This window comes from Epilithonimonas sp. JDS (assembly GCF_021261315.1).
GTDB lineage: Bacteria > Bacteroidota > Bacteroidia > Flavobacteriales > Weeksellaceae > Epilithonimonas.
The window spans coordinates 288358-403700 of record NZ_JAJSAX010000003.1 but is presented as its reverse complement, the minus strand read 5'-3'; the positions used below and the strand labels follow the sequence as shown (position 1 = coordinate 403700).

Genomic DNA, 115343 nt, shown 5'->3' with positions numbered 1-115343 from the left:
CAGGAATTGTAACATTCTTTAGCGAGAAAGGTTACGGTTTTATTACAGAGGATGGTAACAAAGAAAACGTTTTCTTCCATAGCAACAATTGTGTGCACTTGGTGAAAAAAGGAAACAAGGTGTCTTTCGAAAAGGAAAGGTCTCCAAAAGGTTACTCCGCTATCAACATTCAACTTATCAAATAGATAATAATAACAACAATTTTTTAATACCATTACAATGCAAGAAGGCACAGTAAAATTTTTCAACGAAACAAAAGGTTTCGGATTCATTTCTCCATCAGCAGGAGGAGACGACATCTTTGTACATTCATCAGGTTTAGTTAGCAGAAACATTCGTGAGAATGACAAAGTAACTTTTGAAGTACAAAAAGGACAAAAAGGATTAAACGCAGTTAATGTAAAACTTGCGTAAGCATAAAAGTTTTTCCTATGAAAATGGTAAGCTCCGAATTTATTCGGAGCTTATTTTTTTGGCTTTATTTTGGATTGATGACCAGTATGGACGAAAACTTACTCGGAATAATCGCAGGTATCCTGACATCGGTCGCAATGATGCCACAACTTATCAAAGTCATTAGAGAAAAAAACGTAGAAGATATTTCTGTGGTAATGCTCTTGGTCTTGATTTCCGGACTTTCACTTTGGGTCTGGTACGGAATCCTGAAAGACGAATTACCAATTATTTTATCTAATGGATTTTCAGTCTTGGTCAATTTGACCCTGTTGACGTGTTGTCTAATCTTCAAAAATAAAGATTAAATCTCATAGATTTCAGAATCGGTGAAGACAAAGTAACTTCCTTTCTTAGGAATATTTTTCGTGTCCAATCCCGTAAACTCGCTGAACGCGGGCAACAATAATTGTTTTGAGGTCTGGGCGAAACAGGGGAGTTTTATTCTTTTTACAGGAGAATTAATAACAAAACCCGGATGAATATGTCCCGTAATCTGAAATTTTGGATTTGACCGGTCAAAGTCGTGGACAAAAGCAATGTCATCAATTTCCAAAGAAGCACTTCTGGAATCCAAACATAATTTCTTTTCCAAAGTTTTCGAAATCTTGTCGTGATTGCCTTCTACGAGACAGAACTTAATCTCTGGATATTGATTTTGCCACGCGCAAAATTCGTCAACATCAGAATTATTTCCTGCGTGCAACAAATCGCCAACGATAATAAATTTATCGGGCTGGAAATTTTCAATTAAAATAGATAAACGCTCCAAATCATTTTTCATAATATGATTGGCCAAAGCGATTCCGTTTTTCCGGAAATGAGCGGTTTTTCCGATATGTAAATCTGAAAAAATCAAGGCTTTTTCTTTTTCCCAGAATAGCGCGCGTTGATTAGTTAAGGTAAAAATTTCGTTATGTATCGTAATATCTTTAGTCGCTATATTCATTTAAATTTATCATTTTTCATTCTGCAAGAACTTAATTTTTTTAATATCGGCAACGTTAAAATTCCTTTGGAATGACAATTTTACGGATATCTTTCGACTCAATCGTCTTTAATATTTCTACCGGATTGCTTAATTAATTTTTGAATTCTCGCATCGAGATTTTCACTCGTCAAAGTCTGTCTCAAACTGTCAACCTTAATCGGAAAACTTAAAGGCGTAAATTTATTGGAATATTTTAAAATAAACTTCGATTTTTCAATCCTTTTAAAAGCTTCCACCAATCTTTGCTCCTGCAACTGCATATTAAAAACTTCCGTATAGGCCTGTCTCACGAGAAAATGATTCGGGTCGTAATCTTCGAGAACTTTGAAAATTAGTCCGGCTGAACTCTGCAAAGCTTTATTCGAACGTTGCTGTCCGGGGAAATTCTGCACGACCATCCCCGAAATCACCGCAATATCTCTGAATTTACGGCTTGCCATTTCTGCTGAATTGATACTCGAAATCACATCAACCATCAGATTATCTCTGGTCAGAATTCTATCTAAATTATCTTCAGTCACAGGAATTTCTTTGTCACTGAACAGTTCAAAACCGTAGTCATTCATCGCCATCGAAAAAGAAATCGGAGCCAGTTTGGAAATCCGGTAGGCAATCAAAGCCGCCATCACTTCGTGCACCAAACGTCCTTCGAATGGATACATAAACAAATGATAACCTTCGCGGTTTTTAATTAATTCAATCAAAAATTCATCTTCTCTCGGAATGTGCGAACGCTTTTCCTGATTGGCTAACAATGGATGTAAAAACTTCAGTTCTTTTTCAGAAGCTTTTGGATTTAATGCTCCTGATAATTTTTCTCTTAAAAAATGACCCAGATTTGAACTTAAAGGCAATCGTCCACCAAGATAACTCGGAGCCTGCGCTTTTCCTTTGGAAGCCCGCACGAAAACAGTCATATCTTTTATCATTGCCACTTCCAAAACCCGACCAGCCAGAATAAATTTCTCCTCTTTCTTCAGTCTTGAAATAAAATATTCCTCAACCATCCCGATATAACCGCCGGAAATAAATTTCACTTTCAGCATCGCATCGCTGACAATCGCTCCCATATTCATCCGGTGCAGCATTGTAATTTTTCTGGAAGTCACTTTGTGCAGACCGTCTTCCATCACGACAACCTTGTGATACTCTTCATAGCTTTTTAAAGCACTTCCTCCAATCGTGAGGAAATCAATCATCGCTTTCCATTCCTCATCTCTGATTTCCTGAAAAGTATAGACTTTTTTAATTCTTTCGTAAACTTCGTTCGGTAAAAATCCATCACCAACCGCCAAAGTCATCAGAAACTGAACAAGGACATCGAAACACAAAACCACCGGCTCCCGTGGTTCGATAACTTTCTGTTTTACAGCTTCTTTTAAAGCCGCAACTTCAATCAGTTCCAGAGAGTGGGTGGGAACACAGAAGATTTTTGAGGTTTCAAAAGGGGAGTGGCCACTTCGTCCGGCACGTTGCAGAAATCTCGCAACGCCTTTCGCAGAACCAATTTGAATGACCGTATCAACAGGTTTAAAGTCAATTCCCAAATCCAAAGATGATGTGGAAACAACGGCTTTTAGCTTTCCTGAACTTAAATTTTCCTCAATCCAGATTCTAAGATGCGCATCAATCGAACTGTGGTGAATGGCGATTTGTCCGGCAAAATCTGGGTAGGCATTCAGCAAAAGCTGATACCACATTTCACTCTGACTACGGGTATTCGTAAAAACGATAGTCGATTTGGATTCTAAAATAATCGGAACCACTTTATCGGCCAGTTTTTGTCCGAGATGTCCTGCCCAGGGCAAAAGTTCGACTTCATCCGGAAACACAGAGATAATATCAATTTTTTTAAGTTCCTTAGCTGTAATTTTTGTTTTTTTAATGTCATACGGAATCAAAACATCCTGCGCTTCTTCAAGGTTTCCGATTGTCGCTGTAATTCCCCAGATTTTAAGTTTAGGAACATAATGAAAGAGCTGAGAAATTCCCAATTCGACCATCACGCCCCGTTTTGAACCGAGCAATTCGTGCCACTCATCCACTGCAACGCAATGGATATTGGTAAAGAATTGCTGATGGTTTTTCTGTCCAAGAAGTAAGTGGAGACTTTCAGGTGTGACCACCAGAATTTCAGGCATATTTTTTACCTGCTGCTGACGCACTTTTGGGTCGGTATCACCGTTTCTGACGCCGACTGCCCAGTCTAAACCAATCTCATCAACCGCTTCCTGCATTGCTTTGGCGATATCTTTTGAAAGGGAACGCAATGGCGTAATCCAAATCATTTTAAGCCCTTTTTTATAATGGTCAGGATTCGTCAGAAAATCTGAAACCAAAGCTAAAAATACCGAAAACGTTTTCCCAAAACCGGTTGGAGCAACCACCATTCCGCTGTAGCCACTGCAAAATTTCTTCCACGTATCGACCTGAAATTTAAATGGCGAGTTGCCCTTTTCCATCATCCAGTTTTGAATGATTTTAAAGCCTTCGGTATTTTCGTAGTTGCTCATTTTTTAACTGCATAAATATTTCAACACAAAGTCACAAAAGAAAAGTTTTAATTAATACTTTTTAAAGTTCAAAAAAGGCTTTGCCATCAGCTTTTTTGAACTTCTGATTCTCATTAATTAAAACAATTACAAAAACTTTTGTGACTTTTGTGGTTTAAATCAAATCTACTGTATCAGTTTCTTAATCTCTTCAATATCATCAATATCGTTCACGGTTTTGTCTTTTCGCCATCTTAAAATTCTCGGGAAACGCAATGCCACACCGCTTTTGTGTCGGTTGCTGAAGCCAATTCCTTCAAATGCAATTTCGAAAACCAATTCAGCTTTCACAGTACGGACTGGACCGAATTTTTCAATAGCATTTTTATTCACAAACTTGCTGACTTCCATTATTTCCTTATCGGTCAATCCGGAATAAGCTTTGGCAATAGTAACCAATTTATCGCCACTTTTCACGGCAAAACTGTAATCGGTGTAGTAGGCGCTTCGTCGGCCGCTACCTTTTTGGGCGTAAATCAAAACAGCATCAATAGTCAACGGACTGATTTTCCATTTCCACCAGTCGCCTTTTTTCCGTCCGGAATGGTAGTGTGAATTTTTCTGTTTCAGCATCAAACCTTCACTGTTGATTTCCCTGGAATTTTCTCTGATTAAATCTAATTTGCTCCAGTCTTCAAAATCAATTGCCTGAGAAATTTTAATGTTTTCCGGCTCTTCATTCAATAACAATTCCTCCAGCATCGCTCTTCTGGCGGAGATGGGTTTTTCCCTTAAATCAGTTCCTTCCAGTTCCAGAATATCATATGCAAAAACTTCAATCGGAATTTCAGCGAGCATTTTTTTAGTTAAAGTTTTACGGTTCAAACGTTTCTGTAATTCATTAAAATTTAAAACATTACCTTCCATTACCGCAAGTATTTCTCCATCTATCACAAAGTTGCCTTTCATCGCTTTTACGGTCTCGGCAATTTCGGGAAACTGCTCTGTGACCAATTCTTCACCACGCGACCAAATAAAAACTTCACCGTTTCGTCTGATAATTTGTCCACGGATTCCGTCCCACTTATATTCAATCAACCATTCATCAGGTTTCCCCAAATCTTCCAGCTCTTTTTCAAGAGGATAAGCCAAACAGAAAGGGTAGGGTTTTGAGTTGTCGGGATTGATATTTTCAGCCGAAATCAATTCCTGAAATGAAACTTCATCAGGTTGCCATTTTCCCATTAAACTGTGCATCAAAGTGCTCGCTTCCTGTCCGGAAAACTTGGTCAGAGAATTAATCAAAGTCTTTGAGGAAACCCCAATTCTAAAACTTCCACCAAGTAATTTATTGAAAATCAATCGTTCCGTGTAATCCAAACCATTCCAGGAATTAAGAACAAATTCTTTTTTCTCAGCTTCAGTTTTCGTTTTCAGTCCGATGATTTCATTCATCCATTCAGATAAAGTTATCTCTATTTTTTCAGTTGGTGGCGGAAGAATCAATGATATGGTTTCTCCCAAATCGCCGACTGAAGAATAACTTTCCTGAAAAAGCCAGAATGGCAGTTGGGTAATTTCCAACGCCCATTCTTTCATATAGTTGGTGTTCACATTTCGCTTGGGTCTTTTCCCCGTAAACAGGGCGATGAACCACAATTTATCATCATCAGGCGCACGCTCCAGATAATCGATAATGGCATCGATTTTAGCATTGGTTTTATTTGTGCTTTCGAGGGCGTTGATGAGTTCTGCGAAATTTTTCATTGCTTATCTTTTGTTTAATTTGGGCAGCTTAATCCGCCTTCCGTTCTCAATCTTTTTTTGCAAGACGTTTTGTCTTTAATTGAAGTTTCATTTTATGCAAAAAAAGGATTTCCACTCAAGTCGGGCTGCGAGCAATTCGATGTTTAAAAATTAAAAGGTTACTCCTACGAAGCTCTTATCCATTCTTGTTATAATTTGCTATTACCAGGTCGCTCCTACGGAGCTGTTAAAATTTACTCCAGCTTTTTTCAAATCTGAAATCTGCTCTTAAATTATGTCGCCAAACTTGCCAAGGTTATTTAGAATCAATCATTATCTTTTACAACTTCTTTTTCAGTTACCTCTTCATCATCGTCGCCATACAAGGTTTCTACAACATCAGATTTAATTCCGAGTTCATTTAAATATTTCGAAAAAACTTCGGTCTGTCCGTGCGTTACGTGAACGATTTCTGCTTCAGTTGCTTTAATGGCCTGCAATAATCCTTTCCAGTCCGCGTGGTCGCTCATCGGAAAACCGGCATCCATACTTCGCCACCTTCTCGCGCCGCGAACCTGCATCCAACCGGAGCAAATTGCTGTTGCCGCATCCGGAATTTTCTTAATGACATTGCTATCGAGCAAAGCTGGCGGAACTATGACAATATCGCCTGCAACGTGTTTAATGCTTTCCCTGAAATCGGGAACTTCATAATCCGGAAGCACAATTCCGACTTCTTCAAAGGCTTTATTCAGTTTGCCAATCGAATAGTGAACGTGGATTTTTCCCATTCCTTCGACGGCTTTCATAATTCTTTGCGCTTTGCCTAAAGAATATCCGATGAACACAGAAGTCTTCTGATTTTCCTGATTTCTTAAAACCCAATTCTGCAGTCTTTTATTTAAATCCGGAACTTCGAGCCAATTGTAAATGGGAAGTCCGAAAGTACTTTCCGTCACAAATTCATTGCATTTTACCAACTCAAACGGTGTACTCAAACCATCATCCTGAACTTTGTAGTCACCCGAAATCACGCTCACATAACCTTTATATTCCAGACGAATTTGCGCCGAGCCAATGATATGACCAGCCGGATGCATTGAAAGTTTGACACCATTAATGTCTAAAACCTCGCCATACTGCAAGGTCTGACATTCGATATCCGGAGAAATTCTTTGATGTAAAATAGGTTTTGTGAAATGATGACACAGATATTTTTTCATTCCCCAACGGGCGTGGTCAGCGTGTCCGTGCGTGATAACAGCATAATCTACAGGTCGCCAAGGATCAATATAAAATTTCCCCTGCGGACAGTAAATACCTTTGTTTGTGAATGTAATGAGTTTCAAAAGTGTGATGATGTTGGTGTTATTTGAATATTCAAAAAGCTGACCAATTGTTTTTCTTTTATTAATTCTAAAAAAAATCTCCAACAATAAATGATTATCGTTGGAGAAATTATATTGTCAATTAAGAAAATTAAATAGTCGCGTTTCCTTCGACTCCGTCAGAATTATCGGTTTTATTTCCCGTGATTGCTGCAGTTGCGAAAGTAAGAAGGCTTACTAATTTGCCGGCTTTCGTGTCCCAATAATAGGTTTCTTTCGGCTCTACTCTGATGATGGAAACGTTGGGGTCATCTTTGCCGTCGAACCAGGCGTTTGCCATTGGCGACCATTTGTCCTCGATGGTGGATTTGTCTTTATAAATGTAAGCATCGCCGAAGATGGAAAGGTATTCGGAATCGCTGTTGTTCATAAAATAAAGCTGAACGCGTTTGTCTTCTTTAATCTCGAAATTTTTGTTGCTTGTTTCACTGCTGATGAACCAGAGATTTCCGTTCTCATCGGCTTCCTGGATTCCCATTGGTCTGGAATTGACCGGCAATCTGTCCAACTCTGTACAAAACATACAGATTCTCGCTTTTTCCGACAGTTCTTTGATTTTTTCTATTGCTTCTTGGTTCGTTAAATCTTTTGTAGACATAATAATTTATTTTTTAGTGATGATTTCTGTAGCAGTTACAAATAATGTGCTAAAAGATTTCAATCTTGTTAATAATGAAATTTTAAAAATTTTGATGATGGAATATTTATTGTAACAGAATCAGTAATAATTTTTCATTATTAATTTCAATTTTAAAACTGAATTATGAGAGCAATCTGGAATGGAGCCATTGGCTTTGGACTTGTAAATATTCCCATCAAATTATATTCTGCGACAGATTCCAGCACCTTGGATTTGGATATGTTGGACAGCAAGGATTTGAGTAATATCAAATTCAAACGTGTCAACGAAAAATCTGGAAAAGAAGTGGTTTGGGAAAATATTGTCAAAGGTTACAAACTTGAGGACAAATATATCGTTCTAGACAAAGAAGATTTCGCGGCGGCAAGTCCGGAAAAATCCAAAGTTCTCAGTATTGCCCAATTCGTTAAACAAGATGAAATTGATTCTGCCTTGTTCGAAACCCCATATTTCCTTGAACCTCAAAAGAATGGTGAAGCGGCCTACAAATTATTATTAAAATCATTGATGAAAACCAAAATGGCCGGCATCGGTTCTTTTATTTTAAGAGAGCGTGAAATCCTATGTCTGATTCGGCCTTACGATGACAAAATATTGATGGTCAATAGAATGCGTTATCCTGAGGAAATGAGAAGCTACGAAGATTTGAAAATCCCAACCGGAAAAGCACCGAAACCGGACGAACTCAAAATGGCAGAGTCATTAATCAAATCTTTGGCAACCACTTTTGACCCTTTAAAATACAAAGACACTTACAACGCAGATTTACTGAAAATCATCAAGCAAAAAGCAAAAGGCAAAAAAGTGAAATTGGTGGAAGAAAAAGAACCAAAAGGAAAAACCTCCGATTTGATGGCAATGCTGAAAGCCAGTCTCGAAGGCAAAAAGAAAAAAGCCGGGTAGAATATGTACAAGTAAAAGGCTTCGAGAACCTCAGCCTGACAAATATCAAATTCTCTAAAACACTCAAACTCTCAAACACTCCAACCCAAAATGGCACTCGAGGATTACAACAAAAAACGGAACTTCAAAGAAACTTCAGAACCGAGTGGAAAGGAAAAGGCTAGCGGTAAAAAACTGAAATTTGTGATTCAAAGGCACGCAGCGTCGCGATTGCATTATGATTTTCGGTTGGAAATGGAAGGTGTTTTGAAAAGTTGGGCCGTGCCGAAAGGACCATCGCTGAATCCATCCGACAAACGATTGGCGATGATGGTGGAAGACCATCCTTATGAGTACAGAACTTTTGAAGGCTCGATTCCAAAAGGGAATTATGGTGCCGGCGAAGTGGAAATTTGGGATGAAGGAACTTACGAACCCATCGAAAAAGTGAAAGGCAAAACAGATGACCTTGTGATGCGCGCCGAACTGCATAAGCAATCTCTGAAATTTATTCTTCACGGCAAGAAATTGAAGGGCGAATTTGCATTGGTCAAAATCAAAAATCCACAAGAGGACAACGCTTGGCTGCTCATCAAACATAAAGACGATTTCGCGGTTTCCGACGATTACAACGCCGAAGAACATACATCCAAAAACTCAAAAGTAACGGCTTACCTCGAAGGGAAAGACAGTAAAAAAAAAATACCGCCTCCGAAAGCATAAAGCATTTTAAAAATTACACACCAGCACTTTCCGGCGAGAAAAAACTGTCGGAATTCATTGTGCCGATGTTGTGCAAAACCACTGATAAACCTTTTGATGATTCAGATTGGGCATTCGAAATCAAATGGGATGGTTATCGAGCAATTGCGGATTTAAGAAATGATTCTGTCGGATTGTATTCCAGAAATGGTCTCGATTTTTCTCAGAAATTCAAAAAAGTGGCGAATGCGCTGAAACTTCAGGAACACGAGATGATTCTGGATGGTGAAATTGTCGCGTACGACGACAAGGGAAAACCGAACTTCCAATGGCTTCAAAGAATTGGCGACAATCCTGATTTGGCCTTAATTTATCAGGTGTTCGATTTGCTTTGGCTGAACGGACATTCGACAGAGGAACTGACTTATCTTGAACGGAAAGAATTGCTGAAAGAAGCTTTGGTTCAAAACGACATTGTCCAATTCCACGACCACATTATCAAAGATGGAAAAGATTTTTATCAAGTCGCAAATGACCTTGGTTTGGAAGGAATCGTTGCGAAGAAAACCGATAGCACTTACAAAGAAGGCGTCCGAAGCTCGGAATGGCTGAAGATTAAAATCAATCAAACCGATGAAGCGATTATTTGCGGATTTACCGAACCAAAAGGCTCTCGAAATAAATTTGGTTCCCTGATTCTAGGGAAATATCTGGACGGCGAAATGGTTTTTTGTGGTCACACGGGAACAGGTTTCAACGACAAAGCGCTTTCTGAACTTCATCAATTAATGAAACCTTTGATTGTCGAAAAATCGGTCTTCAAAATCACGCCGAAAACCAATGCGAAAGCGACTTGGGTGAAACCGGAGTTGGTTGCGGAAATCAAATTTACGGAAGTGACCAAAGATTTTATTTACCGTCATCCCGTTTTCCTGCGACTTCGTGAGGATGTGAAACCGAAAGATGTGGAATTCAATGCTGAAAACAAATCAAAAATTGAAATTGTGAAAAAAGCTGAACCAAAAACCAGAACTGCCAAAAACGAAATCACCAAAAAAATCGGAAAACAGGAATTGAAACTGACCAATCAAAACAAAATCTATTTTCCCGATGATGACGTGAGCAAAGGCGATGTCATCGATTATTATCAAAGCATTTCGAAATATATTCTGCCACATCTCAAGGCGCGTCCGCAATCTATGAATCGTTTTCCGAACGGCATCAAAGGCTTGAGTTTTTACCAAAAAGATGCATCCGATGAAACGCCCAATTGGATTGAAATTGAAAAAGTTTTTTCGGAAAGCAGTGACAAATACATCAATTACATCATTTGCAACGACAAGGAAACTTTGGCCTATCTCAACAATCTCGGTTGCATCGAACTGAATGTTTGGACTAGTAGATTGCCGAAAGCCGATTTCCCAGATTACTTGGTTTTGGACCTTGACCCATCAGATAAAAATACGTTTGAAGACGTCATTGAAACAACTCTTGCTGTCAAAGAAGTTTTGGATTTGGCTGGAATCAAAGCAGTTCCGAAGACTTCGGGAAGTTCAGGAATTCACATTTATATTCCGATGGGCGCGAAATATGATTACGAGCAAGTGAAGGATTTTGGACATTTGTTAATGCAAATGGTTCAGCAAAAGTTGCCCGATTTGACAACCTTGGAAAGAAGTCTTCAAAAGCGTGATAAAAACAAAATCTACCTCGATTATCTTCAAAACCGACGTGGACAGACACTTGCCAGTGTTTACAGTCTTCGACCAAAAGAAGGCGCGACCGTTTCGATGCCGTTGGAATGGGATGAGGTGAAAGTTGGCTTGAAGCCGACGGATTTCACTATTCACAATGCTTTGGAACGCTTGAAAGAGAAAGGTGACCTCTTTAAATCTGTGCTTGGAAAAGGTGTTGATATGTTGAAGGTGATTAAGAAATTGGAGAAATAATTTAATTAAGATTTCTGTATTCTAATGGAGAAACCCCAACTTTCTGCTTAAAAAGCCTTGTAAAATGCTGCGGATATTTAAATCCTAAATCATAAGCAACCTGACTTATAGATCTGTCATCGAAAATTTTTTCTTTTGCAACTTCAATCACTTTGGACTGGATATATTCCTGAGCAGATTTTCCTGTTTCTTTTTTAATTAGATCTCCGAAATAATTGGCGGATAAATTCAGTTCGTCCGCACAATAAGCCACAGAAGGCAAACCAATATTTTGAGGTTTATCAGAAGAAAAATAATCATTCATCAATTCTTCAAATTTCTCCAGAATTCCTTTATTCGCATTTTCTCTTGTGATAAATTGTCGGTCGTAGAATCGTGTACAATAATTCAAAAACAATTCGATATTAGAAGTAATTAATGTTTTGCTGTGTTTATCAATAGATTGATTCAGCTCATAAGAAATCTTATCAAAACATTCCAATATCAATTTTTTCTCTTTGTCCGACAAGTGCAGCGCTTCCTTAGCATTGTAAGAGAAAAATCCAAAATCGTGAATTCTCTTTCCCAAAGGCGTATTGACCAGCAAATCCGGATGAAACGCCAAAGCAATTCCCGTCGGCTGGTACACTTCATCACTCATCACTTCCACAACCTGTCCGGGCGCAAAGAAAACAAGCGTTCCGTCCTGATAATCATAAGTGTTGTTTCCATACTTCAAATCGCCGCAAATCGTCTGTTTCACCACCACACAGTACACATTGAAGGTCATTTTGTGAGCCGCTCTCGGGTATGCTTTCAAATGGTCAACAACCGTTACCAAAGGATGCAGAGTCTCATTATTATTGAAATCATTATAATCCTTTACCGTCCTGAAATTCACAACTCTATCCATCTTTTCACTTAATTATTCTACAAAATTAGACAATCAAAACCAATGATTTACACATCGTCACGCAAATCAGTAATAATGGTAAGAGAATCTGTAATCTGTATCATTTGGGCGTATCCCAATGCATTTTTTCCACTCCAAATGCCAACCCAAAAAATGCAAAGGGTCGGGCTATTTGCTATATCTTTTTTGTTTTTTTGCCAACGCTAAATTCCCCATCCGAAAAACAAAAAAGGATGCCGCTTCTATCCCTTACGCAGAAAAACCGACCGTCAAAACAGGCATCAGTAATAATGGTAAGCAATGCAGTAATCCGTATAACAAAATCATTCTGGATTCGTACGACATTTGTATCAACAAAATCGAATAAAAAGATTATCAGATGAAAAACATAACATTAAACAACGGTGTGGAAATGCCGATTTTAGGATTCGGTGTATTTCAGGTTCCGGATTTGGCAGACTGTGAAAAAGCAGTCATCGAGGCTATCGAAACCGGATACAGATTAATCGATACAGCTTCATCTTATGGAAATGAAGAAGCAGTGGGAAACGCTATCACGAAAAGCGGTGTTCCGAGAGAGGAATTATTTATCACGACAAAACTTTGGGTACAAGATGCAGGCTATGAGAATACTTTGAAAGCGTTTGAGAAGTCACTCAATAAATTACAGCTGGAATATCTTGATTTATATCTAATTCACCAGCCTTACGGCGATATTTTCGGGTCTTGGAGAGCGATGCAGGAACTGTATTCTCAGGGAAAAGTGAGAGCGATTGGTGTTTCCAATTTTCATCCCGACAGAATTGCAGATTTGATTGCAAACAGTGGATTTGCGCCAGCTATTAATCAAATCGAAACCCATCCTTTCCATCAGCAGGTCGAAACGCAGAAGTTCCTCGTGGAAAACAATATTCAGATAGAATCCTGGGGGCCATTCGCAGAAGGTAAAAACGATATTTTTAAAAACGAAACTTTAACATCGATTGCGGTTAAAAATAATAAATCTGTGGCTCAGGTAATTTTACGTTGGTTAACTCAAAGAGGTATTGTGGCGATCCCAAAATCAGTTCGAAAAGAAAGAATGGCTGAAAATTTTGACATTTTTGATTTCGAATTGTCCGCAGACGAAATGCAGGTGATTTCAACTTTAGATACCAATGCGAGTCTGTTTTTCGACCACAGAGACCCGAATATGGTCAAATGGCTGAGCGAAAGAAAATTGGATTTGTAAATTAATCAAGACTTAAAAACATTAAAATGGATAGAAGAGATATTTTAAAAACCCTTGGACTTGCAACGATAGGAACCGCATTGTTACCCTTTGGGAATCTGGCAAAAGGTGCAACGTCAGATTTCGGTGCTAATGAAAATGGTTCGCTTCCCAGCCGTAGAAAATTGGGCAAATCTTTAGAAGTTTCAAGTATCGGATTGGGCGTTCAGAATATGAGCCGAACTTATCAGACCACGATTCCGAACCGTAAAGAGATGCACCGAATTATTCAGAAAGCATTCGACAAGGGCGTGACGCTTTTTGATACCGCAGAAGCTTACGATCCTTTCGAATGCGAGAAAATCTTGGGAGAAGCAACATCTTCTTTTCGGAATAATATCGTAATCGAAACCAAATACGGCTGGAACATCGACCAGGAAACCGGAAACCGTCTGCCCGGACTGAACAGCAAGCCCGAACACATCAAATTAGTGGTTGAAGGAATGTTAAAACGTCTCAAAACCGACAGAATCGATTTGTTATACCAACACCGTGTTGACCCAGAAGTTCCGATTGAAGATGTGGTTGGCGCCATTCAAGATTTAATAAAAGAGGGAAAAGTTCTGCACTACGGACTTTCGGAACCTGGCGTAGAAACGGTGAGAAGAGCTCATAAAATTTATCCCGTGACAGCCATTCAAAATGAATATTCCTTGTTATGGCGAGGTCCGGAAAAGAAAATAATCCCGCTTTGTGAGGAATTGGGTATTGGTTTTGTTCCGTGGAGTCCGCTGGGTGTAGGTTTTTTGACCGGCGCTATTGATGAAAACACGCATTTTGCACAAGGCGACATCCGCGGAAATGAAACCCGCTTTTCTCCGGAAAATATTCAGCAAAATTTAAAATTAGTGAAAGTTCTGAAAGACTGGAGCGTGAAGAAAGAGGCTACGCCTGCTCAGATATCTTTGGCTTGGCTGCTTCATCAAAAACCGTGGATTGTGCCCATTCCGGGAACAACTCAAATGTCAAATATGCTGGACAATATCGGAGCGGATAAAATCAAATTCACCAATACCGAATTTAAAGAATTCAATACGGTCATTGATGCTGTGAAAATCGCCGGCGAGAGATTACCGCCCTTTGTACAGCAATTTTCTGATGTGGAAGCACCTTTGAAAAAGTAAATCAATCAAATAAAATAAAAAGTAAAATGGAAAAAAATATCCCAAAAATAAGCGCTTTCCCGACAGGAGAAAGTAATAGTGCATTCGAACAGTATTTTTCAGGGAAATCTTATCTGGCTCCACTGACAAGCAATAGCCATTTAAATGTACCGATGGCGAATGTGACTTTTGAGCCGGGTTGCCGCAACAACTGGCACACGCATACTGGCGGACAGATTCTCATTTGCGTGGGTGGTTCGGGATATTATCAGGAAAGAAATCAGCCTGCCCGAAGATTGGAAGAGGGCGACATCGTGGAGATTCCGGCAGATGTAGAACATTGGCACGGTGCGGCGCCAGACAGCTGGTTTTCGCATATCGGCGTGACCTGTAATCCTCAAACCAATAAAAATATCTGGCTGGAAGCTGTAAGTGACGAAGAATATAGAGAAGCTGTAAAATAAAATTCAAATTCAATTTTAAAATGAACAGCGCAGAGAAAATCATTAATTATATTAAAAGAATACAATGCAAAAAAAAATATTAGGAAACCAGGGATTGGAAGTTTCGGCTTTAGGATTAGGATGTATGGGTTTAAGCTTTGGCTACGGACCTGCAACAGAGAAACAGGAAGCTATTAAATTAATCAGAACAGCATTTGAAAAAGGGGTTACTTTTTTTGATACGGCTGAATGTTACGGCCCGTTTACGAATGAAGAATTATTAGGTGAAGCCTTGCAATCTTTTAGAAATGAAGTGGTTATCGCTACGAAATTTGGTTTTCAGGATGGTGATTCCAGCAAAGGATTAGACAGCAGTCCGGAAAGAATCCGAAAAGTAGTAGAGGATTCCTTGAAAAGACTGAAGACAGATTATATCGAGCTTTTTTATCAGCACAGAGTTGACCCGAATGTTCCAATGGAAGACGTGGCAGGAGCGGTAAAAGAATTGATTCACGAAGGAAAAGTAAAACATTTCGGATTGTCGGAAGCCAGTGCCGAAAGCATTCGAAAAGCGCACGCCGTACAGCCTGTTTCTGCTTTACAAAGTGAATACTCAATGTTTTTCCGTGATGCCGAGAAAGAAATCATTCCGACGCTGGAAGAACTGGGCATTGGTTTTGTGCCATTCAGTCCTTTAGGCAAGGGATTTTTAACGGGAGCAATGACAGAGCAGACGCAGTTTGACAAAAATGATTTCAGAAATATTGTCCCGAGATTTTCTGAGGAAAACAGAAAGGCAAATCAGGCTTTGGTTGATTTGTTGAAAACGATAGCTGCAGAAAAAGAGGCAACACCCGCACAAATTGCTTTGGCGTGGCTGTTGGCGCAGAAACCGTTCATCGCACCAATTCCGGGAACTACAAAACTGCACAGACTGGAGGAAAATATCGGTGGTGCATCTTTAGAACTTTCTTCTGATGATTTATCTAAAATCGCGCAATCACTGAGCCAGATTGAAATCGTCGGGGAACGTTATCCACAGCATTTACAGTCTAGAGTTGGGAAATAATTAAATAATAATTCGATTTAAAATTATTCTCAATGCAGAAATTCGTCCTATTCATATTATCAGTTCTATGTTTTTACTCTTGCTCAAAAGCACAGGAAACAACATCGGAAAAAGAATCATTAAAAGATAAAAAAGTGCTGATTGTTTATTTATCAAGAACCAAAAATACGAAAACTGTTGCAGAAATCATTCGAAAAAATGTTGGTGGAGACTTGGTAGAACTGGAACTTCAAAATCCATATCCTGAAAATTATAAAGCAATCGTTGACCAGGTTTCGAAAGAAAACGAATCCGGATTTTTGCCACCTCTGAAAACTAAGATCGAAAACATTGAAAAATATGACGTCGTCTTCATCGGTTTTCCAACTTGGGGAATGAAACTTCCGCCACCGATGAAGAGTTTTCTGAAACAATCTGATTTAAAAGGCAAAACCATCATTCCATTCAATACCAATGCGGGTTACGGAATTGGAAGCAGTTTTGATACAGTGAAAGAATTATGTTCTGATAGTAACGTTTTGGAAGGTTATTCAGTAGAAGGTGGAAAAGAACGAGACGGAATTTTATTTGTAATGAAAGGCGAAAAGGAAATTAAAGTTCGTAATGAAGTTGAAAAATGGCTTCGAAAAATACTACCGAAAGTAGCCAAGTAATATAAAGTATTTAGAAATTTTCAAATTGATACATTTGCTTTAATGAAAATCTTACAGATTTTATATTATTCTCTTAATATGATGTTTTCATTGGTAAACGCAGCTGTTTTCAAAGACGACGACATTTTTAAAAAAGTATTAATGATAAAAAAATCCCATTCAACAATTATCGAATGGGATTTTGATTTGTTTTAAATTTCATTAAAGTTTGAAACCGCCTGAAACTTCAACTCTTTGACCGTTAATCCATTTGGAATCGTCTGAACAAAGAAACGCCACCACGCTTCCAATATCATCCGGCAAACCAACTCTTCCCAAAGCAGTTTCTGAAGCCAAATGTTTGTTTAAATCTGAAATATCACGGACAACGCCGCCACCAAAATCAGTCTCAATCGCACCTGGAGCAATCGAATTAACTCTAATTTTTCGGGCGCCAAATTCCAAAGCCTGGTATCTAGACAGAGAATCGATTGCCGCTTTCATCGCGCCATAAGCGGAATAGCCAGGCATTGAGAATCTTGCCAAGCCTGAAGAAGTGTTCACAACGCTGCTTCCGTCATTCAATAATGGTAGAAGTTTTTGAGTTAAGAAATACGGGCCTTTGAAGTGGATATTGGTCATTGCATCCAAAATTTCCTCAGTCGTCGTTTCAAAACTTTCGTTGATTCCGATTCCAGCGTTGTTGACCAATGCGTCCAATTTTGCAGAAGCAAATTGAGTGTCCAAAACATCTTTCACTTCTGTTACAAATTGGTCGAAACCTGTTGTGGTAGAGATATCTAAAGGTAAAGCAAATGCTTTTTGTCCAAGAGTTTCAATTTCTTTTAATACTTCGTCTGCTGCTTCTTTTTTGGTTTGATAAGTTAAGATGATATCAAATCCTTTTTTTGCCAATTGTAAAGCTGAATCTTTTCCTAATCCACGGCTTGCGCCTGTTACTAATGCTATTTTACTTGCCATTTTTATTTGTTTTAATTAATGGTGCAAAGTTGAAAAATTATCGCATTCTCTGGTTTGCATAAATCAAATTAAAATTTGTGAAAATCAAACAATCTGCAATTCGCGGTAATGTTGAGGTGACTGCTTGCTATATTTCTTGAAGAAGTTTGAAAAATGAGCTACTTCCTCAAAACCCAATGTGAAAGCGATTTCCGAAACGTTCCATTGTGTTTGGGTCAACAATATTTTGGCTTCCTGGAAAATGCGGCTTCCGATGATTTCGCCCGTGGTTTTTCCCGTAGTTTCTTTCAAAACTCTGTTGAGGTGATTCACGTGAACACCCAAAATTCCCGCAAAATCTGCAGGGGTTTTCAGTTGAAGAAGTTGGCTGATATTTTCGATAGGAAACTGTCTTTCCAATAGTTCGATGAATAGAGTAGTGGTTCTGGAAGCTGCAGTTTTGTTATTTTCAACAGGTAGAATCGGTTTTAATTTCTGTCCAAAATGAATCAATTCCATCACATAATTTCGCAACAGATCATATTTGTAAACATAATCAGACTTGATTTCTTTGTGCATTTTCAAGAAAATCGATTCAAATTGATGAAACTGCTCTGTCGAGATTTGAAAAATAAAATCGCTCTGAGCCGAGAAAACCGGAAGCAGGTCAAGCTCTAAACCAACTTTCGTGGCTGGCAAAAAATCTTTGGTAAAAACACAAAAATGTCCCGATTGCTCTGAACACTGATTTGTGTAGTTGTAAGGAATCTTTGGCGATGCGAAAAGAACGGCGCAATCCTCAATCTCAATAGTTTTGTCTGCATATTCTACTTTATTCTTTCCATTAATCAAACTTATTTTGTAATAAGTTCTCCTATTGTAAGGCATTTCAGTCTTTGAAGTGCTTGTTCTGCAGATTTCAGAAATATCAAAAACATTGAAATGACCAATGTCTTTATTGATATTTTCAGAAAGGAATTGATTGATGTCAGGACAACTGTCTCCCAAAATATCCTGATAAAATTCTTTGATGGTGATTGAACTCATTGGTTTGTAAAAATCAAAGATACGAGTTTGGAATTAATTAAAATTTCACAGTTCCGATTTCAGAAACATTGTTCCCCGTTTTTCCGAAGAAAACAGAATGACAAATGAGCGATTGGTTGATTTGGTAAAAGCAATTGCAGAATCCATCAATGCCTTGCATTAAGCTTGGTTGTTGACTCAAAAAACCTTACATTACCTCAATTCCGGGAACAACAAAAATCCACAGCTTACTACTTTTTCAAATCCAATTCCATCTGAATGTTACAGCGTTGATAAGGCGTGTAACGGCCAACAATCTTTTCGAAGCCCATTTTTTGATACAAATTAATAGCAGGTTTTAGAATCGTATTGCTTTCCAAATACAGTTTTGAAGCACCCAACTCCTTGGCAGAATTAATAATTGCCTGACCCAAAAGCCAACCGATATTTTTGCCCTGAGCCTTTGGAGAAACCGCCATTTTTGCCATTTCAAAATCATAGTCTTTGTCATCCATTTTTATCAAAGCACAAACGCCCAAAGGTTCGTCTTTATAGATTGCGACAAGGATTTTTCCGCCTTTATCGAGGATATATTCCTGCGGATTGTCTAAAGATTTGTAATCCGTTTCTTCCATTTCAAAATAAGTCGAAATCCATTCTGCATTCAAGTTTCTAAAAGCAGATTGATATTTCGGTTTATATTCCACGATTTCCACATCCTTGCTTTCACGCATTTTTTTCTGTTCCTGAACACGTTTCAGTAGTGATTTTTGTTCCAATAAAAATTCCCATTCTGCAACCGCTTCCCAAAGATTGTAAGTAGCTTCAGCAAGGAGATTTTCCACAGCCAAATCAATATCAACACATTGTTCCTGCAACATTTTTTCAGCTAAAGATTTTCCTTCTTCGGTTAATCCAACTACATTTCTGCGTTTATCACTTGATTTAAGCTGGTCATTTACCAAACCTGCTTTTATCATTTCCTTGATGATTTTGGTTACAGAAGGTTGAGAATGACCGATTTCTTTGGCAATTTCCGTAATTGTTTTTTCATCCGTTTCTGACAGCACAAAGAAAACAGGAAACCATTTTGGAGAGAATTTCTCAACATTGTACATTTCATAAATCTTGGTTGCATCATCTGTAAATCGGCTTGTCAGCAAACGCAATCTGCTTCCCAAAGCCATTTTTCCTGTTCTTTCAAATATATTCATAATTAATTACATAACTGATTATGCAAATGTAAAAATAAATTTGAATTGAACAAAATTACTAGGTCTTAAATTTAATTGATAATTGATTTTGGGCGTATCCCTTTGCATTTTGCCTGTCATTTTGAGCCTGTGGAAGAAACTTTCAGCAAGGCAAAAACGCAAGCGGGTCGGGCTATCCGCTATATCTTTTGCTCCATTTCATTACGCAAAAGGATGCCGCTTCTATCCCTTACGCAGAATTACGCTTCGTCATTTCGGATACAATCAAACTCATTTTGGCAACATTTCCCTCACTGCGTCTGTGGACATTTGTATTATAAAATTTAAATAAAATTACAATGCAAAAAACAATTTTCATTACAGGCGCATCATCAGGATTAGGAAAAGCGACAGCCAAATTATTTCAGTCAAACGGCTGGAATGTCATCGCAACAATGAGAAATCCGGAAAAGGAGACGGAACTTTCACAACTGGAAAATGTAACCCTGCTTCCGCTGGATGTTACGAACTTAGAACAGATTCAGGAAACGGTAAAAAAAGCGATTGAACTTCATACGATTGACGTGGTTTTCAACAACGCGGGTTATGGTTTGATCGGCGCTTTGGAAGCGTTGACAGACGAGCAAATCGTGAAACAACTCGATACCAATTTACTTGGTGTGATTCGTGTAACTCAGGCTTTCATTCCTTATTTCAGAAAAAACAGAAACGGATTATTTATCACCACAACTTCTATCGGCGGATTGCTGACTTTCCCTCTGGATTCGCTTTATCACGCTACAAAATGGGCTTTGGAAGGCTGGAGCGAAAGTATGTCTTTTGAAGTAGCTTTGCACAATGTTGGCATCAAAACCATTGCGCCGGGCGGAATTAAAACTAATTTTGCAGGAGAATCGTTAGCCGTTGCCAATCATCCCGCTTACGAGGACGGAATGCAGAAATTATTTGCATTGATGAATCCCAACAATTTCGAGTCAGTGGAATGGATTGCTGATGTGGTTTACGAGGCAGCGACAGACGGGAAAAATCAATTGCGATATGTCACGGGCGAATTTGCCACTCAATTATACAACCGCCGTCTGGAAATAGGTTCCGAAGCTGCCGTTCAGGAAATGAAACAGATGGCATTTGGTGATTTAATCAACTAAATTTGTAAGAAATGAATAATCCTATAAAAGTAGATTCTATCTCAAGACTTCACGAGATGTTGGGTTTCGGAAAGCCTGTTCATCCTTTGATAAGCCTTACTGACAATACCAATATGATTGTAGAAAGTGACTTATTGAATCAACATTTTCTATTCAATTTCTATAAAATTTCTTACAAAAAAACTAGGAAAGGCAAAATTGGATATGGACAAGGTTATTATGATTTCGACGAAGGCGGAATGGTTTTTACCGCGCCCAATCAACTCATTTCTACGAGTGCGGATGATATGGAATATGAGGGTTTGACTTTGCTGATTCATCCTGAGTTTTTCAGAAATTATTCATTGGCAACCCGTATTAAAAGCTTTGGTTTCTTTTCATATTCTGCGAACGAAGCTTTGTTTTTATCAGACAAAGAAAAGCAGACTGTTTTTTCGGTTTTTGAGAATATTAAGGAAGAATTGAATAATACGATTGACGATTTCAGTCAGGACGTCATCATTTCGCACATCGAGGTTTTGCTCAATTACAGCAACCGCTTTTACAAGCGCCAATTTATTACCAGAAAAGCGGTCAACAATGATTTGCTTTCAAAAATTGAAGAACTTTTAACTGTCTATTTTGAAAAAGAACACGGTTTGAATAAAGGTTTGCCAACCGTTGAGTTTCTCGCAACCGAACTCAGCCTTTCACCACGATATTTAAGTGATATGCTTCGGTCTTTGACAGGGCAGAATGCACAGCAGCTTATCCACGAAAAACTGATTGAAAAAGCAAAAGATTACCTTACGACAACTCAGCTTTCAGTAGCAGAAATTGCCTATCAATTGGGTTTTGAGCATCCGCAGTCTTTCAATAAGTTATTTAAAAATAAAACCAGTCAGACGCCTGTAAAATTCAAACAAGGTTTTTATCATAACTAAATTTAAAATGAATATAGAAACGTTTATCGAAGATTGGATTGCTGTTGGCAACAGTTACGACACCGAAAAATATCTTGAGTTTTACAATCAAAACGCTGTTTTGGATGACCCTTCAGTTGGAAGAAAATTTGTCGGTCATAGCGGAATTAAAGATTATTTTGTGAGTTATTTTATTGGTTATAAGACTCAGACTGAATTGAGGAAATTAGGAGTTAGAGAAAACTCAGCCTATTTGGAAGTTGAGTTTACAGGAGAATTTCCGGAAGGTAAAATTGGCGGAAGCTTTGATTTTACTTTTAAAAATGATAAAATTGAATTTGTAAAAGCAGATTTGATTCATTAAAGTAATAATCAACAAGATTAAAAAGTGGTGAGGTATCTTATCACTTTTTTTGTTTTTAATTTCAAATATATTTGATTATCAATTATTTAAATTAAATATCAAGTAAATAACCAACATCAGTTTTTTCTAAACCTATTTTATATATCTTTGCGCCAATCTGGTGAGCCGTAAAAAGCGCTTAATAGGGAATCCGGTGAAAATCCGGAGCAGACCCGCTACTGTAAGCTTCACACAAAGGTTTTTGAAAATTATATCCACTGTTCGCCCCGGCGAATGGGAAGGATTTCAAAAATGAAGTAAGTCAGGAGACCTGCCAGAATGTTTTAATAATTGACGCTTTCGTGGAATAAAGCTTAGTCAACAATGATTTTGTGCAGCACAAACTGCGCCTTATCCTTGCTTTCTTACATCCATTGGCGTCATCATTATTCGATATGAGCTAATGGTGACACGATTTACTTCTCGGTTTTTCAAAACTGTTGTTGCAATATTTGTAACAGCCTCATCTTTCTGTTTTTCCCAATCCAAAAAAGATTCTATCGAAACTGAGATTCTCAAAGTTAATGTTTACAAAAAGAATTTCAAAGAGATTTTACCGGCGCAGACACTTTCTGGCGAACAGTTGGAAAGACTCAACAGCCAATCCGTTGCCGATGCGCTGAGGTATTTTTCAGGTGTTCAAATCAAAGATTACGGCGGGATTGGCGGACTTAAGACCATCAATATCCGAAGTATGGGAAGCCAGCACGTCGGTGTTTTCTATGACGGAATCCAACTTGGAAATGCGCAAAACGGTGTCGTCGATTTAGGGAGATTTTCTTTGGATGACATCGAGGAAATCTCACTTTACAATGGGCAAAAATCTGAAATTTTCGAGCCAGCGAAGGATTTCGGTTCGTCAGGTTCGATTTATCTTCAGCCAAAAACACCTAGTTTTAAATTTAATAAAAAAACAAATCTCGTTCTGAGACTCAAGAACAGTTCCATCGATTTATTCAATCCGTCTTTCCGATTGGAGCAGAAAATTTCGGATAAGGTTTCTGCAAGTTTCAGTTCTGAGTTTCTACAGAGTGACGGGATTTATAGATTTCGTTACCGCAAAAAATATCCAGATGGCGCTGTTGCTTACGACACGATTGCGAAGCGTTTCGATTCCGATATCAAAGCCAGACGTTTCGAAACCAGCTTTCACGGAACCCTGAATAATGGAAGTTGGAACGTGCGTGGTTACGGCTATTTTTCTGACCGCGGAATTCCCGCAGCGATTGTGAATAACCGTTTTGATGGGCGTGGACAAAAGTTGGTGGACGAGAATTATTTCGTTCAGACCAATTTTAGAAAGAAGTTGTTTCCGAAATTAGAAACGCAGTTCAAAGCTAAATTCGCTTACGATTTCACGCATTACGCCGACACGGTTTCATCCATTAAAATCCAGAATCAATACATCCAAAGAGAGATTTATTTGTCTTCTTCTAATATCTATTCCGTGACTCAGAATTGGGATGTCAGCGCCAGTTTTGACTTTCAGTACAACAATCTGGATGCGGATTTGGTCAACTTCTCTTATCCGACGCGCTACACATCTTTGCTCGCTTTTGCCACAACTTACCAATGGAAAAAACTGAAATTCCTTGGAAGTGTTTTGGGAACTTTCGTCCACGAAGATGTGGAGAAAAATGCCAAATCGCCAGACAAAACCGAGTGGACGCCCGCCGCTTTTCTCAGCTATCAGCCTTTTGATTCCAATGATTTTACGGTCAGAGCTTTCTACAAACGGATTTTCAGAATGCCGACTTTCAACGATTTGTATTACACGATGATTGGAAACGCTTTCCTGGAACCGGAATTTACCAATCAATACAATCTTGGATTTACGTACCAGAAGTCTTTTAATAATCAGTTTTTTCAAAGTTTCTATGCAAAGGTCGATGGCTACTTTAACAAAGTTGAAAACAAAATCATCGCCGCGCCAACCGGAAATATGTTTCGCTGGATGATGCTGAATCTCGGCGAAGTGGAAATCATCGGAACCGATATCAATGTTCAGGCTGACTTGCTCGTCGGCAATGTGAAACTGAAACCGTTAGTGAGTTACACGTTCCAAAGAGCCAGAGATTTTTCCGATAGAAACGAAACTTATTTTGGTGACCAAATTCCGTACACGCCGTGGCATTCCGGAACTTTTTCCCTGATGTCAGATTACAAAGATTGGAGTTTCAATTACAGTTTTATGTATGTCGGCGAGCGGTACGACGGTCAGCAGAACAACATCCAGTACAATTACATCCAGCCTTGGTACACGCACGATTTATCAATCCAGAAAAAAATGAATTTGAAAAATCACCAGTTCAAAGCCAGTTTCGAGGTCAATAATATCTTCAATCAATATTACGACGTCGTGCTGAATTACCCAATGCCAGGCCGGAATTTCAAACTCATTTTAAGTTTTACATTATGAAAAAAATAAACTTTTTTCTGCTCATTTTACTTTGCCTGATGTCCTGTCGAACAGATGAAATAATCGTTCGCCCGGAAGTGGAAGAAGGTCTTGCGACGCCAGAAAATACAGCTATTAAAGGCTTTTATCTTCTCAATGAAGGCAATATGGGAAGCAACAAAGCTACCTTGGATTTCTTCGATTACACAACTGGGACTTACCACCGGAATATCTACGCGGACATCAATCCGGATGTGGTGAAGGAACTTGGAGACGTCGGGAATGACATCAAAATCTACGGCAGCAAAATGTACGCAGTCATCAACGTATCCAACAAAATCGAAGTTCTCGACGCAAAAACGGCCAAAAGAATCAAAACCATCAACCTTGAGAATTGCAGATATGTGACGTTCAAAGATGGGAAAGTTTACGCTTCTAGCTACGCCGGACCTGTCGTTCTGAATCCCAACGCACCACTCGGAAAAGTCGCTGAAATTGATACGGTTTCGCTTTCGATAAAACGGGAAGTGGTTGTCGGTTATCAACCCGAAGAAATGCAAATCATCGGAAACAATCTCTACGTCGCCAACTCCGGCGGTTACCGTTTCCCAAATTATGACAGAACCGTTTCAGTCGTTGATTTGAACACTTTCACCGAAACCAAAAAAATCGATGTGGCAATCAATCTTCATCACATTGCAAAGGATGACGACGGCGATTTGTACGTGAGTTCCAGAGGCGATTATTACAACGTTCCGTCCAGTTTGTTTTTGGTGGATGCAGCAACGGGAACGGTGAAAAAAGACTTCAAAATTGCGGTCAGCGAGATGACGATTGTGAATGGCAAACTCCATTATTACGGCAACGAGTTCAACTACAACACGCACGCCTACACCAAATCTTTCGGCATCATCGATGTGAAAACGGAGCAGGTCATCTCCAACAAAATCATCGACCAGGAATATGTAGATGCCATCAAAACACCCTATGGAATCGCCGTGAACCCAATCACAGAAGACATTTATATGACCGATGCGCGGAATTACGTTTCCACCGGATTTGTCTATTGCTTCGACAAAAATGGAAAATTCAAATGGAAAATCGAAGGCGGCAACATCCCGGCGCACTTTGTTTTTCTTTATAAATAATGGTTATGAATAAATATTTGGGCAGCTATTTCCGCCTTCCGTTCCCTCCCGATTTTACATCGGGATCCACTCAAGTCGGGCTGCGGATTTCAACATAAAATCAACAGTCGACATAAAACGCCATTTTGTCATTCCGTAGGAAACCTAACGAAGTGGTTCGACGAAGTCAATCTAGACTGCTGAGATTCCTACGGAATGACAAACAACCTTAAAAAAATAAATAAAATGAAACATAAATTTATAAAATTTACTTTACTTTCAGTCATTGCAACTGCAATCGTTGCCTGTAAAAACGATGATGACGACAGTACATTTAATTTGGCCGAATCTTACTCAATTGACCGCTTCAAAGTTCTGAATATTCCAACCAACATCTCAGGAACCTTTACTTGGAGTGTCAATGATTCTATTATTTCAGAAAATTCAGCTTTGGATTTCATCAGTCCATTCGCCAAAACCTATCCTTTGACTTTGAAGGTGGAAACGAAAGGGACAACGACGAATTACAGTTCGAAAATCATTGTCAACAAAGAAACTTCGGTTTACAGCAAGTACATTTCTAACGTCTTCGATTTCCGTCCAGCCGTTGGGCAATTCATCAATGAAATTCCGGAATATCTAACTGGAAATACGGCTGAAAATATGATTCAGAAAGCGAAACAATCTTTGGTCGCTTCTAACTCTTCGATGATTACGTTAGGCGGATTTGGTGGTTATGTCACTTTCGGATTTGACCACACAATTCCAAATATGAATGGCCGCGATTTTAAAATCTTAGGAAATGCTTTTTGGGGCGATTTGTCTCAAGACGAACGTGCTGGCTCTTGCGAACCCGGAATCATAATGGTTGCCTACGACAAAAATAAAAACGGAAAACCCGATGAAGACGAATGGTACGAGATTGCAGGCAGCGAATATTTTAAAAATACAACGGTAAAGAATTACAACATCAATTACTTCAAACCCAACGAATCCAAACCGCCAGTTCCTGGAAATGAATATTGGGAAAACGACGTAGAATATATCAAATGGACTGATAATCTGGGAAGTACTGGTTATAAAACTAAAAATGTTTTCCATATCCAAAGCTATTATCCATTGTGGATTACGGATGCTTCTTATCAATTTACAGGAACCAAATTGGCCAACAATTACTATGACCAAAGTGGAACGGGAACTTATTGGGTCGGGAAATCTTACGCCTTCGGATATGCCGACAACGCACCAAATACCGATGAAGCCTCCAACATCGATATCTCGTGGGCCGTTGACAAGAACGGAAATTACGTCAAACTTCCCGGAATCGATTTCGTGAAAGTTTATACAGGAATCAATCAGGAAGCGGGTTGGCTGGGCGAAGTTTCTACGGAAGTGGCTGGCGCTTACGACTTACATTTAAAATAATCATTAACAATAAAAATTCTTTAAATCAATTAAAAATGAAAAAGTTTTATCTTTTGACTTGGCTGTTGTTCTTTGCATTTTTTACGAATGCGCAGTTCACAGTTCAAAGTGTTCCCAGAAATGACATCCAGGGAAACTCAATTAAAAAACAATCCAAAAAGGCGGATTTCAATTTCGATGACATCGTCTATTGGGTAGGAACGGGAACCAACGAAGCGGCTTTCGTGGTCCAGTGGAATGATTCTAAAAATCCAGACGCTATGGTTTGGGGATTCCGATGGAACGGAACGGCGACCGGCGAAGATATGCTGAAAGCGATTGCAAAAACTGACAAGCGATTTTTCACATTGCTTTATCAAGGAACGCAATTTGGAAGCGCAGTCGGCGGTTTAGGTTTTGACCTGGACGGGAACGACACCAATGCACTTTATAAAAGTGGGAACAACACTTATCCGCTGTATCCTGTGGATGGCATCATCAATACGACATCCTATGATTTTGATGATTACACCGCAAAAGATGCCGATGACCATTGGGGTTCTGCTTGGTACACGGGATATTGGTCTTATTGGGTGAAAGACCCGACAGATTCAGATTTTGGATATTCTGGTTTGGGAGCGAGCAGCAGACAATTGATGAACGGTTCTTGGGATGTTTGGAATTTCAACCCGAATATGGAAAGCTACGACATCTCTTCAACGTTGACGCCGGTTTCAGCGTTTTCGGCGCAGGCAGATTTTACAAAAGGTTACTTTATCGTGAATGAAGAATGGTTCGGTCACACCAACGGTTCCGTGAATTTCGTTGGAGAAAATGACCAAATCTATTACAGAGTTTACAGCGAAAAGAACAACAATCAGGCTTTCGGTGCGACGACTCAGTTTGGAACAATTTACGGTGACAAATTCTATTTCATCTCTAAACAAGCAGCAGATGGCGGTGATACACAGTACACGCCAGGCGGAAGATTAGTTATCGCAAATGCGACCACTATGGAAAAAATTGTAAGTTTCGACAACATCGGTGGAGGAGATGGCCGTTCTTTTGTAGGTGTGACGGACAAATTGGGCTACATTGGCGCATCCAACGGAATCTACACTTTTGACATCGAAAATCTACAGGTTGGTACTTTGATCACGGGAACTGGCGGCGGAAGTCAGTACGCAGGACAGATTGGAAATATGGTCAGAACCTCGCAGTATGTTTATGCCGTGAAGCAATCTGCAGGAATCTTGATCATCGACCCAAAAACAAATACTTTGATCAAGACCATTTCTGGCGCTTATCACTCGGTTGTTCAGGCAAAGGATGGAAGTGTTTGGGCCATTCAAAATCAAAAATTGATCAACATCGATCCAAAAACTTTCGCAACTACGGAATATCCGCTTTCCACTTCGACCCAATATTTCGGTTCTTGGGGCGCTTGGAACGCAGGTAGTTTTACTTACAGCAGTCAACAGAATGCATTGTATTGGATGAACTCGGTGAATGCATTCACGTCAGGTGCGAAAATCATCAAATTTGATGTGACGTCAAAAACGCTTGTTGATAATTTCATCACGATTCCAGGACAGGAAGGCACTTACAAGCAAATCCCTTACGGTGCAGCTTTGCGAGTAGATCCTGTTTCTGACAGATTGATCTTGAACACAACAGAAAGCGGTTACGGCGCGCATTATCAAAAAAACTGGATCCATACCTATGACAACACTGGAGCTTTGCTAAATACAAAGACCTTAAATGATTATTATTGGTTCCCTGCTGTTACGGTTTTCCCAGACAATACGTTGCCAGTTGTGGCTTCTAGTTTCCCAACAGAAACGACTTTGAGTGGTGTGACAAAAATCGATCTGAAAACGGTAGTTTCCGATGCAGATAATTTGTCTTCTGCTATTGTAAAATCTATCAAATCAAATAGCAATTCTACAGCGATCTCAGCTGAGGTAAATGCGGATGACGAGTTGGTTCTGACGCCTCAAAGCGCGGGAACGGCAAATCTGGTGATCAGTTTTAATTCCAATGGAAAAGTGGTGGAGAAAACTTTGACGGTGATCTCATCTTCTTTGGCTGCCACGGTGGATGTCAAGAAATTGGAGTTAAGCATCTATCCAAATCCAACAACAGAGATCTTGAATGTTAAAACGCTAGATAAAGTTCTGGAAGTTTCAGTATTTGATGTGACCGGAAAACAGATCAATGCTAAATTTGTGAACGGACAGATCAATGTGAGTGCTCTTCTGAAAGGAAATTATATCCTGAGAATTGTAACTGACAGATCGGTTTATCAAGAGAAATTTATTAAGAAGTAATCTTTTTAATTTTAAAATAATGAAGCCTTCAAAACTTAATTTGAAGGCTTTTTTTATATTTCAGTTTTTAGTTAATAAACTTATCCTAACTTCTGCGATAGAATTGGAATTAAGTTGTGGCAAAAAAAAGAGCACTCTCCGAAAAGAATGCCCTTTGATAAAAACCTTAAAATTCAAAAAAATTATAATGACACCCCTCGTTTCCAAGGGATAAATACATCCTGTTTCAATTGGTCTGCTTTCGTTTCTACGTTTCCGCTCGCCAATTCGATGATATAATCTACGATCTCCTCTCCAACTTCCTGAATGCTTTTTTCGCCTGTGATTACGGTTCCTGCATTCACATCGATAATATCAGACATTCTGCCGATAAGCGCTGTGTTGGAAGAGATTTTCACAACCGGTGCGATTGGATTTCCCATTGGATTTCCTAAGCCTGTGGTAAACAAAACTACCGTTGCGCCTGCTCCTACCAATCCTGTAGTACATTCGGCGTCATTTCCTGGTGTGTTCAAAAGATTCAGACCTGGTTTTGAAATATATTCGCCGTAATCCAAAACATCGACGATCGGTGCAGTTCCACCTTTTTTGGAAGCGCCTGCAGATTTCATTGCGTCGGTGATCAATCCATCTTTTATATTTCCTGGCGATGGATTCATATCAAATCCAGAACCTGCGTCTACAACAGATTTTTCAAAAGCTTTCATTAATGATAAAAACTTATCTGCTTTTTCTTCGTCCACACATCTGTTCATCAATTCTTGCTCTACGCCGCACAATTCCGGGAACTCTGCCAAGATTGTTTTTCCGCCCAACGCTGCAAAAATATCTGAAACAATTCCTAAAGCCGGATTGGCAGATATTCCTGAGAATCCATCGGATCCACCACATTCCAAACCAATGCTGATTTTGGAAACCGGCGCAGGCTGACGCTCAATTTTGTTGGCTCTTTTGATGGCTTCGAAAGAATCTTTGATGACCATTTGGAACATCTGATCCGTAGTTCCTATTTTTTGCTGCTCGAAGATCAAGATTTCCTTGTCGTTATTCGGGCTCATTTCTTTCAAAGCATTCTGGAAAATATCAACCTGAAGATTCTGACAGCCTAAGCTCAAAACCGTTGCACCAGCTACATTCGGGTTGTTCACATAACCTGCAAGCAACTTTGCCAACAATTCTGAATCCTGACGGATTCCGCCACAACCACCTTGGTGATTGATGAATTTAACTTCGATATTGTCCAGAAGGTTCTCATTTCTTGAGTTGTCTTCTATCTCTGCAATGTTTTTTTCCTCAATCAAAGAGCGTAGGAAGTTCTTGTATGAAACCTCTTTTTTCGGAAGCAATTCGTTTTCGAAAATGTCTTTCAGCTTCTCGATGTTCTTGTTTTCACAAAAAACCAATGGGAAAAATAACCAGACATTTTTGGTTCCAACTTGCCCGTCAGAGCGGTGATATCCATTGAAAGTTTTATCTTTCCATTTATCTACATTTGGTGGTGTCCAGCCCAGATCTCCTGTCTTTTTGAAAACCGGTTCACTTTGGTGTTTCACATTTTCAGTCGTGATCACTTCACCTTTTTGGATGGTTTGATTGGCTTTCCCAACCACAACACCGTACATTATGATCTGATCACCAGCTTCAAAATGCTCTCCGGCAAATTTATGTTTAGCTTTTGTATCCGTTAAAACATTGTAAGGCGTTCCGTCGAGATCAACGATTTCGCCAGCGTAAAGATCCATCAGCGCAACGACTACGTTGTCTTTTGGATTTACTTTTAATACTTTTTTCATAATTTCTAAATGATTAAAAATTATTATTTGATATAATTATTATAACCTTGCTCGATTCCGTTGGCATCGATTTCTTTCAAGGCTTTTGTCACAGCTTCTGTCAATCCAGGAACTTGTGTAAGGTCTGTATCCCAGAAACTTGTTTCAGATAAAGTCGCTTTCACCACTTCTCCAAGGTCATTGTTTGTCCAGATTTCTTTCAATCTTTCCAAAACCGGCGCATCATCCATCACTGGAAGCGTTTTTCCATTGAATTCACCTTGGTAGAATCTGATCAATGCTGCAAGAGCGAAAGTCAGGTTTACAGGCAATTCTTTTTTGTCGTCAACATATTGTAATAAACTTGGCAACACTCTCACTTTGAATTTCGCAACCGAGTTCAATGCAATACTGGAAAGCTGATGCTTCAAAAATGGATTTCTGAATCTGTCAAAAACTTCCTCAGCGAAAGCCGTCAATTCTTCTTTTGACAAATCTAAAGTGGGGATGATCTCGTTGTAAACCGTATCAGAAATGAATTTTCCAGCGAATTCCGCATCAATTGCTTCTTTCACGGTTTCTTTTCCGTCAAGGATTGAAAACGCCAACATTGCAGTGTGGGCACCGTTTAGGATTCTTACTTTTCTGGTTCTGTAAGGTGTGATGTCATCAACGATCAAAACCTGATCATCGATTTTATCAAAAGGAATCAAAGCTCTCAACTTGTCATCACCTTCGATTACCCAAAGCAGGAATGCTTCGCAAACCACCATTAAGTTGTCGTCATAACCAAATTTAGCTTCGTATTCGTCTTTTTCTTCTCTTGGATATCCGGGAACAATTCTGTCCACCAAAGTGTTGTGGAAAGAGTTGCTGTTTTCTACCCACGCAGAGAAACCTTCTTCAAGATTCCAAAGCTGAGCATATTGAAGAATATATTTTTTTAAAGTTAATCCGTTATTTTCGATCAATTCGCAAGGAATAATGTGAAGACCTTTGTCCTCAGCACCTTGGAAATGTTTGAATCTTTCGTAAAGGAAAGCAGTTACTTTTGCAGGGAAATTTTTGTGCGGTCCGGCTTCAAGTGTTGTTTCGGATTCGTCAAAAGCGATTCCGGCTTCTGTTGTGTTTGATAAGATGAACTGAAGATCTTCGCCTTTTGCTAAATCAAGGTATTCCTGATAGTTTGCGTAAGGACTTAGTGATCTTTGGATGGCAGAAATCACGCTTTGGTCATCCACAATTTGTCCTTTTTTTACACCTCTTACGAAAAGTGTGTAAAGGTTATTTTGCTCTTCCAGCATATCTACAAGTCCGCCCTGAGTTGGCTGTACAACAGCTACACCAGCATTGAAGCCAGCTTCTTTGTTCATTTTGTCGATCAGATAATCAACGAATGCACGAAGGAAGTTACCTTCTCCGAATTGTAAAAATTTTATAGGAAGTTTCTCAGTCAGATCTGAGTTTTCACGGTTTAGTTTTTCTTTTGTTTGATATTCCATTTCTTTATTCTTTAAATTTTAATAGTTGGTTGAAACTTTATATTACAACCGAATCTGCAGCCTACTTCGACAAGCTCAGCATAAACTCTTTGAGCGGATCCCGATGTAAAATCGGGAGGGAGGGGAGGACGGATTAAGCTGCCATAATTTTTATTTTATAAATCTGTAACAGGTTTGTAAACCGGAACCAATGATTTCATAACCACCCAACCGATGAGGTAAACCACGGCACAGATTGAAAATATAATGAAGTAACCAGCTTCTTCCCCTTTGAATCCCATAAATTCCATTTGCGTAGTTCCTGCAAAATCGAATAAAACACCTGATCCTTTATTGATAATTAGTGATCCGATTCCACCAGCCATTCCACCAATTCCGGTGATTGTAGCGATGGCTTTTTTCGGGAACATATCACCGACAGTTGACATAATATTCGCTGACCAGGCCTGATGACCTGCACCTGCAATCCCGATAATGATTACCGGCAACCAGAAACTGTAAACGCCTAAAGGCTGTGCAATCAAGGCTAATAGTGGGAAAAATGCGAAAATCAACATCGCTTTCATTCTTCCTGCGTACGGATCCATTCCTTTTTTATTGATGAAATAAGATGGCAGCCAACCTCCAATAATCGATAATAATGTAATTGTATAAAGGACAAAAATTGCGGCCTGACCAACGCCGTCATTGGATTTGATGCCGTAAACTGAGCTCAGATAAGCCGGGGTCCAAAACATATAAAACCACCAAACTCCGTCTGTCATAAACTTTCCGAAAGCAAATGCCCAAGTCTGTTTGTATTTGAAACATTGTGCGAAGGATACTTTTTTGTCTTTGTCAGCTTCCTCTTCCAAACCGTGATCCTGCTGGATATATTGCAATTCGGAGACGCTCATTTTTTTGTTGTGCTCCGGTTTTTTGTAAATGAAAACCCAGAATCCCATCCATACGAATCCTAAGATTCCGATGATGATGAATGACATTTCCCAACCCCATTTTTCCGCGATTCTTGGAATGATCAAAGGCGCAGACAAGGCACCAACAGCCGCTCCTGCATTGAAGATACTTGTAGCTAAAGCTCTGTCTTTCTTAGGGAAATATTCCGCCGTCGTTTTGATAGCGGCAGGGAAGTTTCCTGCTTCACCAACAGCCAAAACAAAACGGGCAAAGATGAAAAGCATGACACTTGTGCTTCCAACCAAAGCCACATTATCTACAGTTTTGATAATTTCTTTAGATTCTTCAAAACCTACAAACCAATTTCCTGTAAGAATTCCTGATGCAGCGATTCCGCAATAAGCGTGTAAACAGGCACCAAGAGACCAAACGCCGATTGCCCAAAGGAAACCTTTCTTCGTGTCCATAAAATCTACAAACTTCCCTGCAAACAACATACTTACAGCGTAGAAAATGGAGAATAATGCGGTGATATTTCCGTAATCATTATTATTCCAATGAAACTCCGGCTGAATAAAATCTTTCCAAGTCAGAGAAAGTACCTGTCTGTCAAGATAGTTGATACTTGTTGCAGCAAAAAGTAGGGCGCAAATTCCCCATCTGTAGTTGGTCTGCTTAGGCGTTATGGTTTGATTCATTTTAAGTTGGTTTGGTTGGTTTGTGTTTTATTTTAAGAAGCTTTTATCGATTTGATGATCTCTAAAACCTTTGAAGTTTCGTTTTCTATGGTTGCATAATCTTTTGCCGCCATTAATTCTTTGCTCACTAATTTGCTTCCCATTCCAACAGCGGAAACACCAGCTTTGAACCAGCTTTCGATGCTTTCTTTAGTTGTATCAACACCGCCGGTTGGCATAAATTTCAGATTTGGGAAAACATCTTTTATGGCGCTCATAAATCCTGCTCCTAAAGCGTTTCCTGGGAACAACTTTACGAAAGTTACACCTGCGGCTTCCGCCGCGATGATCTCCGTCGGTGTCATACAACCCGGGCTGTATAGCAGATGTTTGGAAATTAAAAATTCTGCAACTTCCGGTACAAATCCTGGGCTGATAAAGAAATCTGCACCGGCTTTTTCGTATTCTTCAGCTTGTTTCAAATTTTTTATCGTTCCGATTCCTATAAGCATTCCCGGCATTTCGGCATTTCTCAATTCTACCATTTTGGTGAAATTCGAAAGTGCGTTTTCTCCTCTGCTTGTATATTCTACAGCACGGATTCCAGCTCTGTAAAGTGCTTTTAATATTTCTAAAGTTACCGTTTCGTCTGCGTTGTAATACAAAGGCAAAAGACCTTGGTTGATGATCGCATTGGTAACTAATTGAATCTTTGTCATTTTTTCTTAAATTTTTACTTTAAAAACTATTTTTCTAATGAAGCCATTTCCAATCATTGGTGCGTGGACATCATTTGGATAAAAAATAGCAAACTGATTATCGTTTAATTGGAAAAACATATCCGGATCATCATTGTAAAAAAGAACATCTTTTTCTGCATTGTATTCTCCGATTGGTTTTGTGCATTTTTGCCTTGGTTTCCAGCCAATATTTTCTATTCCCTTCAGACAAATTTGAATATCAATATTTTGATTATGACATTCGAATTTGGAAAGACTTTCTTCTTTTGTTTTGGCCATTTCATCAAAAACAATCATTTTAAGATCTTCCTGAATCTCTGTAACGCCAACTTCTAAAGAATCTAAATTCTTGTTTTTTAAATAGTCGAAAGCTTTTTCAAATAATGGATTTAGCAAAAAATATTGAGAAGCGTTTTCTAATGTATCTATAATCATTATTTCTAAATTATCTCTTGATTCTTCCGCCCTTGTCGCCATTCATCACATCCAAAATATCGGAAGCGCTACAATGGTTGATGTCGCCAGGAACCGTGTGTTTAATCGCACAAGCTGCGTTTCCGAACTTAAGTGCAGTTTCATCATCAAAGTTTAATAGACCATAGATCAAACCTGCAGCGAAAGCATCGCCGGTTCCGATTCTATCAACAACTTGAAGAATTTCGATTGGTTCAGATTCGAAGTAAGTTTCGTTTGCCCAAGCTCTTCCTTGAGTTTCCTGCGTACTTGCGCTGGCACCAACTCTGACTTTGTCAAATATCTTTTTGATGGAAGGCATTTGCTTCTGAAATTCTTTACAAGCTTCAATGAAACTGTCTTTGTCAGAAGAGAATTTTGTTCCGATGATCTCGTTGATCTCATTTACGCCACCGATAAAAATAGTGGAGTAGGACACCAATTCTTTTAATACTTCAAAGCCTTCTTTTCCGTATTTCCAAAGGTTGGAACGGTAAGCTGGGTCAGCTGTGATCTCGATTCCTTTTTCGTTGGCAGTTTGCAAACCTTTTTTCAAAGCGATGTAAGCACTTTCAGAAATTCCAGGAGAGATGCCTGTCCAATGGAAATAGTCTGCACCTTCCAAAGCTTTTTCCCAGTCGATTTGGTTTGGATTGATATTGGCAAAAGAACCATTCAAACGGTTGTAAGCAATTCTGGAAGCTCGAACAGATGAACCAACTTCAAGAAAATATAATCCTAAAGGATGTTGGTTTTTTGCAATAAAAGTCGTGTTGATTCCATAACTTTTGATGGATGAAAGCGCTGATTCTCCAACGAAATCGTCAGAAACTACGCTTACGTGTTTTACGTCACAACCCATTGTCGCAAGCGATGCCGCAACATTCAGTTCTGTACCTCCGAAAAAGAATTCCATCTCGTTGCTTTGCTTCATCATCCTGTTGTTGGCAGGTGACAAACGCATAATCACTTCTCCAAAGCTTACTACTTTGCCCATTAATTTATATTTTTTTGAAAATCAGTTTTTCCCCAACCTAAAGTGAGCCTGATTTTATTTTTTAATTTATTTGATAAAATCTTCTCTGTGCGGGCTGAAAACATCAACCAAAATGCCGTCTTCCATACATTCTACACCATGAACTATATTAGATGGAACGAAGAATGAATCTCCTTTTTTCAGGATTGAAATGTCTTCGCCAATATTAACTTCAAACTTTCCTTCTGCAACATAAGTCACCTGAATGTGCGGATGTTTGTGCTTGTAGCCAATGCCGCCTTTTTTGAAACGAACGTTGACCATCATTACAGAATCGTCGTAACCAACGATTTGGCGGTCGATGTATTCATCTATTTTTTCCCATTCTGTAGAATCGGATTTGTAGAAGATTTTTGATGCTTGTTCTGTTTTCATTTTTAATTTTTAGAATCAAGATTCAAGATTTGAGAATCAAGATTTTTAGAATGTGAAATAATCTTTAGCATTGTTATAACAAATGTCTGAAACTATTTTTCCAACCAGATCCATGTCTTCCGGAAGTTCACCGGATTCGATCTCGTTTCCTAATAAGTTGCATAGAACTCTTCTGAAATATTCGTGTCTTGGGAACGAAAGGAAGCTTCTGGAATCGGTCAGCATTCCGACGAACGTGCTGATTAATCCCATATTGGAAAGCGCATTCATCTGTTTTTCCATTCCGTCTTTTTGGTCCAAAAACCACCATCCAGAACCGAATTGTACTTTTCCCTTCACAGAACCATCGTTAAAATTTCCAATCATCGTTGCCATAATTTCGTTGTCGGCAGGATTCAGATTGTAGATGATTGTTTTGGTTAATTTATCCTTGGAATCTAATGTATTAAGAAATCTTGAAAGATTTGCTGCCTGGGTGAAATCGCCAATGGAATCCCAACCTGTGTCTGGTCCAAGAACTTTCAACATTCTTGCATTGTTGTTTCTCAACGCGCCCAAGTGATACTGCTGAACCCAACCTAATGAATGATAAGTCTCTCCCAAAAACAACAAAATCGCCGTTTTGAATTGTTCAATCTGGTGAGGCGTCAAGGTTTCGCCTTTTCTTTTAGTTTCAAAAATTGTATTGATCTCTGAATCTGTGAAAGTTTCGAACGAAATGTTATTCAATCCGTGGTCACACAATCTGCATCCGTTGGCGTGAAAGTATTCTATTCTTTTGATTAGCGCATCCTGTACATCCTTGTAAGATTTGATTTCGATGCCTGCAGATTCGCCTAATTTATCGATATAAGCATTATAATCTTCATTGTCAATCAAAATCGCCTTGTCCGGGCGGAAAGCCGTACTAACTTTGATTCCTATGTTGTTTTGTTTGATTGTCTGATGATATTCTAAAGTGTCAATCGGATCTTCTGTGGTACAAACCGTTTCCACATTTCTCATTTTCAACAAGCCGTGAACAGATTTCTCCGGCGTTTGAAGTTGAGAAGATACATTTTCGTAAACCTGATCTGCATTTTTCTCGTTAAGCAAATCGTAAACTTCAAAATATCTGGCTAATTCCAAATGAGTCCAATGAAACAAAGGATTTCTCAACGTATTCGGAACTGTTTTTGCCCAAGCTGCGAATTTTTCTTTGTCAGAAGCGTCTCCGGTGATGAATTTTTCGTTCACGCCCATCGTTCTCATCGCTCTCCATTTGTAATGGTCGCCACCAATCCAAACTTGAGTAATGTTCTCAAACTGACGGTTTTCTGCGATCTCTTTCGGAGGCAAATGGTTGTGATAATCGATGATTGGTTGTTTCTCAGCAAAATTGAAATACAACTCTTCAGCGAATCTGTTCTTTAATAAAAATGTATCTGTGATGAAAGGTTTTGTAAGTGTACTCATAATATTAAAGTTAGAAGTTGGAGGTCAGAAGTCAGAAGACCAACTTTATATATTAGGTTTTGATAATTTTTTTATTCGTTGGAAGGTTTGCCGATGGTTGCTAAGATTCCGCCATCAACGTAGATGATTTGTCCGTTGATGAATTGACTCGCTTCGGAAGCTAAGAAAATTGCGGTTCCAGCAAGATCTTCTGGATTTCCCCAACGACCTTCCGGCGTTCTGCTGATAATGAATTCGTTGAAAGGATTGCCATCCACTCGGATTGGTTCAGTCTGAGACGTTGCAAAATATCCAGGACCGATTCCGTTCACTTGGATGTTGTGTTTTGCCCATTCTGTTGCCAGATTTTTGGTCAGCATTTTCAATCCGCCTTTTGCAGAAGCGTAAGCCACGACATTGTCACGGCCCAATTCGCTCATCATAGAACAGATGTTGATGATTTTTCCGGCTCTTCTTTTGATCATATTTCTCGCCACCAGTTGTGACATAATGAAAGGTCCGGTCAAATCTACATCGATTACTTTTCGGAATTCAGAAACCTCCATTTCCAAAGCGGGAACTCTTTTGATGATTCCTGCATTATTGATAAGGATATCGATTTGTTTGTGATTCCCTTCAATTTCTGCTACTTTTTCAGCGGCAATTTTCTCATCGGTCACATCAAAAATATAACCTGTTGCTTTGAAACCTTTTGATTGATAATATTTGATAGCTTCTTCCAATTTGGATGGCGTAGTACTTGTTACCACAAGTTCTGCACCTGCCGATCCCAAACCTTCTGCCATTGCCAAACCAAGACCGTGTGTTCCGCCGGTTATTAAAGCTACTTTTCCTGTTAAGTCGAATAAATTTGTCATAATTATTTTAATTCGTCAGTTTTTACAGCATCCATATCGCCGTAATCCATATTTTCTCCTGCCATTCCCCAGATAAAACTGTAGTTGGACGTCCCAACACCAGAGTGGATAGACCATTCCGGAGAGATCACTGCATCTCTGTTTTTCAAGAAAATGTGGCGCGTCTCAGTTGGCTGTCCCATAAAATGTGAAACCGTTTGCCCTTCGTCCAAATCGAAGTAGAAGTAAGCTTCCATTCTTCTGGTGTGCGTGTGAGAAGGCATTGTGTTCCAAACGCTTCCTTCGTGCAATTCCGTCATTCCCATTTGTAGTTGGCAAGTTTCCAGAACGCTGTTCACAATTAATTTGTTGATCGTTCTTCTGTTCGCGTATTTTGCATCGCCTAATTCTACGATCTCCGCTTCAGCTTTTGTAATTTTCTTAGTTGGAAAAGCGTGGTGAGCCGGTGCAGAATTGATATAGAAATAAGGTTGTTCGCCGTTTGACGATTCGAAAATCACTTCCTGGTTTCCTTTTCCTATATATAAGGCTTCTTTATTATTAAGTTCGTAAACTGTTCCGTCTACTGTCACTTTTCCTTTTCCGCCAACGTTGATGATTCCCAATTCTCTTCTTTCAAGGAAGTAGGGTGCTTTCAATTCATCGATGGTTTCTAAGCTTAGAGGCTGGTCAAGTGGCATAATTCCACCAACGATCAAACGGTCGTACATTGTGTAAACCAATTTGATGTGGTTTTCTACGAACAAATCGTTGATAAGAAATTCTCTTCTAAGATCTTCTGTTGTGTAATTTTTGGCATCGTTTGGGTGATGCGCATATCGGAATTCTGATTGAGTCATTTTAGTCTATTAATATGAACAGATAATTAACGCTGTGTAATCGATTGCATTGAATATTGCACAATTTGGCACAGCAAATAATTTTTGTAAATATAAATATAAAATTTAACTGGAAAAGGAAATTTCGAATTAATTTTTAAAACACTATAAATCAGTTTATTATTTTTATTTTTATATTAATTATAGCTTGTACAGCAGATTTTTAAGCCTAAGAATTTTACCGTAAATGATAAATTCTGTGCAATTTTCCAAAAACGGTTGCTCAAACTTCAAATTCTAGATAAAGAAATCATTGTTCAGTTTTAAATAACTGATAATCAATAATATAAATATTTGTATTTAATTTAGAATTAGTTGGATTGCTGTCGATTTTAAAATACGCTTTTTTGACGGAAAAAAATTAGATTTCACAGAAATTGGGATTCTTAAGTTAATTTTTGGTTAATTAAAATGCCGGTAATTTTCGGATTTAATGATTTTAATCAGCGGCTTCAGATGTTAAAAAATGTTAATTTCAAATTTAATGTGGACTTTATTTTGAATTTTTAAATTTTTTAAGTGTTTGTTAATCAATTAAATATGATTATTGTCTCATTTTTGTATTCGTCTATGTTACATTAATATTAATAAAATATTCAAATTTTTTATTTGCCAATTGGAAAATAATCTTAGTTTAGTCGAGTTAAGAAATAGTTAAAAAATCAAGTGCAATCGATTGCATTTTTTGAGACAAATTTTTGACAACTATATATAAGTAAAAAATATTACTAATTATAAAACTAAAAAATATCTATGAGTGGTTTAAAACTAGGTATTCAAAGTGCTTTTATAAAAACGACGATCGCATCAGTCTTTTTATTGCCGGCATTTGGTTTAGCTCAAGAACTAATTAAGGTTTCGGGAAAAATTACTTCCGACCAGAACAAGCCTGTACAGAACGTAGAAATTACGGTAAGAAATTCCAAATTCTCTACAATGACCAACAAGGCTGGACAGTATGAGCTTAATGTACCTAAAAATGCAACTCTTGTCATTCGTTCAAAAGGATTCGAAGAGCAGGAGGTGGAAGTGAATGGGAAAACTGTTATCAATGTTGCTCTAGCAAAATATGATGGTAACAAGGAAAAGAACATTGATGAAGTTGTTTTGGTAGGTTATACAACCGTTTCAAAGAAAGATGTTACCAACTCAATTTCTTCTGTGAAAGGAGAACAGCTTGCTGATATGCCTGTAAACAGTGCTGCAGAAGCGATCCAGGGTAGAATGGCCGGTGTTCAGGTTACTTTCGGGGAAGGATCTCCGGGAGCTGATCCGGAAATCAAGGTGAGAGGTGGAACGTCTATCACACAGGATAACGCACCGCTTTACATCGTTGACGGAATTCAGATGGACAACGCTCTGTCATTAATCTCTCCAAAAGAAATTGAATCTATCGAGGTTTTGAAAGACGCTTCTTCTACTTCTATCTATGGAGCGAGAGGAGCTAATGGAGTAGTTCTAATCACAACAAAAAGTGGTAGAAAAAACACTAAAACGATTGTAAACTACAACGGTTATACTGGTGTTCGTACCATTGCAAAAACTCTGGACGTCATGAGTCCTTACGATTTTGTACTTTATCAATACGAATTGTACAATAGAGACGGAGATCCTCAACAGTACGAAAATTTTATTAAAAATTACGGATCTTACCAGGAAATCAGAAATGAGCAGGGACAGATAGTTGATGCGGGTATTGCGAAGTACAAAACCATCCAAAAAAGAGACTGGCAGGAAGAAGTTTTCGGTAAGGAAGCTTTCAACTTTACACACAACCTGAATATCTCCGGTGGATCTGCAACTTCAGCTTTTACATTGTCATTAAACCATGTTGAGGAAGATGGAATTATGATCAATTCCGGCTATAAAAGAAATATGGCCAACTTCAAATATGATTTTGATATCAGCAAAAAATTAAAAGTTGGATTGACGGCAAGATACAGCCAGACTTTTATCAACGGTGCCGGAACTGCAACAGCTGGTTCTCAGGGTACAAACAGACTTAGAAACGTTATCCGTTACAGACCTTTTGAAAATGGACTGAATACCGGCGGCGGATCTGATGAGTTCGCACCTGACGATTTTGCGGTTACCAACCTAGTAAATCCTGTATTGCTTTCTAACAACGAAATCAAATACAATAATGCAGACAACTTATTCTTAAACGGAGTTATTACTTACAATATCTTCAAGGATTTGACTTTCAAAAGTACAATCGGATATGTGCAGAATGATCAGGATATCCAACAGTTCTCCGGTCCTAAAACGTATCTTTCAAGAATCAACTCCGATATGTCTGTAGTGCAGTTGACAAATACACAGACTAGAAGAATTACCAATACCAATACACTTGCTTACAAGAAAAAAATAGGTGAGCACAAATTGGATTTCCTTTTGGGTCAGGAGATTGTACAGACTGACGGTAACAAATCAGATATGACTGTCCGTTATATTCCTACATCTTTCTCTGCAAAAGAAGCGTTTGCAAATATTATTCTTGCAGCACCTCCGGCAGGATTGATCCAGGATGCTCCATACGCAGGTGTACTGCCTCCATCCAGATTAGCTTCATTTTTTGGAAGAGCAAATTATATTTATAACAACAAATATATCGCAACGGTCTCAGTAAGAAGAGACGGATCCAACTCTTTTGGACCTAATAACAGATGGGCAAACTTCCCGTCAGCATCTTTGGCTTGGAAAATTGCAGAAGAAAACTTCCTGAAAGATTCTAAAATTGTGAACGATTTAAAACTTCGTTTAGGCTACGGACAATCCGGAAACGACAGAATTGCATCGTTCTTATTTGATACGTTCTACAATCCATCAAGTGCATTTGGATACACAGGCGGAGTAGGTATCATCACAGGTACTGCGCCAGGAAACATCATGCCAAACCCAAATATCAAATGGGAAGCTACAGTTTCTAAAAATGCAGGTTTGGATTTTACCGTGTTCAACAAAAGAGTTTACGGATCAATTGACGCGTACATCACGGATACCAAAGATTTGCTTTTATTGGCAAAAATTCCTCAGACTTCAGGATATGAATACCAATATCAGAATTCCGGGAAGACTCAGAACAAAGGTTTGGAATTTACATTAGGCGCTATCGTAGTTGGTAATGAAAACTTCACCTGGAAAACAGATGTCAACCTTGCTGCAAACAAAAATATGATCAAAAGTTTAGGATCATTGACACAATCCGGAACAGACTATTATTTAGTTCCTTCAGGATGGGTAAACAACTTATTTGACTTCAAAGTGCAGATCAACCAACCAGTTGGAATGTTCTATGGTTATGTAACCGAAGGCCGATATGAGATAAGTGATTTTGATTTCAATTCTGCTAACAATACTTATAGACTTAAAGCTGGAATTCCTTCAAGTTCATCTGTAGCGCTTGGAAACAGATTACCACAGCCAGGCGATTTGAAATTGAAAGATCTGAACGGCGACGGCATCATCGATGTAAAAGATCAAACAGATCTAGGAAATGCACAGCCGAAATTTTATGGAGGTTTCAACCAGACTTTCAAATACAAAAATTTCGATATGAGTTTGTTCTTCAACTTCTCTGTTGGGAACAAGGTTTACAACGCAAACAAAATCGAATTTACAACCAAATATCAGTACACAGACCAGAATATGCTTGCAGAAATGGCTGACAGATGGAGATGGTTTGGCGATGATGGTGTGAAAGTAACAGATCCTACAGCTTTGGCAGCGCTTAACGCTAATACAACAATGTGGGTTCCTACAGGAGGTAACTATTTCTTGCATTCATACGCTATCGAAGACGGATCTTTCCTAAGATTGAACAACGTAACAGTTGGATATTCATTAAACAAAGATTCGCTAAAGGCCATTGGTATTACAAATTTAAGACTGTACGCAACAGCAAATAACGTTTTTACAATTACCGGTTATTCAGGTTATGATCCGGAGGTAAGTACAAGAAAAAGTACACTTACTCCAGCAGTGGATTACGCCGCTTTCCCAAGAAGCAGATTTTTCTTAACAGGTGTTGATATAACTTTTTAATTCAAAACAAAAATGAAACTTAACAGATTAATTTCAATTCTAAGCTGTTTAATTATATTCTTCACATTGACATCTTGTGACGAGTTCCTGGATGCAGAAAATATTTCTAACTCTAATGAAGAACAGCAGTTTGATAGTGCAGCAGATACTTTTACTGCATTGATTGGTGTTTACAATCAGGTGATTGGTGATGATGGTTACGGGCAAAGACTCAATTTATATTTCCCGCAGTCAGCAGACGATTTCAAAACTTCGGGAGATTATAACTGTAACGACAGAAGAGGACTTAGTACTTATGGTGCGTGTACTTCCAACCCGGATCTGAACAAGCCTTTCTTAAAATTATATTCCGGAATCGAAAGAGCAAACCTCGTGATCAAAAATATTCCTTTATCTCCGGTTTACCAGACAGGTTCTACAACAGATAAAAAATTGATGGACAGGTATTTAGGAGAAGCTTACACTTTGAGAGCACAGTTCTATTATGATCTGATCAAAAACTGGGGCGATGTTCCAATGCAATTGGTTCCATCTTCTGATTTGGAAACCGTTTATCTTCCAAAAACAGACAGAGACGTCATCTACGAACAAATGATTGCGGATCTTGCAAAGGCAGCTACTTTGGTGCCTTGGAGATCAGAAGCAGGAGGCAGCAATACAAGAATTACAAAAGCAGCTGTAAAAGGATTGAGAGCAAGAATCGCTTTGGCGAGAGCAGGATATTCTCTTAGAAGATCACCAAGAGTGATGGCTCAGGGTTCTAATCCTCAGGTTTACTACAAAATCGCTTATGATGAATGTAAAGATATTATCACAAAAGGAGATCACGGCCTGAATGCAAGTTTTGAAGCAGTATTCAGAGCATTGCATGATAATTCCGAAGATGCTGCACACGAAGTGATTTTCGCAGTTGGCGCTTTTGGAGGTAATGCTGCTACAGACAGTAAAATTGGTTACTACAACGGAATGAGACACGATGCTTCGTCCAATTGGGCAAGTAGTGGCGGTGTAAACGCGCTTCCGGTTTATTTCTACGAGTTCGGAAAATTTGATGTGAGAAGAGATCTTACCGTGGCGTCTATGCAAATTAACGCTGCAAATCAGGCAATCCTTGCAACAGGTGCTCTTTGTACAGATGGAAAATTCAGAAAGTCTTGGACCAGCATTACCGGTACTGCACAAAACCTTGCAATCGACTGGCCGATGATCCGCTACTCAGATATCCTATTGATGTTTGCAGAAGCTGATAACGAAATCAACGGTTCGCCATCCGCAGAAGCAGTGAATGCTGTGCAGCAGGTTAGAAACCGTGCGTATGCAGGAAACTTAGGACAGGCAGGAACGATCCCAACCGATAAAACAGGATTCTTCAATTACATCGTTCACGAGAGATTGTTGGAGTTTGGAGGAGAAGGTCTTAGAAAATATGACCTGATCCGTTGGAATCTTTTGGCTACAAAAATTGCTGAAACCAGAGTAAAACTTGCTCAATTTCAAAATGGAACTGGTCAGTATACCAATACACCTACTGTTTTATATTACAAGGACTCACCTTATGATAAGACAAAAACTGCTCAGGCAGCACTTAATGCAATAGATGTTTATGTGCCTGCAGGTGTGAGTAGAGCCGATGTTTATTACACGCCTGCTCAGTCAGGTACTCCGACGGGTTACAAAGCTGTCAATTGGAGAGTAGCTGTAACAGCAGATTACATTAATAGTCCATTAAAAGGTTATGCTCAATATTTCGAAGCAAACAGAAAAGAATTGTTCCCGATTTATAATGACATCATCTTGTCAAATTACAATCTGCAACAGGATTACGGTTATTAGAAACCGGATTCTTATCCACTTGAATTTTTAAGTTTTTATATTTTTAATTTTTTTTGAAGATTCACTCTAGCAGGGTTTTAAAGCTCTGTTAGAGCTGATTCTAAGGCCATTGTCGGCTTTATTCAAAAAATATTAAACACTATTATTTAGAATTAGTTAATGAAAATAGGTTCGTAGAAGAAATACTAATTATAATAATTTTTCACATTTATTAGACCTTACAACTAACACAATTAACTCAATTAAATAAATTTTAGATGAATAAAATTAAATTACTTTATGTGTTCTTATTGCTTGCATTCACGCAGGTATCAGGACAAACTGTTACATTCAACGATTCTAAAGGTTGGATAGAAACTGCCTTTGTAAAATGGCAACCAGTGGCAAACGCTGGAAGATATAACGTGTATTACTCAGGTGAAGGCGTTGTAGACAAAAAGATTGATGACTATTTGATCCGCAGTTACGGATCCTATTTCCGTGCAGATATTCCAGGATTGAAAGCTGGTTCTTACACGATTTCTGTAAAGCCGGTTGTTTTAGGAATCGAAGGTGCAGGTTCCACAACCAGCACATTGACGGTTCTTCCTCAGGACAGAACAGGTTTTTCTTTCCACAACGGAAGAGTTCCCGGAGGTTACAAAGCAGACGGAACACCCAAAGACAATGCAATCATTCTTTACATCACGCAGAAGTCTAAAGATTCAGTTCCTTTCAATGTGATCACAAAGGCAAATGGCGGAACAACGCCTTATGTTGGATTCCAAAATATTCTTTCCGGTATCAAAAAAGGATACGATACGAGACCTTACATTTTCCGTTTGGTAGGAAACATTACAGATGCTACTACGATGGAAGGTGGTGATTTCGTTATTGAGAATGACAACAACGCAAACAGCTACATTACAGTTGAAGGTATCGGAGACGATGCAACAGCAAACGGCTGGGGAATCCGTGTGAAAAACGGAACAAACGTTGAAATCAGCAATCTTGGTTTTATGAATTGCGACAGTGGCGAAGGTGATGACATCGGTTTGCAGCAAAACAACTCTTATATTTGGGTTCACAACAATGACCTTTTCTACGGAAATGCAGGCAGCGATGCCGATCAGATCAAAGGAGACGGCGCACTTGACAACAAAGGAAGTTCTTACAACACTTTTTCTTACAACCACTTCTGGGACAATGGAAAAGCAAGCTTGCTGGGACTTAGTGAAAATACAACAACTGGTCTTTATATTTCTTACCACCACAACTGGTTCGATCATTCAGATTCAAGACATCCTAGAGTTAGATTCTATTCTGCTCACGTTTTTAATAACTATTTTGACGGAATTGCTAAGTACGGTTCTGGTTCTACAGAAGGGTCTTCATTATTTTTAGAAGGAAATTATTTTCGTAATGCCAAGAATCCAATGATGATCTCTCTACAAGGAACAGACGTTTGGAATCCAACGACTCAGCAGAATGATCCTGCCAATCAAGGAACGTTCTCAGGAGAAGACGGTGGAATGATCAAAGCTTTCAACAATACACTAGACCTGGATATTGCGACAAACTCTATGCGTTTTGTAGCTTATGGCGATACAAATCCATTGTTCAATATTCCTGGCAAAATCAGTTCTCTTACAGATTTTGATGCTTACTTGGCATCAACTCGTGGAGAAACTGTTCCGGCTACAGTTAAATCTAAAGTTGGTGCAAAAGTGTACAACAACTTTGATACTGATGCTTCACTTTACATCAAAAATCTGGTAGTCGAAGATCCTTCAACGGCGAGAGACAGAGTGAAAATGTATTCCGGACGTGTGCAAGGTGGAGATTTTAAATGGACTTTTAATAATGCTGTAGATGACAAATCTTATGCTGTAATTACAGGTCTTAAGTCTCAGCTGACAAACTATGCCACTAATATGGTTTACATACAGGCAGAACAGACAGCACCTGCTACAACACAGACTTTGGTAGTGACCTCCGGAAACAAGGACCAGACTGTAGCGACGGGCGTTGCCATCACACCGATTGTCCTTACTTGGGGCGGCGATGCAACAGATGTGACTGTAACAGGATTGCCTGCAAACGGATTGACGGCTGCGAAAGATACAACTGCCAAAACCGTTACAATCTCCGGAACACCAACTGCAAGCACTTCTTACACTGTAGCAACTGTAGGTACTGTTGGAACTTCAGTTTCAATTTCTGGAGCAATTACTGTAGGAACTACACCTCCTCCGGCAACTGGTGGCGAGATTCACAACTTCACAACAGCTAATCCTCCAAAATCCAGTACATTCTACACCATCACTGGTAACATGAATTCTACAGACGGTTCTCAGTCTTATGATGGAAACACACTGACTAAGAGATTCAAAATGGAATCCGCGACAAGCATCAATTACACGACAACTCAGACTTCTACTTTAGTACTTGTTTTCGATGCAGATTTCGCAAAAGCAGTTAAATTTGATGGAACTAATTATACAGCGACTGGCGGAATTGTAAAAATAGAAAATGTTGCAGCTGGTGCGCACAGCATCACGAAAGGTGACACGACTAACTTGTACTACATCAAAACGTCTTACGGAACGATGGCTGCAAGTGATATCAATAAATCTCAAGTATCATTATATCCTAATCCGGTTTCTGATTATCTGCATATCAACACAGCCGGACAGAAGATTGTTAATGTAAAAGTTTACAGTTTTGCAGGAAGCGTTGTGAAAAACAATGTGGAAGTATCTGGAGATTCTATCGATTTGAGAAATTTGAACACAGGTAATTATATCATCTCTATCACAACAGATAAAGGGACAATTACCAAAAAAATTATCAAAAAATAACCATACATAATTTAGTGTCAATCTGTAGTTTTCAGATCACATTATTTAATTGTTAAATTCATACAGGTTTTCATCCCGCACGGGGTGAAAACTTGTATATTTAAAATAGATTAGTAAAAAATGAAGCATTCCGACCTCAAAAACCTTTTATTGTTTTTTTCTTTCACTTTAGTTTTGATTTGTATCAATTCTTTCAGCATCAGAGCCAATGATTCTGAAAAAGTTTATACAGTTGCAAAAGACGGAAGCGGAGATTTTAAAACAGCGCAGGAAGCAATTGATGCTGTCGAAAACGGACTTCAAACGACTACTAAAATTCTTATCAAAAAAGGAACTTACAGGGAAAAAATAACAGTTCCGGCAACCAAAGGTCCAATTACTTTCGAAGGCGAAAGTCTTAGTGAAACGATTATTATTAATGACGATTTTGCTTCAAAGAAAAATGCAGAAGGTAAAGAAATGGGAACGACTGGTTCTTCCACTATTTTTATTTTTTCTAATGATTTTTCGGCAAAAAATATCACTTTCCAAAATGATGCAGGAAAAGTTGGTCAGGCTGTTGCTGTTTTAATTACAGGCGACCGCGCAATTTTTGAAAACTGCAGATTTCTAGGTTTTCAGGATACCTTATATTTGAAAGGCCAACAGGATGATCCTTCAAAAACAAAAGAAGTTCGCCACTATTTCAAAAATTGTTACATCGAAGGAACTACGGATTTCATTTTCGGAGCGGCAACGGCAGTTTTCGAGAAGTGTGAAATTTTCGCAAAAGAATCTGCAACTTATCTCACGGCAGCTTCAACGCCGGAAGGTAAAAAGTATGGTTTTGTTTTCATCGATTGCAAAATCACTGGCGATGCAAAATCCCAATCGGTTTATCTCGGAAGACCTTGGCGGCCATTTGCAAAAACAGTTTTCATTAATACAGAAATTAGCAATGTGATTAAATCGGAAGGCTGGCACAATTGGAATAAGCCAGATGCTGAGAAAACTACTTTCTACGGAGAATATAACTCCAAAGGAATCGGAGCTAATTCCAAAGAAAGAGTTTCATGGTCTCATCAATTATCAAAAAAAGAAGCCAAAGAATATTCCGTAAAAAACATCCTGTCAGGAAAAGACAATTGGAATTTCAAAATAAAAAAGTAGTATTTGCAATGTCACACTGAGCGGAGTCGAAGTGCTTTTGTTCAAAATAAAAAATAAAAATGAAAAACATCATCCTCAAATCCATCTACTCTGGAATTCTGCTCAGTTTCATTAGCTGTTCAGCCCAGACCGATGTGATCCAGAAGATCAAAAAGGACGGAAGCAAACCTTTCTCATACGCCGAATTATCAGTCAAAGAAGGCGGGAAATGGGAAGGTAACCAATATGTCGGTGGGAATTTCAAAAATGTGACCGAATTACAAATTCCCGCAGAACACACGGATCATTCTTATTATATTAGATACGAAGGAATTGGTCTGGAAAATAATCAAGTTGGTTACAGATTGTACCTCGATTGGAGAAACGCCACAGATATTTTTGGTAAGAAAGTTAATACTTTAGTTTTACCGGAAGTTGGGCAAGACGGTTTCGAATCTTACCACCACGATGCACCTTGGGGACAGGATATTTTAAAGTCTGGTCGCACAATTGGTGTGGGTTCCTACGGAAGATATGATGAGCAAAATGATTTTGTGGAGACATTCAAAACGGTAAAAAGTACTTTTGTAAAAGTAGCAAATGACAAAACCAGTTCCTACGCTGCAATCGATTACACAGGATGGAAAACGTGGGGAGATGCCGTAGATTTGAAATCGAAACTGACAATCTTCAACAAAGATCGTTTTGTAAAAGTAGATTTGTCTTTGAACAATGCTATCTCCGGCTTGTGTACTGGGATTGTTGCCATCAAGGATATTCCGTTCAAGCAGGTCATTAGTAAAAATAAAAGATGGGCTTACATCGCCACTTACGGCCAGCAGACTTTAGCCAAAAAAGAGGACAATCTCGGGATGGCGGTTTTCTATCCAATAGAAAGTTTTGATAAATATGTTCAGACGAAATCAACGCACGTTGTGGTTTTCAAGAAAAACAAAAATGTGTCCTATTACTTTCTGGGCGCTTGGTCCCAAGAACCAAACGGCATTAAAACAGAAACCGAATTCTACCAGGATCTGGACAAAAAGTTAGAAACATTAGACCAAAATAATCAACTATAAATTTTCAAACCAATGAATTTTATTAATAGTAAGTTAAAGATATACACTTTCGCAGTTCTAAGTTCAGGAATGTTCCTGGCTTCTGCGCAGACAAAAACAATAGAAGCTCCAAAATCGAAAACTGAAACTTCAAGATCCGGAAAAGTAGTTCCCACAAACCTGAAATGGTCGGAAAGAATGCTCCTTTCCGAGATGAACCGTTTCCCGGAATCCTGGATGCTCGACTTCAGCAAAAGCCCAAAATGGACCTATCCCGCAGCCATCGTTTTAGATGCTGCTGAGCAAGTCTACGCAAATACCGGCAAAAAAGAATACTACAATTACATCAGCAGCTTCGGCGAAAAATTGGTCAAAGAAGACGGAACCATCGTTTCCTACGAACTGGAAAAGTACAACATCGACCTTTTGAATAGTGGAAATGTATTGCTTTATCTTTACGAAAAAGAGAAAAAAGAAAAATACCTGAAAGCCCTTCAAACGCTTCGTCTACAAATCGACGGACAACCCAGAACCAATGAAGGCTCTTTCTGGCACAAAAAAATATATCCTAATCAAGTTTGGTTGGATGGACTGTATATGGGAATGCCTTTCTACACGCATTATACCAAAGATTTTACGAAAGGAGCTGATGCTACAAAAGCCTATGATGATATTGTAATGCAGTTTGATTCCGTTCAGAAAAATCTTTTGGATAAAAAAACGGGATTGCTTTACCACGCTTGGGACGAGAGCAAAGAGCAGGCTTGGGCTGACAAACAGACTGGACTTTCTCCTAATTTCTGGGGTCGTGCAATGGGCTGGTACGGAATGGCGATGGTCGACGTTTTGGACTATTTACCAAAAGATCATCCCGGAAGAGCAAGGATCATTTCCTACATCAAATCCTTCTCAGACGCTGTGATCAAATATCAGGACAAAAAATCAGGTCTGTGGTATCAGGTTTTGGACAAGCCATTGGCAAACGGCAATTATGAAGAGGCAACGGCTTCCGCAATGTTTGTCTACACGATGATCAAGTCGGTCAACAAAGGTTATTTGCCAAAATCTTACAAAGCAGCAGCGAAGAAAGGTTATGACGGTATCATCAAAGATCTGATCACAGTGGATGAAAATGGCGTGGTCAATCTCAACAAATGTTGTGCTGTAGCAGGTTTGGGCGGAAAACCTTACCGTGATGGCAGCTACGAATATTATGTCAATGAGCAGATCCGTTCCAACGATGCAAAGGGAACCGGACCGTTCATCTTGGCAAGTCTGGAATTTGAAAAATAAGATGGTAAGAATTATTTGGGCAGCTTAATCCGTCTGCCACTCCCTCCCGATTTTACATCGGGATCCACTCAATGAGTTTATGCTGAGCTTGTCGAAGTAGGCTGCAGGTTTCCAGATAAAAAAAGGTTTCGTTTACAGAATTTTTGTTCATTCAAAAAATAAAAAAAAATAAAAGCAATATGAAATTTCAAACCCTTAAAGTATTATCCATCGCAGCTTTCGCTTCAGGATTGTTCCTTTCTTGTGCTCAAACAAAATCGGCAGCAGCTTCAAATACCAAAACAGAAACGTCACAATCCAGAAAAGTAGTTCCAACCAATCTGAAATGGTCCGAGAGAATGCTCCTTTCCGAGATGAACCGTTTCCCAAAAGCTTGGATGTTGGATTTCAACAAAGAACCAAGATGGGCTTACCCGGCAGCCATAGTATTGGAAGGTGCAGAACAGCTGTACGCCAAAACAGGAAACAAAGAATATTATGAGTACATCAGCAACTTTGGCGACACGATGGTAAAAGAGGACGGAAGCATCGTAAGCTACGAACTCGACAAACACAATATCGATTACCTGAATTGTGGAAACGTCCTTCTTTATCTTTACGGAAAAGAGAAAAAACCAAAATATTTGAAAGCGCTTCAAACGCTTCGTTACCAGATCGAAACAATGCCTAGAACCAAAGAAGGCGGTTTCTGGCACAAGAAGATCTATCCGCACCAGATGTGGCTGGACGGTCTGTACATGGGTGAGCCTTTTTATGCAAATTATACCAAAGAATTCAGCAAAGGTGCGGAAGCTGACAAAGCATACAACGACGTGGTCAACCAATTTGATCTGATTCAAAAACATTTAAAAGATCCGAAAACAGGATTGCTGTACCACGCTTGGGACGAGAGCAAAGAGCAGGCCTGGGCAAACAAGGAAACCGGACTTTCTCCCAATTTCTGGGGAAGAGCGATGGGTTGGTACGGAATGGCAATGGTAGATGTTTTGGATTTCTTGCCAAAAGACCATCCGGGAAGAGCTAAGATCATTGGTTACATCAAGTCTTACACAGATGCGATCATCAAAGTTCAGGATCAGGAAACCGGACTTTGGTATCAGGTTTTGGACAAAGGCGGCGAAAAAGGAAATTACACGGAAGCTTCAGCGTCATCGATGTTTGTTTACACCATGATCAAGGCTGTCAACAAAGGTTACTTGCCAAAGTCTTATAAAGCAGTTGCTCAAAAAGGCTACGACGGCATCCTGAAAAATCTGATCTCTGTAGATGAAAATGGCGTTGTCAATTTGAACAGATGTTGTGCGGTAGCAGGCTTAGGCGGAAAACCATATAGAAGCGGAACTTATGAATATTATGTCAACGAAGAGATTCGCTCCAACGATCCAAAAGGAACCGGACCATTCATCCTCGCAAGTTTGGAATTCGAAAAGTAAATTAAATTTCAAAAAGCCCTGAAAGGGCGAAATATTAGTAGCGTTGGGTGAAACCCGATGGAAGAGACATTAATTACGGTGTAAAACCTGTATAAATTAAAAAATAAGAATTTGAGAATCAGTAAAAAACATATCATCCTTTCATTGTTTGCCTTGTCAATCAATTATTTGGATGCACAGAAGGCGAAACCTTACGTTTCAGAAGTTTGGGTTTCTGACCTAGGAAATGGAAATTATAAAAATCCGGTTTTGTATTCAGATTATTCTGATCCAGACGCAATCCGTGTTGGCGACGATTATTATATGACCGCTTCCAGCTTCAACGAGGCACCAGGTTTGCCAATCCTGCATTCCAAAGATATGGTCAATTGGAAACTGGTCAACTATGCGATTCAGGACGTTTTGCCTAAGGAACATTTTTCTGTTCCAAGAAGAGGTGATGCCGTCTGGGCGCCAAGTATCCGTTTTCACAAAGGTGAATTCTACATCTATTGGGGCGACCCGGATTTTGGAATTTATATGGTGAAAACCAAAGATCCATTGGGAAAATGGGACGAACCCGTTTTGGTAATGGAAGGAAAAGGGTTAATTGATTCTTGCCCGTTTTGGGATGACAATGGCGATGCTTATCTTGTTCACGGTTGGGCAGGAAGCAGAGCAGGCGTCAAAAGTATTTTGACCTTAAATAAAATGAATCCTGAAGGAACCAAAGTTTTGGACAAAGGCATTCACGTTTTCGATGGTCACGACGCGCATCCGACAGTTGAAGGTCCGAAAATGTATAAAAGAAACGGCTATTATTACATCTTTGCTCCGGCTGGTGGCGTGGCGACTGGTTGGCAATTGATATTAAGGTCAAAAAATATTTACGGTCCTTACGAAGAAAAAATCGTTTTGGAACAAGGGAAATCCAAGATCAACGGTCCACATCAAGGTGCTTGGGTGGACACACAGAAAGGTGAGGATTGGTTTTACCATTTTCAGGATGTGGATGCGGGCGGAAGACTTGTCCATCTGCAGCCGATGAAGTGGGAAAAGGACTGGCCTGTGATGGGAATCGATACAGATAACAATGGGATCGGTGAACCGGTTTTGACTTATAAAAAACCAAACGTCGGTAAACCCTTCCCTATAGAAACGCCTGCAGAATCTGATGAATTCAATGATGATAAGATCGGATTGCAATGGCAATGGAGCGCCAACGAAAATGTGGTTTGGTCTGCGAAAATTCCGGGAAAAGATCATTTGAGATTGTTCTCAATGAAAGTTCCAGAAGGTGAAAAGAATCTTTGGAATGTTCCGAATCTTTTGACGCAGAAATTCCCTGCACCTGACTTTGTGTCGACAACCAAAGTGAAACTATTCCCAGAGGAAGCCAAAGAAGGAAAAGTTGCCGGACTTTTGGTGATGGGAACAGACCACGCTTCACTCGTCATCACCAATAAACCAGATGGATATTATCTTCAATTGAGAAAGGCGCCCAAAGCTGAAAAAGGTGGCGAGGAGAAGATTATTAATGAAATAAAATTAAAATCTAACGAAGCTTACCTGAAGGTCAATGTGAGCGAACCAAACGGGATCTGCACATTCAGCTACAGCGAAAATGGAAAGACGTTTACCAATATTGGCGAAAAATTTCAGGCAAAACCAGGAAAATGGATCGGCGCGAAAGTCGGGATCTATTCTGTGAGCGATGCAAAGGTTGCAAGAGGCGGTTACGCAGATTTTGACTTTTTCCGAATCACTAAAAAATAAAATTAATTAAAATAAAATCCAGGATCTCGGTTCTCGATTCTAAAATCTAAATAATAATGAAGAAATCGATTAAATTATTAGCCTTAAGCTTGGCAACGTTATTTTCGGCAAACAGTTTTGCACAAACGCAAATGGCGGATATCTACAAAAATGTGGAGTTCAAAATGCCAACTGTCACAGAAACATCTTTTCCTGCAAGGTCCGTGAGCATCAAAGATTTTGGCGCCATTGCCGGAACAAATGTTAAAAATACAGAAGCTTTCAAAAAAGCAATTACAAGCATCAATCAAAAAGGTGGTGGAAAAGTAATTGTTCCAAGAGGAATCTGGATGACGGGTCCAATTGTTCTTCAAAGCAATGTCAATCTGCATTTGGAAGATGGCGCAATGATCATCTTCAGTAGAGATTTTGCAGATTATCCTTTGGTAGATGTCAGTTTTGAAGGTCTTAACACAACCCGTTGTCAATCGCCGATCTCTGCAAAAGGTGCCACCAATATTGCCATCACAGGAAATGGCGTCATTGACGGAAGCGGCGATGCGTGGCGATATGTGAAAAGAGGAAAAATGACCGACGGACAGTGGAAAGACCTTTTGTCCAAAGGTGGCGTTTTGTCTGATGATAAGAAGATCTGGTTCCCAACAGAAAGTTCAAAACTTGGATTTACAAGCACTGCAAACTTTAATATCCCAGAGAAATTAACAACCAAAGCAGATCTGGAAAAAGTAAAGGATTTCCTTCGTCCCGTGATGGTAAGTTTGGTAAGTTGTGATAAAGTGCTTCTGGACGGACCAACTTTCCAGAACTCGCCAGCTTGGAACCTTCATCCATTGATGTCAAGCAATTTGATCTTGAGAAATCTAAACGTGAGAAATCCTTGGTATTCTCAAAATGGCGATGGATTAGATTTGGAATCTTGTAAAAATGTTTTGATCTATAATAATACGTTCGACGTTGGTGACGATGCGATCTGCATCAAATCCGGAAAAGATAAAGATGGACGTGACAGAGGCGTTCCGACAGAAAATGTCATCATCAAAAATAATACAGTTTACCACGCACACGGCGGAATCGTGATCGGAAGCGAAATGTCTGGCGGTGTAAGAAATCTTCACGCTTCAGATTGTACTTTTATTGGAACAGATATCGGACTTCGTTTCAAAACGACGAGAGGTAGAGGCGGTGTTGTGGAAAATATCTGGATCAGCAATGTGGATATGATCAACATTCCGGCGCAGGTGATCGGCTTCAATATGTTCTACGAAGGTAATTCGCCGATCATTGAGGAAGATCAAAGTGCAGATGATGAGAAGAGAGTCGAGAAAAAAATTCCAGTGACGGATGAAACGCCGATCTTCAGAAATGTATTCTTCAAAAATATCACTGCTACCAATTCCTACGAAGCGATCGCGTTGAGCGGATTATCCGAAATGAACCTTAAAAATATCTCTATCGAAGATTCGAATTTCGACACCAAAAAAGCGCTTACAATCGTAGATGCAGACGGAATCACACTTAAAAATGTAAAACTGAAGTACAGCGACGGAACTGGTGCAACCATTTACAATAGCAAAAATGTCGATATCTCTGGATTGACTTTGGAATCTGCAAACAAGCCAACCATCAAGGTTTTAGGAAACAAAACGACAGCCGTAAAACTTCCTAAAAGTGTTGCAAAAGAACAGATCACAATAGCGAAAGAAGTCGCTAAGAATGCTGTCAAATAATCAATTTTAATATGGGTTTTCACAAACTATATTTTCTTATTTTTTTCTTATTTGGAGCTAAATCTGCATTCGGACAAACCACACGTCCGAATGCGACTCCTTATACCAACGAAACGACGTACGAGAAACATAAGAAAAAATATCCTTTCATCACACCTATCGATAGACCAACGCCGACCAACATCGGAGTTGATAAAGATGTGGAATATGCTAACGTCAATGGTATTTCTTTGAAGGCAGATATCTATTATCCGCTCGATAGATCAAAAAAATATCCAGGAATTGCAATGGTTCACGGCGGTGGATGGATTTCAGGAAGTAAGGAAAACGAAAAATATATGGCTCAGGAACTGGCGTCGAAAGGTTATGTTGCGATTGCCGTTGGCTACAGATTGGCCGATGTTGCAAAATATCCTGCAGCAGTCAACGATGTTGAAACTGCAATCCAATTTTTAAAGAAAAACAAAAAGAAATATTCATTACACTCAAAGAATATCGCAGTTCTGGGAGAATCTGCCGGTGCTCAAATCGCTACTTTGGTTGGCGTAAGAAAGGAAAATAAAATCAAAGCGATTGTGAATGTGGACGGCATTGTTTCCTTCATTCATCCCGAAGCCGAGGAAAGTACTTACGCAGCCTATTGGTTGGATGGTGACAGAAATGTCAATCTCAAAAACTGGAAAGAAGCTTCACCTCTGGAATTCGTCGATAAAAATACGCCACCAACGATTTTCATCAACAGTTCCCAGGCACGATTCCACGCGGGAAGAGACGATATGATGAAGAAACTGAAATCGTACAACATCGCTACAGAATTTCACGAAATCAAAGATACACCACATTCATTCTGGTCGGCAGAACCTTGGTTTACGGAAACTTTGGATTTGACGGTTCGGTTTTTAGATAAAACTTTAAAATAAAATTATGAAGCGGATTTTATCAATATTAATGATGGCTTTTGTTCAAATTCTGTTTGCTCAAACTGCACCTTACATCACAGTTAATGTGGCATCGGACGGAAGCGGACAATTCACTTCTATTCAGAAAGCAATCAATTCATTGAGGGATTTTGGTCCGGGCGAAGCTTTAATCAAAATAAAAGCGGGAACTTATAAAGAAAAAATCGTCATTCCGTCTTCCAAACACAAAGTCACGTTGCAAGGCGAGAACGCTGAGAATACGATTCTCATTAATGATGATTATTCTGGTAAAATTGACGCTGTGAACGAGAAAATGACGACCTTCAATTCCTACACACTTTTAGTGATGGCGGATGAGGTTAAAATTTCAAATTTGACGATTCAGAATACTTGGTGTAACAAAGGTCAGGCGGTTTCTCTCCACGTGGAAGGCGACAAGTTTGTCATTAAGGATTCAAAGATTTTGGGTTGCCAAGATACGGTTTATGCAACAGGAAATCACAGCCGACAATATTTTGAGAATTGTTTCATCGAGGGAACAACGGATTTTATTTTTGGTTCCGCGACGGTTATTTTTAAAAATTGTACCATCAAAAGTTTGGCTGACTCGTATATCACAGCAGCTTCGACACAGCAGGGGAAGAAATTCGGGTTTGTCTTTTTCGATTGTCAATTGATTGCAAAAGACGGCATCACAAAGGTTTTTCTTGGAAGACCTTGGCGCTCGTTTGCCCGTACAGTTTTCATTAATACAGAAATGGGAAATCACATTTTACCAGAAGGTTGGAATCCTTGGAAAGGCGACGCAATGTTTCCGGAAAAAGAGAAAACCGTTTACTATGCGGAGTTTGGAAGTAGAGGAGAAGGCGGAAACATTTCGAAAAGAGTTTCCTGGTCTCATCAATTAACCAAAAAAGAAGTGAAAAATTTTACCATCGACAAGATTTTCGGTGACTGGAATCCTGTACAATAATTATATTTTGTTTAATTTTTATTTAACCACAAAAGTCACAAAAGTTATGACGATTTTTAAGCCTTTCAAAAGTTCAAATAAGGGTAATGTTATGATAAATTTTCTTTTTTCCTCTTGGAAAAGTATTTTTTAAACTTTTTCTTTTGTGACTTTTGTGGTGAAGAATTAAACGCATTTTTGAATAAGCTCGTAATCTTAATTAATATGAAAAAATTGCTTTTAAGCTTATCAATTCTATTTTCAGTGTTGATATTTGCTCAGAAAAAACCAACCTTGTTCCTCATTGGAGATTCTACAATGGCAAACAAAGATAAGCCTGATAAAAATCCTGAACACGGCTGGGGACAGGTTCTTCCACAATTTCTGACCACGGAAATCGAACTTCAAAACCACGCAATGAACGGCAGAAGTTCCAAAAGTTTTCGCACAGAAGGTAGATGGGACAAAGTAGAAAAACAACTTAAGAAAGGTGACTTTGTGGTCATCCAATTTGGTCACAACGACCAGAAAGTGAAAGATTCTACGAAGTTCACCAATCCATACACGCAATACAGAGCCAATCTGGAAAGATATGTCAACGAAACCAGAGCAAAAGGAGCAACACCGATTCTGATGACCTCTATTGTAAGAAGGGATTTCACAGAGAATGGCGTTTTGGTGGACACGCACGGTAATTATCCTTTGGTTGTGAGATTGGTAGCCGACGATATGAAAGTACCTTTTGTCGATATGCAATTATTAACAGAACAAATGGAAATCGCGGCTGGTCCGGAAAAATCAAAATTGCTTCACCTGCATTTCAAAGAAGGCGAAGTCGAGTATTATCCCAAAGGAAAAGAGGACGATACGCATTTGTCAAAACTAGGTGCGGAGACCGTTGCAAAACTAGCTTTGAAAGCTTTGAAGCCTTTGAAAACAGGCTTGGAAAAGTACATTAAATAATTTTAATTATAAGTTATCATTAATTTTAATGGTAACTTTTTTAATGAATAGATTTATGAAAAAGACACTTTTCATCGCATTGATATTTTTGATTAATCAAATCTCAGCGCAGGAAAAAATCATGTTCTGGCCAAAAGGTGAAATGCCAAATTCCAAAGGTCTGAAAATTGAGAATCCAACTTCGAATCCAGAAATATCAACTCAGGAAGCCGAACTTTTTGCCTTCTTGCCACCGAAAGCGGAGCGGTCGCAAAGGTCTGTGATTATCATTCCTGGCGGTGGTTATTCGAAACTGACTTACAATGAAGGTGCTTTTCAGATAGCAAAATGGATGAACACTTTGGGGATTTCTGCCTTTGTTTTATACTACAGATTGCCGACTTCTCCAGATTTGATTCAGAGAGAGATTGCGCCTTTGCAAGATGCTCAGGCAGCTATAAAATATGTCAGAAAAAATGCTTCTCAATGGGGGATTTCGCCAAGTCAAGTGGGTGTTGTAGGAACTTCGGCTGGCGGACATTTGGCCACATCAGTCAGTAATATTTCGACAGATTACACAGGTTTGAAAGGCGATTGGGCGAGTATTTCTACAATTCCAGATTTTGCTGTGCTCTTTTGTCCGGTAATTGATTTTGGTGAATTTGCTCACGCTGGAAGCCGTAAAAGTTTGCTTGGCGAAAACGCTTCTCAGGAAAAAATCACAGAATATTCGATGCAAAACCGAGTAACGGAGAAAACGCCGCCAACAATTCTTTTTCACAACCAGGATGATACGGCAGTTCCTGCGATGAACAGTATTTTGTACTTCAAAGCGATGACAAAAAATAAAGTGAAGGGCGCGATGTTTATTTTCCCGAAAGGCGGTCACAAATTTTCCTTTACCAACAAAAACGAACTAAGCGAGAACTGGAAAAAACTCTGTTCTGATTGGTTGAAAAGTTTAGATGAAAAATAACGGTTTCAAATCTTAAATCAATGAAAAAAGTAGCTTTAATTATATCCATTTTCGTAGTTAGTCAAATCTCTGCTCAGCAAAAAATCACGCTTTGGAAAAAAGGAACAATGCCAAATTCCAAAGGTTTGAAATTAAAAACGATAGAGGAGAAGGAAGGAAGAATCACACAGATCCAGGAACCCGAATTGGTCGCATTTTTACCTGCGAAAGAGGAACGGAACAAGATGGCTGTCATCATCATTCCCGGCGGTGGTTATCACCATTTGACCTACGATTTGGGCGGCTATTCCTATGCAAAATGGCTTAACACTTTAGGGATTTCTGCGTTCGTGCTCAATTACCGATTGCCGACTTCTCCGGATTTGAAGCAAAGAGAAATTGGTCCGTTGCAGGATATTCAGGCAGCGATAAAATTAATTAGAAAAAATGCAGTCCAATATGGGATTTCAACCAACCAAATTGGTGTTTTGGGAACTTCAGCTGGCGGACATTTGGCAGCAATGGCAAGTGATATTTCTACAGATTACACCGAATTGAAAGGCGATTGGCAAAATTATTCCGCCATTCCAGATTTTGCTGTTTTGATTTCTCCCGTCATCGACTTGGGCGAATTTGCGCACAAAGGAAGTCGACTCAATCTTTTGGGCGAGAATGCCTCTGAGGAAAAAATTAAAGAATATTCGATGCAGAATAGTGTAACGGAGAAGACACCACCAACGATTCTTTTCCACGCTCAGAATGACCCTGCAGTTCCCGTCATCAACAGTATTTTGTATTACGAGGCGATGATTCAGAAAAACGTGAAAGGTGCGTTGTTTATTTTTCCGGAAGGTGAGCACAATATTGGAATCAATAATAAGGCAGAACTTACGGACAATTGGAAAAAGGTCTGCGCAGATTGGCTGAAACAATTAAGTAAAAAAGGCAATTAAAAATTGAAATTGGCCATTTTTAGAATATGAAATCCTAATTTAAAAATTAGGATTTTTTCATTTTTTCTCAATAATTCATTTTTTGGACGAGATTTCGGTTGATTTTATGCAATCGATTACGTCAAATTTGGAATCAAAAATTAACTTTTTCGCAGATTATTTTTCCTTAAATTCATTTTTAATTAAACATTCATTTAATGGTTTTGTTCAGTAAATAAAGGATATTTTAATTTTATATTAATCAAATTTAATATTCAAATAAAAAATAAATTAAAAATTTGCGCGCTTATTTGAAAATAATTTTATATTAGAACCGTCGATTAAGAGATGTATTTGTGTAATCGATTGCATAAAAATTATTTAAAACAACTATAAAATTAATTTATCATGAAAAAACTATTATTTTCTTTAATGATTGCAGGCTTTTCTGCTACTACGATCAATGCTCAGACTGTTTGGGATTTCTCAACTTGGACTGGTGGAACAGATGGAGTTGTGGCAGCTGGTTACGGATCTAATACCTTGGTTAAAAACATCGCATTTATTCCAGGTACGGGAACGGCAGATTTGGGTGCAATTGAAAACAATAACGCAACATTTGTAGAGTCTGGTGTAACTCCGGATTACAAGCCAACTAAGCGTCTGAAATTGAATGGAGCTAGTTATGCCACAAGTGGAGCTAACTATGGTGTGCCGATCAAACGTTTCTTTTATGTGAAAGTTGATGGTCCGAGTACAATAAAAGTTTGGTACAAAAACGGTGGGTCTGGTAATCGTACACTTTATTTAAGTGATGGGACAAATGTTTTAGGTTCAAACGTTTACGCAAATTCCACAGATGGTATTATTTATACTTATGAATATACTGGTGCAGCTGGAAATATCTATTTTGCAGGAGATCAGGCTCTTAATTTCTACAAGGTTACAGCAACAAATGTTGGTACAACAGAACTTCCTGCAACTTTAGCAGTCGATAATGTAAAATCTGGATTGAAAGCAAATGCATTCTCCAGCGGCAACAAAATTTATGTTTCTAATTTGGAATCTAAAAACACCAGTATCAATATTTATTCAGCTAACGGAACTCTAGTGAAATCTGCTAAAGCTTCTGCTGACGCTAACTTTGAGATCAATGCGAAAGGTGTTTATATTGTAAATCTTAAGTCTGAAGCTGGTGAGAAATCAGTGAAAGTCCTTTTAAAATAATTAAAACCGAATAGTAAATATTTTCATAATTTTTTTTCAAAAAAGCCCTGTGAGCAAATTGTTTACAGGGTTTTTTATTGATTCAATATTTTTATGCATCTAAATTGTTATTGCTTAATATCGAAACATTGATAGTGTTGAAGGATTAAAATTTATATTTTGAATTTGATAATTATTTCAAAATCTCAAATTTTACAAAATTGGCTCCGTTTTTAGTCAATTTGATTCAACCGATTGCATAGATTTTTGACTTAAAAAATGCCATTTTAAAACAGTCATTTAATTTTTTATTCAATTTTTTATCTTCTGAATGCACCATTAATAAAGGGTTTTGTTCTATTGTTAAAAAAAATTAACGTTAAATTAAAAAAAAATAACTTGATATTAAATAATAATTTTATATTAGAACCGTCGAATTATTACAAACATTTGTGTAATCGATTGCATAAAATTATTAAAACAACTAATTAAATTATTTTACACATGAAAAAATCATTACTTCTTTTAGCTTTTTCAGTAGTAGCTTCTGTTAATTCTTTCAAAGCACAAACTACTTTTGACTTCTCTAGTGCAGCCTGGCCGGTAACTGCTGGTGAAACAACTGCGGTGGTAAAAAACAACCTTGGACTTGTTCCGGGACCTGCAACTGTTGTAAACTTCGCACAGGTAGAAGCGAATACTGCAAATTTCTCTGATGGATACTCTGCATCAAAGCGTTTCAAATTGAATGGAGGCGGTTACACTTCTACAGGAACTAACACTACGCCAACACAACGTTATGTTGTTCTAAAAGTGAACGGAAACTCTGTGATCACTGTTTGGTACAAAAACGGAGGTTCTGGAGACCGTACACTTTACATCGGAAACGGAACTGCAGTTCTTGGATCTAAAACTTATTCTAACTCTTCAGATGGTTTAATCTACACTTATGAGTACGCAGGTCCTGCAACTAACTTATATTTCTACGGTGATCAGTCTCTAAACCTTTACAAAATTACTGCTACAAACGTTGGCACAACTGTATTGGGCGTGAATGACGTTCAGAAATCTATGAAAGCTAACGTTTTCTCTGCTGGTAACAAAATCTATGTTGCAGATCTTGACTCCAAAAATACTCAGGTTAATGTTTTCAACGCGAACGGATCTTTGGTTAAAACAATGAAAGCGTCTGCTGATACTAACTTTGAAATCAACAACAAAGGAATCTACATTGTAAATCTTAAATCTGAAGCTGGAGAAAAATCAGTGAAAGTTTTATTAAAATAAAAAACTGCCAACCAGGAAGATTTAAAATTTACATGAATTAAATTTTTCATTAATAGAAGTTTGATGAAACCCGTTTTCATCAAACTTTTTTTTTCCTTTTTCCTAAAATAGAATGTATTCAATTATCTAATTATCATTCTGTTATAAAAAATATGATTCTTTCCTGAGATCATAATTCTAAAATCAATTTAATCTTCAATAGATACTTATCCAATGAAAAGAATAATCTTAATGTCTGCGTTTCTGATAACGTCTATATTTCAGATCAATGTAAAAGCACAACAATGTCCTGTCTCCGGCTGGGCATCACAAAATGGCGTGACCGGCGGCGGAACTGCTACCCCGACTGTAGTGACGACTTATGCAGAGTTGAAAACAGCAATCAATGCTGCTGCGGTAAAAGTAATTCACATCTCTGGAGAAATTACATTTCCAACAGCCGGCCGACTGACGCTTCAAAATCAAACCGGGAAATCAATCTTAGGATTAGCCGGCGCAAAATTAATTTCTGTAGATCTTACTTCCGGTGGATCCGGAATTCTGTATGCAAAAAACAGTTCCAATATCTTAATCAAAAATATCACATTTGAAGGCCCTGGCGCTTATGATGTGGATGGGAATGATAATTTGACGATCGACAACTGTACCAGCGTTTGGGTAGATCATTGCACTTTTCAAGATGCGCTTGACGGTAATCTTGATATCAAAAATGCGTCTGACCTGATCTCGGTAACCTGGACGAAATTCCAATATCTGAAAGCACCAATTCCTGGAGGTTCTGGCGGAAGCAATGACCACCGTTTTTCCAATCTTTTTGGATCAGGAGATGATGCTACTCAGGATGATGGAAAACTAAGAATCACTATGCAGTACTGCTGGTGGGGACCTGGCGTGAAGGAAAGAATGCCGAGAGTTAGATTTGGAAAAGTTCATTTGCTGAATAATTATTTCAATAGTTCTGTCAGCAACTATTGTATCTACGCAGGTTTCAAAGCAGATCTTTTGATTGAAGGCAATTATTTTGAGGGTGTTAAAAATCCTATCAGATTAGAAACGGGGAAATTCACTGCAGCACAGTTGGTTGACAACACGTTCTCTGGTGCTACAGGAACGATGGTGGGATCCGGAACGGCTTTCGTACCGCCTTATTCCATCAACAAAATTGCCTCTACAGACGTGAAACAAACAGTAATGGCTGGTGCAGGCGCTGTTCTTTTGCAGCCAACGGATTGTCTTTTTTTGGCAACGGGCGAAGTGAATTCTAAACTTAATGCAGCTACTACATTTTACCCAAATCCAGCTTCTGAACAAATTTCTCTAAAGGTTTTTTCCAAAGACAATAACAAGCCAGTTCAAATCAAAGTGATGGATATGTCTGGCAAATCTGAAGGGGTCGTTTACAATGGAACACTTTCTAAAGGTGACAATACCATCAATGCGATCTCACTTAAAAAAATTGGAAAAGGGGTGAAACTATTCGAAGTTAAAACTGCTGATAATTCCTACGTTCAAAAGGTAATTGTAAAATAAATTTTAAGATTAAAAACCATTTTCACAACTATTAACTTTAACTAACAATGAAAAAAACGCTAATCTTACCGGCTGCACTATTTAGTGCTGCAATGATTTTCGGAATCGGAACCAGTGTTTCTTATTTCGAAGTATCAACAAGTGACGATGTTACAACTTCTGTTTCCGATGGAAATTCCAAAGAAGCTGGTCTGCCTACTGAAAAAAGAACTTTAAAACCCTCAAAAGCTTTTGAAGCAACTCCGGCCTCTGTTACCTGGCCTTTGATCACGAATATTACTGAAAAATCTCTGGAAGGTAATCTGGAATCCAGCATCAGTTATCCAGCTGCAAGTGTGGCTTACCAGGTCAATACCAAAATAGATTTTACGGGCGATGCTATTACGGACAGTAATGTGATTTTCTGGCAATTGGTCGGAACTGCAAACAGCTGGACCGCAACGGGAAGTACAACAGTATTCAATCCTGATGTCTATGTTCAATTGGATGTAAATCCTACAAACGGCGGAACGTTAACGGTTAATAAAATTGACGCATTAGTTGGTGCATCCGGAACAGGGAATATGTATTATCAGGCATTCTACAGCGTGAATGCAGATTTCTCAAATCCAGTCTCTATCCAGTCGGCGCTTAAATTACCAAATAATGGATCGTCCGCTTTGAGTGCTACGCTTGCAACGCCGGTTGTCCTTACAGGAAGTCAAAAACTTTATGTAAGATTTTATCCCTATTTGGTGGCTGCGGCTACTAACAAGCAATTTGGTTTGAGAAATGTTAAAATCTCAGGATCTATGGAAGGTGCGGTTGCAAATCCTGCGACGGTTTCTACAACGGCTGTTTCTTCCGTTTCTACAACAAGCGCAGTTTCTGGAGGTAGCATTTCCAGCAATGGTGGCGGTGCAATTAATGCCAGCGGTGTTGTCTGGAGCACCAATCAGAATCCGACAATAGATGATTCTAAAACCAGCGAAAATGCAACCACAGGATCTTATGTAAGTTCATTGACTGGATTGAATCCGGGAACAACTTACTATGCCCGTGCTTATGCTACAAACATTGCGGGAACTTCTTATGGCTCACAAATTAGTTTTACAACTTTAGCAAGCATTGTTGCGCCTACCGTTACAACAACTTCACAGTCTCAGGTTACGAACAAATCATTTGTGGTTTCCGGAAATGTGACCGATTGGGGCGGTGCCAGTGTGACAGACCGTGGAATCGTCTGGTCAAAAACCAACAGTACGCCAACCCTGGAAAATGCAGACAAGGTTTCTACAGGAACAGGATTGGGCGCTTTTTCATCTTATGTTTACGGTGTAGAGCAGTCTACTTTGTACTATGTAAGAACTTTTGCGGTTAACTCTGCTGGTACTTCGTATGGTTCTGTAGCAACGGTTACGACCAAAGCAACAGATCCGGATGTCATTAAGACAATCAGCAAAGACAGCAAGGTTGCAGATTATGCAACTGTTCAGGCGGCTTTCGATGCCGTTCCGGATAATTATACAGGAAGATGGATTCTTCACATCAAACCTGGAACTTACACAGAAAGACCAACTTTGGCATCAACCAAATCAAATGTGTTTTTGATTGGAGATGATGCCGCAACTACGATTATCACGAATAATGTTTCTGCCGGAACCATCAATCCTGATACAGGACAAGGCTACGGAACATCACTTTCACAGACGATGGCCATCTTAGGAAATGATTTTACAGCTTCCAAAATTACTGTTGCCAATACTTTTGTAAATTCAAATGCCAATGCAGCAAACAATGCAAATACACAGGCTGTAGCTCTTAAAACGCAAGGCGACCGTCAGGCATTTTATGATTGCAGAATCTTGGGTTATCAGGATACATATCTTGGAAACAGCATTGGTAGAGCGTATTTCAAGAATTCTTATATCGAAGGTAATGTTGATTTCATCTTCGGCCGTCAGACTGTTGTTTTTGATCAATGTACAACTTACATCAACCGTAATAATAGTGTAGTAACAGCGCCTTCCACTGAAGCAAGTACAAAATACGGATTTGTGTTCCTGGATTGTAATCTGACAGTTCCTGCAGCTGGAACTACTGATTTTAATGGAACAGTTATCAGCAATTTCCACTTTGGCCGTCCTTGGCAAAATCGTCCGAAATCTGCTTTCATCAGAAGCAATACGCCTGCAATGCTGAATCCTGTTGGCTGGACAACGATGAATGCGGGTCTTAATCCTACATTCGTGGAATATGGTGGATATGGAGCTGGCGCAACGCCTGACAAATTGGTGTCAAGAGGAAATGAAGGTGTGGTAATCACTGCGGCTCAGGCTCAGGTTTTCACGGTAGAAAATGTTTTCAAGAAAGAAACAGATCCTTCATTTGTATTTGACTGGATGCCGGCTGCTTCTGTAAGTATTGACTTCGGAACTTTGGCGGTGAACAATATCAAAGATGCTAAATTAAGTGTATATCCAAATCCATTTACAGATCAGGTAACAATCGCTTATGATTTGAAAAGTGCTTCTGATATTAATGTTTTCATTTATGATATGAATGGAAGAGTCGTTAAGAATATTCAGAAATCCAATCAGAAGTCTGGCGTTAATACGATAACAATTCAAACCAAAGATTTGAAAACCGGAATTTACATCTACAATTTGAAATCAAATTCGGGTCAGATTACTGGAAAATTAATCAAAAACTAACCAACTTTAAATACGAAAGCCAACTTCATTTCGATGAGTTGGCTTTTTTCCTTATTGATTTTTCAATAATCATTAGTTAAAATAAAAAATTATACAATTGTATTTGCTTTATTTTAAAAAATTGGAGGGTTGAAGAAAATTATGATTATTTTGATACAGATTTGGATTAAAAAGTAAGGCTCAGTTGTGATTTATTTATATATTTACAATCATTCAGAAAAGAATACATGACAAAAAAAAACACCACGATATATGACATTTCCAAAAAACTGAATGTGAGTGTGGCGACTGTTTCCAGAGCGCTGAACAACCATCCCAGAATAAGCCAGGCGACCAAAGAACTGGTTGTGAATATGGCCAAGGAAATGGATTATAAGCAGAACAATCTAGCCAAAGCACTCAAAAGCGGAGAGACCAAAACGGTGGGTGTCATTGTTCCTTATATCAATACCAACTTTTTCTCGTCAGTCATTCGTGGAATAGAGGAGGAGCTTTCTCCCCACGGCTACCGCGTCATCATCTGCCAAAGCCACGACGATGCCACGATTGAAAAGAAACAGCTGAACACGCTGCTGCACACGCAGGTGGATTGTATTTTTATTTCCATTTCAAAAAACACGACTGATACGGAATATATGAAAAAAGTAGTCGGCACCACCAATACACCGATTATCTTTTTTGACAGAAAAAAGGACATTCCGGGGATCAGTACAATTACGATTGATGATCACAAAGGTGCCTATCAGGCTACCGAACATCTCATTAATGAAGGTTATAAAAATATCTGCCATCTTTCCGGAGATCAGAATCTGGAGATCTACCAAAACCGTCTGAAAGGTTACATCAGTGCGATGGAAGATTACAAAATGCCGATCATTAAAGAAAATATTATTAATACGGGAAGCTCCATCGAAGAAGGTATCAACGCGATGAAAAGTCTTTGGAAAAGAAAGATAAAACCGGATGCGATTTTCTCCGCGTCAGATTTCACTGCTCTTGGTGTATGTAAAGAGATCAAAAATCTAAAACTCAGAATGCCTCAGGACATCGGTGTGATAGGTTTCAGTAATGAGCCTTTTACGCAGTTTATGGAATTATCCATCAGTTCAGTCGATCAGACACCTGTAATGATGGGGAAAATATCAGGCAATGTTTTTCTGGAAAGTATCAAAGATAACTTTTCAGGAATTACGATCGAAAAGAAACTGGTGCTAACGCCAATGCTCTGTATCAGGCAGTCTTCCTCAAGAAAACAAGTTTAAAATCTTAATATAGAACCTGCTTTGAAGCAGGTTTTTTTGTTATGTTAATTTTACTTATAAACCTAAATTTTCCTTACAGTAAATCTGGAGTTTTATTAAATATAATCATAACCGGTTTTAGATTCCGTGATTTCTACAATGTGTCTTAAATTATAATTCAAAGAAAAATCCCACCAGATCATCTGATGGGATATTATTTATTTTAGTGTAATTTCTAAGCTCTAATATGTATTAATGATAGTTGATTTTACCACCAGCAATCTTCTTGTCATTTTTAGATTTTGGTTTACCGTAGATGTCGATTGTGCCTCCCGCTCTTGTGGTGGCTGTTACAGATTCGGTGGCATTGACCGACGCCTGTCCGCCGGCATTTGTTGTAATACTCGTAATCTGTGTCTGCAGACTTTTGCCGTCATATTTTGCGCCCGTATTTACGACTACCGATTGGGAATCTGTATTTCCTGATAATTTCAAGACCGCACCGGTATTCACTTTTCCTTCGATTACTTTGGCGTTCACATTCAGGTCTATATTGGAACCTTCGTTGGAAGTCAGTCCTAGTTTTGATGATTTTACAATATCAGTAGACCAGATTTTCGCCCCCTGACTCGCCTGGATATCATTAATGTCTGTGTAGTAAAGCAAAATTTTGATGTCATCACCTTGCAGTAATTTGGTAGGTTTCATTCGGATTCTTAGCTCGTCGCCAGAGTTTACGAATTCTACCTCATTTGCCATCGTACCGCTGACTTCAGCTTTGTAATCGTCAGAAGCAACCAATTGTACGGGGATTTTGTCAAAGACTTTCAGATTGGTAAAAGCCGTAATATCTCTGCTTTGAGCAAAAGAAAACTGAGCAATCAGAAAGGCGGAGGTGGCCAGAATTATATTTTTCATAATGTTGAATGTTGATTTAATACCAGACTCTCCATTACAAATCTAAAACCACTTTTTGTTATAAAATGTTAAATTTGCTTTTGTAATCAGTACATTCCGGATTTAAAATCCTACTTTTAATTCCTTTAATGAAAAAAACAGCTGCTTTTCTGATATTTATGATTGTCTTTTCCTGTCATTCCGTCAGGAAAAATAATCTGTTTCTGGAAAAGAAGATTACTGCAGCTCACCTCAGAAAAGATGTAGATTTCACTTATAAAAAGCTGCAGAGATTCCACCCGAATCTGTATTGGTACATTTCCAAAAAAGCATTGGATTATAAATTTGACAGCCTCAAAACCACTATCAATCAACCTTTGACGCCAAATCAGTTTTATTTCAAATTGGCACCGGTGATCGCAAGTATCAATGAAGGACATCTCAGGCTGAGATCTGTAAGTAAAAAATACTCCAAGGCCGAGCAGAAGGAATTCAAAACCAAAAAGCCATTATTTTCACTGATGGATTATAAAATCATCGGTGACCGGATTTTTGTCAAAGAAAACAGAGAAAATGAAGGTGACATCAAAACCGGAACAGAAATCCTGAAAATCAATGATGAAAAAGTCTCAGATCTCATCAAAAAATACAGAAAACTGTACAGCTCTGACGGCGAAAACAAAACCTTCCAGAAGTATTTTATCAATCTGACCTTTTTCAATTATTACACTTTGGAAAATGGCTATCTGGACAGCGTAAAACTTCAAACCGCTTGTGATAATGTCATTACGGAAGTTCATCTCAAAAGAAAAAAGAAGGAAACCAAAGAAGTCATGGAAGAAAAAATCCTTCCAAAAGTGAGCGCAGACCAAAAGTTACAGGATTATGATGCGGCCTCTAAATCTTACAACAGGAGTTTCAAATTCCTGAAAACCGACAGCAGTGTTGCTTACATCAAGGTCAAATCGTTCTCCGCAACTTACGCCAAAAAGTTCTATGACCAGACATTCAGAAAAATCAGAAAAGCCAAATCCGATTATTTAATTCTGGACGTTCGGGACAATCTCGGCGGCTCGCTTTCTGAGATTAATACCTTGTATTCCTATTTGACGGATGAGAAATTTACGCTCATAAAATCGCCGGAGATGACCTCCAAAACTTCCGGGATGCACCAGAATTATTTCCGTGGTCAGTCGGTTTTTACAAGTATTCTCAGTGCGCCGGGTTATCCGTTTTTTCTTGCGGGCAATTATCTATTGTCATCCAGGAAAGACAAAAAATATTACTTTCGCGAGTTTGCATCAAGACCAACTAAACCAAAGGAAAATGCCTTCAAAGGGAAAATCTACGTCCTCGTAAATGGCGCTAGTTTCTCAGCATCATCCATCATTTCTGCCAAACTGAAGTATGAAAACCGCGCCACAATCGTGGGCGAAGAAACCGGCGGTGCAAATGACGGAACGGTGGCGGGTGTTAATAACACGGTGGTTTTGCCCAATTCGCATCTCACGCTTCCCATCGGATTATTCCTCATCCGCCCCAACATCGCGTTCGAAAATCAGAACAGAGGTGTCGTTCCCAACTTTTCCGTAGATCCCAATTTCGACGATATTTTCGGTAAGGAAGACACTATCCTGAAATGGACTTTGGACGATATCGATTTCCGAAACACCGTTACGCATATGAAATAAAATTTGGGCGTGCCCCTCGCAGCCGCATTTCCCTTCGCTCGGGTCGCGCTGTCCGTTACTATCTTTTTGTCTTCGATATTTGTTAATCAGTAGAAAATTTAGCCAAAGACAAAAAGGATATCCACTACCATCGCTCACGCAGCTGCGCAAAGCTTAACATTTTCCAGTTCGTTTTATTATTCATCATCCATCATCCATCATCCATCACCCATCATTTATCATTAATTTCTGCCTAATTGTCAAAAAACCACGATTGGCAAAGGAATTGAAAAAGATACCTTGTAAAATTATCATTATGGAAGAAAACAAAGATATACACGAGGAAAACCTTAATCAAGACAATCAGACCGTAGAAAATCAGGAAACGGAAAACCAGGAAAATCTGTCACAAAAACCGACTGCAGAAGAACTTTTGGCAGACGAGAAAGACAGATACATCCGTCTCTATGCAGAATTCGAAAACTATAAAAAAAGAACTCAGAAAGAGAAAAATGATTTCTATCTGTACGCTTCTCAGGATTTGATGACCTCTATGTTGGGCGTTGTAGATGACTTCGAAAGAGCCATCAAAGAAATCTCAAAAAGTGGCAACGAATCCGAGCTGAAAGGCATCGAATTAATTTATCAAAAGCTGAAAAGCAAACTGATCGATAAAGGTTTGAAACCAATCCACGTAGAACAAGGCGACACTTTCAATGTAGATTTACACGAAGCAATAACTTCAATTCCTTCACCTTCAGAAGATCTTAAAGGGAAAATCATCGATGTGGTGGAAACCGGATATCAGCTTCACGAGAAAGTAATCCGTTTCGCAAAAGTAGTAACAGGAAACTAAGTTTATTAATGATAAAAGATAATTGATAAATGATTTTCTGATGTAATATCAATGATCATTCATCATTTATCAATTATATTTCAACTATCAATTATTAATTATGGCGAAGCGCGATTATTACGATATATTAGAAGTCAGCAAATCAGCAAGTGCTGACGAAATAAAGAAAGCCTACCGAAAAATGGCGATTAAATATCATCCGGATAAAAATCCGGGAGATAGTGCGGCTGAGGAAAAATTCAAGGAAGCAGCAGAAGCGTATGAAGTTCTGAGCGACGACAACAAGAAAGCGAGATACGATCAATACGGTCACGCAGGCGTTGGCGGTGCAGCTGGCGGCGGATTTGGCGGTGGTGGCTTCGGCGGCGGAATGAATATGGAAGACATTTTCAGTCAGTTCGGCGATATTTTCGGCGGTGGATTTGGCGGCGGTGGTCAGCAGAGACAGCAGCAATCCCGAGGTTCCAATCTTCGTGTCCGCATCAAACTGAACCTGGAAGAAATGATTTCTGGTACTCAGAAAACTATCAAGGTCAAAAAAATGAAGTTGGCAAAAGGCGTGACTTCCAAGACTTGTCCTACTTGTGGAGGAAGCGGTGTTCAAGTGAGAATGATGAACACAATGTTCGGACAGATGCAGACGCAGACAACTTGTGGCACTTGCCAGGGTGTTGGTAAAGTAGCGGATAAGATCCCTGCTGGAGCCAATGCGCAAGGTCTTGTGAAAGAAGATGAAGAAATCACAATCAACATTCCAGCTGGTGCAAGAGACGGCATCCAACTGAATGTGAGAGGAAAAGGAAACGACGCACCACTTGGCGGAACGCCGGGTGACCTTTTGGTTGTGGTAGAAGAGGAAGTGGACAAAACCATCAAGCGTGAGGGCGACAATCTTCATCAGGAATTGTATGTTTCTTTCGCAGAAGCAGCTTTGGGAACGACCAAGGAAATCAACGTGGTGGGTGGAAAAGTGAAGATCAAAGTGGATGAAGGAACACAATCTGGCAAAATCTTGAGATTGGCAGGAAAAGGTCTTCCAAATATCGAAGGTTACGGTGGCAAAGGCGATATGTTTGTTCATATCAATGTCTGGACACCACAAAAGCTGACGAAAGAACAAAAGGAATTCTTCCAAAAACAATTGGAAAATGGCGATATGAACGCCGAACCAACAGGTAAAGAAAAAACATTCTTTGAGAAAGTAAAAGATATGTTCAACTAAATATTAAAAGAGACTCGGTTTGAGTCTCTTTTTTATTACATCTTTATAAAACTTGAATGGGTTTAATTTGAAATCAAAATTTACTTCACCAACAATCTCTCACAAACCGTCTTGCTGAAATTCTCTTCTCGCCCGTTGTAAGCAATCAACATCGATTGGTCAAAACCTTCGATTTGCAAGATTTTCAATTTTGTTCCTAAGCTTAAATCTCTCTTATTCAGAAAATTCAGAAATTCTTCTGACGAAGTTGTGACTGAGGCCAATTCTACAGTTTGGTTTTCCCTGCATTTGCTCAGTTTTTTGTGATCGGGCTGAATGACGTTTCCATCTTTGTCCGGAATTGGCTCGCCGTGAGGATCCATTTTTGGGTAATTCAGAATCTCATCCATTTTATCAAAGAACGCATCGGAATGGATGTGCTCCAATTGTTCTGCGATCTCGTGGACATTTTCCCATCCAAATCCCATTTTTTCTACCAAAAACATTTCTGTTAAGCGGTGTTTTCTCACGATGAGCGACGCTTCTTTTTTTCCGGATTCTGTGAGTTTGATGGGTTTGTATGATTCATACTTTACCCAATTTTTATCCGCAAATTTCTTGACCATACTGTTGACAGACGGCATTTTGATATTTAGTTGTCGGCTGAGATCATTCACGGAAACTTCATCATTCTCATTCACAAGATGATAAAGTGCTTTCAGGTAATTTTCTTCGGTTAAGGAATTCATATTCCAAAATTAGGAAAAAGTTAGAAGCAAATCAATTTTTGACTAACAAATTATTATTCAAATTTGTATGATTGTACGTATATTTGTACAAAATAAAATACAAAATATGTTAATTGCCAATATCTCTGAATTTAGAAAAGACATCAAATCTTATCTCGACAAAGTCTCAAAAAACTTTGAAACCTTGATTATTAATCGTGGAAAAGACAAAGGAATTGTAGTGATGTCATTAGAAGAATACAATTCGTTGATGTCAACAAATTATGAATTGTCTTCCAGGAAAAATGAGGCCAGGCTGGACTCTGCGATAGAAAAACTGAAAGGAAAAAACTCATTTTCAAAAGATCTAATTGAAGAATAATGAGATACGTTTTTGTGGATGAATCGTGGGAAGATTATCTCTATTGGCAAAGTACAGACAAGAAAAAACTCAAGAAAATCAATGAACTGTTAAAAGATATTGCAAGAAATCCTTTTGATGGAATCGGTAAACCTGAACCGTTGAAGCATAAATATTCTGGGTTTTGGTCAAGAAGAATTGATGATGAGCATCGATTAATTTATAAATACGAAGAAAATGAAATCCAAATCGCCAAGTGCAGATTTCATTATGACTAAATAACAAACAGAAAGAAAAAATGAAGAAATATTCCTTTAAAAACGATTATTCCGAAGGTTGTCATCCCAATATTTTAGAAGCTTTAATTAAAACAAACCTCAATCAGCAAAGTGGTTATGGCGACGATGACTATTCTAATGAAGCAAGAGAATTAATTAAAAATAAAATTAATGATCCAAATGCTGATATTCATTTCGTCAGTGGCGGAACGCAGGCAAATCTTTTAGTCATTTCCTCAATTCTTCGACCTCACGAAAGTGTAATTTCTGCTGAAACCGGACATATCTTCACAAATGAAACCGGAGCAATAGAAGCTACTGGTCACAAAATCCACGGGATTGTGACCGATGATGGAAAATTGAGACCGGAACACATTCAATCGGTTTTGGATTCTCATACCAACAGACCGCACCAGCTGAAACAGAAGTTGGTTTATGTTTCAAATTCCACAGAAATTGGGACGATTTATCAAAAACAAGAGATAAAGGAATTGTATGAATTTTGCAAATCAAATGATCTTTACCTTTTTCTGGATGGCGCAAGATTAGGACAATCTTTGACGTCTGAAATCAACGATTTGACATTGGAAGATGTTGCCACTTTAACCGACGTTTTTTATCTCGGCGGAACCAAAAATGGAGCACTTCTTGGTGAAGCAATTGTCATTACTAATGATAAATTAAAAGAAGACTTCGGTTTTCACATCAAGCAAAAAGGCGCACTGCTGGCAAAAGGTAGATTGCTCGGAATTCAGTTTCTGGAATTGATGAAAAATGATCTGTATTTTGATCTCGCAAAACATTCCAATGTTCAGGCAATGAAGATCAAGTCGGCGTTTCAAGACAAAGTATTTCAGTTTTTATCCGAAACTTTTACGAATCAGATTTTCCCGATTCTCAATAATTATCAAATTGAAAAGCTGTCACAAAACTTTGATTTCTATGTCTGGAAAAAGATAGATTCTGAAAGTTCTGCAATTCGCTTGATTACATCTTGGGCGACTTCGGATGAGATTGTGGAAGATTTTATTAATGAAATTAAAGCTTTGTAAGTTTAAAATATATTAAATGTATTCATGAAAAAACTCCCAAAATCTGGGAGTTTTCATTTTATACTGTTTCCTCTTTCGGAAGTTTATATTTCTTAGAGATAATCATAATCACCGCTCCTGCAACCATAAACGGAATACTCAGGATCTGTCCGGTATTAAGTCCTGCAAACGAGATAAACTCGTCGCCTTGCGGTTCTTTCAGGAATTCTACAAAGAATCTGATCGCCCAAAGCAAGATGAAGAACAATCCGAACAACCAGCCTTGCTGATATTTCTTATCCGTTTTTCTGTACAGGAACCAAAGCAAAAAGAACAAGCAGACATATCCAAAAGCCTCGAACAATTGCGTCGGATATCTCGGAACCGTAACGCCATATTCGGAACTTTGCTGGGGAAAAAGGATTGCAAAAGGCGAAGTTGGATCCACTTGTTTCCCGATGATTTCTGAGTTGAAAAAATTTCCCATTCTCACAAAAGCACCTCCGGAAGCCACTACAATTCCGATTCTGTCATAAACCCAAAGCGGATTTTTCTTAATAATTTTATAGCTGTAATATAAGGTTGTCGCAATTACCATTATCGCTGCACCGTGACTTGCCAAACCCGAAAATCCGGTAAAATGCAAACCACCTTTCGTACTGATTGGTAAAAATACACTCAGGAAATCTTCTTTAAAAAGCTCCGGCTGATAAAAAATAACGTGTCCCAATCTTGCTCCCAGAATGGTTCCAATCAATGTGTAAGTGAAAAATGGCTCAAGATATTTCTCGTCCACACCATCGATCTTGAAAATTTTTGCCATAATAAAATAGCCCAATCCAAAAGCAAGGATGAACATCAAACTGTAAAAGTGCAGCATCACAGGTCCCAATTTGATGCCTTTTACAGGATCCCAAATTTTGAAACTTGTTTCTAATTCCGCAGTATCAGTTGGTTTTAAAACTCTGTTAGATTTAAGAAGATATTTGAAATTTTCAATATTCTTCTGCTCAAGATTCGCATCTAAAGGTTTGAAATCTTTATCCAAAAATTGATAATTGAAGGCTTTATATTTCAACAAAATATTCTGGATTGATCCCAATTGTTCCGCAGATTCCGCCGTGATGTTGTCTTCATTCAGAATGACTAATTCATTGGGAATATTTCGGGAAGCTTCATCATAGAAAAGCGTCGTATTTTGTGTTGCGAAGATTTTCACCGCAATATTTTCTTTGTTGTTGATCTTCAAAATCCCGTCAGAAAGGTCGTTTGCAGAACTTTGGGAAGAAACCAACTGGAAAATTCCGGCAAAAAGAATCAGATAAATTCTTAAAAAAAAGTTGTTCATTGATAAATAATTTTAATGTTTTTTCGGCGGCACCGGATCATAGCCTTCGCCTCCCCAAGGATGGCAGCTTGCAATTCGTTTCATCGCCAGCCAGCTTCCCTTCAGCAGTCCGTGGACTTTCAGCGCTTCCAAAGTATAGTGCGAACAAGTGGGATCGTACCTGCAATTCTTCCCCAAAAATGGCGAGATGGCGAGTTGATAAAACTTGATCAAAACCACAATCGGAAATGTGAGCACCTTATTCAGCATAATTTTAAAAAGCTATGCAAAAATAGCAGAAAAATCAAAACGGAACGGAATTAACACAATTAATAATCATTTTTATGGCAGCTACAAGTTTAGTCAATCATTCAGAACTTTACCTTTTCTATTAACCCAATTTAAACATAAGTTTAATTTAATCTTACCATTCGACAATATGAATCGCTAAAACTTGACTTTCTATTCAAAAAAGAGGACTTTTGCAAAATGGATAAGAGAATATTTCCGCTGGCACTTGGCGGATTGGCAATCGGGACTACAGAATTCGTGATTATGGGACTTTTGCCCGACGTTGCACACTCGCTGGATATCTCCATTCCTCAGGCTGGTCATCTCATTTCCGCGTATGCATTTGGTGTCGTGGTCGGTGCGCCTATTTTGGTGGCTTACGCAGCGAAGTTTCCGCCAAAAAGAATCCTTATTTTCCTGATGATCGCCTCCACATTGTTCAACGGATTGTCTGCTTTGGTCAATGATTATTACACGATGATGGCAGTTAGATTCCTGTCCGGATTGCCGCACGGTGCATTTTTCGGAGTTGGAGCGGTTGTCTCTTCCCGATTGGCAAAGCCGGGGAAACAGGCGCAAAGTATCGCGATGATGTTCACCGGACTCACGGTTGCCAATCTCGCAATGGTGCCTTTTGTGACCTGGCTCGGGCATCAGCTGAGTTGGCGTTATGCGTTCGGCGTCGTTGCTTTGATCGGACTTTTAACCTTGATATTTCTCAAATTCCTCCTGCCGTATATGGACAGTTTGCGGACAACTACGCTGAAAGATGAACTGGAGTTCTTCAAAACGCAAAAATCCTGGCACATCATTGCCATCACGGCGATTGGCTTTGGTGGTTTGTTCGCGTGGTTCAGCTACATCACACCGCTGATGACGACTGTGTCTAAATTTCCTACAGATTTCATCGCTTACATTATGATTTTAGCAGGTGCTGGAATGGTGATTGGAAATTTCCTTGGCGCTATTATGGCAGACAGAATGCGTCCGGCTTTGGCAGCTGCGATTCTTTTATCAGCGATGATTCTTGCTTTGGTCGGCGTATTCTTTTTCTCGGAAAACAAAATTGCTTCGTTGATTCTGACTTTCGTTTGCGGGGTTCTATCAATGGCGGTTGGGACGCCTGTCAATATTATTATGCTTCGTTCGGCAAAGAATTCTGAGATGATGGCAGCAGCTTTTATGCAGGCAGCTTTCAATGTAGGGAATTCCATCGGGGCACTATTCGGCGGAATACCTTTGGAGTTTGGATTGAGTTACAACTATCCTTCGCTGGTAGGAGCGGGATTGGCACTGACCGGATTCGTGCTTTGTCTGACGTTTATCAGAAAGTACAAACCTGTTATTTAGATTTGTCAATAGTCCGGAAAGTCAGGCTGATTCTTGGTTTGATGATTTTCGTGGTGGTTGGAAGTCTGTGCAGCCAGAATTTCTGCGTCGTGTCTTTCATCATCAATAAACTGCCGTGTTCCAGAATTAATGAAACCAACTCTTTCGACGTTTTATGTTTGAAATTGAATTTTCGCTCAGCCCCAAAACTGACAGAGCTTATTGCGCCATTTTCTTTCAAATCCTTCTCGCCATCGCTGTGATAGGCCATTCCTTCTGAGCCGTCGTGATAGAGATTCAGAAGACATGAATTGAAACTTTCGCCGCTTACAGCTTCTATTTTTTCTTTGATTTCGAGAAGTGTTTTGTTCCAGGTTAAAGCTGTTTTCGTACGTCCGGAATAGGTGTAAGTGAAAGGTTCGTTTCCGTACCAGGCGACTTTCCGTTTGGTTTCGATGAGCTTTCCAAAGATCACAGCTTCATCGCTTTTCCATTCTATTTCGGTCATCAGTCTGTTGAAATAATCATTCGCTTCTTCCTCAGAAAACACTTTTCCGTAGTAGGACGTAATGCCGTCGTAGGGCAGAATATTTTCTATTAATTCGAATTGGTCGTCAAAAAGGCTCATTATTTTGCTTCTTCAAAATTATCGTAATACGTATAATCTTTCGTGATTTTTCCATTCTCAATCGTGAAAATAGTAGAAATGGGAAGTTCGAACTTGGATTGATCCGGCGCTGTTCCCGTAGAAACAAACTCGACAATGATATTCTTGTCTCCAGAAGGATAAATCTGCAGAATGCTATCTTTTAAATCAGGAAAAATCTGATTGAGTTCAGCATATTTTTTCACAAATTCGGCTTTGGACTGTTTTACGATGCCGTTCCCGAAAGAGGGATCTTTGAATTCTGCATTTTCCACATACATCTCGGACAGTGCTTTCCACTTGTGTTTGTTAAATAATTCGAAATAGTTACGAATCAGCATTTCATTCTCGGCCTGAATCTTCTCATTGGACTTCTCACAAGACATCAGCATTGAAGATAAGATGATGCCCGAAACCAGGATTTTGATTGCTCTCATTATTGTTAGGTTTAGAGTTCTAAAATACAATTAAGTTTTGAATTAATGATTCACGATAAAGTTGCGGCTCCAACTTTTTATTCTTGTTCGATATTACTAAATTTGATGAAAAATCAGAATGAAATATTTCCTTTTAATTCCATTAATCATTTCGCAAAGCTATTTTTCACAAACGGTTTCAGCTGATCTTGACAAATCTGTGAAAGAAATGATGTCAACTTCAAATGCTTTGGCGGCAAATCTTTCGTTCTATGTTTCGGATGAGAATGGAAATCTGGTTTATGAATACAATGGAAACAAAGGTTTGTCCACAGCCAGTACGCAGAAGATTTTCACTTCGGCAACGGCTTTGGAAACTTTAGGGAAAGATTATCAGTTCAAAACAACTGCTTCCTATTCCGGGAAGATCTCAAATGGGAATCTGGACGGCGATTTTTACATCACCTCCAATGGAGACCCGACTTTGGGAAGCTGGCGCTATGAAGATTATAAGCCGGAAAAATTCAAGCAGAAATTATTAGAAGCTATTAAGAAATCGGGCATCAAAAAGATTACCGGAAACCTAATTGTGGATGATTCTTATTTTGATTTTCAAAGTACGCCTGGAGGCTGGCCCTGGAATGATCTGGGGAATTATTATGGTGCGGGAACTTTTGGTGTGAACTGGAAGGAGAATCAGTTTGATATTAATATCAATGGCAATCAAATCAAGAGTTATTCTTACGATCTGCAAAATGTCAATTGGATCAATGAACTGAAAACCGGCGGAAGTTCCGATCAAAGCCTGATTTTCACGGCACCACATTCGGAAACTGCAATGATCAACGGAATGCTGCCAGCGGGAAAAGTAACTACCGTTTCCGGAGCAACACCAAATCCGCCAATGCAATTGGCTGCTGAAATCAAGAAGTTACTGGACGAAAACGGCATCTCAGTTTCTGGGAAAGTAACGACTTATTATAATGAAAAACTGGAAGGAAAGTCGGTTTCGAAAGCTCCAACTCAGAATCAAATTTTCGAATACAAATCGCCGACTTTGGATAAAATCGTGTATTGGCTGATGCGGAAAAGTATTAATCTCTATGCAGAAACATTAATCAAAACAATAGCAAAGGAAAAACGCAATAATCCAAGTTTTGAAACCGGAATTGATTTTCTGAAAGATTTTTGGAAAGCAAAAGGCATTAATGCTACTATGATCAATTTCGCTGACGGAAGCGGACTTTCGCCCCAGAATTATGTTTCGGCAAAGGCGCAGGTTCAGGCGTTGCTGTATTCCAAAAAACAGAATTGGTTTGATGCTTTCCACGAAGGATTTCCAACGCAGAACGGGATTAAAATGAAAAGTGGAACGATAAAAGACAGCAAATCTTTTGCGGGTTATCAAACTTCAAAAAGTGGGAAAACTTATGTGTTTTCGATTATTTTGAACAATTATCAAGGTGGAAGCATCAGCAATGCACTGTTTAAAGTTTTGGACAATTTGAAATAATGAACAGGATCAATTCCTTTCCGCCGATTGTAGATAGCAATTCCAGAATATTGATTTTGGGCTCGATGCCTGGCGCAAAATCTTTACAAATGCAGCAATATTATGCGTTTCCGCAGAACCAGTTTTGGAGAATTATGTTTCAGCTTTTTGATGAGGAATTTTCTGAAGATTATGAAACCCGAATCAATTTAATTAAGAAAAATAATATCGCGCTCTGGGACGTCATAGAAAGCTGTGAAAGAAAGGGTAGCAGCGACACGGAAATCAAAGATGAGATTGATAATAATATTCCGGAACTGATCGAATCTCATCCAAAAATCCGGACGATATTTTGCAACGGACAAAAGTCTTATAAAAACCTTTTGAAAATTCTGGGAAAGGATTTTAAAATTCCAATTGTGGTTTTGCCTTCTACAAGTCCGCTTCATACGGCGAAGTTTGAGGAGAAACTGGAGCGTTGGAAAGTGATTAAGGATTATCTGTAATTAACCTTTCCAAATCTCCCAAGCCTTCTCCGCCTGCTGTTCCAGCATATAAAAGCCATTAAGCGTTGTTGCGCCTTTCTCGGCTGATTTTCTGAGAAAAGCGGTTTCCGAAGGATTGTAAATGAGATCGATGACGTAATGCTGATCAGAAATTGCGTCGTATGGAAATGGTACACAATCTTCCACATTTGGAAAAGTGCCAACTGGTGTAGTTTGGATAATTAATAATGAATCTTTAACCAAATCTTCAGATAGATTTTCAAAATTGATTTCTGATTTTCTGGAAACGGTTTGATGCTCGATATTGTGTTTGTCAAGAATATATCGCACGGCTTTTGCAGCGCCGCCATCTCCAAGAATTAAGGCTTTTTTGTGATGATCTTTTTTGTTGATAAGCAGAGTTTTTTCAAATCCGAAAGCATCTGTGTTGTAACCGATTTTTTTGCCATTCTGAAAACTTACACAATTGACGGCTCCTATTTGTTTTGCTTCGTCGCTAAGTTCATCAAGGAAGGGAATAATGGCCTGTTTGTACGGGATTGTGACATTCATCCCGACAAGATTTGGATTGTCTGTTACCGAATTTAAAGCTTCAATTTCCGGAATGTCGAAGAAATTGTAAGCGTGATTTTTTAAAAATAATTTTTTGAATTTTTCCTCAAAATATTTTTTTGAAAATGAATAGGAAATATTTTTCCCTAGCAATCCGAATTCCTGTTTTTCCATAGCTCAAATTTATAAAATATCATCAGAATGGTCAATTATTTTTGATTCTTATCATCAGCTAAATTATTTTAATTGCATGTCGGTGGCTTAATTTTGGCTTTTGAAATTAAAATAAGATTACAATGAAACAAGTGATTCTAAATAATGGAAACGAAATTCCTGAAATTGGTTTTGGAACGTGGCAAACAGCAAAAGGTGTTCAGGAAACTGTAAAGTCGGCTTTGGAAGCGGGTTATCGACATATTGATACAGCGGATATTTACGGTAATGAAGCAGAAATTGGAGAGGCGATTGAGGCGTTCGGAATTGACAGAAAAGAGCTGTACCTCACCACAAAAATCTGGAACAGCAACAGAAATTCCATAGGTGTGAAGCAGTCTGTAGAGCAATCTCTCAAAAAACTTAAAACGGATTATCTTGATCTTCTCCTGATCCATTGGCCTGCTAACGAAAAGCAATTCGAAAACTGGAAATCCATCAACGCAGAAACGTGGAAAGCAATGGAAGAATTGTATAAATCCGGCGTCGTAAAGTCGATTGGTGTAAGTAATTTTCTAGTTCCGCATCTCAAAGCACTTTTGAAAACAGCGGAAGTAATTCCAGCCGTCAATCAGATTGAGTTTCATCCCGGCTACACACAACCGGAAACTGTAGAATTCTGCAGAGAAGAAGGAATTGTAGTTGAAGCCTGGAGTCCGATTGGCTCCGGAAGATTGCTGAAAGATGAAGATTTGAAAGATATTGCAGATCAATACGGGGTTTCACCGGCAATTCTCTGCATTCAGTTTTGTCTGCAATCCGGCGTTGTAGTTTTGCCGAAATCTGAGAATCCTGAAAATATCAAAAACAACCTGCGTTTTGAAAGATTCAAAATCTCAGAAAGTGATATGAAAGCTTTGAAAACACTTGAAGAAACAGGTTTCTCGGGTCTTAATCCCGGAACTGTCGATTTTTAAATTTGAATTTAATTAATAATAAAAAGCAGTTTTGATAGATATCGAAACTGCTTTTTTATTCTGTGATTATCCTGCCTGTTCAGAATAATATCTTATCTTTTCTACAATTTCGCCCAAGTCAAATGGTTTTGGGATGAAATCGATTGCGCCGCTTTCTATGGCGGTGTCTCCCAAACCTCTGCTTGCAGACATTATGACTACAGGAATATTTTTAAAATCCTGGTGTGCTTTTATCATTTTGCATATATCGCGGCCATCTTCGCCGGACAACCACATATCCATCAGTATTACGTCCGGTTTTGAGGAGATTGTAAGTGAGTTGAACATCTCAGAACCTTTCTCGTAATTATCAACTTCAAAGCCTTCCATGTTCAGCATTAATTTAACCGAATCCAAAATGGCAGGACTATCATCTACGACTATAATTTTTTTAGACATTTGTATAATTTAGTAAATATTAATTAGGGGTTTTAGCTCTAGGAATCTCGAAACAAAAATCAGACCCTTTGCCTTCGACAGAGTTCACAAAAATCTTGCCACCGCTTCTTTTTATAATTTCCGAAGAGATGTAAAGACCTAATCCGAGTCCCGGAAAAGTATGTTCCTTTGTGCCGCTGACTCTGTAATACTGCTCAAATACCCTGTCTTTTTTATTTTCAGGAATTCCGATTCCATAGTCTTTCACGCAGAAAAGGATATTGTTGTTCTCTAATAATTTGCTTTTGATCTGTATTTTATCCGAGTTTGGAGAATATTTAATAGCGTTATTAATGAGATTACTCATCACCTGAGAAATCCTGTCTCTGTCGCCCAAAATATTTCCAATGGATTCGGATTCAAGATAAATTCTGTGATTTGTGCTCATCTGCTGCTCTTCAACAATTTCATTTACGAGCGCATCAAAATTAAATTCAGAAGTATTCAAAAGAATCTTTCCGTTTTGAATCTTGGTGACATCCAAAAGATCGTTTATAAGATTATTAAGCTTGTTGATTTGCTCATCCATTTTCAGAGCAACTACAGCATTGTTGTGATCATCCTGTTTTTTCAGATTTTTTTCCAGAAACTGCGAATAGAGTTTTAAACTTGTAAGCGGCGTTTTCAGCTCGTGGCTCGCTATGCCCAGGAAATTATCTTTCTGCTGCTGAAACTGTTTGAACTCATCTATATCTGTGCATGTCCCAATCCATTGTATCACTTCGCCCTGATCGTTTTTGATCGGAACAGCTTTTCCAAGAAACCAGCGGTAGCCATTTTCTTTTTCTCTGTCTTTGAATTGGTATTCTATTTCGTAACCGGTCTTATTTTTTTGACTGGTTTTCCAGACTTTCATTGCTTTGTCAACATCATCGGGATGAAGGATTTTTTGAGACGCACTTTTTCTGTCATCTATTATTCCTTCAAAACCGGTATAGTCGTACCATTTTTTGTTATAATAGTCGATATTTCCGTCTTTATCAGCTGTCCATATAATGATTGGAAGACTGTCTGCGAGATTTTTATATTTGTCTTCGTTGTCCTGAACTTGTTTTTTTGCCAGCACAAGATCTGTCACATCTGTCGCAAAATTGAGAATCGCATAAACTTCGCCATTTTCATTTTTCAGCGGTTTGTAGGAGAAATTATAATAGAAAGTTTCCAGTTTTCCATTTTTTTCGAGCAAAACTTTATCTTCAGATGCAGAATAGGTTTCTCCCGTTTCATAAACATCTTTCAGGATTTGCAAAAAAGGCTGACCTTCCAGCTCCGGAATTCCTTCTCTGATTTTTTTTCCGATAACGGCGTTTGTTTTTCCCCAGGCATTAAGGATTTTGTCGTTTGCAACTTCTATAATATGATCCTTCCCTGCATATAATCCAATTGCGTAATCTGCTTCTTTGATCAACGTTTCGAATTTATATTCTGTTTCTGCAACTTTTCTTTCTGCCAACACCTGGTCTGTGGTTTCGGTAGCAACTACACTCACGCCGATGATTTCACTTTCGTCGTCATTGTAAATCGGAGCGTAGATAAAGTCAAAATAACATTCCTCTGTTTTACCGTTTCGTACAATGTAAGCCAGCTGTTTATAACCCTTGTAAGGGTTTCCGGTTTTTTTTACATTTTTTAAAAAATCGATGAATGGCTGATCTTTGATTTCTGGTAAAGCATCAAGCAGTTTGGAGCCAATGATATTTGCCGGTTTTCCCCAAAGTTCAAGAATTTGAGGATTGGCGACCTGAATGATAAAATCGTCGCCCATCAACATTGACAATGCAATAGGCGCCTGGGTCAGCAAAAGAGCCAGAGATTCTTGCGAGATATTACTTTTAAGAAAGTTTTTCATTAGGATAAGTCAAAAACTAATTTGATCTAAGAATTTGCGTTGTGAAATTCTTTATTCAGTTTGCTGTTTTTATAACCATAAAGGAAATAAATTACCAATCCGATAGCAAACCACAGTCCAAACCAAAACCAATTTTCGTGGCTCATTCCGGTTAATAGATACAGGCAGGAACTCAGCCCAATCAACGGAATTAATGACAGATTTTTGATAAATGTTAAAACGCATAATGCGAGATTGAAAACAATGAAAACCAAAATTGCCAATCGGAATTCGCCATCTTTCGGATCACTGATGTTGGTCAACTGATGGAAAAATTCTGGCTGATAAAAATAGAAAAATACCAGTCCGCCAATGAAAATTATTGGAAAAATAATCTTTCCATTGATGTACGGCAAATGAAATCTGCCTTTGATTTTTTCTTTATTTGGAAGCAGCAAGACACCACCGCAAACTAAAACGAATGCGAAGATCGTCCCGATACTTGTAAAATCCAGAATGAAAGATTTGTCTGTAAATAAGATGGGAACACCAACGACAATTCCGGTAACAATAGTTGCGAAAGAAGGAATCTTTTTGGTGGCGTGCACTTCCTGGAATTTCTTTGGCAAAAGCCCATCACGTGACATTGCCATCCAGATTCTCGGCTGTCCCATTTGGAAAACCAAAAGTACCGTTGTAATGGCGACAATTGCTATTAATGAAACAATGAATTCCATCCACGGCATATTGAGATTGGATTTATCAAAAACAAACGATAACGGATCTCCAATGCCATCAAATTTTCTGAAATCAACCAAACCTGTCAAGACCAAAGTCAGGACAATATAAATTACGGTGCAAAGACCTAATGAAATCAGCATTCCACGTGGAAGATCACGTTGCGGATTTTTAGTTTCTTCGGATAAAACTGAGATCGCATCAAAACCTATGTAAGCGAAGAAAACACCGGAAACAGCGGACATTACACCCGCAAATCCATTCGGCATAAAAGAACCAGAAGGCGCTGTAGAAGTTGTCGGAAACCAGTTTCCTGTATTCACATAGCTTACGCCGACTGCGATCACCAAAAGGATTACAAACAGTTTAAGAATCACAAAAAAGTTATTGAAATTTTTACTTTCCTTAATGCCCTGATAGCAAAGCCAAGTGATCAATCCATTGATAACCAAGGCCGGAATATCCAAAATAATCTTCAAACCACCAATCACTGGAGCCGATTTCCAGGCGTTGATCAATTCAGGATTTAATGAATTATTAAGAACGGCTTTTTTAGCTTCCGAATAACTGCAGGTGAAATAATCGGGGATATGAACGCCGATTCTCTCCATAAAACTGGTAAAATAATCTGACCACGAAAATGCAACATAAATATTACCAAAAGAATATTCCATAATCAAAGCCCAGCCAATAACCCACGCAATTAATTCTCCAAAACTTGCATAAGCATAAGTGTAAGCGCTTCCTGCTGTCGGGATTCGGCTGGCAAATTCTGCATAACATAAAGCTGTAAAAGCGCAGGCAAAACCACAGATCATATAAAGAACGATAACGCCCGGTCCGCCGCGGAAAATGGCTTCTCCCAAACTGCTGAAACTTCCTGCGCCAATAATGGCTGCGATCCCGAAAAATACAATGTCCCAAGTTCCAAGAACTCTGTTTAATTGGCCTTTGTCGGAGTTTTCTGTATAATGTTTTCTTCTGAAAAGTGAGTTTATCAAAGCGTTAGATTTTTATGCAAGAAACAAATGTAATGAAAATTGATGATTTTGTTAAAAAATTGTTAAACGAAAGTTGTAATTCGTTCAAATTAGTCTAATGACTGTAATAATAATTACGGTATTGAATTCTTAATGATTTATTATTTAAAAATTATAATTAATTCCCAATTAAATTCCCTTAAATAATATCTTTTCGCTATTTTCGTTGAAAATGAAACGAACTTTGTCCTAGATTCAAATCTTTGACTCAGTTTTCCAGAAAATATATTTCGGATGAATTCAAAAAAAATAATAATCGCTTCGATGTTATCTCTTTACGGGATTTCCGAGGCGCAACAATCTCAATATTTTACAAAGAACGAAGATTATCATTTCGGTTTGGCAGATAATCTCTACCAGACCAAAATCTACAACGCTTCGCAATACGAATATTCCAAACAATATTTCTACAACAAGAATCTCAGCAATTCCAGAAAAGAAGCTTCGGCGTTTTTCAGCAATGTGATTGGCGTGATCCTTCAGCAACAATATGCAGAAGAAGGCTTGAACGCTTTTATGAAAGAATATCCGAATTCTGCATATTTTGCGCAGGCCAATGGACCGTTGGCGGATTATTATTTGGCGAAAAAAGATTTTGAGAAAGCGTTGGAAACTTTGCAGAAGGTCAATCAATACCAATTGAGCAAGGAGGAAAACACGCAACATATTATGAAGTTGGGTTACGCCAAGTTTATGACCGGCGACTCTGCTGGCGCGATCGAGGCTTTGGAAGAATCTTTCAAATCGGCGGACGAGACCAGCAAACCTGCGATTTCTTATATGCTAGGACATTTGTATTACGCTGACAAGCAGAATGATAATGCCTTCATCTATTTTGACCAGATTAAAAATAATGAGGAATATGCGCATCTTGTGAAGCCTTATTATGTTCAGATGTACTACAATCAAAAGAATTATGACCTTGCGATCTCGGAAGGAAATGAACTTCTTAATAATGGAAAATTAACCAGTTACGATACGGAAATTCATAAGATAGTTGGTGAAAGTTATTTTATGAAAGGCGATTATCAGTCAGCTTATCCACATCTGAAATTATTTTTGGATAAGGAACAAACACCTTCAGAATCTGACCTTTATGAGATGGGATTTGTGTCCGCTCAGCTGAAGAAAAATGATGAAGCGGTTGGCTATTACAACCAATTGATCAACAGCAATTCTCCGTTGGCGCAGAATGCCTATTACCAATTGGGAAATGCGTATTTGGAAACCGGAAAAAAACAGGAAGCTTTGTCGGCCTATCGTAATTCTTCACAAATGAATTATGACCCGAAAGTTCAGCAACTGGCTTTGGAACAATACGCGAAATTGAGTTATGAACTGGGAAATCCATTTGAAAATTCATCAAAAGTAATTCAAAGATATATTGACAAATATCCGAGCGGTGCAAAAACGCAGGAAATGAGATCGCTTTTGGTTAAATCTTATCTGTATTCCGGAGATTACAAAGCGACTTTGGATGCGCTCGGAAAGCTCGACCAGAAAACGAACGAGACCAAGAAAATAGAGCAGGAGGTTTCCTATCTTTTGGGTTCTGAGGAATTCAACAAAGGGAATTTTGATGTGGCTGAAAAATATTTCAAGCAAAGTCTTCAATCTAATTTAAACAAGGAATTTTACAAGAAAGCGCAATATTGGTTGGGTCAAACTTACTATCAAAAAGGTGATTACAAATCAGCGATCGCGACTTATACCAAACTCGAGAACGAAACGGCAGAAGGTTTCCCAGAGCGTGAGCAATTGGACTACGATTTAGGTTATGCTTATTTCAAGGCTAAGGATTTTGCTACGGCGCAGGAATATTTTAAGGAATATTTGAGGTTCCCGAAACAGGAATTCAAAGCAGATGCGGAATTGCGTTTGGCTGATACATATTATGCTAACAATCAATTGAATGAAGCTTTAGAGATCTATAACAAAACCGAAAATGCCAGTGATTACACTTTGTATCAAAAATCTTTGGCTCTCGGTTTTAAAGGCGATACGGTTGCGAAAATTAATGAGCTGAAAACCTTGATCTCAAAGTATCCAAACTCTGAATATGTTGATGATGCGAACTACGAAATCGGAACGGCCTATGCGCAGAATGATGATTTCAATAATTCAAATTCATACTTCGATAAAGTTATTAAATCTAGTCCGGACAAAGATCTTGTAGCCAATTCCCAGATCTACCGAGCGCAGAATTACATCGACCAAGACCAAACGGATAAGGCGATTGCTGAGTTCCAGCTTTTGGCAAATCAATATAAAAATACAGCGTTTGCAGAGAAAATCGTTTTGGCTTCCAAACCTGCTTTCGTGAAAAAAGGCGACGTTGCAGGTTACGAACAATTTGCTAAAACTTTGAATGTGAAAGTTGACACTTCAGAGATCAATGAGATCAATTTCAATCTGGCGCAAGAAAGTTTTGCTAAGAAGGATTATACTAAAGCCGTTACTTACTACGAGAAATATCTGGAGCAAAGTCCGAGTGGCGACAATCTCTTCAAATCTCAATATGAATTGGGCGAAAGTTATTATCAGCTAAAACAAATTGACAAAGCGATGTTGCCGTTGCAAAATGTAGCCGATTTCCAGAATGATTATCAGCAAGATGCGCAGGTTCGATTGGCTCAGATCTACATTTCTCAAGACAAAATTTCGGATGCGAAAAAATATCTGGAACAAGTTGCCAACTCCACGAATGTGAATATCAAAAACTTCGCTTCGATTGAATTAATGAAAATCTACGCGGACGAAAAGAACTTTGCTGAAGCGGAAAAATTCGCTAATGCCGTGATCTCGAATTCTAAAAATTCTGCAGCCACATTGGAACAGGCGAAAGTCATAAAAGCGAGAAGTCTGATGCAACAATCGAAAGATAAAGAGGCGCAAACAGCTTACACAGCTTTGGAAAAATCCTCGAATACAGAAGTTGCGGCGGAAGCTCTTTACGCAAAAGCTTTCTATCAAAACAAAGGAAAAGCCTTCAAATCGTCCAACGAAACGATTTTCAAATTGGCAAATAATTACGCTTCGGAAGAATATTGGGGCGCAAAAGCTTTGGTGATAATGGCAAAGAATTATTTGGCTTTGAAAGATAATTATCAAGCGAGTTACACTTTGGACGAAATCATCAATAATTATGGAGATTTCCCAGAAGTTGTGGCGGAAGCGAAAGAGGTGAAAGCGCAAATCAAGAAGTAAAGATAAAGGTTACAAATTTTTAAATCAATTTTCACACCGATCCTAATGGGAGAATTGCTTTAAAAATTTCATCAAAATTACTCACTTTAGGGTTGGGGAAATAGTTTTGATGAAATTTTAAAAAATAAAAAATAAATGAACAAACTGAAATATATCGCCGTTCTGGCATTTTTAGGAACTTTCGGAATTTCGGAAATCGGAGCTCAAATCAAAGAAGAGCAACTGATCCTGAACAGAAAACGTGAACCTGAAGTCAAGAAGATCGAGAAGAAGAAAACGTCTGTGATCCAGGAGAAAAATTATCCGCCGGAAAATAAAAAGAAGGAAGATTCTCTCAATCTGAAATACGATATTGTGAATGTTCCGCCGGTTTCTGACTTCAAAACGACCGAGATCCAAAGCGAAGATATCTCTCCGAAATTCAACAATGATTTTCAGTCTAATTATTTCAGATTGGGTTACGGGAATTATGGAAAGTTCCTGGCAGATGCGAATATTTCTGGAAAAGTTCAGGAGAATGTGGAAGTGGGAGCGGACGTTCACTATTTGTCAACTACTGGATTGAAGAAAGATTACGATTGGGATTCCAAAAGCAGTCAGGCAAAAATTGGCGCTTTTGCGAATATCTATGCGGAAAAAGGCAAGTTCAATCTGGATGCGAATTATGGTTTTAATAATTACAATTACTACGGAATCTACGCTTTTACGCCTGAAAATTCTGATCTGGATCTACAGCAAAAAGTCAATACGTTTAGTGTTAATGCTTCGTACGACCATTATTCCAACGAGATTTTGAACAATGTAAAAGTAAGATCGTATTTTCTTAGCGATCATTTTAATGCGAAAGAAAGTTATGCTGATGTTGAACTGAATTTGTCAAAACACGATTTTGCAATCAACGATCAGATAACGGCAAATGGTGATTTAGGAATCGATCTGGAAACAGTAAATTCTAAATTCGAATTGTTGAATCAAAATAATTCCAACCAACTTAATTTCACTTTGTCACCAAAAGTCACTTTCTATAAAGGCGAATCTTATTTGTTGATTGGGTCGGATTTTAGTTTTCTAAATTCTAAATTATCTGATTTTACGGGAGAAAATAAAGGTAGCAAATTCTATTGGTTCCCAAGAGCGGAAGTTTTGGTTGCGGCCGCAGATGAATTCAAATTCTACGGAGGAATCGATGGCGGTTTGAAGCTGAATACTTACGGAAATCTGTTGGAAGAAAATCCATTTTTGATCTCGGATCTGCTTTTGACACCAACTGAAAACAAATACCATTTCTATTTCGGTTTGAAGGGAGACATCAACCAAATGTTCAAATACGATGTGAACGCAGGTTTCAGCAAAGTGAATAACGCACAGTTTTTCATTAATAATGGTTTGTTTGATAACAGGATTTCTGCCGAAAGACCCGGATTTGATTATGCAAATACATTTAGTTCAATTTACGACAATGGAACTTTGATGGAGGTAAAAGGTGATTTGCAAGTATTTCCAATGGAAAATTTGACTGTTGATGCAGGTTTGCATTTTATGAAATACAAATTAGATGATCTAGAAGAAGTTTATTATAAGCCTTTGGTTCAATTAAATCTCGGTGCAAAATACACGATGTTAGAGAAGAAGCTGACACTTGGTTTCAAAGGGTATTTCGTAACCGACAGAACCTCAAATGCTTTCTTGGTAACGCCTAACGATTTTGTGCCTGGTCAATACATGCAGACAGAGAATCGAGATGTAAAAGTTGGCGGTTATGCAGATTTAAATTTGTCGGCAGAGTACAAATTTCACAAAAATTTCAGTATTTTCGCACTCGGAAATAATCTTCTAGGCGCCAAATATCAGAATTACTTGGGCTACAAAGTTTTGGGAGCGCAGGTCGTAGGCGGCGTGAAGATTACGTTCTAACATAATTGATAGATGATAATCGATAAATGATCATTCATCACTTATCGATTATAATTTATAAAACGGCTGCGTAGTTCAACTGGATAGAATATCAGATTTCGGCTCTGAGGGTTGGGGGTTCGAATCCCTTCGCGGTCACAACAACGCCAGCAGTTTTCTGTTGGCGTTGTTTTTATATAGACTTTTATTCTAAAATCGAATCTATTAATATTTATCTTTGCATCTAATTTTCGAAGCGTGAATAGAATTCTCATTATCGACGACGAAGAAAAGATCAGAACTTTACTTTCCCGAATTATCAGTCTGGAAGGCTTTGAAGTTTTTCAGGCTTCCGATCTCAGAAACGGAAAAAAAAGACTGGAGATTTCTGAAATTGATGTCGTAATCTGCGATGTCAAACTTCCGGACGGCAGCGGCGTCGAATTTTCAAAATTCGTCAAAGACAAATATCCTTCGGTCGAAGTCATCTTGCTGACCGCTTTCGGAAATATTCCCGATGGCGTGCAGGCCATAAAAAATGGCGCTTTTGATTACATCACAAAAGGCGATGATAACAACAAGATTATTCCGTTAGTTTACAAAGCCACCGAAAAAGTTGCGCTGAACAAACGTGTCCTCCAATTGGAAAAACAATTGGGAAACAAATATTCTTTTGATACGATAATCGGAAAATCGAAACAGATAAAATTTGCGATTGATTCCGGAAAAAAAGTAGCTGTGACGGACGCTACAGTTCTCCTGACTGGCGAAACCGGCACAGGAAAAGAAGTTTTTTCACAGGCTATCCATAATGCTAGTAATCGGAGCAAACAGAATTTTGTAGCCATCAACTGCTCCGCATTCAGCAAAGAATTACTGGAAAACGAATTGTTCGGGCACAAAGCCGGTGCTTTTACAGGTGCCATCAAAGATTCCAAAGGGATTTTCGACGAGGCTAACAATGGAACTGTTTTCCTGGATGAGATAGGAGAGATGCCACTCGATCTGCAAGCCAAACTGCTTCGCGTTCTGGAGTCCGGAGAATTTCTGAAAGTTGGCGACAACAAAGTGACCAAGATCAATGTCAGAATTATCGCCGCCACCAACCGAGATCTTGAAAAAGAAATTGAAGCTGGAAACTTCCGCGAAGATTTGTTTTACAGGATTAATATTTTTAATATTTCACTGCCATCGCTTAGGGAAAGAGTTTCTGATATTGAGGAATTGGCACATTACTTTCTGAAAACATTTTCTATTAAGACTGGAAAAAAGATTAATTCTATCAGCCAGGATTATCTTGAAGCTCTAAAGCAGCATCCTTGGAAAGGAAATATCCGCGAACTTCGGAATGTTATCGAAAGAAGCGTGATCCTTACCGATGAATCCGAGTTGGAATTGATTTCACTTCCGTCTGATTTTCAAAATGTAAATTCCAATATTTCCGATAACAAAAATCTGTCGGCGTTCTCGCTTGCCAGTGCAGAGAAAATTCAAATCCAGAAAACTTTAAATTACACCAAAGGAAATAAAGCAGAAGCAGCTCGATTGCTGGAAATTGGCATCGCCACACTTTACCGCAAAATCGAAGAATACAAAATTTCATAAGATCATTATCATATTGAGAAAAAGCCTATCATTTTGATAGGCTTTTTTATTGATTAAATATTTAATTTAAATTTTAAGCTATTGATTATATATGAGTTATAGTCAATCATTGCCGCTGGGAATATTTATTGGCATTAGTGATTCAAAACAATTACTAAAATGAATCACACAGAAGCAATACAGGAAATCATCCAAGTGGTTCCGGATTCCAAAGCGGAGTTCGCAGAAGTTTACAAAACTAAAAATTCCTTTATGGTCATCAATGTCTTTACGAGGCAGATCAAAAACCTTATCAGGAAAGGTGACACCACAATTCTGATCCGGTCATTCGAAAAAATGAATGAACTCTACCAAAAGGGCGATCAGGCGCTGAAAAACGCCGTAGAAAATGTGTTCGTCTATTCCCTAGACAGCCTGACTTTTTCCTGCGACAACACCTACAAAAATTTAATTTTTTCGAAAATGCCGACAGGCTTGCATCAGGTTTACTTGCGTCAAATCTATAAATCAGGACTTTAAAACAAAAAATATTATGCATCGAAAAATAATGAAATCGGGAAATTGGCAAAGCTGGAAAAGATCTAAAACCAAACACAACTTGGAAATCTTAATCATCAATTTGGCGGTCATCCTCAGTGTTTTTGTGTTCGCAGCCATTATTCAACCTTAAAATATAAAGGATTATGACAACGATTTTAATTCTTTTGGGAATCGCCCTTTTCTCCATCTTTTATCTGCTGATCAGAACTTTTGAAAAAATTTGAGCAATGCAGAAAATTAATCAAAAAAAGACGGTAGAATACCTGAAGGCTTTCTATCCAGACATCCGGAATGATATTGCAAATCTCTCAGATCGGAACAATTTCGCAGGAATTATGCAGACAACAGTCGATCACATTAAGAATCTTTTAGAACAGACAAAAATCCAATCGGTAATCCGGAATGTCAAACGGATGAACTGGATCTACAACCGCGGAAATTCATACGTGAGATACCTGATAGAAAATATCTTCATCCGCTCATTTGAAAGCCTGAAAAGAAAAACAAATCCACAGCAATGGCGATTTCTCTACCAGGAGATTCCCGCAGATTTTAAAACCATTTATCTGGAACAGACAAGAAAAGACCACCAATTAATCAACAGATCATGATCACATTATTTATTATTGCCATTGCCGTCTTTGGCTACATAGGCTACGTTTTAGTAAAACCGGAAAAATTCTAGAAATGAAAGATAGAAGGATTAAAAATGAAATTAAAGATTGGTTTCAACTTATCGGTTGGGCTCTTTTCGTCATTGCATTCCTTTACATCATCATTAAAATGAAAACAATCAATTAAATTTTAAAGAAACTATTAATAAACGATTCTAAAAAATGGACAAAGAAATATTAGGAATTATATTGATGTTCGCCCTCGCAGTCGGTATTGCACTGCCACTCGGGCGCTACATCTCAAAAATTTTCGGAAACGAAAAAACCTGGCTGGACAAGCTGTTAAATCCTGTAGATCGATTATTCTACAAAATTTCAGGTATCGATCCCGAAAAAGAAATGACCTGGAAACAACATCTGATCGCCTTGTTGACCATCAATCTTGTGTGGTTTTTGGCAGCTATGTTTGTTTTGACCAATATGAGCTGGCTCCCAATGAATCCGGACAACAATCCATCAATGAGCGGCGATTTGGCTTTTAATACGGCAGTCAGTTTTGTGACAAATACCAATCTTCAGCATTATTCCGGCGAAACAGGAATGTCCTATCTCGGACAGTTGACCTTGATGCTGTGGCAGTTTATCAGCGCAGGATGCGGGATAGCAATCGCAGCTGTCGTGTTTTTTGCAATGAAAGAACGAACGACCGATAAACTTGGGAATTTCTATTTCTTTTTTGTGAGAAGCTGCACCAGAATTCTATTTCCAATTGCAATTGTAGTGGCTTCATTACTGGCATTCAACGGAACGCCGATGACTTTTGAGGGCAAAGATTCAATTATCAATTTACAAGGTGATAAAGTAGAAGTTAGCCGCGGTCCAGTCGCTGCATTTGTGGCGATCAAACATTTGGGAACCAACGGCGGTGGATTTTTTGGCCCCAACTCTGCGCATCCTCTGGAAAATCCGAATTACTTTACAAACATTGTTGAGATCGTCACTCAGATGTTGATTCCTTTAGCTATGATATTTGCAATGGGATTTATTATCAAAAGAAGAAAGCTTTCTTGGACGATTTTTGGTGTAATGACCATCGGATTTTTAATGTTAATGATACCGACCGTCGTATCCGAAGTCAATGGCAATCCTGCGATTTCCGAGATGGGAATTTCTCAATCGATGGGAAATATGGAAGGGAAAGAGGTCCGTTTCGGTGCTGCAGCCTCAGCTTATTGGAGCATTGCGACGACGGTCATTTCCACAGGAAGTATCAATTCTATGCACGACAGTTTTATGCCACTCAGTGGAATGAACCAATTACTGGGGATGATGGTCAATTGTTTCTACGGCGGAGTTGGCGTCGGTTTCCTGAATTTCTACATTTTTATCATTCTCGCAGTTTTCATCAGCGGATTGATGGTAGGAAGAACACCGGAATTTCTGGGTAAGAAGATTGAAGCGAGAGAAATGAAGATTGCAATGATCATCGCACTTCTGCATCCACTTTTGATCCTGGCAGGAACCGCGATCGCGAGTTATACTTTTGCGAATGATCCTGAAGCTTACGCCAGTTGGCTGAATAATCCTGGCTTTCACGGCTTCAGCGAGATACTGTATGAATTCACATCGTCAAGTGCCAACAACGGAAGTGGTTTTGAAGGTCTTGGAGACAATACACCTTTCTGGAACATCGCCTGTGGCATCGTTATGCTGATGGCAAGATATCTTCCAATCATCGGTCCCGTGGCCATTGCCGGAAGTCTTGCTGCCAAAAAATACATCCCGGAAAGTGCTGGTACGTTGAAAACCGACACACCAACTTTCGGATTGATGGTCTTCGCTGTTATCGCACTTGTTGCTGCGCTGTCTTTCTTCCCGGCTTTGGCTTTGGGACCTATCGCAGAACATTTTTCACTTAAATAATTGAATTAAAATGAAAGGAAATCAAAATAATTTGTTTCAGGCCGAATTGGTCAATGAAGCATTGAAACAGTCTTTTATAAAACTAAGTCCATCCAAAATGTTCCGCAATCCTGTAATGTTCATGGTGTGGATTGGAACATTGGTAATGGCCGGCGTTTGTGTCTGGATCGCGCTTGGCGAGAAAGATCAAGGAAGCTTGATCTATAATATCATCGTAACTGCTGTTTTATTTATCACCTTACTGTTCGCCAATTTTGCAGAAGGCATCGCAGAAGCAAGAGGAAAAGCGCAGGCAGATTCACTCAGAAAAACAAGAGAAGAAACGCCTGCGAAATGGATTCAGCCGGTGGGGGATATTTTTAATGATGAAATCACCATTGTTCCTTCCTCTCAACTTAAAAAAGGCGATGTGTTCCTATGTGAGCCTGGCGACATCATTGCCTCAGATGGTGAGATCATCGAAGGTCTTGCAACTATCGACGAAAGTGCGATTACTGGAGAAAGTGCACCCGTGATCCGTGAATCTGGCGGTGACAAAAGCAGTGTGACCGGCGGAACAAAAGTACTTTCCGACAGGATCAAAGTCAAAGTGACCACAGAACCAGGCGAAAGTTTTCTGGATAAAATGATCGCCTTGGTAGAAGGAGCTTCCAGACAGAAAACACCGAACGAAATAGCCTTAACTATACTTTTGGCAGGTTTCACATTGGTATTCATCATCGTGACGGTGACGCTCAAACCTTTTGGGGATTACGCAAATACGCCAATCACTATTTCTGCTTTTATTTCATTATTTGTTTGCTTAATTCCAACGACCATCGGCGGACTTCTATCAGCCATCGGAATTGCCGGAATGGACAGAGCATTGAGAGCCAATGTGATCACAAAAAGTGGAAAAGCGGTTGAAACTGCAGGAGACGTGGATGTTCTTTTGCTTGATAAAACCGGAACCATCACAATCGGAAACAGAAAAGCGACCCATTTCCATATTGCAAACGGGATCGACGAAAAACATTTTCAGAAAGCGGTAGTCTTAGGTTCTATGGCAGATGAAACGCCGGAAGGAAAGTCAATCATAGAACTCGCAGGAATTGATCCTAAAACTTATGAAATCAAAAATCCCGAATTCATCAATTTCACAGCAGAGACGAGAAGTTCAGGTGTGGACTATGACAACATCAGAATCAGAAAAGGTGCTGCGGATTCCATCAAAAACTTGGTTGAAAAAGCAGGCAATCCTTTTCCAAAAGAAATCGAAGAAGCGGTGAGAACCATTTCCAGCAACGGCGGTACACCATTGGTCGTTTCCGAGAACGAAAAAATATTGGGTGTCGTGGAGCTTCAGGATATCATCAAACCGGGCATTCAGGAGCGTTTTGAACGTCTGAGAAAAATGGGAATCAAAACCGTGATGGTCACAGGCGATAATCCTTTGACCGCCAAATATATCGCTGAAAAAGCGGGCGTAGATGATTTCATAGCCGAAGCGAAACCTGAGGACAAGATGAACTACATCAAAAAAGAACAAGCCGAAGGCCGATTGGTCGCCATGATGGGTGATGGAACCAATGATGCGCCTGCACTTGCTCAAGCCGATGTCGGCGTTGCGATGAACAGCGGAACACAAGCGGCAAAAGAGGCCGGAAATATGGTGGATCTGGACAACGACCCGACCAAACTGATCGAGATCGTGGAAATAGGAAAACAATTGCTGATGACAAGAGGAACTTTAACAACTTTCAGTATTGCGAATGATGTCGCTAAGTATTTCGCCATCGTTCCGGCATTGTTCATCGCTTCGATTCCAGCTTTGCAAGGATTGAATATTATGAACCTTCATTCCCCGGAAAGTGCCATTCTGTCGGCTGTTATCTTCAATGCGATCATCATTCCGGTATTGATTCCACTGGCTCTGAAAGGTGTGGCCTACAAACCGATCGGTGCGAGTGCATTGCTCAGAAGAAACCTTTTGATCTACGGTCTGGGCGGCGTTTTGATCCCATTTGTCGGAATCAAGATCATCGACCTGATTGTGTCCCTGTTTATTTAAATTATTTGGGCAGCTCGATTCGTCCTCCGTTCCCTCCCGATTTTACTTCGGGATCCACTCAGGCCGGGCTGCAGATCCAGTGTCAAAAGACGCCACAACATAAAATCGAACTTTAAAATTAAATCAAATGAAACAAAATATTCTTCCTGCCTTGAAACTGACATTGGTTTGTCTTCTGTTTTTCTCAGGATTTTACACGCTCATGATTTTCGGGATCGCACAATTTTCTCCCAACAACGGAAAAGGCGAGATTGTCACGATCGATAACGAAAAATATTATACAAACGTCGGACAGGCATTTACGGAAGATCAGTATTTCTGGTCACGCCCTTCAGCTGTAGATTATAACGCAGCCGGAGCTGCGGGAAGCAACAAAGGACCTTCCAATCCCGATTATTTGAAAACCGTTCAGGAGCGAATTGACAACTTCATCAAACATAATCCTGAAGTTTCAAAAGCCGAGATTCCATCTGATCTCGTCACCGCCAGCGGAAGTGGATTGGATCCTAATATCTCCGTGCAGGCTGCTGATGTGCAGGTGAAAAGAATTGCGAAGATCAGGAATCTTAATGAAAACAAAATTCAAGATCTGGTAGCTTCCAATATAGAAAAACCTTTTCTGGGATTATTCGGAACGGAAAAAATCAATGTGTTAAAACTCAATATCGCGCTAGACGCTTTGAAATAATTAAATTGAAATTAATAAAAATGAAAAATATAAAACTATTGGCATTGATGATGTTAGGCGCTTCCGCATCTTTGTTTGCACAGGAAGACGATGTGAAACCATTGAAAATTTCGGCTTACGCTGAGGTCTACTACCAATTCGACTTCAGTAATCCTCAGAACAACACACGTCCGGGTTTCATCTACAGCCACAACCGGAACAATGAGGTCAATCTGAATCTCGGATTCGTAAAAGCCAATTACGAAATCGAAAGACTTCGCGCCAATCTGGCTTTAGCAACCGGAACGTATATGAATGCCAATTATGCTGCAGAACCTGGCGTCCTCAAAAATATCTATGAAGCTAATGTTGGTGTGAAAATTTCGAAGTCTAAAAATCTATGGATCGATGCCGGAATTATGGCTTCACACATCGGTTTTGAAAGTGCCATCAGCAAAGATTGCTGGACTTTGACAAGAAGTCTTTTGGCAGAGAATTCACCTTACTACGAAAGCGGCGCAAAGATTACCTACACCAGCAACAGCGGAAAATGGTTGGTCAGCGGTTTGGTTCTGAATGGCTGGCAGCGGATCCAACGTGTGGATGGAAATTCGACGGTCGGTTTTGGACACCAATTGACGTACAAACCGACGGATAAGATCACGCTAAACAGCAGTTCCTTCGTTGGGAATGATAAGCCGGACAGCATCAGGCAGATGCGGTACTTTCACAATCTGTACGGTATTTTTCAGCTGAGTAAAAAGTTGGCTTTGACCACAGGTTTCGATATCGGAGCCGAGCAAAAGATGAAAGGCAGCGAGCAATACAATGTTTGGTTTTCGCCTGTGGTCATTGCAAAATATGCAGCCACAGACAAGCTGAGTTTTGCAGCAAGAGGCGAATATTACAGTGATGAAAAAGGCGTCATCATTGCGACGGGAACAGAAAATGGATTCAAGACCTTCGGCTATTCTGTGAATGCAGATTACTGGATCCTTCCAAATCTCGTTTGGCGTACCGAAGTGAAAAACCTAGGCAGTAAGGATGATATTTTTCTGGATCGAGATGATCATTTGAACAAAAATAATTTTATGGCAGTCACATCGCTTGCCGTAAGTTTTTAATAGTTTCCATATTACCAAATCCCTTGTTGAATTTTTGACAAGGGATTTACCTAAATTTGATATAGATAATCTGTTATGGATGAAAAAAGGTCAGCTCAGGATTTTCTTAATTTAATAAAAAAATCAAGACGCGGGAAATTCAAGATCTACATTGGGATGAGTGCCGGTGTGGGAAAAACATACCGAATGCTCCAGGAAGCACATTCGCTGTTGACAAACGGCATCGATGTGAAGATCGGATACATCGAAACCCACAATCGTAAGGAAACGCACGCTTTGCTGGACGGATTACCAATCATTCCGAGAAGAAAATTATTCTATAAAGGAAAAGAGCTGGAAGAACTGGATGTTCAGGCAGTGATCAATCTTCGCCCAGAAGTGGTGATCGTAGATGAATTGGCGCACACCAATATCGAAGGCAGCAAGAACGAAAAACGTTGGCAAGATGTGATGGAAATCCTAGATGCAGGTATTAATGTCATCAGCGCGGTCAACATCCAACATATCGAAAGTCTGAATGAAGATGTCAAAAACATCACGGATATCGAAGTTAAGGAACGAATTCCGGACAGCGTTTTGGCCCAGGCCGATGAGGTAGTGAACATCGATTTGACTGCTGAAGAATTGATCGATAGACTGAAAGCTGGAAAGATCTACGATGCTGCAAAAATTAATTCGGCGCTCAGTAATTTCTTTAAAAATGACAATATCCTGCAGCTTCGAGAACTGGCACTGAAAGAAGTGGCTTCCCAGGTTCAACGTAAAGTGGAGACCGAAGTTTCAAATATCAAGAATATTAGAAAGGAAAAATTTCTGGCGTGCATCAGCTCCAACGAAAAAACAGCGAAGAACGTCATCAGGAAAGCAGCGAGGCTGGCCAATTATTACAACAGCAAATGGTATCTTCTCTATGTTCAGGTCCCGAGAGAAAGTGCAGATAAAATTGCGCTGGACAAGCAACGGCATTTGATTAATAACTTTAAATTAGCCACCGAATTGGGAGCAGAGATCATCAAGGTAGAAAGTACGAATGTCACACGAGCAATTATGGAACAATGCGAAGAGCGGAAGATTACAACCGTTTGTATCGGGAAACCACATCTCAATCTTTGGAAAGTCATCATTGCGACGGATACTTTCAATTCGCTTTTGAATAAATTATCACAGGAAAATATTGACCTTGTAATTTTAAGTTGAAATTAAAATGAAAATCAAAACAAAACTCAATGCTGGCGTAGGCTTGCTTTTTCTAATGATCATCGTGCTTTCTGTGCTCAGCGGCTGGTACATCAATCAACTGAAAAAAGACACCAATAATATCTTGGTCGCCAATTACAACACACTGCAATATTCCAGAAATATGCTGCTGGCCTTGGAAGAGATCAATTCCGATCCTGCGGCCTATGGTGTTTTTGAAAGGCATCTCGAAAAACAAAAGAAAAACGTAACCGAACCTGGCGAGAAGGAAGCGACCGAAAATATAGCCACGCATTTTCAATTATTAAAAGAAAAATCAGACAATCCCAAACTACTGTCCTCCATCAGAAGAGATATTGCCGAGCTGATGCAGCTCAATATGGTTGCTATCGAGCATAAAAGCAGTGTGGCCGATGCGACTGCGAAAAGCGCAATTGCCATCATCTCAGCTGCAGGAATGTTGTGCTTCATTATCGCATTTATCCTGATGGTGAATCTGCCTTCCAATATTGCCAATCCAATTCAGGTACTGACAGAAAGTATTAAACAGATTGCGAATCAGAATTATAAAGAAAGGGTTCATTTTGAAAGCAAAAGTGAGTTTGGGCAATTGGCGATGTCATTTAACATAATGGCTGAAAAACTTCAGGAATATTCCGAAAGCAAACTCGATAAGATCATCCGCGGAAAACGCCGCATTGAAACTTTGATCGATAATATGCACGATCCGATTATCGGAATTGATGAGAATAAAAAAGTCCTTTTTGTAAATGACGAAGCGCTGAAAATTACAGGTCTTAAAAAAGAAAATTTCGTAGGAAAACTGATCCAGGATGTGGCTGTCACAAATGATCTTATCAGAAATATTATCAAGGAAATCATCGAGGAGAAAAAAGATTCGAAGACAGAAACGATGAAAATATACGCCGATGGAAAAGAAAGCTATTTTGAAAAAGAGATCATTGACATCAACGTGGTTCCGACCGGAGAAAAAGAGAGTCAATTCATAGGACAAGTGATTATGCTGAGGAATATTACACTTTTCAAAGAATTGGATCAGGCTAAGACTAACTTTATGGGAACGGTTTCGCACGAGTTTAAGACGCCGATTTCATCAATCCAAATGGGACTACAATTATTGGAAAATGACAAAATCGGAAATCTGAATGATGAACAAAAAAATCTGGTGAATGGAATCAAAGAAGATTCAGACCGATTGCTGAAAATTACCGGTGAACTGTTGGATATGACACAGCTGGAAAGTGGATCAATCAATCTGAATATACAAAATTCTGAGGTGAGTCAAATCATTGATTATGCGATCAATGCAAACAAATCTGCAGCAGAGCAAAAAAATATAAACCTTGTCGTAAAGGTAGAAGACGGAATAGAAAAAGTGCTGGCAGACAGCGAAAAAACAGGCTGGGTTCTGAATAATTTGTTGTCTAATGCGGTGAGATATTCTTACGAAAATTCTGCCATCAACATTGAGGTGAAAAAAGAGGGAGACCTTGTGAAATTTTCTGTACGAGATTACGGAACTGGTATCGACGAAAAGTATAGAGATAAAGTTTTTAACCGCTATTTCAGAATTCCGGGTACCCAAAAAGAAGGGACAGGATTAGGCTTGAGTATCAGTAAAGATTTTATAGAAGCTCAGGGTGGAAATATTTCGGTAAAAAGTGAATGGGGCGTAGGGAGTGAATTTAGTTTCACAGTAAAAGGTAGCAGAAATTAAAGTTAAATTAAAAATAATTAGAGTTAAACGTTTAACCAAAATTTAACATTGGAAACCTAATTAATTAATGAATAGTTCATTTTAAAAGATGATTAATATATAAGTATTTGATATACAATGGTTTGTTCATTGTGCTAATAGTTTTAAAAAATTTGCCAAATTACACTTTTTTCTGAATTGACGAAAAAAAACGGACTATTGTTTATTTAAAATTTTATGGAATACTTTGCATTGTCAATTAGTTAGAATGAAAAGAACATCCATCAAAGATATAGCGCGCATTGCCGGAGTTTCCGTAGCAACGGTATCTTATGTTCTTAACAGAAAAGAAGGACAACGAATCAGTGAAAATACCAAGAAAAAAATTTTTGAGATTGCTGAAACGATTAACTATACGCCAAATAAAATAGCGAAAAGCCTGAAAACCAATAAAAGTAAACTGCTTGGGCTGATCGTTGCTGATATTTCAAACGAATTTTATTCTCACATCGCTCGCAACCTGGAAGACAAAGCTTTGAAATTAGGTTATACATTAATCATTGGAAGTTCAGATGAAAATGCAGAAAAATTTGAAAAACTGATTGAACTTTTTTCTCAGCAGCAGGTAGATGGGATGATTGTAGCGCCTGTTGTCGGTTCGGAACATATTCTTCAGAAACTGGTTGACAAAAATTACCCTATCGTTACTATCGACCGATATTTGAAAGATGTTAAAATACCAAGTATCATCGTAAACAATAGAGAGATTGCGGAAAGTACCACTGATTTTCTTCTGAAAAAGAAATTTGACAAAATCATTTATATCGGTTATGATACCAAATTGCCGCATCTTTTGGATAGACAGAAAGGTTTTGAAACTGCCATTTCCGAAAGCGGCGAGAATGTCAAAACTCAAAGCATTCTGGTGGGGATTGAAAATATTACAGAAGAAATTCAAAGTAAACTAAAAGCTGCGCTGGGAATCAGTCCGACGAACATTGCACTTTATTTTTCCAGCAACAAACTTGCTGTTGCAGGATTGTCATACCTTGTTCAGAATAACATCAAAGTTCCTGAAAATATTTCTGTTGTGGCATTTGATGAGACAGAAGCCTATAAATTGTTTCCTTCAAAAATAACTTATGTAAAACAACCGCTGGAGGAAATGGCAGACGAAGCAGTAAAATTATTGGACCTTCAAATTAAACAATATGCTGCCAGTGCCAAAAAAATAACTTTATCAGCTGAACTGATTGTTCAAAATTCAACAAAATAATTTTTTTATTAATTAACTTAAACGTTTAACCTTATATGAATACAAATAATAAATCCTACGCCGTCTGTTTTGGTGAGATCCTTTGGGATATTTTCCCCGCCGGATCCAGAGCCGGTGGTGCACCTTTCAATGTCGCTTACAATCTTGATAAAATGGGTTTGAAAGTCCAAATGATAAGCAAAATCGGAAATGATAAATTGGGAAAGGATCTTCTGGAGCAGATTAAAAGCTGGAATATTTCTACCGATAATATTCAAACCGATTATGAAAAACCAACAGGAACCGTGATTGCCGATTTCGATGAACACGGTGAAGCACATTATGATATTGTGAATGACGTCGCCTGGGATCATATTGAGATTTTACCCGCTCATCAAGAACTCATAGAAAATTCTGAAGCCTTTGTTTTTGGAAGTCTAATTGCAAGGAATGAAGTGTCAAGAAATACGCTGCTCAAACTGATAGAAATTTCAAAATTCCGGGTGTTTGATGTGAATTTCAGACCGCCTTTTATTGATTTTGAATTGATTAAAACATTGCTTCAAAAAGCGCATCTGGTAAAAATGAACAAAGCGGAATTGAGAACCATAATCGAATTTCTTGGCGAAAAATACATTGATGAAGACAGCAGCATAAAATATATCCAAAAACATTTTGATCTTCACGAGATTGTTCTGACAAAGGGAAGCAAAGGAGCAAGATATTTTGTTGGAGAACAGAGTTACAATTTTTCGGCTGTTTCCATAGACGTTAACGACACGGTGGGAAGTGGAGATTCCTTTCTGGCTGGCTTTTTATCAAAGAGAATTCAAGGGAGTTTGCCGGAAGAGATTATGAAGCAGGCTGTTTCTCTCGGCGCATTTATCACTTCAAAATCAGGCGCTTGTCCGGATTATACTCACGAAGAATTCGAATCGTTCCGGGAAAAACATTATGGTCAAACTATATAATTTAATACGATGAATACTGCAAAATTTACAGAAAAAAAATACTATGTCGTACTGGCATTTGTGATTTCATTGTTCTTCTTCTGGGCAATTGCGTTGACGATGGGCGATGTTTTAAATAAGCATTTTCAGAATGTTTTGAATATCTCAAAATCAAAATCCGGCTTGGTACAGCTGTCCATCTTCGGAGCGTACGCTTTGATGGGAATTCCGGCTGGATTGTTTATGAAAAAGTTTGGTTACAAAATGGGTGTGATCCTTGGATTGTCACTTTTTGCGCTTGGATCTTTCCTTTTCATTCCTGCTGCAAACCAAATGTCATTTAATTTTTTCAGAATTGCACTTTTCGTTCTGGCTATGGGAATGGCGACTTTGGAAACGGTGGCGCATCCATTTGTGGCAGCTTTGGGAAACGAGAAAACAAGTGATCAAAGGGTGAATTTTGCGCAGTCATTCAATGGACTGGGCGCAATTATCGGTCCGCTTTTAGGTGGTTTTTTCATCTTTGGAAAATCTGGTTTGGATAACAATTCATTAGATTCTGTCAAAGATCTTTACACCTGGATTGGCGTTGTGATTTTAACCATAACAATTATTTTTTGTTTTATTAAAGTTCCAAGTCTGAAAGATCCTCACGCAGAAGATATTACCATTTCTGAAAGCGATAATGGTGCAGAAGCTTCGGTTTCAGATCCGCACGCGCCACTTTGGAAACAGAGACATTTTATATTTGCAGTCGTCGCCCAGTTTTTCAATATTGCGGCACAGGGCGGAACGTGGGCTTATTTTATCAATTATGGCGTGGAAAAAATGCAGCTTCCTGAGATTGAAGCTTCGTATTATTTTTCATTAAGTATGGCAATGATGATGATCGGCCGTTTCGTTGGAACTTTTCTGATGAAATTTATCGCTCCGAACAAGCTTTTGGCGATTTTCACAACTTGTAATATTATATTATGCTTAATTATTTCACAAAGTTTTGGCTGGGCATCTTTCATCAGTTTAATATTATTGAATTTGTTCCTTAGCGTAATGTACCCGACGATTTTCAGCCTTGGACTGAAACGGTTAGGGAATAAAGTTCCGCAGGCTTCATCATTCCTTGTGATGGCAATGTTTGGTGGAGCCGTCTTTCCACCATTGATGGGGAAAATTGCTGAGACCGATATTGCTCACGCTTACCTTCTTCCGATTATTTGCTATGTTGTCATTCTTTTATTTGCTTTAAAATTCTACAAGCCGAAGACGCTTAAATAGATTATGAAAACAAATATTTTCAAGTGCAGCTTTTGGTTTTTATTAATCATCAGCCAGATTTCACACGCCCAGATTGTGATCAAAAACAAAGATTTTTCTTTTGGAACTACGGGCAGAATTGGCGCAGGATATTCTCCGAACGCCGACGGAAAAACCGGCAGACAGCTGAATCTGAACAATCAGGGTTCGCTTGGTGGCAGAATGGATCAGGGTGATTATGTGGATTTTTTACCTGCTTTTCATTTCACTCCGGTTGTGAATGGCGACACTATCAAAACGACGAAAATTGATATGCAGGCAAGATTGAGTTTCTATTCCGGCGGTACTTTTCTGGGTAATGTAGATTCAAAATCCAATCAGGGAATGATCATTGCTTTGCCAGAGGTTTTTGTGGAAGCCAGAAACATTATGGGAAGTGACTGGGATGTCTGGGCGGGATCGCGGTGGCTGAGATATGATGACGTTCATATTGCAGATTATTTTTACTTCGATGACCACTCCGCAACTGGTTGGGGCGTGAGGCATAAAAATACCAGATTCTCGATGTTTTTTCCGGCAGCAATTGATACAGCTTCGAGCAACTCGACGCCGTATTCTTACACAAATGTCATTAGTGGAACAAAGAATTTAATCTATAGACAACGGGAAGTCTTCGTACTGGAGCAGATTATTCCATTCAAAAATAAAGCTCACCAAATGAAACTTCTCGCTGAATTTCATACTGTAGATCGATCCGGAAAAAACTCAATAGAACAGTATCCATCGGATCAGGGTTGGGTTTTAGGCGCGAAACTGAATACCAATTTAAAAACAAAAATTTCCGGATCATTCAACCAATTATCATTGAGATACGGAAGCGGAGTTGCCAACGGAGGCGACAGTGGAAATACCCAAACCTGGCGAACTTACGGCGCTCCGGATGAAGAAACGAAAAATTATAAGGGTGCCTATTCGCTGACAGCTGTTGAACATATTTTGCTTAATATTTCCAGCAGATGGTCTGCCAATGCTTATGCGGTTTTTACGATGAGTAAAGGCGGATCTGACAGTAATAACAAAGCAATCGATTATTATCAGAGAGATATTTTCAACAAAAAATCTGAATTCAATACAGGTTTGAGAGCGACTTATTATTTCAATAATTGGTTTCATATCCTTTCAGAACTTCATTTTGCATCCAGGAAAGATGGCAGTCAAAATCCTGCTTCGATGACCAAATTGGTTTTGGCGCCCACGATTGTCCCGACAGCAGAAAGAAGCATTTGGGCAAGACCGCATATCCGTTTCATTGCAGAAGTTTCGAGGTACAATGATCAGGCGATGAACAGTCTTTATTCGCCATTTTTAGAGCAGTCTGGAGCGAAGAGATTCGGGACTTATCTTGGTGTGAGAACTGAATGGTGGATTTTCTAATTCAATCAAAAAATTAAAAAAATGAAAGTAAAATTTGGAGCATCATTATTATCCTGGATCACCCCAAACTGGACGCCCGAAGCGGGAAAATATGCAATTGAGAAAACAGCAGAAGCAGGTTTTGATTTAATTGAAATCCTTCTGCCGGCATCAATGGAATTTAATTCAACAGAAGTAAAACAGCAATTGAAAGATAATAATCTGGATGTTGTCTGCTCATTCAATCTTCCCAAAGAAGCACATATTGCTTTTCATCCTGAAGTTGCCGAGCAATTGATAAAACAGGCAATTGATAAAACATCAGAACTGGAAACTGATTTTTTAGGAGGCGTTTTGCATGCCGGAATTGGCGTGTTTTCCGGAAACCCATTGACTGAAGATGAAGCTGAAATCATCGTCGAAGTCTGGAGCAAAGTTGCAGATTATGCCAAGGAAAAAGGTGTCAATATCGGAATCGAACCCATAAACCGTTATGAATCCTATGTTTGCAATACGGCAGAAAATGTTTTGGATTTAATTGGAAAAACAGGAAAAGACAATCTGTTTCTGCATCTCGATACATTTCATATGAATATCGAAGAGAACAATTTTTATGATCCAGTCATTCTTGCCGGAAAAAAACTGAAACACGTCCACATCACAGAATCTCACCGCGGAATGTTGGGCGAAGGAACTGTAGATTGCGAACAACTTTTCAAAGCTTTGAAAGCAATTGATTTTGATGGAAATCTCGTTTTGGAAAATTTTTCGTCGTCGATTCCGGGAATGCAGCAAATGGTTTCACTTTGGCAAAGTTCGCCTTACGATGCAGAAGAATTGGCTTTAGGAAGTTTAAATTTTATGAAAAATAAAATGATTGATCCAAAATAATTTACTTTAAAAAGTAAAAACTATAAGCGCCGGCAGTTTCATCTGTCGGCGTTTTTTTTTGTTGAATTTCTTAATGTTGCTCCAAGTTTAATTTTCTTTGACATATTATAGCCGTTTAACTGTCCCTCATTCATTTAAAAATTTTATTTTTGTTAGATGACGGAACTCAAATCCCCATTTTTAGATACTATTTTTAGACTTCGGACTGATGGACATATCACGATTTTCGCAGCCATTCAGGATATTCCGAAAAAGGAAGAGCAGGATGTTGCAAGTTATCTTGAGTCCGAATTTGAAAAAGAAAGATTGGAATTTGTATCAGATCAGATTAAATACGATGCCGAAACTGCAGTTTGGGCTGCAAAAGTTCTGTATCGAAGTGCACAATTGTATTTAATAAGAAAAGATACGGATAAGAATCTGGATAAATTAATTCCGGTATTTAAAGGGAAAATAGATGTTTCCGCCATTTTATCAGCAGATTTGTCACTGAGATTTTTACCACAGATTATTTCGGCTTTACAAGGTGCAGATGCGGAAGATCCACTGATTAAAATGCTCGAAAATATCTTGACTCAATTTGATTATTCGGCAATTGGATTTGAACTCGATCTTGATAAAATCAATTGGGAACAGGAACTGAAAGACAGAACATACAGAAAATTGTACCTCGAAAGAATCGTTGAAAAGAAAGCTTACAAACTGGCTGAAATTCCTTACATCAATCAATTATTAATTGGTGAATTTGGAATGTACAAAGACATTTTCTGGAGAGAATTAAAAACGATAACTAAAGAATAAGAATGACTCAGAATATTGAAAAATTAAACAAAGTTCTTTCGCACGTCAAAGATACTTTTATAGGAAAAAATGATGTTGTAGATTTATTGGGAATATGTTTATTGGCAAGAGAAAATGCCTTTTTGTACGGACCTCCCGGAACAGCAAAATCCGCTATTGTAAGAACTTTGGCAAAAACGGTAAAAGACGGCAAAAACTTCGAATATCTCTTGACACGTTTCACGGAACCGAACGAGATTTTCGGACCTTTTGATATCAGAAAACTGAAAGAAGGAGAACTTTTAACCAATACTGAAGGAATGATGCCGGAAGCGTCGATGGTTTTTCTGGATGAGATTTTCAATGCCAATTCTGCAATCCTGAATTCACTTTTGATGGCTCTGAATGAGAAGATTTTCAAGAGAGGAAAAGAAACTAAAAATCTTCCAGCTTTGATGTTCGTTGGCGCAAGCAACGTTCTTCCGGAAGATGAAGCGCTGAATGCACTTTTCGACCGTTTTCTGATTAGGATTAATGTCGATTATGTTCATCCGGATTTGCTCCAGCAAGTACTTTTGGCGGGAAGAAAACTGGAAAATAATATCGAAACCGAAACGCCGGAAATCCTTTCCCACGAAATAAAAGAATTGCAAAATCTTTGTAAATCCATTGATCTGAAACCGATTTACGAAGTCTATTTAAACACCGTTATCAACCTTCGGAATACCGGAATCGCCATTTCCGACCGCCGCGCTGTGAAACTTCAAAATCTGATTGCGGCAAGTGCTCTTATTTGCGGAAGAAATGAAGCAATTCTCTCGGATTTATGGGTGTTAAAGCACATTTGGGATACAGAAGAACAAATCGAAATCCTTGAAGGAATCATCAACCGAACCATCGAAAAAGATGAAAATCCGAAGTCGCATCCACAAGCTTTGCAAAACAAAATCCCCAATCCGGAAGAAGTGATGAAGGACGTCAAAATTCTGGTCGAAAAATGGAATGCAGGAAATTTAGCTTTTGAAGAACAAAATGTCATCAAAGATAAATTGAGATATTTGCAAACCCGCTGCGACTGGATTAGAAATCCTGAGCAGAAACAGTACATCCAAACAGAAATCGAAAATCTATGGCAAAAGATTCTTCAAACGGTTTAAAAGAATTTTGGGCAGAAATTCCCAGGATTGATGAAGATTTTCTGGGATCAATCCGTGACTGGAAAAATGTTCAGATTGCTTCGGAAGATGAGGTTATCTGGCTAAAAGGTTTTACTGATGAACAGTCTGTTTCGGCGGAAATTCAGCAATTGCCTAATTTCTTATTATATGAATTACGAGAAGGTCTTCTGTTCCGAAAAGATGCTTTGGTTCCCACGAAAAAAGTGAGAACCGCTTTGCTATGGACGCCTATTGATAAAGCTTTGCGGTTAACTTTCCCGAGTTCAAATAACAATTTTTTCGGAATTGATGAGAAGGTTGAAGTTAAATTAAAACCAAGTGAAGAGGAACAACCGGCTTTTGCATTAGTAAGTTCAATTTCTGAAATTAAAGAATCAATCATTTCATTACCAAAATTCAAATTGGAAAATATAGAATGGATTGTTATTAATGATAAAGCATTATTCATAGGAAATCCATTATTGAGTTTGCGGGGAAAAACTTATTGGACGAAAGACAATCATCTTTTACCAACAGGTTTCGATTTTGAGTTTAAAAATCTGAGTTCATTATTACAGCGAAAATATAATACCGATCAGGATCACTGGCTTGTATGGAACGAAGACGGAAGTTATTTGAATATTAATAAAAACGATTTCCGAAAACTCTCCGTAAGCTCATTCCGTCTCACAGAAAAAGCGAAAGAATGGATTTAAAAGAATACTTCCAGTCTTACGAAAACTACTTCTGGGAATGGAATACCGACAGAGATATTCGGGATGAATCACTATATAACGAGCACAATCTCATCTCGATCCCGAATGCTGAACCAATTGCTTACCGAGCTTATATCATTGGGATTTTGAAAGAATTAAAAGATCAGGGTTTTCCGCCGTTTGGTTCTTTTCTTCTCGCGCTTTACGCTTTGCAGGATGGTTATCTCAATCTGGATGGCGTTTTTTATCATTTGCAAAAACAAATGACAAATCCTGTTGGGCACGAAATCAGAAATGAAATCGAACTTTCGATTAATTTTCTCGAAAATCTGAGTCAGGTTGGTCGTTCATTCAAAAAAGGACAGAACAAAATCATTTTATTAAAAACCATTTTCAAAGACTGTCATAATATTATTTCTTCAGGAGCTTCGGATTTAATTTTAAAACGATTTGAAAAAAGACCGCACAAAATTTCGGAAGCTGCAGACAAAATTCATTTGAATAGAGGAGTTGTAAGTAAAGATTTCAAAGTTTTGGCAATTCTTCAAAATAGATTTCCAACCACAGAATCCATCATCAATGCAATGCGGAATGAGGTTGATCTTCCAGATTTGGAAGATGAAGTTGTTGACGAGGAAACGACGACTGATACCGATAAAGATTTCATTCAGCAATTGGTGGAGGATCCAAAAACGTTTCAGGTTGGAAGTTTGATTAAAAGAATATGGAGCGGTTTGAAAATCCCGATGCGTCATCTTTCTGCCGGCGATCAGCCTATCGGCGGCGTTTCGGATATGACCAACAAAGGCGATTTTCATCGGATGCTCTTGTCCGAATTTGCCAATGAAGACGATGTTTTTATGAATCGTGTAGCGAATAATGAAGCTCTGTACATTCAGCGCGAAATTCCACCGGAGGAAAATATTTTTGAAAGGGTAATTTTGATTGACACGTCTCTGAGAAATTGGGGAACGCCGAAAGTATTGGCTTTTGCATCTGCGATTGCCGTAATCAAGCATCCAAAGGCGCATTCGGATTGTCGGGTTTTTGCATTGGGCGAAACCAATATTCCTATTAATTTGGATAAATTGGAGCAAGTTGTCGATAATCTGAACCAAGTCAGTCCGGTTTTGGAAGTGTCAGCTGCACTCGAGAAATTTTTCAATGAAGAGCATTCGGAGAAAGATCTCGAAGTTTTTTTCATCACAAATCAGGAAAATTTATCAAATCAAAATCTTCAAAAAGTCATTCACGAAAATCGGGATCGACTCAAGTTTCTGATAACGACTTCCGCAGACGGCGAACTTAATTTTTACAAACATCACAAAGGAACTAGGAAACATATTCAGAAAATTGTGCTTCCGCTGAAAGAATTATGGTCCAATCCGCCAAAACTTAGATCGAAAGGCGAAAACGACAGTTCCGGAAATGGTAAAAAAGCAGATGTTCCAACAAATTATCCAATCCTTTTCCCAACGCCAAAAAACAAAATCGCAACCTTTCTTCACGAAGGTGAATTTTATATTTTAAGTTCCAAAAAACAATTGTTAAGAACTTATCTGTCCAGTAATTATTACAACAAAAATTATTATGAACATTACAAAACACATCGGGGCTGCGA

Annotated in this window: 96 protein-coding genes, 1 tRNA gene and 1 riboswitch (2 of these 98 only partly in view); of the genes, 68 read left to right on the top strand and 29 right to left on the bottom strand. The window is 38.8% G+C overall.

Going from position 1 to position 115343, the window contains the following annotated elements; all coding sequences use genetic code 11:
- The 3 genes in view from LUD75_RS12135 to LUD75_RS12125 are tightly spaced (at most 34 nt apart) and all read left to right on the top strand, a layout consistent with a single transcriptional unit that may run on beyond the window.
- Nucleotides 1-185: the 3' end of a cold shock domain-containing protein gene (locus LUD75_RS12135; protein WP_232705934.1), read on the top strand. It extends 238 nt beyond the left edge of the window; only the last 185 of its 423 coding nucleotides appear in the window; its start codon lies beyond the left edge, outside the window; the stop codon is at nucleotides 183-185.
- Nucleotides 186-219: 34 nt separating this feature from the next.
- Nucleotides 220-414, top strand: a complete 195-nt coding sequence (locus LUD75_RS12130) for a cold-shock protein (RefSeq protein WP_028123823.1) — start codon at nucleotides 220-222, stop codon at nucleotides 412-414.
- A gap of 17 nt (nucleotides 415-431) precedes the next feature.
- Nucleotides 432-761 carry a SemiSWEET transporter gene (locus LUD75_RS12125; RefSeq protein WP_232705933.1) on the top strand — a complete coding sequence of 110 codons (330 nt, stop codon included), beginning with the start codon at nucleotides 432-434 and terminating at the stop codon, nucleotides 759-761.
- Here the strand turns inward: LUD75_RS12125 and pdeM are convergent.
- The 5 genes from pdeM to LUD75_RS12100 all read right to left on the bottom strand — a co-directional run bounded on the left by pdeM (nucleotide 758) and on the right by LUD75_RS12100 (nucleotide 7668).
- Nucleotides 758-1402, bottom strand: a complete 645-nt coding sequence (gene pdeM, locus LUD75_RS12120; protein WP_232705932.1) for a ligase-associated DNA damage response endonuclease PdeM — start codon at nucleotides 1400-1402, stop codon at nucleotides 758-760. The genes LUD75_RS12125 and pdeM overlap by 4 nt on opposite strands.
- Nucleotides 1403-1500: 98 nt before the next feature.
- The gene (locus tag LUD75_RS12115) at nucleotides 1501-3957 is read right to left on the bottom strand and encodes a ligase-associated DNA damage response DEXH box helicase (protein ID WP_232705931.1); all 2457 of its coding nucleotides are present in this window, start codon (nucleotides 3955-3957) and stop codon (nucleotides 1501-1503) included.
- 165 nt (nucleotides 3958-4122) lie between these two features.
- Nucleotides 4123-5703 carry an ATP-dependent DNA ligase gene (locus LUD75_RS12110; protein WP_232705930.1) on the bottom strand — a complete coding sequence of 527 codons (1581 nt, stop codon included), beginning with the start codon at nucleotides 5701-5703 and terminating at the stop codon, nucleotides 4123-4125.
- Between the two features lie 305 nt (nucleotides 5704-6008).
- Entirely contained in the window at nucleotides 6009-7031 is a 1023-nt protein-coding gene (locus LUD75_RS12105; RefSeq protein WP_232705929.1) for a ligase-associated DNA damage response exonuclease, read from the bottom strand.
- Nucleotides 7032-7161: 130 nt separating this feature from the next.
- Nucleotides 7162-7668: a pyridoxamine 5'-phosphate oxidase family protein gene (locus LUD75_RS12100; protein WP_232705928.1), complete on the bottom strand. Its 507-nt coding sequence runs from the start codon at nucleotides 7666-7668 to the stop codon at nucleotides 7162-7164.
- Between the two features lie 165 nt (nucleotides 7669-7833).
- On the opposite strand from LUD75_RS12100, the gene LUD75_RS12095 reads away from it, so the two are divergent.
- The 3 genes from LUD75_RS12095 to ligD all read left to right on the top strand — a co-directional run bounded on the left by LUD75_RS12095 (nucleotide 7834) and on the right by ligD (nucleotide 11243).
- Complete coding sequence (locus LUD75_RS12095; protein ID WP_232705926.1) at nucleotides 7834-8613, top strand: Ku protein; 780 nt, start codon at nucleotides 7834-7836, stop codon at nucleotides 8611-8613.
- Nucleotides 8614-8703: 90 nt separating this feature from the next.
- Nucleotides 8704-9315, top strand: coding sequence for a DNA polymerase ligase N-terminal domain-containing protein (locus LUD75_RS12090; protein ID WP_034979719.1), 612 nt, complete (start codon nucleotides 8704-8706; stop codon nucleotides 9313-9315).
- Between the two features lie 65 nt (nucleotides 9316-9380).
- A complete protein-coding gene (ligD, locus tag LUD75_RS12085) occupies nucleotides 9381-11243 on the top strand; it encodes a DNA ligase D (protein WP_232705925.1) in 1863 nt (620 codons plus the stop codon).
- Between the two features lies 1 nt (nucleotide 11244).
- Here ligD and LUD75_RS12080 read toward each other — a convergent pair whose 3' ends face one another.
- Nucleotides 11245-12135: a helix-turn-helix domain-containing protein gene (locus tag LUD75_RS12080; RefSeq protein WP_232705924.1), complete on the bottom strand. Its 891-nt coding sequence runs from the start codon at nucleotides 12133-12135 to the stop codon at nucleotides 11245-11247.
- A 379-nt stretch (nucleotides 12136-12514) separates the two neighbouring features.
- On the opposite strand from LUD75_RS12080, the gene LUD75_RS12075 reads away from it, so the two are divergent.
- The 5 genes from LUD75_RS12075 to LUD75_RS12055 all read left to right on the top strand — a co-directional run bounded on the left by LUD75_RS12075 (nucleotide 12515) and on the right by LUD75_RS12055 (nucleotide 16673).
- The gene (locus LUD75_RS12075) at nucleotides 12515-13366 is read left to right on the top strand and encodes an aldo/keto reductase (protein ID WP_232705923.1); all 852 of its coding nucleotides are present in this window, start codon (nucleotides 12515-12517) and stop codon (nucleotides 13364-13366) included.
- A gap of 26 nt (nucleotides 13367-13392) precedes the next feature.
- A complete protein-coding gene (locus LUD75_RS12070) occupies nucleotides 13393-14529 on the top strand; it encodes an aldo/keto reductase (RefSeq protein ID WP_232705922.1) in 1137 nt (378 codons plus the stop codon).
- Nucleotides 14530-14555: 26 nt separating this feature from the next.
- Nucleotides 14556-14972, top strand: a complete 417-nt coding sequence (locus LUD75_RS12065; protein ID WP_232705921.1) for a cupin domain-containing protein — start codon at nucleotides 14556-14558, stop codon at nucleotides 14970-14972.
- Between the two features lie 64 nt (nucleotides 14973-15036).
- A complete protein-coding gene (locus LUD75_RS12060; RefSeq protein WP_232705920.1) occupies nucleotides 15037-16020 on the top strand; it encodes an aldo/keto reductase in 984 nt (327 codons plus the stop codon).
- Nucleotides 16021-16052: 32 nt separating this feature from the next.
- Nucleotides 16053-16673: a flavodoxin gene (locus LUD75_RS12055; protein ID WP_232705919.1), complete on the top strand. Its 621-nt coding sequence runs from the start codon at nucleotides 16053-16055 to the stop codon at nucleotides 16671-16673.
- Nucleotides 16674-16874: 201 nt separating this feature from the next.
- Here LUD75_RS12055 and LUD75_RS12050 read toward each other — a convergent pair whose 3' ends face one another.
- The 3 genes from LUD75_RS12050 to LUD75_RS12040 form a co-directional block, all read right to left on the bottom strand.
- Nucleotides 16875-17633 carry an SDR family oxidoreductase gene (locus LUD75_RS12050; protein WP_232705918.1) on the bottom strand — a complete coding sequence of 253 codons (759 nt, stop codon included), beginning with the start codon at nucleotides 17631-17633 and terminating at the stop codon, nucleotides 16875-16877.
- Between the two features lie 84 nt (nucleotides 17634-17717).
- Nucleotides 17718-18659 carry a helix-turn-helix transcriptional regulator gene (locus LUD75_RS12045; protein ID WP_232705917.1) on the bottom strand — a complete coding sequence of 314 codons (942 nt, stop codon included), beginning with the start codon at nucleotides 18657-18659 and terminating at the stop codon, nucleotides 17718-17720.
- A gap of 230 nt (nucleotides 18660-18889) precedes the next feature.
- Nucleotides 18890-19852 carry a bifunctional helix-turn-helix transcriptional regulator/GNAT family N-acetyltransferase gene (locus tag LUD75_RS12040; RefSeq protein WP_232705916.1) on the bottom strand — a complete coding sequence of 321 codons (963 nt, stop codon included), beginning with the start codon at nucleotides 19850-19852 and terminating at the stop codon, nucleotides 18890-18892.
- A gap of 338 nt (nucleotides 19853-20190) precedes the next feature.
- Between LUD75_RS12040 and LUD75_RS12035 the strand changes: the two genes are divergently transcribed.
- From LUD75_RS12035 to LUD75_RS12005, 7 genes are all read left to right on the top strand, one after another.
- Nucleotides 20191-21000, top strand: coding sequence for an SDR family oxidoreductase (locus LUD75_RS12035; RefSeq protein ID WP_232705915.1), 810 nt, complete (start codon nucleotides 20191-20193; stop codon nucleotides 20998-21000).
- Between the two features lie 11 nt (nucleotides 21001-21011).
- On the top strand, nucleotides 21012-21923 hold the full coding sequence (locus LUD75_RS12030) for a helix-turn-helix transcriptional regulator (RefSeq protein ID WP_232705914.1): 912 nt from the start codon (nucleotides 21012-21014) through the stop codon (nucleotides 21921-21923).
- 7 nt (nucleotides 21924-21930) lie between these two features.
- Nucleotides 21931-22266, top strand: a complete 336-nt coding sequence (locus LUD75_RS12025) for a nuclear transport factor 2 family protein (RefSeq protein WP_232705913.1) — start codon at nucleotides 21931-21933, stop codon at nucleotides 22264-22266.
- 141 nt (nucleotides 22267-22407) lie between these two features.
- A riboswitch (cobalamin riboswitch) is annotated at nucleotides 22408-22599 on the top strand.
- A gap of 109 nt (nucleotides 22600-22708) precedes the next feature.
- On the top strand, nucleotides 22709-24724 hold the full coding sequence (locus LUD75_RS12020) for a TonB-dependent receptor (RefSeq protein WP_232705912.1): 2016 nt from the start codon (nucleotides 22709-22711) through the stop codon (nucleotides 24722-24724).
- Nucleotides 24721-25851: a DUF5074 domain-containing protein gene (locus LUD75_RS12015; protein WP_232705911.1), complete on the top strand. Its 1131-nt coding sequence runs from the start codon at nucleotides 24721-24723 to the stop codon at nucleotides 25849-25851. The genes LUD75_RS12020 and LUD75_RS12015 overlap by 4 nt, the downstream gene beginning before the upstream one ends.
- Before the next feature lie 225 nt (nucleotides 25852-26076).
- A complete protein-coding gene (locus tag LUD75_RS12010) occupies nucleotides 26077-27255 on the top strand; it encodes a cell surface protein (protein WP_232705910.1) in 1179 nt (392 codons plus the stop codon).
- Nucleotides 27256-27290: 35 nt separating this feature from the next.
- Nucleotides 27291-29564 (top strand): DUF5074 domain-containing protein, encoded by a 2274-nt coding sequence (locus LUD75_RS12005; protein ID WP_232705909.1) that lies wholly within the window; start codon nucleotides 27291-27293, stop codon nucleotides 29562-29564.
- 182 nt (nucleotides 29565-29746) lie between these two features.
- On the opposite strand, the gene LUD75_RS12000 is transcribed toward LUD75_RS12005, so the two are convergent.
- From LUD75_RS12000 to kduI, 10 genes are all read right to left on the bottom strand, one after another.
- Nucleotides 29747-31360, bottom strand: a complete 1614-nt coding sequence (locus tag LUD75_RS12000) for an altronate dehydratase family protein (RefSeq protein WP_232705952.1) — start codon at nucleotides 31358-31360, stop codon at nucleotides 29747-29749.
- 20 nt (nucleotides 31361-31380) lie between these two features.
- The gene (locus LUD75_RS11995; RefSeq protein ID WP_232705908.1) at nucleotides 31381-32838 is read right to left on the bottom strand and encodes a tagaturonate reductase; all 1458 of its coding nucleotides are present in this window, start codon (nucleotides 32836-32838) and stop codon (nucleotides 31381-31383) included.
- Between the two features lie 155 nt (nucleotides 32839-32993).
- Nucleotides 32994-34433: an MFS transporter gene (locus tag LUD75_RS11990; protein WP_232705907.1), complete on the bottom strand. Its 1440-nt coding sequence runs from the start codon at nucleotides 34431-34433 to the stop codon at nucleotides 32994-32996.
- A gap of 32 nt (nucleotides 34434-34465) precedes the next feature.
- Nucleotides 34466-35131, bottom strand: coding sequence for a bifunctional 4-hydroxy-2-oxoglutarate aldolase/2-dehydro-3-deoxy-phosphogluconate aldolase (locus LUD75_RS11985; RefSeq protein ID WP_232705906.1), 666 nt, complete (start codon nucleotides 35129-35131; stop codon nucleotides 34466-34468).
- 6 nt (nucleotides 35132-35137) lie between these two features.
- A complete protein-coding gene (locus tag LUD75_RS11980; RefSeq protein WP_232705905.1) occupies nucleotides 35138-35587 on the bottom strand; it encodes a YhcH/YjgK/YiaL family protein in 450 nt (149 codons plus the stop codon).
- A gap of 10 nt (nucleotides 35588-35597) precedes the next feature.
- Nucleotides 35598-36602, bottom strand: a complete 1005-nt coding sequence (locus LUD75_RS11975; RefSeq protein WP_232705904.1) for a sugar kinase — start codon at nucleotides 36600-36602, stop codon at nucleotides 35598-35600.
- 66 nt (nucleotides 36603-36668) lie between these two features.
- Nucleotides 36669-37016 carry a cupin domain-containing protein gene (locus LUD75_RS11970; RefSeq protein WP_232705903.1) on the bottom strand — a complete coding sequence of 116 codons (348 nt, stop codon included), beginning with the start codon at nucleotides 37014-37016 and terminating at the stop codon, nucleotides 36669-36671.
- A 45-nt stretch (nucleotides 37017-37061) separates the two neighbouring features.
- Nucleotides 37062-38471: a glucuronate isomerase gene (gene uxaC / locus LUD75_RS11965; RefSeq protein ID WP_232705902.1), complete on the bottom strand. Its 1410-nt coding sequence runs from the start codon at nucleotides 38469-38471 to the stop codon at nucleotides 37062-37064.
- A gap of 71 nt (nucleotides 38472-38542) precedes the next feature.
- Nucleotides 38543-39328, bottom strand: coding sequence for a gluconate 5-dehydrogenase (locus LUD75_RS11960; protein ID WP_232705901.1), 786 nt, complete (start codon nucleotides 39326-39328; stop codon nucleotides 38543-38545).
- Nucleotides 39329-39330: 2 nt separating this feature from the next.
- Entirely contained in the window at nucleotides 39331-40167 is an 837-nt protein-coding gene (gene kduI, locus LUD75_RS11955) for a 5-dehydro-4-deoxy-D-glucuronate isomerase (protein ID WP_232705900.1), read from the bottom strand.
- 792 nt (nucleotides 40168-40959) lie between these two features.
- Between kduI and LUD75_RS11950 the strand changes: the two genes are divergently transcribed.
- From LUD75_RS11950 to LUD75_RS11860, 19 genes are all read left to right on the top strand, one after another.
- Nucleotides 40960-44250, top strand: coding sequence for a TonB-dependent receptor (locus tag LUD75_RS11950; protein ID WP_232705899.1), 3291 nt, complete (start codon nucleotides 40960-40962; stop codon nucleotides 44248-44250).
- Nucleotides 44251-44262: 12 nt separating this feature from the next.
- Complete coding sequence (locus LUD75_RS11945) at nucleotides 44263-46083, top strand: RagB/SusD family nutrient uptake outer membrane protein (RefSeq protein WP_232705898.1); 1821 nt, start codon at nucleotides 44263-44265, stop codon at nucleotides 46081-46083.
- A 257-nt stretch (nucleotides 46084-46340) separates the two neighbouring features.
- The gene (locus tag LUD75_RS11940) at nucleotides 46341-48923 is read left to right on the top strand and encodes a T9SS type A sorting domain-containing protein (protein ID WP_232705897.1); all 2583 of its coding nucleotides are present in this window, start codon (nucleotides 46341-46343) and stop codon (nucleotides 48921-48923) included.
- A 120-nt stretch (nucleotides 48924-49043) separates the two neighbouring features.
- Nucleotides 49044-50072, top strand: a complete 1029-nt coding sequence (locus LUD75_RS11935) for a pectinesterase family protein (protein WP_232705896.1) — start codon at nucleotides 49044-49046, stop codon at nucleotides 50070-50072.
- A 59-nt stretch (nucleotides 50073-50131) separates the two neighbouring features.
- Nucleotides 50132-51130: a DUF4861 family protein gene (locus tag LUD75_RS11930; protein WP_232705895.1), complete on the top strand. Its 999-nt coding sequence runs from the start codon at nucleotides 50132-50134 to the stop codon at nucleotides 51128-51130.
- A gap of 12 nt (nucleotides 51131-51142) precedes the next feature.
- The gene (locus tag LUD75_RS11925; RefSeq protein WP_232705894.1) at nucleotides 51143-52402 is read left to right on the top strand and encodes a glycoside hydrolase family 88 protein; all 1260 of its coding nucleotides are present in this window, start codon (nucleotides 51143-51145) and stop codon (nucleotides 52400-52402) included.
- Between the two features lie 179 nt (nucleotides 52403-52581).
- The gene (locus tag LUD75_RS11920; protein WP_232705893.1) at nucleotides 52582-53835 is read left to right on the top strand and encodes a glycoside hydrolase family 88 protein; all 1254 of its coding nucleotides are present in this window, start codon (nucleotides 52582-52584) and stop codon (nucleotides 53833-53835) included.
- A 111-nt stretch (nucleotides 53836-53946) separates the two neighbouring features.
- Nucleotides 53947-55590 (top strand): glycoside hydrolase 43 family protein, encoded by a 1644-nt coding sequence (locus LUD75_RS11915; RefSeq protein ID WP_232705892.1) that lies wholly within the window; start codon nucleotides 53947-53949, stop codon nucleotides 55588-55590.
- 56 nt (nucleotides 55591-55646) lie between these two features.
- Nucleotides 55647-57317, top strand: coding sequence for a glycoside hydrolase family 28 protein (locus tag LUD75_RS11910; RefSeq protein WP_232705891.1), 1671 nt, complete (start codon nucleotides 55647-55649; stop codon nucleotides 57315-57317).
- 11 nt (nucleotides 57318-57328) lie between these two features.
- Nucleotides 57329-58237, top strand: coding sequence for an alpha/beta hydrolase (locus LUD75_RS11905; protein ID WP_232705890.1), 909 nt, complete (start codon nucleotides 57329-57331; stop codon nucleotides 58235-58237).
- A 4-nt stretch (nucleotides 58238-58241) separates the two neighbouring features.
- Nucleotides 58242-59210 carry a pectinesterase family protein gene (locus LUD75_RS11900; RefSeq protein ID WP_232705889.1) on the top strand — a complete coding sequence of 323 codons (969 nt, stop codon included), beginning with the start codon at nucleotides 58242-58244 and terminating at the stop codon, nucleotides 59208-59210.
- 204 nt (nucleotides 59211-59414) lie between these two features.
- A complete protein-coding gene (locus LUD75_RS11895; RefSeq protein ID WP_034979620.1) occupies nucleotides 59415-60152 on the top strand; it encodes a rhamnogalacturonan acetylesterase in 738 nt (245 codons plus the stop codon).
- 55 nt (nucleotides 60153-60207) lie between these two features.
- Nucleotides 60208-61107 (top strand): alpha/beta hydrolase, encoded by a 900-nt coding sequence (locus LUD75_RS11890; protein WP_232705888.1) that lies wholly within the window; start codon nucleotides 60208-60210, stop codon nucleotides 61105-61107.
- Nucleotides 61108-61127: 20 nt separating this feature from the next.
- Nucleotides 61128-62039 carry an alpha/beta hydrolase gene (locus LUD75_RS11885; RefSeq protein WP_232705887.1) on the top strand — a complete coding sequence of 304 codons (912 nt, stop codon included), beginning with the start codon at nucleotides 61128-61130 and terminating at the stop codon, nucleotides 62037-62039.
- A gap of 387 nt (nucleotides 62040-62426) precedes the next feature.
- Entirely contained in the window at nucleotides 62427-63245 is an 819-nt protein-coding gene (locus LUD75_RS11880) for a T9SS type A sorting domain-containing protein (RefSeq protein WP_232705886.1), read from the top strand.
- 483 nt (nucleotides 63246-63728) lie between these two features.
- The gene (locus LUD75_RS11875) at nucleotides 63729-64511 is read left to right on the top strand and encodes a T9SS type A sorting domain-containing protein (protein WP_232705885.1); all 783 of its coding nucleotides are present in this window, start codon (nucleotides 63729-63731) and stop codon (nucleotides 64509-64511) included.
- A 213-nt stretch (nucleotides 64512-64724) separates the two neighbouring features.
- Nucleotides 64725-66041 carry a T9SS type A sorting domain-containing protein gene (locus tag LUD75_RS11870; RefSeq protein WP_232705884.1) on the top strand — a complete coding sequence of 439 codons (1317 nt, stop codon included), beginning with the start codon at nucleotides 64725-64727 and terminating at the stop codon, nucleotides 66039-66041.
- Nucleotides 66042-66088: 47 nt separating this feature from the next.
- Nucleotides 66089-68734 (top strand): pectinesterase family protein, encoded by a 2646-nt coding sequence (locus LUD75_RS11865; RefSeq protein WP_232705883.1) that lies wholly within the window; start codon nucleotides 66089-66091, stop codon nucleotides 68732-68734.
- Nucleotides 68735-68961: 227 nt separating this feature from the next.
- Complete coding sequence (locus tag LUD75_RS11860; RefSeq protein ID WP_232705882.1) at nucleotides 68962-69996, top strand: LacI family DNA-binding transcriptional regulator; 1035 nt, start codon at nucleotides 68962-68964, stop codon at nucleotides 69994-69996.
- 231 nt (nucleotides 69997-70227) lie between these two features.
- On the opposite strand, the gene LUD75_RS11855 is transcribed toward LUD75_RS11860, so the two are convergent.
- The gene (locus LUD75_RS11855) at nucleotides 70228-70893 is read right to left on the bottom strand and encodes a head GIN domain-containing protein (protein WP_232705881.1); all 666 of its coding nucleotides are present in this window, start codon (nucleotides 70891-70893) and stop codon (nucleotides 70228-70230) included.
- Between the two features lie 128 nt (nucleotides 70894-71021).
- Here LUD75_RS11855 and LUD75_RS11850 point away from each other — a divergent pair, with 128 nt between their 5' ends.
- The 3 genes from LUD75_RS11850 (at nucleotide 71022) to dnaJ (ending at nucleotide 74620) form a co-directional block, all read left to right on the top strand.
- Entirely contained in the window at nucleotides 71022-72563 is a 1542-nt protein-coding gene (locus tag LUD75_RS11850; RefSeq protein ID WP_232705880.1) for a S41 family peptidase, read from the top strand.
- 295 nt (nucleotides 72564-72858) lie between these two features.
- Nucleotides 72859-73398, top strand: a complete 540-nt coding sequence (locus LUD75_RS11845; protein WP_232705879.1) for a nucleotide exchange factor GrpE — start codon at nucleotides 72859-72861, stop codon at nucleotides 73396-73398.
- 100 nt (nucleotides 73399-73498) lie between these two features.
- On the top strand, nucleotides 73499-74620 hold the full coding sequence (gene dnaJ / locus LUD75_RS11840; RefSeq protein WP_232705878.1) for a molecular chaperone DnaJ: 1122 nt from the start codon (nucleotides 73499-73501) through the stop codon (nucleotides 74618-74620).
- Between the two features lie 80 nt (nucleotides 74621-74700).
- On the opposite strand, the gene LUD75_RS11835 is transcribed toward dnaJ, so the two are convergent.
- On the bottom strand, nucleotides 74701-75348 hold the full coding sequence (locus LUD75_RS11835; protein ID WP_232705877.1) for a metal-dependent transcriptional regulator: 648 nt from the start codon (nucleotides 75346-75348) through the stop codon (nucleotides 74701-74703).
- A gap of 106 nt (nucleotides 75349-75454) precedes the next feature.
- On the opposite strand from LUD75_RS11835, the gene LUD75_RS11830 reads away from it, so the two are divergent.
- The 3 genes from LUD75_RS11830 to LUD75_RS11820 are packed head-to-tail and all read left to right on the top strand — an operon-like array spanning nucleotide 75455 to nucleotide 77018.
- Complete coding sequence (locus LUD75_RS11830) at nucleotides 75455-75709, top strand: type II toxin-antitoxin system prevent-host-death family antitoxin (protein WP_232705876.1); 255 nt, start codon at nucleotides 75455-75457, stop codon at nucleotides 75707-75709.
- A complete protein-coding gene (locus LUD75_RS11825) occupies nucleotides 75709-75966 on the top strand; it encodes a Txe/YoeB family addiction module toxin (protein WP_232705875.1) in 258 nt (85 codons plus the stop codon). Before LUD75_RS11830 ends, LUD75_RS11825 begins: the two co-directional genes overlap by 1 nt.
- Before the next feature lie 20 nt (nucleotides 75967-75986).
- A complete protein-coding gene (locus LUD75_RS11820) occupies nucleotides 75987-77018 on the top strand; it encodes an aminotransferase class V-fold PLP-dependent enzyme (RefSeq protein ID WP_232705874.1) in 1032 nt (343 codons plus the stop codon).
- A gap of 58 nt (nucleotides 77019-77076) precedes the next feature.
- Here LUD75_RS11820 and lgt read toward each other — a convergent pair whose 3' ends face one another.
- Both lgt and yidD read right to left on the bottom strand, forming a co-directional pair.
- Nucleotides 77077-77916: a prolipoprotein diacylglyceryl transferase gene (gene lgt, locus LUD75_RS19125; RefSeq protein WP_317207321.1), complete on the bottom strand. Its 840-nt coding sequence runs from the start codon at nucleotides 77914-77916 to the stop codon at nucleotides 77077-77079.
- Between the two features lie 441 nt (nucleotides 77917-78357).
- Nucleotides 78358-78594: a membrane protein insertion efficiency factor YidD gene (gene yidD, locus LUD75_RS11810; protein ID WP_063969980.1), complete on the bottom strand. Its 237-nt coding sequence runs from the start codon at nucleotides 78592-78594 to the stop codon at nucleotides 78358-78360.
- Between the two features lie 219 nt (nucleotides 78595-78813).
- Between yidD and LUD75_RS11805 the strand changes: the two genes are divergently transcribed.
- Nucleotides 78814-79965: an MFS transporter gene (locus tag LUD75_RS11805; RefSeq protein WP_232705873.1), complete on the top strand. Its 1152-nt coding sequence runs from the start codon at nucleotides 78814-78816 to the stop codon at nucleotides 79963-79965.
- Here LUD75_RS11805 and LUD75_RS11800 read toward each other — a convergent pair.
- Nucleotides 79958-80572 carry an alpha-ketoglutarate-dependent dioxygenase AlkB gene (locus LUD75_RS11800; RefSeq protein ID WP_232705872.1) on the bottom strand — a complete coding sequence of 205 codons (615 nt, stop codon included), beginning with the start codon at nucleotides 80570-80572 and terminating at the stop codon, nucleotides 79958-79960. The genes LUD75_RS11805 and LUD75_RS11800 overlap by 8 nt on opposite strands.
- Nucleotides 80572-81027 carry a nuclear transport factor 2 family protein gene (locus LUD75_RS11795; RefSeq protein WP_232705871.1) on the bottom strand — a complete coding sequence of 152 codons (456 nt, stop codon included), beginning with the start codon at nucleotides 81025-81027 and terminating at the stop codon, nucleotides 80572-80574. The genes LUD75_RS11800 and LUD75_RS11795 overlap by 1 nt, the downstream gene beginning before the upstream one ends.
- 118 nt (nucleotides 81028-81145) lie before the next feature.
- On the opposite strand from LUD75_RS11795, the gene dacB reads away from it, so the two are divergent.
- Entirely contained in the window at nucleotides 81146-82519 is a 1374-nt protein-coding gene (dacB, locus tag LUD75_RS11790) for a D-alanyl-D-alanine carboxypeptidase/D-alanyl-D-alanine-endopeptidase (protein ID WP_232705870.1), read from the top strand.
- The gene (locus LUD75_RS11785; RefSeq protein ID WP_262908201.1) at nucleotides 82519-83004 is read left to right on the top strand and encodes a DNA-deoxyinosine glycosylase; all 486 of its coding nucleotides are present in this window, start codon (nucleotides 82519-82521) and stop codon (nucleotides 83002-83004) included. Before dacB ends, LUD75_RS11785 begins: the two co-directional genes overlap by 1 nt.
- Here the strand turns inward: LUD75_RS11785 and aroE are convergent, their stop codons facing one another.
- On the bottom strand, nucleotides 83005-83730 hold the full coding sequence (gene aroE, locus LUD75_RS11780; RefSeq protein WP_232705869.1) for a shikimate dehydrogenase: 726 nt from the start codon (nucleotides 83728-83730) through the stop codon (nucleotides 83005-83007).
- 122 nt (nucleotides 83731-83852) lie between these two features.
- Here aroE and LUD75_RS11775 point away from each other — a divergent pair, with 122 nt between their 5' ends.
- On the top strand, nucleotides 83853-84686 hold the full coding sequence (locus LUD75_RS11775) for an aldo/keto reductase (RefSeq protein WP_232705868.1): 834 nt from the start codon (nucleotides 83853-83855) through the stop codon (nucleotides 84684-84686).
- Between the two features lie 66 nt (nucleotides 84687-84752).
- Here the strand turns inward: LUD75_RS11775 and LUD75_RS11770 are convergent, their stop codons facing one another.
- Genes LUD75_RS11770 through LUD75_RS11760 form a run of 3 tightly spaced genes read right to left on the bottom strand, consistent with a single transcriptional unit; the run spans nucleotide 84753 to nucleotide 88727 of the window.
- Nucleotides 84753-85124: a response regulator gene (locus LUD75_RS11770; protein ID WP_232705867.1), complete on the bottom strand. Its 372-nt coding sequence runs from the start codon at nucleotides 85122-85124 to the stop codon at nucleotides 84753-84755.
- 19 nt (nucleotides 85125-85143) lie between these two features.
- Nucleotides 85144-87012: an ATP-binding protein gene (locus LUD75_RS11765; protein WP_232705866.1), complete on the bottom strand. Its 1869-nt coding sequence runs from the start codon at nucleotides 87010-87012 to the stop codon at nucleotides 85144-85146.
- Between the two features lie 26 nt (nucleotides 87013-87038).
- On the bottom strand, nucleotides 87039-88727 hold the full coding sequence (locus LUD75_RS11760) for an amino acid permease (protein ID WP_232705949.1): 1689 nt from the start codon (nucleotides 88725-88727) through the stop codon (nucleotides 87039-87041).
- A 276-nt stretch (nucleotides 88728-89003) separates the two neighbouring features.
- Here LUD75_RS11760 and LUD75_RS11755 point away from each other — a divergent pair, with 276 nt between their 5' ends.
- The 21 genes from LUD75_RS11755 to LUD75_RS11655 form a co-directional block, all read left to right on the top strand.
- Complete coding sequence (locus LUD75_RS11755) at nucleotides 89004-91976, top strand: tetratricopeptide repeat protein (protein ID WP_232705865.1); 2973 nt, start codon at nucleotides 89004-89006, stop codon at nucleotides 91974-91976.
- 135 nt (nucleotides 91977-92111) lie between these two features.
- Nucleotides 92112-93890, top strand: coding sequence for a TonB-dependent receptor (locus LUD75_RS11750; RefSeq protein ID WP_232705864.1), 1779 nt, complete (start codon nucleotides 92112-92114; stop codon nucleotides 93888-93890).
- A 64-nt stretch (nucleotides 93891-93954) separates the two neighbouring features.
- A tRNA-Arg gene (locus tag LUD75_RS11745) sits at nucleotides 93955-94028 on the top strand.
- A gap of 99 nt (nucleotides 94029-94127) precedes the next feature.
- Nucleotides 94128-95474, top strand: a complete 1347-nt coding sequence (locus tag LUD75_RS11740; protein WP_232705863.1) for a sigma-54 dependent transcriptional regulator — start codon at nucleotides 94128-94130, stop codon at nucleotides 95472-95474.
- Nucleotides 95475-95633: 159 nt separating this feature from the next.
- Nucleotides 95634-95993 (top strand): hypothetical protein, encoded by a 360-nt coding sequence (locus LUD75_RS11735; RefSeq protein ID WP_232705862.1) that lies wholly within the window; start codon nucleotides 95634-95636, stop codon nucleotides 95991-95993.
- A 248-nt stretch (nucleotides 95994-96241) separates the two neighbouring features.
- Nucleotides 96242-96625, top strand: a complete 384-nt coding sequence (locus LUD75_RS11730; RefSeq protein WP_232705861.1) for a hypothetical protein — start codon at nucleotides 96242-96244, stop codon at nucleotides 96623-96625.
- Nucleotides 96626-96850: 225 nt separating this feature from the next.
- Nucleotides 96851-98551 (top strand): potassium-transporting ATPase subunit KdpA, encoded by a 1701-nt coding sequence (kdpA, locus tag LUD75_RS11725; protein ID WP_232705860.1) that lies wholly within the window; start codon nucleotides 96851-96853, stop codon nucleotides 98549-98551.
- A gap of 10 nt (nucleotides 98552-98561) precedes the next feature.
- Entirely contained in the window at nucleotides 98562-100601 is a 2040-nt protein-coding gene (gene kdpB / locus LUD75_RS11720; protein WP_232705859.1) for a potassium-transporting ATPase subunit KdpB, read from the top strand.
- Between the two features lie 127 nt (nucleotides 100602-100728).
- Complete coding sequence (locus tag LUD75_RS11715; RefSeq protein WP_232705858.1) at nucleotides 100729-101289, top strand: K(+)-transporting ATPase subunit C; 561 nt, start codon at nucleotides 100729-100731, stop codon at nucleotides 101287-101289.
- Between the two features lie 20 nt (nucleotides 101290-101309).
- A complete protein-coding gene (locus tag LUD75_RS11710; protein ID WP_232705857.1) occupies nucleotides 101310-102392 on the top strand; it encodes a porin in 1083 nt (360 codons plus the stop codon).
- A 75-nt stretch (nucleotides 102393-102467) separates the two neighbouring features.
- Nucleotides 102468-103589 carry a sensor protein KdpD gene (locus LUD75_RS11705; protein WP_232705856.1) on the top strand — a complete coding sequence of 374 codons (1122 nt, stop codon included), beginning with the start codon at nucleotides 102468-102470 and terminating at the stop codon, nucleotides 103587-103589.
- Between the two features lie 7 nt (nucleotides 103590-103596).
- Entirely contained in the window at nucleotides 103597-105327 is a 1731-nt protein-coding gene (locus LUD75_RS11700) for an ATP-binding protein (RefSeq protein WP_232705855.1), read from the top strand.
- Nucleotides 105328-105574: 247 nt separating this feature from the next.
- Nucleotides 105575-106582, top strand: a complete 1008-nt coding sequence (locus LUD75_RS11695; RefSeq protein WP_232705854.1) for a LacI family DNA-binding transcriptional regulator — start codon at nucleotides 105575-105577, stop codon at nucleotides 106580-106582.
- A gap of 35 nt (nucleotides 106583-106617) precedes the next feature.
- Complete coding sequence (locus LUD75_RS11690; RefSeq protein WP_232705853.1) at nucleotides 106618-107532, top strand: carbohydrate kinase; 915 nt, start codon at nucleotides 106618-106620, stop codon at nucleotides 107530-107532.
- Between the two features lie 9 nt (nucleotides 107533-107541).
- Nucleotides 107542-108786 carry an L-fucose:H+ symporter permease gene (fucP, locus tag LUD75_RS11685; RefSeq protein ID WP_232705852.1) on the top strand — a complete coding sequence of 415 codons (1245 nt, stop codon included), beginning with the start codon at nucleotides 107542-107544 and terminating at the stop codon, nucleotides 108784-108786.
- A 3-nt stretch (nucleotides 108787-108789) separates the two neighbouring features.
- The gene (locus tag LUD75_RS11680) at nucleotides 108790-110199 is read left to right on the top strand and encodes a carbohydrate porin (protein WP_232705851.1); all 1410 of its coding nucleotides are present in this window, start codon (nucleotides 108790-108792) and stop codon (nucleotides 110197-110199) included.
- 21 nt (nucleotides 110200-110220) lie between these two features.
- The gene (locus LUD75_RS11675) at nucleotides 110221-111069 is read left to right on the top strand and encodes a sugar phosphate isomerase/epimerase family protein (RefSeq protein WP_232705850.1); all 849 of its coding nucleotides are present in this window, start codon (nucleotides 110221-110223) and stop codon (nucleotides 111067-111069) included.
- Between the two features lie 156 nt (nucleotides 111070-111225).
- The gene (locus tag LUD75_RS11670; protein ID WP_232705849.1) at nucleotides 111226-111870 is read left to right on the top strand and encodes a hypothetical protein; all 645 of its coding nucleotides are present in this window, start codon (nucleotides 111226-111228) and stop codon (nucleotides 111868-111870) included.
- 2 nt (nucleotides 111871-111872) lie between these two features.
- Nucleotides 111873-113006, top strand: a complete 1134-nt coding sequence (locus tag LUD75_RS11665; RefSeq protein WP_232705848.1) for an AAA family ATPase — start codon at nucleotides 111873-111875, stop codon at nucleotides 113004-113006.
- A complete protein-coding gene (locus tag LUD75_RS11660; protein ID WP_232705847.1) occupies nucleotides 112979-113722 on the top strand; it encodes a hypothetical protein in 744 nt (247 codons plus the stop codon). The genes LUD75_RS11665 and LUD75_RS11660 overlap by 28 nt, the downstream gene beginning before the upstream one ends.
- Nucleotides 113713-115343: the 5' portion of a hypothetical protein gene (locus LUD75_RS11655; protein WP_232705846.1), read on the top strand. 772 nt of this gene lie beyond the right edge of the window; only the first 1631 of its 2403 coding nucleotides appear in the window; its start codon is at nucleotides 113713-113715; the stop codon falls past the right edge of the window. Before LUD75_RS11660 ends, LUD75_RS11655 begins: the two co-directional genes overlap by 10 nt.

Coding starts and splice junctions, on each gene's coding strand:
- dacB (WP_232705870.1), top strand. CDS start 81,146: ATGAAATATTTCCTTTTAATTCCATTAATCATTTCGCAAAGCTATTTT.
- LUD75_RS12065 (WP_232705921.1), top strand. CDS start 14,556: ATGGAAAAAAATATCCCAAAAATAAGCGCTTTCCCGACAGGAGAAAGT.
- LUD75_RS11930 (WP_232705895.1), top strand. CDS start 50,132: ATGAAAAACATCATCCTCAAATCCATCTACTCTGGAATTCTGCTCAGT.
- LUD75_RS12060 (WP_232705920.1), top strand. CDS start 15,037: ATGCAAAAAAAAATATTAGGAAACCAGGGATTGGAAGTTTCGGCTTTA.
- LUD75_RS11700 (WP_232705855.1), top strand. CDS start 103,597: ATGAAAATCAAAACAAAACTCAATGCTGGCGTAGGCTTGCTTTTTCTA.
- LUD75_RS11905 (WP_232705890.1), top strand. CDS start 57,329: ATGGGTTTTCACAAACTATATTTTCTTATTTTTTTCTTATTTGGAGCT.
- LUD75_RS11830 (WP_232705876.1), top strand. CDS start 75,455: ATGTTAATTGCCAATATCTCTGAATTTAGAAAAGACATCAAATCTTAT.
- LUD75_RS11735 (WP_232705862.1), top strand. CDS start 95,634: ATGAATCACACAGAAGCAATACAGGAAATCATCCAAGTGGTTCCGGAT.
- LUD75_RS11990 (WP_232705907.1), bottom strand. CDS start 34,433: ATGAATCAAACCATAACGCCTAAGCAGACCAACTACAGATGGGGAATT.
- LUD75_RS12025 (WP_232705913.1), top strand. CDS start 21,931: ATGAATATAGAAACGTTTATCGAAGATTGGATTGCTGTTGGCAACAGT.
- pdeM (WP_232705932.1), bottom strand. CDS start 1,402: ATGAATATAGCGACTAAAGATATTACGATACATAACGAAATTTTTACC.
- yidD (WP_063969980.1), bottom strand. CDS start 78,594: ATGCTGAATAAGGTGCTCACATTTCCGATTGTGGTTTTGATCAAGTTT.
- LUD75_RS11975 (WP_232705904.1), bottom strand. CDS start 36,602: ATGGGCAAAGTAGTAAGCTTTGGAGAAGTGATTATGCGTTTGTCACCT.
- LUD75_RS11670 (WP_232705849.1), top strand. CDS start 111,226: ATGACGGAACTCAAATCCCCATTTTTAGATACTATTTTTAGACTTCGG.
- LUD75_RS12095 (WP_232705926.1), top strand. CDS start 7,834: ATGAGAGCAATCTGGAATGGAGCCATTGGCTTTGGACTTGTAAATATT.
- LUD75_RS12070 (WP_232705922.1), top strand. CDS start 13,393: ATGGATAGAAGAGATATTTTAAAAACCCTTGGACTTGCAACGATAGGA.
- uxaC (WP_232705902.1), bottom strand. CDS start 38,471: ATGAGTACACTTACAAAACCTTTCATCACAGATACATTTTTATTAAAG.
- LUD75_RS11995 (WP_232705908.1), bottom strand. CDS start 32,838: ATGGAATATCAAACAAAAGAAAAACTAAACCGTGAAAACTCAGATCTG.
- LUD75_RS11730 (WP_232705861.1), top strand. CDS start 96,242: ATGCAGAAAATTAATCAAAAAAAGACGGTAGAATACCTGAAGGCTTTC.
- LUD75_RS11820 (WP_232705874.1), top strand. CDS start 75,987: ATGAAGAAATATTCCTTTAAAAACGATTATTCCGAAGGTTGTCATCCC.
- LUD75_RS11695 (WP_232705854.1), top strand. CDS start 105,575: ATGAAAAGAACATCCATCAAAGATATAGCGCGCATTGCCGGAGTTTCC.
- LUD75_RS11770 (WP_232705867.1), bottom strand. CDS start 85,124: ATGTCTAAAAAAATTATAGTCGTAGATGATAGTCCTGCCATTTTGGAT.
- LUD75_RS12010 (WP_232705910.1), top strand. CDS start 26,077: ATGAAACATAAATTTATAAAATTTACTTTACTTTCAGTCATTGCAACT.
- LUD75_RS11865 (WP_232705883.1), top strand. CDS start 66,089: ATGAAAAAAACGCTAATCTTACCGGCTGCACTATTTAGTGCTGCAATG.
- aroE (WP_232705869.1), bottom strand. CDS start 83,730: ATGGAAAAACAGGAATTCGGATTGCTAGGGAAAAATATTTCCTATTCA.
- LUD75_RS12100 (WP_232705928.1), bottom strand. CDS start 7,668: ATGTCTACAAAAGATTTAACGAACCAAGAAGCAATAGAAAAAATCAAA.
- kdpA (WP_232705860.1), top strand. CDS start 96,851: ATGGACAAAGAAATATTAGGAATTATATTGATGTTCGCCCTCGCAGTC.
- LUD75_RS11755 (WP_232705865.1), top strand. CDS start 89,004: ATGAATTCAAAAAAAATAATAATCGCTTCGATGTTATCTCTTTACGGG.
- LUD75_RS12030 (WP_232705914.1), top strand. CDS start 21,012: ATGAATAATCCTATAAAAGTAGATTCTATCTCAAGACTTCACGAGATG.
- LUD75_RS11945 (WP_232705898.1), top strand. CDS start 44,263: ATGAAACTTAACAGATTAATTTCAATTCTAAGCTGTTTAATTATATTC.
- LUD75_RS12015 (WP_232705911.1), top strand. CDS start 24,721: ATGAAAAAAATAAACTTTTTTCTGCTCATTTTACTTTGCCTGATGTCC.
- LUD75_RS11920 (WP_232705893.1), top strand. CDS start 52,582: ATGAAATTTCAAACCCTTAAAGTATTATCCATCGCAGCTTTCGCTTCA.
- LUD75_RS11675 (WP_232705850.1), top strand. CDS start 110,221: ATGAAAGTAAAATTTGGAGCATCATTATTATCCTGGATCACCCCAAAC.
- LUD75_RS11850 (WP_232705880.1), top strand. CDS start 71,022: ATGAAAAAAACAGCTGCTTTTCTGATATTTATGATTGTCTTTTCCTGT.
- LUD75_RS11935 (WP_232705896.1), top strand. CDS start 49,044: ATGAAGCATTCCGACCTCAAAAACCTTTTATTGTTTTTTTCTTTCACT.
- LUD75_RS11880 (WP_232705886.1), top strand. CDS start 62,427: ATGAAAAAACTATTATTTTCTTTAATGATTGCAGGCTTTTCTGCTACT.
- kduI (WP_232705900.1), bottom strand. CDS start 40,167: ATGACTCAATCAGAATTCCGATATGCGCATCACCCAAACGATGCCAAA.
- LUD75_RS11765 (WP_232705866.1), bottom strand. CDS start 87,012: ATGAAAAACTTTCTTAAAAGTAATATCTCGCAAGAATCTCTGGCTCTT.
- LUD75_RS11800 (WP_232705872.1), bottom strand. CDS start 80,572: ATGAGCCTTTTTGACGACCAATTCGAATTAATAGAAAATATTCTGCCC.
- ligD (WP_232705925.1), top strand. CDS start 9,381: ATGTTGTGCAAAACCACTGATAAACCTTTTGATGATTCAGATTGGGCA.
- LUD75_RS11785 (WP_262908201.1), top strand. CDS start 82,519: ATGAACAGGATCAATTCCTTTCCGCCGATTGTAGATAGCAATTCCAGA.
- LUD75_RS11750 (WP_232705864.1), top strand. CDS start 92,112: ATGAACAAACTGAAATATATCGCCGTTCTGGCATTTTTAGGAACTTTC.
- LUD75_RS11985 (WP_232705906.1), bottom strand. CDS start 35,131: ATGACAAAGATTCAATTAGTTACCAATGCGATCATCAACCAAGGTCTT.
- LUD75_RS11925 (WP_232705894.1), top strand. CDS start 51,143: ATGAATTTTATTAATAGTAAGTTAAAGATATACACTTTCGCAGTTCTA.
- LUD75_RS11835 (WP_232705877.1), bottom strand. CDS start 75,348: ATGAATTCCTTAACCGAAGAAAATTACCTGAAAGCACTTTATCATCTT.
- dnaJ (WP_232705878.1), top strand. CDS start 73,499: ATGGCGAAGCGCGATTATTACGATATATTAGAAGTCAGCAAATCAGCA.
- LUD75_RS12080 (WP_232705924.1), bottom strand. CDS start 12,135: ATGGATAGAGTTGTGAATTTCAGGACGGTAAAGGATTATAATGATTTC.
- LUD75_RS11855 (WP_232705881.1), bottom strand. CDS start 70,893: ATGAAAAATATAATTCTGGCCACCTCCGCCTTTCTGATTGCTCAGTTT.
- LUD75_RS12090 (WP_034979719.1), top strand. CDS start 8,704: ATGGCACTCGAGGATTACAACAAAAAACGGAACTTCAAAGAAACTTCA.
- LUD75_RS11875 (WP_232705885.1), top strand. CDS start 63,729: ATGAAAAAATCATTACTTCTTTTAGCTTTTTCAGTAGTAGCTTCTGTT.
- LUD75_RS11910 (WP_232705891.1), top strand. CDS start 55,647: ATGAAGAAATCGATTAAATTATTAGCCTTAAGCTTGGCAACGTTATTT.
- LUD75_RS11795 (WP_232705871.1), bottom strand. CDS start 81,027: ATGAGAGCAATCAAAATCCTGGTTTCGGGCATCATCTTATCTTCAATG.
- LUD75_RS11960 (WP_232705901.1), bottom strand. CDS start 39,328: ATGACAAATTTATTCGACTTAACAGGAAAAGTAGCTTTAATAACCGGC.
- LUD75_RS12055 (WP_232705919.1), top strand. CDS start 16,053: ATGCAGAAATTCGTCCTATTCATATTATCAGTTCTATGTTTTTACTCT.
- LUD75_RS11950 (WP_232705899.1), top strand. CDS start 40,960: ATGAGTGGTTTAAAACTAGGTATTCAAAGTGCTTTTATAAAAACGACG.
- LUD75_RS11680 (WP_232705851.1), top strand. CDS start 108,790: ATGAAAACAAATATTTTCAAGTGCAGCTTTTGGTTTTTATTAATCATC.
- LUD75_RS11710 (WP_232705857.1), top strand. CDS start 101,310: ATGAAAAATATAAAACTATTGGCATTGATGATGTTAGGCGCTTCCGCA.
- LUD75_RS12040 (WP_232705916.1), bottom strand. CDS start 19,852: ATGAATATATTTGAAAGAACAGGAAAAATGGCTTTGGGAAGCAGATTG.
- LUD75_RS12125 (WP_232705933.1), top strand. CDS start 432: ATGAAAATGGTAAGCTCCGAATTTATTCGGAGCTTATTTTTTTGGCTT.
- LUD75_RS11895 (WP_034979620.1), top strand. CDS start 59,415: ATGAAAAAATTGCTTTTAAGCTTATCAATTCTATTTTCAGTGTTGATA.
- LUD75_RS12130 (WP_028123823.1), top strand. CDS start 220: ATGCAAGAAGGCACAGTAAAATTTTTCAACGAAACAAAAGGTTTCGGA.
- LUD75_RS11660 (WP_232705847.1), top strand. CDS start 112,979: ATGGCAAAAGATTCTTCAAACGGTTTAAAAGAATTTTGGGCAGAAATT.
- LUD75_RS12075 (WP_232705923.1), top strand. CDS start 12,515: ATGAAAAACATAACATTAAACAACGGTGTGGAAATGCCGATTTTAGGA.
- fucP (WP_232705852.1), top strand. CDS start 107,542: ATGAATACTGCAAAATTTACAGAAAAAAAATACTATGTCGTACTGGCA.
- LUD75_RS11870 (WP_232705884.1), top strand. CDS start 64,725: ATGAAAAGAATAATCTTAATGTCTGCGTTTCTGATAACGTCTATATTT.
- LUD75_RS11825 (WP_232705875.1), top strand. CDS start 75,709: ATGAGATACGTTTTTGTGGATGAATCGTGGGAAGATTATCTCTATTGG.
- LUD75_RS11690 (WP_232705853.1), top strand. CDS start 106,618: ATGAATACAAATAATAAATCCTACGCCGTCTGTTTTGGTGAGATCCTT.
- LUD75_RS12005 (WP_232705909.1), top strand. CDS start 27,291: ATGAAAAAGTTTTATCTTTTGACTTGGCTGTTGTTCTTTGCATTTTTT.
- LUD75_RS11665 (WP_232705848.1), top strand. CDS start 111,873: ATGACTCAGAATATTGAAAAATTAAACAAAGTTCTTTCGCACGTCAAA.
- LUD75_RS11860 (WP_232705882.1), top strand. CDS start 68,962: ATGACAAAAAAAAACACCACGATATATGACATTTCCAAAAAACTGAAT.
- LUD75_RS12035 (WP_232705915.1), top strand. CDS start 20,191: ATGCAAAAAACAATTTTCATTACAGGCGCATCATCAGGATTAGGAAAA.
- LUD75_RS11900 (WP_232705889.1), top strand. CDS start 58,242: ATGAAGCGGATTTTATCAATATTAATGATGGCTTTTGTTCAAATTCTG.
- LUD75_RS11970 (WP_232705903.1), bottom strand. CDS start 37,016: ATGAAAACAGAACAAGCATCAAAAATCTTCTACAAATCCGATTCTACA.
- LUD75_RS11885 (WP_232705887.1), top strand. CDS start 61,128: ATGAAAAAAGTAGCTTTAATTATATCCATTTTCGTAGTTAGTCAAATC.
- LUD75_RS12045 (WP_232705917.1), bottom strand. CDS start 18,659: ATGAGTTCAATCACCATCAAAGAATTTTATCAGGATATTTTGGGAGAC.
- kdpB (WP_232705859.1), top strand. CDS start 98,562: ATGAAAGGAAATCAAAATAATTTGTTTCAGGCCGAATTGGTCAATGAA.
- LUD75_RS11890 (WP_232705888.1), top strand. CDS start 60,208: ATGAAAAAGACACTTTTCATCGCATTGATATTTTTGATTAATCAAATC.
- LUD75_RS12110 (WP_232705930.1), bottom strand. CDS start 5,703: ATGAAAAATTTCGCAGAACTCATCAACGCCCTCGAAAGCACAAATAAA.
- LUD75_RS11845 (WP_232705879.1), top strand. CDS start 72,859: ATGGAAGAAAACAAAGATATACACGAGGAAAACCTTAATCAAGACAAT.
- LUD75_RS11805 (WP_232705873.1), top strand. CDS start 78,814: ATGGATAAGAGAATATTTCCGCTGGCACTTGGCGGATTGGCAATCGGG.
- LUD75_RS11705 (WP_232705856.1), top strand. CDS start 102,468: ATGGATGAAAAAAGGTCAGCTCAGGATTTTCTTAATTTAATAAAAAAA.
- LUD75_RS12020 (WP_232705912.1), top strand. CDS start 22,709: ATGGTGACACGATTTACTTCTCGGTTTTTCAAAACTGTTGTTGCAATA.
- LUD75_RS11775 (WP_232705868.1), top strand. CDS start 83,853: ATGAAACAAGTGATTCTAAATAATGGAAACGAAATTCCTGAAATTGGT.
- LUD75_RS12050 (WP_232705918.1), bottom strand. CDS start 17,633: ATGGCAAGTAAAATAGCATTAGTAACAGGCGCAAGCCGTGGATTAGGA.
- LUD75_RS11715 (WP_232705858.1), top strand. CDS start 100,729: ATGAAACAAAATATTCTTCCTGCCTTGAAACTGACATTGGTTTGTCTT.
- LUD75_RS11980 (WP_232705905.1), bottom strand. CDS start 35,587: ATGATTATAGATACATTAGAAAACGCTTCTCAATATTTTTTGCTAAAT.
- LUD75_RS12115 (WP_232705931.1), bottom strand. CDS start 3,957: ATGAGCAACTACGAAAATACCGAAGGCTTTAAAATCATTCAAAACTGG.
- LUD75_RS11940 (WP_232705897.1), top strand. CDS start 46,341: ATGAATAAAATTAAATTACTTTATGTGTTCTTATTGCTTGCATTCACG.